The sequence below is a fragment of the Rhodococcus sp. OK519 genome (assembly GCF_003051005.1).
Classification (GTDB): domain Bacteria; phylum Actinomycetota; class Actinomycetes; order Mycobacteriales; family Mycobacteriaceae; genus Prescottella.
The window spans coordinates 399,724-512,910 of the sequence record NZ_QAOW01000002.1; the positions used below are offsets into that span (position 1 = coordinate 399,724).

Annotated in this window: 122 protein-coding genes, 2 tRNA genes and 2 pseudogenes (2 of these 126 cut by a window edge); 40 read left to right on the plus strand and 86 right to left on the minus strand. The window is 65.2% G+C overall.

The window, feature by feature from the left end; all coding sequences use genetic code 11:
* The 7 genes from C8K36_RS09205 to C8K36_RS09235 all read left to right on the plus strand — a co-directional run.
* On the plus strand, positions 1-22 hold the 3' portion of the coding sequence (locus tag C8K36_RS09205) for an Arc family DNA-binding protein (RefSeq protein ID WP_107984153.1). The gene continues 497 nt to the left of window position 1, outside the view; the window shows 22 of its 519 coding nt (coding positions 498-519); its start codon lies off the left edge, out of view; the stop codon is at positions 20-22.
* Between the two features lie 46 nt (positions 23-68).
* Positions 69-950, plus strand: a complete 882-nt coding sequence (locus C8K36_RS09210) for a DUF4097 family beta strand repeat-containing protein (RefSeq protein WP_107984154.1) — start codon at positions 69-71, stop codon at positions 948-950.
* On the plus strand, positions 947-1,909 hold the full coding sequence (locus C8K36_RS09215; protein WP_107984155.1) for an ATP-binding cassette domain-containing protein: 963 nt from the start codon (positions 947-949) through the stop codon (positions 1,907-1,909). The genes C8K36_RS09210 and C8K36_RS09215 overlap by 4 nt, the downstream gene beginning before the upstream one ends.
* Complete coding sequence (locus C8K36_RS09220; protein ID WP_107984156.1) at positions 1,906-2,697, plus strand: ABC transporter permease; 792 nt, start codon at positions 1,906-1,908, stop codon at positions 2,695-2,697. Before C8K36_RS09215 ends, C8K36_RS09220 begins: the two co-directional genes overlap by 4 nt.
* Before the next feature lie 50 nt (positions 2,698-2,747).
* Positions 2,748-4,199: a dihydrolipoyl dehydrogenase family protein gene (locus C8K36_RS09225; RefSeq protein WP_107984157.1), complete on the plus strand. Its 1,452-nt coding sequence runs from the start codon at positions 2,748-2,750 to the stop codon at positions 4,197-4,199.
* A 100-nt stretch (positions 4,200-4,299) separates the two neighbouring features.
* On the plus strand, positions 4,300-4,896 hold the full coding sequence (locus tag C8K36_RS09230) for a hypothetical protein (RefSeq protein ID WP_107984158.1): 597 nt from the start codon (positions 4,300-4,302) through the stop codon (positions 4,894-4,896).
* Between the two features lie 7 nt (positions 4,897-4,903).
* A complete protein-coding gene (locus C8K36_RS09235; RefSeq protein ID WP_107984159.1) occupies positions 4,904-5,542 on the plus strand; it encodes an RES family NAD+ phosphorylase in 639 nt (212 codons plus the stop codon).
* 77 nt (positions 5,543-5,619) lie between these two features.
* On the opposite strand, the gene C8K36_RS09240 is transcribed toward C8K36_RS09235, so the two are convergent.
* A complete protein-coding gene (locus C8K36_RS09240; RefSeq protein WP_258195343.1) occupies positions 5,620-6,258 on the minus strand; it encodes a TetR/AcrR family transcriptional regulator in 639 nt (212 codons plus the stop codon).
* 141 nt (positions 6,259-6,399) lie between these two features.
* On the opposite strand from C8K36_RS09240, the gene C8K36_RS09245 reads away from it, so the two are divergent.
* Complete coding sequence (locus C8K36_RS09245; protein WP_107984161.1) at positions 6,400-8,058, plus strand: class I adenylate-forming enzyme family protein; 1,659 nt, start codon at positions 6,400-6,402, stop codon at positions 8,056-8,058.
* A 15-nt stretch (positions 8,059-8,073) separates the two neighbouring features.
* Complete coding sequence (locus C8K36_RS09250) at positions 8,074-9,816, plus strand: N-acyl-D-amino-acid deacylase family protein (RefSeq protein ID WP_107984162.1); 1,743 nt, start codon at positions 8,074-8,076, stop codon at positions 9,814-9,816.
* Here C8K36_RS09250 and C8K36_RS09255 read toward each other — a convergent pair whose 3' ends face one another.
* Positions 9,817-10,221, minus strand: a complete 405-nt coding sequence (locus C8K36_RS09255) for a DUF4259 domain-containing protein (protein ID WP_107984163.1) — start codon at positions 10,219-10,221, stop codon at positions 9,817-9,819. It lies immediately after the preceding gene.
* A 116-nt stretch (positions 10,222-10,337) separates the two neighbouring features.
* Between C8K36_RS09255 and C8K36_RS09260 the strand changes: the two genes are divergently transcribed.
* The 3 genes from C8K36_RS09260 to C8K36_RS09270 are packed head-to-tail and all read left to right on the plus strand — an operon-like array spanning position 10,338 to position 13,850.
* Positions 10,338-11,879, plus strand: a complete 1,542-nt coding sequence (locus C8K36_RS09260) for a carboxylesterase/lipase family protein (protein WP_107984164.1) — start codon at positions 10,338-10,340, stop codon at positions 11,877-11,879.
* Positions 11,876-13,351, plus strand: coding sequence for a carboxylesterase/lipase family protein (locus C8K36_RS09265; protein ID WP_107984165.1), 1,476 nt, complete (start codon positions 11,876-11,878; stop codon positions 13,349-13,351). Before C8K36_RS09260 ends, C8K36_RS09265 begins: the two co-directional genes overlap by 4 nt.
* Before the next feature lie 58 nt (positions 13,352-13,409).
* Positions 13,410-13,850, plus strand: coding sequence for a GtrA family protein (locus C8K36_RS09270; RefSeq protein WP_107984166.1), 441 nt, complete (start codon positions 13,410-13,412; stop codon positions 13,848-13,850).
* On the opposite strand, the gene C8K36_RS09275 is transcribed toward C8K36_RS09270, so the two are convergent.
* Both C8K36_RS09275 and cobF read right to left on the minus strand, forming a co-directional pair.
* On the minus strand, positions 13,833-14,699 hold the full coding sequence (locus tag C8K36_RS09275) for an Fpg/Nei family DNA glycosylase (RefSeq protein WP_107984167.1): 867 nt from the start codon (positions 14,697-14,699) through the stop codon (positions 13,833-13,835). The genes C8K36_RS09270 and C8K36_RS09275 overlap by 18 nt on opposite strands.
* A 117-nt stretch (positions 14,700-14,816) precedes the next feature.
* A complete protein-coding gene (gene cobF / locus C8K36_RS09280) occupies positions 14,817-15,590 on the minus strand; it encodes a precorrin-6A synthase (deacetylating) (protein ID WP_107984168.1) in 774 nt (257 codons plus the stop codon).
* Between cobF and C8K36_RS09285 the strand changes: the two genes are divergently transcribed.
* The 3 genes from C8K36_RS09285 to C8K36_RS09295 all read left to right on the plus strand — a co-directional run bounded on the left by C8K36_RS09285 (position 15,589) and on the right by C8K36_RS09295 (position 17,349).
* Positions 15,589-16,431, plus strand: a complete 843-nt coding sequence (locus tag C8K36_RS09285) for a thymidylate synthase (RefSeq protein ID WP_107984169.1) — start codon at positions 15,589-15,591, stop codon at positions 16,429-16,431. The two genes, cobF and C8K36_RS09285, sit on opposite strands and share 2 nt — an antisense overlap.
* Positions 16,431-16,913: a dihydrofolate reductase gene (locus tag C8K36_RS09290; protein ID WP_107984170.1), complete on the plus strand. Its 483-nt coding sequence runs from the start codon at positions 16,431-16,433 to the stop codon at positions 16,911-16,913. Before C8K36_RS09285 ends, C8K36_RS09290 begins: the two co-directional genes overlap by 1 nt.
* Positions 16,914-17,022: 109 nt before the next feature.
* A complete protein-coding gene (locus C8K36_RS09295; protein ID WP_107984171.1) occupies positions 17,023-17,349 on the plus strand; it encodes a cupin domain-containing protein in 327 nt (108 codons plus the stop codon).
* A gap of 30 nt (positions 17,350-17,379) precedes the next feature.
* Here the strand turns inward: C8K36_RS09295 and C8K36_RS09300 are convergent, their stop codons facing one another.
* Positions 17,380-17,994, minus strand: a complete 615-nt coding sequence (locus C8K36_RS09300; protein ID WP_107984172.1) for a TetR/AcrR family transcriptional regulator — start codon at positions 17,992-17,994, stop codon at positions 17,380-17,382.
* A gap of 205 nt (positions 17,995-18,199) precedes the next feature.
* Here C8K36_RS09300 and C8K36_RS09305 point away from each other — a divergent pair, with 205 nt between their 5' ends.
* From C8K36_RS09305 to C8K36_RS09315, 3 genes are all read left to right on the plus strand, one after another.
* Positions 18,200-19,096 carry an AurF N-oxygenase family protein gene (locus tag C8K36_RS09305; RefSeq protein WP_107984173.1) on the plus strand — a complete coding sequence of 299 codons (897 nt, stop codon included), beginning with the start codon at positions 18,200-18,202 and terminating at the stop codon, positions 19,094-19,096.
* Positions 19,093-20,862 carry a DUF4873 domain-containing protein gene (locus tag C8K36_RS09310; RefSeq protein WP_107984174.1) on the plus strand — a complete coding sequence of 590 codons (1,770 nt, stop codon included), beginning with the start codon at positions 19,093-19,095 and terminating at the stop codon, positions 20,860-20,862. The genes C8K36_RS09305 and C8K36_RS09310 overlap by 4 nt, the downstream gene beginning before the upstream one ends.
* 113 nt (positions 20,863-20,975) lie before the next feature.
* Entirely contained in the window at positions 20,976-21,710 is a 735-nt protein-coding gene (locus C8K36_RS09315; RefSeq protein ID WP_258195345.1) for an aldo/keto reductase, read from the plus strand.
* Positions 21,711-21,759: 49 nt separating this feature from the next.
* On the opposite strand, the gene C8K36_RS09320 is transcribed toward C8K36_RS09315, so the two are convergent.
* A complete protein-coding gene (locus C8K36_RS09320) occupies positions 21,760-22,173 on the minus strand; it encodes a (R)-mandelonitrile lyase (protein WP_420910865.1) in 414 nt (137 codons plus the stop codon).
* Complete coding sequence (locus C8K36_RS09325; protein ID WP_107984177.1) at positions 22,112-22,966, minus strand: aldo/keto reductase; 855 nt, start codon at positions 22,964-22,966, stop codon at positions 22,112-22,114. The genes C8K36_RS09320 and C8K36_RS09325 overlap by 62 nt, the downstream gene beginning before the upstream one ends.
* A gap of 375 nt (positions 22,967-23,341) precedes the next feature.
* On the opposite strand from C8K36_RS09325, the gene C8K36_RS09330 reads away from it, so the two are divergent.
* Complete coding sequence (locus C8K36_RS09330) at positions 23,342-25,027, plus strand: GAF domain-containing protein (RefSeq protein WP_107984178.1); 1,686 nt, start codon at positions 23,342-23,344, stop codon at positions 25,025-25,027.
* 13 nt (positions 25,028-25,040) lie between these two features.
* Here C8K36_RS09330 and C8K36_RS09335 read toward each other — a convergent pair whose 3' ends face one another.
* On the minus strand, positions 25,041-27,380 hold the full coding sequence (locus C8K36_RS09335) for an excinuclease ABC subunit UvrA (RefSeq protein ID WP_219909997.1): 2,340 nt from the start codon (positions 27,378-27,380) through the stop codon (positions 25,041-25,043).
* A 77-nt stretch (positions 27,381-27,457) separates the two neighbouring features.
* On the opposite strand from C8K36_RS09335, the gene C8K36_RS09340 reads away from it, so the two are divergent.
* A complete protein-coding gene (locus C8K36_RS09340; RefSeq protein ID WP_219909998.1) occupies positions 27,458-28,417 on the plus strand; it encodes a helix-turn-helix transcriptional regulator in 960 nt (319 codons plus the stop codon).
* Between the two features lie 28 nt (positions 28,418-28,445).
* On the opposite strand, the gene C8K36_RS09345 is transcribed toward C8K36_RS09340, so the two are convergent.
* On the minus strand, positions 28,446-28,826 hold the full coding sequence (locus C8K36_RS09345; protein WP_181319481.1) for a hypothetical protein: 381 nt from the start codon (positions 28,824-28,826) through the stop codon (positions 28,446-28,448).
* A gap of 150 nt (positions 28,827-28,976) precedes the next feature.
* Positions 28,977-29,615: a response regulator gene (locus C8K36_RS09350; RefSeq protein WP_107984340.1), complete on the minus strand. Its 639-nt coding sequence runs from the start codon at positions 29,613-29,615 to the stop codon at positions 28,977-28,979.
* Between the two features lie 150 nt (positions 29,616-29,765).
* On the opposite strand from C8K36_RS09350, the gene C8K36_RS09355 reads away from it, so the two are divergent.
* Both C8K36_RS09355 and C8K36_RS09360 read left to right on the plus strand, forming a co-directional pair.
* The gene (locus tag C8K36_RS09355) at positions 29,766-30,122 is read left to right on the plus strand and encodes a hypothetical protein (RefSeq protein WP_107984180.1); all 357 of its coding nucleotides are present in this window, start codon (positions 29,766-29,768) and stop codon (positions 30,120-30,122) included.
* On the plus strand, positions 30,115-30,753 hold the full coding sequence (locus C8K36_RS09360; protein ID WP_107984181.1) for a Dabb family protein: 639 nt from the start codon (positions 30,115-30,117) through the stop codon (positions 30,751-30,753). Before C8K36_RS09355 ends, C8K36_RS09360 begins: the two co-directional genes overlap by 8 nt.
* A gap of 9 nt (positions 30,754-30,762) precedes the next feature.
* On the opposite strand, the gene C8K36_RS09365 is transcribed toward C8K36_RS09360, so the two are convergent.
* On the minus strand, positions 30,763-33,084 hold the full coding sequence (locus C8K36_RS09365) for a LuxR C-terminal-related transcriptional regulator (protein WP_258195349.1): 2,322 nt from the start codon (positions 33,082-33,084) through the stop codon (positions 30,763-30,765).
* 157 nt (positions 33,085-33,241) lie between these two features.
* Here C8K36_RS09365 and htpG point away from each other — a divergent pair, with 157 nt between their 5' ends.
* Complete coding sequence (gene htpG / locus C8K36_RS09370) at positions 33,242-35,227, plus strand: molecular chaperone HtpG (protein ID WP_107984182.1); 1,986 nt, start codon at positions 33,242-33,244, stop codon at positions 35,225-35,227.
* A gap of 130 nt (positions 35,228-35,357) precedes the next feature.
* On the plus strand, positions 35,358-36,347 hold the full coding sequence (locus C8K36_RS09375) for a rod shape-determining protein (RefSeq protein WP_107984183.1): 990 nt from the start codon (positions 35,358-35,360) through the stop codon (positions 36,345-36,347).
* Between the two features lie 76 nt (positions 36,348-36,423).
* Here the strand turns inward: C8K36_RS09375 and C8K36_RS09380 are convergent, their stop codons facing one another.
* A complete protein-coding gene (locus C8K36_RS09380; RefSeq protein WP_107984184.1) occupies positions 36,424-39,273 on the minus strand; it encodes an FtsW/RodA/SpoVE family cell cycle protein in 2,850 nt (949 codons plus the stop codon).
* Positions 39,270-40,532 (minus strand): hypothetical protein, encoded by a 1,263-nt coding sequence (locus C8K36_RS09385; protein ID WP_107984185.1) that lies wholly within the window; start codon positions 40,530-40,532, stop codon positions 39,270-39,272. The genes C8K36_RS09380 and C8K36_RS09385 overlap by 4 nt, the downstream gene beginning before the upstream one ends.
* A 246-nt stretch (positions 40,533-40,778) precedes the next feature.
* Here C8K36_RS09385 and C8K36_RS09390 point away from each other — a divergent pair, with 246 nt between their 5' ends.
* Positions 40,779-42,353: an FUSC family protein gene (locus tag C8K36_RS09390; protein ID WP_107984186.1), complete on the plus strand. Its 1,575-nt coding sequence runs from the start codon at positions 40,779-40,781 to the stop codon at positions 42,351-42,353.
* A 58-nt stretch (positions 42,354-42,411) separates the two neighbouring features.
* Here the strand turns inward: C8K36_RS09390 and C8K36_RS09395 are convergent, their stop codons facing one another.
* The 3 genes from C8K36_RS09395 to C8K36_RS09405 form a co-directional block, all read right to left on the minus strand.
* A complete protein-coding gene (locus tag C8K36_RS09395; RefSeq protein WP_107984187.1) occupies positions 42,412-43,308 on the minus strand; it encodes a universal stress protein in 897 nt (298 codons plus the stop codon).
* A gap of 141 nt (positions 43,309-43,449) precedes the next feature.
* Complete coding sequence (locus tag C8K36_RS09400) at positions 43,450-44,490, minus strand: LLM class F420-dependent oxidoreductase (protein WP_107984188.1); 1,041 nt, start codon at positions 44,488-44,490, stop codon at positions 43,450-43,452.
* A gap of 53 nt (positions 44,491-44,543) precedes the next feature.
* Entirely contained in the window at positions 44,544-45,470 is a 927-nt protein-coding gene (locus C8K36_RS09405) for a universal stress protein (protein WP_107984189.1), read from the minus strand.
* 252 nt (positions 45,471-45,722) lie between these two features.
* Here C8K36_RS09405 and C8K36_RS09410 point away from each other — a divergent pair, with 252 nt between their 5' ends.
* The 5 genes from C8K36_RS09410 to C8K36_RS09430 all read left to right on the plus strand — a co-directional run bounded on the left by C8K36_RS09410 (position 45,723) and on the right by C8K36_RS09430 (position 49,713).
* A complete protein-coding gene (locus C8K36_RS09410; protein WP_107984190.1) occupies positions 45,723-46,169 on the plus strand; it encodes an RrF2 family transcriptional regulator in 447 nt (148 codons plus the stop codon).
* A 24-nt stretch (positions 46,170-46,193) separates the two neighbouring features.
* Positions 46,194-47,417: a globin domain-containing protein gene (locus tag C8K36_RS09415; protein WP_107984191.1), complete on the plus strand. Its 1,224-nt coding sequence runs from the start codon at positions 46,194-46,196 to the stop codon at positions 47,415-47,417.
* Positions 47,418-47,511: 94 nt separating this feature from the next.
* Positions 47,512-48,534, plus strand: coding sequence for a Dyp-type peroxidase (locus C8K36_RS09420; protein WP_107984192.1), 1,023 nt, complete (start codon positions 47,512-47,514; stop codon positions 48,532-48,534).
* Entirely contained in the window at positions 48,531-49,331 is an 801-nt protein-coding gene (locus tag C8K36_RS09425) for a family 1 encapsulin nanocompartment shell protein (RefSeq protein ID WP_107984193.1), read from the plus strand. Before C8K36_RS09420 ends, C8K36_RS09425 begins: the two co-directional genes overlap by 4 nt.
* Before the next feature lie 133 nt (positions 49,332-49,464).
* Complete coding sequence (locus C8K36_RS09430; protein ID WP_107984194.1) at positions 49,465-49,713, plus strand: hypothetical protein; 249 nt, start codon at positions 49,465-49,467, stop codon at positions 49,711-49,713.
* Between the two features lie 64 nt (positions 49,714-49,777).
* Here C8K36_RS09430 and C8K36_RS09435 read toward each other — a convergent pair whose 3' ends face one another.
* Entirely contained in the window at positions 49,778-50,614 is an 837-nt protein-coding gene (locus C8K36_RS09435) for a M23 family metallopeptidase (protein ID WP_107984195.1), read from the minus strand.
* A gap of 652 nt (positions 50,615-51,266) precedes the next feature.
* On the opposite strand from C8K36_RS09435, the gene C8K36_RS09440 reads away from it, so the two are divergent.
* The 3 genes from C8K36_RS09440 to C8K36_RS09450 all read left to right on the plus strand — a co-directional run bounded on the left by C8K36_RS09440 (position 51,267) and on the right by C8K36_RS09450 (position 53,076).
* Positions 51,267-51,339 (plus strand) — tRNA-Arg (locus C8K36_RS09440).
* An 81-nt stretch (positions 51,340-51,420) separates the two neighbouring features.
* Positions 51,421-51,987, plus strand: a complete 567-nt coding sequence (locus C8K36_RS09445) for a hypothetical protein (protein WP_107984196.1) — start codon at positions 51,421-51,423, stop codon at positions 51,985-51,987.
* 894 nt (positions 51,988-52,881) lie between these two features.
* Positions 52,882-53,076, plus strand: coding sequence for a hypothetical protein (locus C8K36_RS09450; protein WP_146176472.1), 195 nt, complete (start codon positions 52,882-52,884; stop codon positions 53,074-53,076).
* On the opposite strand, the gene C8K36_RS09455 is transcribed toward C8K36_RS09450, so the two are convergent.
* The 56 genes and pseudogenes from C8K36_RS09455 to C8K36_RS24785 form a co-directional block, all read right to left on the minus strand.
* Positions 53,067-55,049, minus strand: a complete 1,983-nt coding sequence (locus C8K36_RS09455; protein ID WP_107984198.1) for a fibronectin type III domain-containing protein — start codon at positions 55,047-55,049, stop codon at positions 53,067-53,069. The genes C8K36_RS09450 and C8K36_RS09455 overlap by 10 nt on opposite strands.
* A gap of 18 nt (positions 55,050-55,067) precedes the next feature.
* Positions 55,068-55,490 (minus strand): hypothetical protein, encoded by a 423-nt coding sequence (locus tag C8K36_RS09460; protein WP_107984199.1) that lies wholly within the window; start codon positions 55,488-55,490, stop codon positions 55,068-55,070.
* A complete protein-coding gene (locus C8K36_RS09465; protein ID WP_146176473.1) occupies positions 55,490-57,244 on the minus strand; it encodes a hypothetical protein in 1,755 nt (584 codons plus the stop codon). The genes C8K36_RS09460 and C8K36_RS09465 overlap by 1 nt, the downstream gene beginning before the upstream one ends.
* A gap of 10 nt (positions 57,245-57,254) precedes the next feature.
* A complete protein-coding gene (locus C8K36_RS09470) occupies positions 57,255-57,839 on the minus strand; it encodes a hypothetical protein (protein WP_107984201.1) in 585 nt (194 codons plus the stop codon).
* Positions 57,840-57,842: 3 nt separating this feature from the next.
* A complete protein-coding gene (locus tag C8K36_RS09475) occupies positions 57,843-58,916 on the minus strand; it encodes a hypothetical protein (protein WP_107984202.1) in 1,074 nt (357 codons plus the stop codon).
* 27 nt (positions 58,917-58,943) lie between these two features.
* On the minus strand, positions 58,944-59,288 hold the full coding sequence (locus tag C8K36_RS09480) for a hypothetical protein (RefSeq protein WP_146176474.1): 345 nt from the start codon (positions 59,286-59,288) through the stop codon (positions 58,944-58,946).
* 327 nt (positions 59,289-59,615) lie between these two features.
* Positions 59,616-60,362 carry a peptidoglycan recognition protein family protein gene (locus C8K36_RS09490; RefSeq protein ID WP_107984204.1) on the minus strand — a complete coding sequence of 249 codons (747 nt, stop codon included), beginning with the start codon at positions 60,360-60,362 and terminating at the stop codon, positions 59,616-59,618.
* A 19-nt stretch (positions 60,363-60,381) separates the two neighbouring features.
* On the minus strand, positions 60,382-61,956 hold the full coding sequence (locus tag C8K36_RS09495; RefSeq protein WP_107984205.1) for a Gp37-like protein: 1,575 nt from the start codon (positions 61,954-61,956) through the stop codon (positions 60,382-60,384).
* Positions 61,950-62,786, minus strand: coding sequence for a hypothetical protein (locus C8K36_RS09500; RefSeq protein ID WP_146176475.1), 837 nt, complete (start codon positions 62,784-62,786; stop codon positions 61,950-61,952). Before C8K36_RS09500 ends, C8K36_RS09495 begins: the two co-directional genes overlap by 7 nt.
* A gap of 55 nt (positions 62,787-62,841) precedes the next feature.
* Positions 62,842-67,131, minus strand: a complete 4,290-nt coding sequence (locus C8K36_RS09505) for a hypothetical protein (protein ID WP_107984207.1) — start codon at positions 67,129-67,131, stop codon at positions 62,842-62,844.
* 19 nt (positions 67,132-67,150) lie between these two features.
* Positions 67,151-67,429, minus strand: coding sequence for a hypothetical protein (locus C8K36_RS09510; RefSeq protein ID WP_146176476.1), 279 nt, complete (start codon positions 67,427-67,429; stop codon positions 67,151-67,153).
* Positions 67,430-67,581: 152 nt separating this feature from the next.
* Complete coding sequence (locus C8K36_RS09515) at positions 67,582-67,992, minus strand: hypothetical protein (RefSeq protein ID WP_107984209.1); 411 nt, start codon at positions 67,990-67,992, stop codon at positions 67,582-67,584.
* A gap of 249 nt (positions 67,993-68,241) precedes the next feature.
* Positions 68,242-68,907: a hypothetical protein gene (locus tag C8K36_RS09520; RefSeq protein ID WP_107984210.1), complete on the minus strand. Its 666-nt coding sequence runs from the start codon at positions 68,905-68,907 to the stop codon at positions 68,242-68,244.
* Positions 68,908-68,939: 32 nt separating this feature from the next.
* Positions 68,940-69,302 (minus strand): DUF3168 domain-containing protein, encoded by a 363-nt coding sequence (locus tag C8K36_RS09525; RefSeq protein ID WP_107984211.1) that lies wholly within the window; start codon positions 69,300-69,302, stop codon positions 68,940-68,942.
* Positions 69,302-69,616, minus strand: coding sequence for a hypothetical protein (locus C8K36_RS09530; RefSeq protein ID WP_107984212.1), 315 nt, complete (start codon positions 69,614-69,616; stop codon positions 69,302-69,304). Before C8K36_RS09530 ends, C8K36_RS09525 begins: the two co-directional genes overlap by 1 nt.
* Positions 69,617-69,935: 319 nt before the next feature.
* Complete coding sequence (locus C8K36_RS09540) at positions 69,936-70,403, minus strand: Gp19/Gp15/Gp42 family protein (protein ID WP_146176477.1); 468 nt, start codon at positions 70,401-70,403, stop codon at positions 69,936-69,938.
* An 81-nt stretch (positions 70,404-70,484) separates the two neighbouring features.
* Entirely contained in the window at positions 70,485-71,432 is a 948-nt protein-coding gene (locus C8K36_RS09545; protein ID WP_181319482.1) for a phage major capsid protein, read from the minus strand.
* Between the two features lie 40 nt (positions 71,433-71,472).
* Positions 71,473-71,922 (minus strand): hypothetical protein, encoded by a 450-nt coding sequence (locus C8K36_RS09550; protein WP_146176478.1) that lies wholly within the window; start codon positions 71,920-71,922, stop codon positions 71,473-71,475.
* 70 nt (positions 71,923-71,992) lie between these two features.
* Entirely contained in the window at positions 71,993-72,649 is a 657-nt protein-coding gene (locus tag C8K36_RS09555) for a hypothetical protein (RefSeq protein ID WP_146176479.1), read from the minus strand.
* Positions 72,650-72,768: 119 nt separating this feature from the next.
* The gene (locus C8K36_RS09560; protein WP_107984218.1) at positions 72,769-74,037 is read right to left on the minus strand and encodes a phage portal protein; all 1,269 of its coding nucleotides are present in this window, start codon (positions 74,035-74,037) and stop codon (positions 72,769-72,771) included.
* A complete protein-coding gene (locus C8K36_RS09565) occupies positions 74,034-75,620 on the minus strand; it encodes a hypothetical protein (RefSeq protein WP_219909999.1) in 1,587 nt (528 codons plus the stop codon). Before C8K36_RS09565 ends, C8K36_RS09560 begins: the two co-directional genes overlap by 4 nt.
* A gap of 22 nt (positions 75,621-75,642) precedes the next feature.
* Positions 75,643-75,999, minus strand: coding sequence for a hypothetical protein (locus C8K36_RS09570; protein ID WP_219910000.1), 357 nt, complete (start codon positions 75,997-75,999; stop codon positions 75,643-75,645).
* 400 nt (positions 76,000-76,399) lie between these two features.
* Positions 76,400-76,801, minus strand: a complete 402-nt coding sequence (locus tag C8K36_RS24535) for a DUF6221 family protein (protein WP_146176480.1) — start codon at positions 76,799-76,801, stop codon at positions 76,400-76,402.
* A 9-nt stretch (positions 76,802-76,810) separates the two neighbouring features.
* A complete protein-coding gene (locus tag C8K36_RS24760) occupies positions 76,811-76,987 on the minus strand; it encodes a hypothetical protein (protein WP_181319483.1) in 177 nt (58 codons plus the stop codon).
* A gap of 7 nt (positions 76,988-76,994) precedes the next feature.
* Positions 76,995-78,074, minus strand: coding sequence for a hypothetical protein (locus C8K36_RS09575; protein WP_146176481.1), 1,080 nt, complete (start codon positions 78,072-78,074; stop codon positions 76,995-76,997).
* A gap of 16 nt (positions 78,075-78,090) precedes the next feature.
* Entirely contained in the window at positions 78,091-78,405 is a 315-nt protein-coding gene (locus C8K36_RS09580) for a hypothetical protein (RefSeq protein ID WP_107984222.1), read from the minus strand.
* Positions 78,406-78,909: 504 nt separating this feature from the next.
* Positions 78,910-79,203 (minus strand): HNH endonuclease signature motif containing protein, encoded by a 294-nt coding sequence (locus tag C8K36_RS09585; protein ID WP_107984223.1) that lies wholly within the window; start codon positions 79,201-79,203, stop codon positions 78,910-78,912.
* A 186-nt stretch (positions 79,204-79,389) separates the two neighbouring features.
* A complete protein-coding gene (locus tag C8K36_RS09590) occupies positions 79,390-79,569 on the minus strand; it encodes a hypothetical protein (RefSeq protein WP_107984224.1) in 180 nt (59 codons plus the stop codon).
* Entirely contained in the window at positions 79,566-79,802 is a 237-nt protein-coding gene (locus tag C8K36_RS09595) for a hypothetical protein (protein WP_084982537.1), read from the minus strand. Before C8K36_RS09595 ends, C8K36_RS09590 begins: the two co-directional genes overlap by 4 nt.
* Positions 79,802-79,954 (minus strand): hypothetical protein, encoded by a 153-nt coding sequence (locus C8K36_RS24765; protein WP_181319484.1) that lies wholly within the window; start codon positions 79,952-79,954, stop codon positions 79,802-79,804. Before C8K36_RS24765 ends, C8K36_RS09595 begins: the two co-directional genes overlap by 1 nt.
* 429 nt (positions 79,955-80,383) lie before the next feature.
* Positions 80,384-80,641 (minus strand): hypothetical protein, encoded by a 258-nt coding sequence (locus C8K36_RS24540; protein ID WP_146176482.1) that lies wholly within the window; start codon positions 80,639-80,641, stop codon positions 80,384-80,386.
* On the minus strand, positions 80,634-80,924 hold the full coding sequence (locus C8K36_RS09605) for a glutaredoxin domain-containing protein (RefSeq protein ID WP_107984343.1): 291 nt from the start codon (positions 80,922-80,924) through the stop codon (positions 80,634-80,636). Before C8K36_RS09605 ends, C8K36_RS24540 begins: the two co-directional genes overlap by 8 nt.
* A gap of 29 nt (positions 80,925-80,953) precedes the next feature.
* Positions 80,954-81,166, minus strand: coding sequence for a hypothetical protein (locus tag C8K36_RS09610; RefSeq protein ID WP_107984227.1), 213 nt, complete (start codon positions 81,164-81,166; stop codon positions 80,954-80,956).
* A 69-nt stretch (positions 81,167-81,235) separates the two neighbouring features.
* Positions 81,236-81,312, minus strand: a tRNA-Leu gene (locus C8K36_RS09615).
* A 401-nt stretch (positions 81,313-81,713) separates the two neighbouring features.
* Entirely contained in the window at positions 81,714-82,178 is a 465-nt protein-coding gene (locus C8K36_RS09620; protein WP_107984228.1) for a hypothetical protein, read from the minus strand.
* 86 nt (positions 82,179-82,264) lie between these two features.
* Positions 82,265-82,654 carry a hypothetical protein gene (locus tag C8K36_RS09625; protein ID WP_107984229.1) on the minus strand — a complete coding sequence of 130 codons (390 nt, stop codon included), beginning with the start codon at positions 82,652-82,654 and terminating at the stop codon, positions 82,265-82,267.
* 486 nt (positions 82,655-83,140) lie between these two features.
* Positions 83,141-83,509 carry a hypothetical protein gene (locus C8K36_RS09635; protein WP_107984231.1) on the minus strand — a complete coding sequence of 123 codons (369 nt, stop codon included), beginning with the start codon at positions 83,507-83,509 and terminating at the stop codon, positions 83,141-83,143.
* Positions 83,510-83,690: 181 nt separating this feature from the next.
* Positions 83,691-84,317 carry a hypothetical protein gene (locus C8K36_RS09640; RefSeq protein ID WP_107984232.1) on the minus strand — a complete coding sequence of 209 codons (627 nt, stop codon included), beginning with the start codon at positions 84,315-84,317 and terminating at the stop codon, positions 83,691-83,693.
* Positions 84,314-84,499 (minus strand): hypothetical protein, encoded by a 186-nt coding sequence (locus tag C8K36_RS09645; RefSeq protein WP_107984233.1) that lies wholly within the window; start codon positions 84,497-84,499, stop codon positions 84,314-84,316. The genes C8K36_RS09640 and C8K36_RS09645 overlap by 4 nt, the downstream gene beginning before the upstream one ends.
* A gap of 590 nt (positions 84,500-85,089) precedes the next feature.
* The gene (locus C8K36_RS25125; RefSeq protein ID WP_258195360.1) at positions 85,090-85,290 is read right to left on the minus strand and encodes a hypothetical protein; all 201 of its coding nucleotides are present in this window, start codon (positions 85,288-85,290) and stop codon (positions 85,090-85,092) included.
* Positions 85,291-85,567: 277 nt separating this feature from the next.
* Positions 85,568-86,047: pseudogene (locus C8K36_RS25130) on the minus strand (DNA cytosine methyltransferase); the annotation flags it as partial.
* A gap of 75 nt (positions 86,048-86,122) precedes the next feature.
* The gene (locus tag C8K36_RS09655; RefSeq protein ID WP_107984235.1) at positions 86,123-86,533 is read right to left on the minus strand and encodes a hypothetical protein; all 411 of its coding nucleotides are present in this window, start codon (positions 86,531-86,533) and stop codon (positions 86,123-86,125) included.
* A 237-nt stretch (positions 86,534-86,770) separates the two neighbouring features.
* Positions 86,771-86,923 (minus strand): hypothetical protein, encoded by a 153-nt coding sequence (locus C8K36_RS24770; RefSeq protein ID WP_181319485.1) that lies wholly within the window; start codon positions 86,921-86,923, stop codon positions 86,771-86,773.
* 94 nt (positions 86,924-87,017) lie between these two features.
* Positions 87,018-87,410, minus strand: coding sequence for a single-stranded DNA-binding protein (locus tag C8K36_RS09660; protein ID WP_107984236.1), 393 nt, complete (start codon positions 87,408-87,410; stop codon positions 87,018-87,020).
* A 91-nt stretch (positions 87,411-87,501) separates the two neighbouring features.
* Entirely contained in the window at positions 87,502-88,809 is a 1,308-nt protein-coding gene (locus C8K36_RS09665; protein WP_107984237.1) for an AAA family ATPase, read from the minus strand.
* A 686-nt stretch (positions 88,810-89,495) separates the two neighbouring features.
* The gene (locus C8K36_RS25415; RefSeq protein ID WP_107984239.1) at positions 89,496-89,897 is read right to left on the minus strand and encodes an HNH endonuclease; all 402 of its coding nucleotides are present in this window, start codon (positions 89,895-89,897) and stop codon (positions 89,496-89,498) included.
* Between the two features lie 576 nt (positions 89,898-90,473).
* A pseudogene (locus C8K36_RS25420) lies at positions 90,474-90,656 on the minus strand (WhiB family transcriptional regulator); the annotation flags it as partial.
* 410 nt (positions 90,657-91,066) lie between these two features.
* Complete coding sequence (locus tag C8K36_RS09690; RefSeq protein ID WP_107984242.1) at positions 91,067-91,453, minus strand: hypothetical protein; 387 nt, start codon at positions 91,451-91,453, stop codon at positions 91,067-91,069.
* The gene (locus C8K36_RS09695) at positions 91,450-92,046 is read right to left on the minus strand and encodes an ERF family protein (protein ID WP_181319487.1); all 597 of its coding nucleotides are present in this window, start codon (positions 92,044-92,046) and stop codon (positions 91,450-91,452) included. The genes C8K36_RS09690 and C8K36_RS09695 overlap by 4 nt, the downstream gene beginning before the upstream one ends.
* A 261-nt stretch (positions 92,047-92,307) precedes the next feature.
* Entirely contained in the window at positions 92,308-93,153 is an 846-nt protein-coding gene (locus C8K36_RS09700) for a hypothetical protein (protein WP_107984244.1), read from the minus strand.
* The gene (locus tag C8K36_RS09705) at positions 93,150-93,359 is read right to left on the minus strand and encodes a hypothetical protein (RefSeq protein ID WP_107984245.1); all 210 of its coding nucleotides are present in this window, start codon (positions 93,357-93,359) and stop codon (positions 93,150-93,152) included. Before C8K36_RS09705 ends, C8K36_RS09700 begins: the two co-directional genes overlap by 4 nt.
* On the minus strand, positions 93,356-93,478 hold the full coding sequence (locus C8K36_RS25135; RefSeq protein ID WP_258195353.1) for a hypothetical protein: 123 nt from the start codon (positions 93,476-93,478) through the stop codon (positions 93,356-93,358). The genes C8K36_RS09705 and C8K36_RS25135 overlap by 4 nt, the downstream gene beginning before the upstream one ends.
* 1 nt (position 93,479) lies before the next feature.
* Entirely contained in the window at positions 93,480-93,632 is a 153-nt protein-coding gene (locus C8K36_RS24775; protein WP_181319488.1) for a hypothetical protein, read from the minus strand.
* A gap of 11 nt (positions 93,633-93,643) precedes the next feature.
* Positions 93,644-94,285: a hypothetical protein gene (locus tag C8K36_RS09710; RefSeq protein ID WP_219910001.1), complete on the minus strand. Its 642-nt coding sequence runs from the start codon at positions 94,283-94,285 to the stop codon at positions 93,644-93,646.
* Positions 94,286-94,785: 500 nt separating this feature from the next.
* Entirely contained in the window at positions 94,786-94,953 is a 168-nt protein-coding gene (locus C8K36_RS25425) for a helix-turn-helix domain-containing protein (RefSeq protein WP_181319489.1), read from the minus strand.
* The gene (locus C8K36_RS24785; protein WP_181319490.1) at positions 94,950-95,141 is read right to left on the minus strand and encodes a hypothetical protein; all 192 of its coding nucleotides are present in this window, start codon (positions 95,139-95,141) and stop codon (positions 94,950-94,952) included. The genes C8K36_RS25425 and C8K36_RS24785 overlap by 4 nt, the downstream gene beginning before the upstream one ends.
* Positions 95,142-95,324: 183 nt before the next feature.
* Between C8K36_RS24785 and C8K36_RS09720 the strand changes: the two genes are divergently transcribed.
* From C8K36_RS09720 to C8K36_RS09730, 3 genes are all read left to right on the plus strand, one after another.
* Positions 95,325-95,855 (plus strand): hypothetical protein, encoded by a 531-nt coding sequence (locus C8K36_RS09720; RefSeq protein WP_107984248.1) that lies wholly within the window; start codon positions 95,325-95,327, stop codon positions 95,853-95,855.
* Between the two features lie 73 nt (positions 95,856-95,928).
* Positions 95,929-96,354: an ImmA/IrrE family metallo-endopeptidase gene (locus tag C8K36_RS09725; protein ID WP_146176484.1), complete on the plus strand. Its 426-nt coding sequence runs from the start codon at positions 95,929-95,931 to the stop codon at positions 96,352-96,354.
* Positions 96,355-97,473 (plus strand): tyrosine-type recombinase/integrase, encoded by a 1,119-nt coding sequence (locus tag C8K36_RS09730; protein WP_107984250.1) that lies wholly within the window; start codon positions 96,355-96,357, stop codon positions 97,471-97,473.
* Positions 97,474-97,771: 298 nt separating this feature from the next.
* On the opposite strand, the gene C8K36_RS25140 is transcribed toward C8K36_RS09730, so the two are convergent.
* From C8K36_RS25140 to C8K36_RS09750, 4 genes are all read right to left on the minus strand, one after another.
* The gene (locus C8K36_RS25140; RefSeq protein ID WP_107984251.1) at positions 97,772-98,683 is read right to left on the minus strand and encodes an FAS1-like dehydratase domain-containing protein; all 912 of its coding nucleotides are present in this window, start codon (positions 98,681-98,683) and stop codon (positions 97,772-97,774) included.
* Between the two features lie 107 nt (positions 98,684-98,790).
* Positions 98,791-99,267, minus strand: a complete 477-nt coding sequence (locus C8K36_RS09740) for a GyrI-like domain-containing protein (protein ID WP_146176485.1) — start codon at positions 99,265-99,267, stop codon at positions 98,791-98,793.
* A 73-nt stretch (positions 99,268-99,340) separates the two neighbouring features.
* Complete coding sequence (locus tag C8K36_RS09745; protein ID WP_107984253.1) at positions 99,341-99,718, minus strand: hypothetical protein; 378 nt, start codon at positions 99,716-99,718, stop codon at positions 99,341-99,343.
* Between the two features lie 102 nt (positions 99,719-99,820).
* Positions 99,821-100,081, minus strand: coding sequence for a hypothetical protein (locus C8K36_RS09750; RefSeq protein ID WP_107984254.1), 261 nt, complete (start codon positions 100,079-100,081; stop codon positions 99,821-99,823).
* Positions 100,082-100,312: 231 nt separating this feature from the next.
* Between C8K36_RS09750 and C8K36_RS09755 the strand changes: the two genes are divergently transcribed.
* Positions 100,313-100,690: a hypothetical protein gene (locus tag C8K36_RS09755; RefSeq protein WP_107984255.1), complete on the plus strand. Its 378-nt coding sequence runs from the start codon at positions 100,313-100,315 to the stop codon at positions 100,688-100,690.
* 12 nt (positions 100,691-100,702) lie between these two features.
* On the opposite strand, the gene C8K36_RS09760 is transcribed toward C8K36_RS09755, so the two are convergent.
* Entirely contained in the window at positions 100,703-101,092 is a 390-nt protein-coding gene (locus tag C8K36_RS09760) for a hypothetical protein (RefSeq protein WP_107984256.1), read from the minus strand.
* Positions 101,093-101,363: 271 nt separating this feature from the next.
* Here C8K36_RS09760 and C8K36_RS09765 point away from each other — a divergent pair, with 271 nt between their 5' ends.
* Positions 101,364-101,615 carry a MerR family transcriptional regulator gene (locus tag C8K36_RS09765; protein WP_107984257.1) on the plus strand — a complete coding sequence of 84 codons (252 nt, stop codon included), beginning with the start codon at positions 101,364-101,366 and terminating at the stop codon, positions 101,613-101,615.
* A 33-nt stretch (positions 101,616-101,648) separates the two neighbouring features.
* On the opposite strand, the gene C8K36_RS09770 is transcribed toward C8K36_RS09765, so the two are convergent.
* Positions 101,649-103,895 carry an ATP-dependent DNA ligase gene (locus tag C8K36_RS09770; RefSeq protein ID WP_107984258.1) on the minus strand — a complete coding sequence of 749 codons (2,247 nt, stop codon included), beginning with the start codon at positions 103,893-103,895 and terminating at the stop codon, positions 101,649-101,651.
* A 79-nt stretch (positions 103,896-103,974) separates the two neighbouring features.
* Between C8K36_RS09770 and C8K36_RS09775 the strand changes: the two genes are divergently transcribed.
* Positions 103,975-104,886, plus strand: a complete 912-nt coding sequence (locus tag C8K36_RS09775) for a transporter substrate-binding domain-containing protein (RefSeq protein ID WP_107984344.1) — start codon at positions 103,975-103,977, stop codon at positions 104,884-104,886.
* 27 nt (positions 104,887-104,913) lie between these two features.
* On the opposite strand, the gene C8K36_RS09780 is transcribed toward C8K36_RS09775, so the two are convergent.
* Positions 104,914-106,059: an acyl-CoA dehydrogenase family protein gene (locus C8K36_RS09780; RefSeq protein WP_107984259.1), complete on the minus strand. Its 1,146-nt coding sequence runs from the start codon at positions 106,057-106,059 to the stop codon at positions 104,914-104,916.
* 125 nt (positions 106,060-106,184) lie between these two features.
* Between C8K36_RS09780 and C8K36_RS09785 the strand changes: the two genes are divergently transcribed.
* Positions 106,185-106,808 carry a TetR/AcrR family transcriptional regulator gene (locus tag C8K36_RS09785; protein ID WP_107984260.1) on the plus strand — a complete coding sequence of 208 codons (624 nt, stop codon included), beginning with the start codon at positions 106,185-106,187 and terminating at the stop codon, positions 106,806-106,808.
* 34 nt (positions 106,809-106,842) lie between these two features.
* Here the strand turns inward: C8K36_RS09785 and C8K36_RS09790 are convergent, their stop codons facing one another.
* The 6 genes from C8K36_RS09790 to C8K36_RS09815 form a co-directional block, all read right to left on the minus strand.
* Positions 106,843-108,303 carry a glycoside hydrolase family 5 protein gene (locus C8K36_RS09790; RefSeq protein WP_107984261.1) on the minus strand — a complete coding sequence of 487 codons (1,461 nt, stop codon included), beginning with the start codon at positions 108,301-108,303 and terminating at the stop codon, positions 106,843-106,845.
* 115 nt (positions 108,304-108,418) lie between these two features.
* The gene (locus tag C8K36_RS09795; RefSeq protein ID WP_107984262.1) at positions 108,419-109,957 is read right to left on the minus strand and encodes a long-chain-fatty-acid--CoA ligase; all 1,539 of its coding nucleotides are present in this window, start codon (positions 109,955-109,957) and stop codon (positions 108,419-108,421) included.
* 34 nt (positions 109,958-109,991) lie between these two features.
* Positions 109,992-110,582: an RBBP9/YdeN family alpha/beta hydrolase gene (locus C8K36_RS09800; protein ID WP_107984263.1), complete on the minus strand. Its 591-nt coding sequence runs from the start codon at positions 110,580-110,582 to the stop codon at positions 109,992-109,994.
* 77 nt (positions 110,583-110,659) lie between these two features.
* Complete coding sequence (locus C8K36_RS09805; RefSeq protein WP_107984264.1) at positions 110,660-111,715, minus strand: 3-keto-5-aminohexanoate cleavage protein; 1,056 nt, start codon at positions 111,713-111,715, stop codon at positions 110,660-110,662.
* A gap of 47 nt (positions 111,716-111,762) precedes the next feature.
* Positions 111,763-112,659: a TauD/TfdA dioxygenase family protein gene (locus C8K36_RS09810; protein ID WP_107984265.1), complete on the minus strand. Its 897-nt coding sequence runs from the start codon at positions 112,657-112,659 to the stop codon at positions 111,763-111,765.
* A gap of 32 nt (positions 112,660-112,691) precedes the next feature.
* On the minus strand, positions 112,692-113,187 hold the 3' portion of the coding sequence (locus C8K36_RS09815; RefSeq protein WP_107984345.1) for a quinone oxidoreductase family protein. It continues 482 nt past the right edge of the window; the window shows 496 of its 978 coding nt (coding positions 483-978); its start codon lies off the right edge, out of view; the stop codon is at positions 112,692-112,694.

A 113,187-nucleotide genomic window follows, 5' to 3' on the forward strand; every position in this document is an offset into this window, starting at 1 on the left:
CTTCACCGGTTGGGTCCAGTAGCTCCGCATCCACTCGCTTCCCGAACACCACGAAAACGAGGACCATCATGACCATTTTCAGTACCCCCGAACCGATTTCGGCCACCCTCTCGTTCGCTGTCGGCGATGCGACCATCGCCGCCTCCGACCGGGAAGACACAATTGTCGAGGTCCGCCCCAGCGACCCTCACCGCGAGCTGGATGTGCGTGCGGCAGAACAGACCCGTGTCGAGTTCGCGTCAGGCATGCTGCTCGTCAAGGCTCCCCGCCCGCGCGTGCTCGGAATGTGGGGCAAGGTCGGATCCGTCGACGTCACAGTCGAACTGCCGTCCGGCTCCGCAGTCGAAGCCGACGCAGCGGTCGGTGCCTTCCGTTCCACCGGCACCCTCGGAGACTGCCGATTCAAGACCTCGACGGGAGATGTCCGCCTCGGCGACACCGGCACCCTGACCGCGAGCACCGGCGCTGGAACGATCACCGCCGAGATCATCGGCGGTGACGCCGATCTGTCCACCGGGTCGGGCAAGATAGAGGTTCGGCACATCGACGGCGGGGCGGTCGTCAAGAACTCCAACGGACACAACCGGATCGGGTCTGTCACCGGCAGCCTGCGCACCAAGACCGCCAACGGCGACGTCGTCGTCGGCAGCGCAGGGGGCGACATCGACGCCGCCACCGCCAACGGCGAGGTCCGGGTCGCCGAACTGACGCGCGGCATCGCATCGCTGAGGAGCGGGCACGGCGAGCTCGAGCTCGGCATCCGGCCCGGGACGGCCGCGCGCCTGGACGTGCACACCTCGTTCGGCAAGGTCCACAACCTGCTCACGGAAGTCAATGCACCTGCGTCGACCGGAGACCGGCTCGAGGTCCGGGCCCACACCGGCTTCGGCGACATCACCATCAGCCGAGCAGAGCTCGGGGAGAACACAACTCGAAAGGCAGAGCTATGACGGCGACGGTCTCCACATCATCGGCGGTTCGCGTTCGCTCCCTCCGGAAGTCGTTCGGAGACAAGGTGGTCCTCGACGGCATCGACCTCGACATCACCGAAGGTACGATCTTCTCCCTGCTCGGCCCCAACGGCGCCGGCAAGACCACAGTGGTCGACATCCTTTCCACGCTCGTCCGGCCCGACACTGGTGACATCCGCGTGGCGGGTCACGACCTGGCTTCCGACCCGGACAAGATCCGGGCCGCGATCGGCGTCACCGGACAGTTCTCGGCGGTGGACGGCCTGCTCACCGGCGCCGAAAACCTCACGCTCATGGCCGATCTACACCATCTCGGTCGAATCGAAGAGCGTCGCCGCACCGCGGAACTGCTCGAGCGGTTCGACCTCACCGAGGCTGCCGCCGAGCCGGCCGGAAGCTACTCGGGCGGCATGCGGCGCCGACTCGATCTCGCGATGACACTCGTCGGGAGACCCCGCATCATCTTCCTGGACGAACCGACCACGGGACTCGACCCGCGCAGCCGCCGCACCATGTGGGACATCGTGCGCGAACTCGTCGCGGACGGCGTCACGATCTTCCTCACCACGCAGTACCTCGAGGAGGCCGACCAACTGTCGGACCGGATCGCGGTGCTCGACCAGGGCAGTCTGGTCGCGGAGGGCACGCCGGCCGATCTCAAGCAACTCGTACCCGGCGGCCACGTCAGCCTGCAGTTCTCAGATGTCGACGAGTTGACAACGGCGGCAAACCTTCTCGTCGACTCCACCTGCCACAACGAGACCCTCACGCTGCAGGTGCCCGGGGACGGCAGCGTCCCATCGCTGCGCTCGATCCTCGACCGGCTCGACGCCGACTCCATCGAGGTCACCAACGTCGCCATCCACACTCCCGACCTGGACGACGTGTTCTTCGCTCTCACCGCCCGTTCCGACTCCCCGAAGGGGGCTCTGCGATGACCACGCTCTCCTATGCCGTCAGCGATTCCGCCACGATGCTGAAGCGGAATCTGCGGCACATGATCCGGTATCCGTCGATGACGGTCATGCTCGTCGGAATGCCCGTCGTACTCCTGCTGCTGTTCGTCTACGTCTTCGGCGGGACACTCGGTGCGGGACTCGGGGATCCGGCCGGCGGCCGCGGGGCGTACGTCGACTACGTCACCCCCGGGATCCTGCTGATGACCGTCGCGAGTTCGGCTCAGGGAACGGCGATCTCGGTCGCGACGGACATGACCGAGGGCATCATCGCCCGGTTCCGCACGATGGCGATATCGCGCGCGTCGGTCCTGACCGGACACGTCGTCGGCAGCATGATCCAGACGATGCTCAGCCTGGCCGCCGTGACCGGCGTCGCCGTGCTCATCGGATTCCGTCCCACCGCCGGGCCGGTGGAGTGGGCCGCCGCGATCGGCCTGCTCGCCGCCTTCACCCTCGCGATCACGTGGCTGTCCGTCGCGTTGGGCCTCGTCTCGCAGAGCGTAGAGACGGCCAGCAATCTGCCGATGTTCCTGATCCTGCTGCCGTTCCTCGGTAGCGGCTTCGTACCCACCGACTCGATGCCCACCGCGCTGCGCTGGTTCGCCGAGTACCAGCCGTTCAGCCCGGTCATCGAAACCCTGCGTGGACTGCTCCTCGGCGAACCGATCGGCGCGAACGGTGCGCTGGCGGCGGCCTGGATCGTCGCGATCGCGGCGTTCGGGTATATCTGGGCGAAGCGCCTGTTCGAGCGCCGTTCCCCCCGCTGAGAGCATCCCGAAGGGGCGCGAAACCTCTCGCCCCGGCCTACCGTGGATCCATGGCTCCCGAAGAGTTCGATGTCATCGTGATCGGAGGCGGGCCGACCGGGGAGAATGCGGCGGCCTACGCCATCGCCGGAAGTGATCGCACCGCGGCACTCGTCGAACACCAACTGGTGGGCGGCGAGTGTTCGTATTGGGCGTGCATGCCGTCGAAGGCGCTGCTGCGACCGGTCGAGGTCCTGAGCACCGCTCGGCACATGCCCGGCGTCGAGGAGAAGGTCAACGCGTACGGCCTCGACGTCGAAGCCGTCCTGGCCCGCCGGGACGGCTTCACGCACAACCTCGACGACTCGTCGCAGGTGCTGTGGGCCGATTCGGCCGGCATCGATGTGATCCGCGGCAGCGCCCGGATCACCGGGGTGCGTGAGGTCACCGTGGGCGACCGGGTGCTGCGGGCCCGGCACGCGGTGGTCCTGGCGACCGGCACCACCGCGAGCGTGCCCGATCTCCCGGGCCTGCGGGCCGCCCTGCCGTGGACGTCCCGGGACGCGACGAACGTCCACGAGATCCCGAAACGGCTCGCGGTCATCGGTGGCGGCGTCGTCGCGTGCGAGGCCGCGACGTGGCTGCACGAACTCGGCGCCGACGAGGTGACGTTGGTCGTGCGTGGGTCGGCACTGCTCGAGCGGACCGAACCGTTCGCGGGCGAGATGGTCGCCGAGAAGATGCGCAAGCACGGCGTCAACCTGCGGTTCGGCACGTCGCTGCAGTCCGCGTCCCGCCAAGACGCCGTCGATACCGGCGTCGGCCGGATCCACGGCGGCCCGGTGACGCTGAATGTGCGCGGCGACGGCTCCGACCCCGAACTGACGGTCGACGAGGTGCTGGTCGCAACGGGTCGCACGCCCGCCACCGTGGGCCTGGGACTCGAGCGCCTCGGACTGCCCGACCACGGCTACGTCACCGTCGACGATCGCCTGACGGTCACGGGGGTGGACGGCGACTGGCTGTACGCGGTCGGCGACGTCAACGGCCGTGCCCTGCTCACCCACATGGGCAAGTACCAGGCCCGGGTGTGCGGCGACGTCATCGCGGCCCGCGCGGAGGGCCGCCCGCTCGACGGGCCGCGGTTCGTCGCGTCGGCCGATCACGGCCAGGTACCCCAGGTGGTGTTCACGACGCCCGAGGTCGCTGCAGTCGGTCTCACCGAAAGCCAGGCGCGTGCAGACGGATTGGACGTGGACGTGGTCTCGGTCGATATCGATGTCGCGGGAGCGGCACTGTCCCGCGACGACTATTCGGGACGGGCGTCGCTCGTGATCGACCGCGCGACCGACACGATCGTCGGCGCGACGTTCGTCGGTTCGGGCGTCGCCGAACTGGTGCACGCCGCCACCGTCGCGGTGGTGGGCAAGGTGCCGCTCGAGACCCTGTGGCACGCAGTCCCGTCGTACCCCACGGTCAGCGAGGTGTGGCTGCGACTACTGGAGGCGCGGCGCACGCCGTAGTCGGCTCGCACGCCCCGATCGCTGTTTCCAACCCCGGTTCCGATGTACCCTTTCCGACACGGCAGGTACGCGGTACGCTGTTGGCACATCTGGAGGTGCCATGCTCGCCAACCGTGACCGCGCCCGCGCCACTATCCACGCCCTGTCGGACCAGGACCTGGTGGAACTGCTCGCCGAGGAGATCTCGCGACGCCCCAACCTTCGGCCCGTCCGCGACGATGTCACCGCGCTGCTGTCCATGGGCCCGGCGCTGGCGCTGCAGCACGAGCGCGCCGTCGCCAACCCGGCCGCCGCGGCGGTCGCCCGCACCCGCATCGTGGCGTCCGCCCTGCGCTCGCTCGTCGACGACCACGAGATGCTCGACTCCACCGCCGTGAGCCGAACGCTCGGCAAGGCGGCCACGAGCAGGAATACCGCCAGCCGACTCGCCGCAGCGGGCACCGTCGTCGCCCTGCCGGCGGCCGGGCACAAACTCTTCCCCGCCTTCCAATTCGATCCCGAGCGCCGCGAGGTGCGCCCGATCGTCGCCGAGATCAACCGGGCGATCGGCGCCAAGGACGATCCGTGGGGCGCCGCATCGTGGTGGCTGAATCCGACAGCTTTCGAGAATGATCCGCGTTCCCCCGCCGAACTCGCCGTCGCGGGCGGTCGCGAGCAGGATCTGAGGGACATGGCCGACGACCTGATCGCGGACTGAGCGGCCGGTGGAATACCCGGATCCGCCGACGCATCTTCCGCCCGCCCTCGTCGTCACACTGCCCGCCGACACGTCGGTGTGGCGCATTCACAGCGCCGCACGCGGCGGCGCCGATCTCAATCCGACACCCCGCCCACGCGTCCGCACCGGCGGCCGGTTCGACAGCCTCGACGGCTCCTACGGGTACCTCTACGCCGGGGACAGTCCGGCCGCCGCGGTCGCGGAGACGCTGTGCCGCAACCTTCCCGTCGACCAGTCCCCCAGGCTGATTCCGCGAATCCAGATCCGCGGACGCGTCCTCAGCGAACTCCGCACCACCCGGCCGGTCCGGGTGATCGATCTGACCGGAACCGGTGCGGCGCGTCTGAATGCCGGCGTGTGGCTCACCAAGTGCGATCCGTCCGGCTATCTCGCCACCCGACGATGGGCGGCGGCGGTGCTGGCCGCCGACCCGGGCATCGACGGCGTGCAGTATCGACCCCGGCACGACGAGAACAACCTCGCCTGGATGCTCACGGACGCCCCCGGCATCACCGCACATCCCGCGCTCGAACCGGTGGGCGGCGTCGTTCCTCTCGACTCGGCCGACGGGCATTACCTCCTCGGTGCACTGCTCGCCGCCCACAACGCGGCCCTCGCTCCCTGATCACCGCCGTGCAATCCGTCTGTCGTGCAACACTGTCGGGGCGATCACGACGTCTGGCCGCGCTGGTCGAAGCCGACTCAGGCGGGTGACGTCAGCGCCGGAAACCAGATGTCCGTGAGGACCCCGGCGGCCTGATCTCGGGGAATCTCGATCGTCCCCTGCAGAGCCCACCGGGTGAAGAACCGTTCGAGCTGCGTGACCAGCAGTTCGACGCGTAGCCGGGCCTCACCCTGCCGGTCGTGCGGCCAGCGCGCCAGGTACCGCGTCATCGAGTTGGGCAGGGCCACAATCGCATCACGGGACGTCTCCCGGAACGACGGTTCCAGCGCGACGGCCTCGTCCCACGCAGGAAGCATCTCCTTGCAGCCGTCGAACCAGTCGATCGCCCGCTCCACCCAGGCCGTGAACTCGTCACGCGATCCGGTGTCGAGCACCCGGTCGAGATCCTCGTAGAACGCGAAGGCGCTCGGCACCATCTTCTCCAGACTGATCGCCCGCAGGGCCTCGAGCTTGCCGGGGAAGTGCAGGTAGAACGTCGCGCGGCTGCACCCGACCGCAGCGGCGATGTCGTCGACGGTGACGGCCGCGTATCCGCGCGCGGAGAACTCCTCACGGGCCGCTTCGAGCAATCGGGTCCGCGTCCAACGCTTCTGTTCGTCGCGCAGTCGGCCGCGCCTGGTCTTCGCACCGTCCGTCACCGCTCTCACGCCGCTCACGATCGCCCACTCCCCCGCTCTCCGACAAGCCACCACGCGATTTCCATGACTACTCGGCCAGTCACTTGACACATCGTCAGCCGACACCCGACTATGACGCACATCACTAACGCGCATGTTCGGATTCGAGAGGAACCACCAGTGACCAAGTCTGTCGACCCCCAGGCGTACATCGCGTCGGTCATGGCCGGATTGACGGGACCGGGCGGGCGCTTCGAGCTCGCCGAGGAGGACGTGCTCGGCGCCCGGATGCCGGTGATGAAGAACCGCGACAGGTCACTGGGCGATGTGCTCGCCGCGTCGGCCGCGTACGGCGACCGTGACTACCTGGTCACCGAGGACCGCCGCATCAGCTACGCCGACCACCTCGACGGCGTCGCCGCGCTGGCCACCGCACTGAGGGAGCGGTACGGCGTCGGCAAGGGCGACCGGGTCGGCCTGCTCTCCGCGAACACGCCCGAGTGGGTCGAGTCGTTCTGGGCAGCGCAGTCATTGGGCGCCATCGCGGTCGGCTTCAACGCGTGGTGGGTGCCGCGCGAGATCGAGTACGGCGTCGGGCACACGCGTCCGTCCGTCCTCATCGTCGACGCCAAGCGCGCCGCACTGCTCGACGGTCTCGATCTCGACGTCCCGGTCCTGACGATGGAGGACGACATCCCCCGTCTCATCGCGGAGTTCGCCGGCGCCGATCTGCCGACCGCCGACGTCGCCGAGGACGATCCGGCGGTGATCCTCTACACCAGCGGCACCAGCGGACGCCCGAAAGGCGCGGTGCACTCGCATCGAAACCTGTTGGCGGTCATCGACTATCACCGCTACAGCGACGCGCTGGCCGCGGCCTTCACGGGCGCGGCCCCGAGCGACGGCCCGAGCGATCTGCGTTACCTCCTGACGTCACCGCTGTTCCACATCGCAAGCCTGCACAACCTCGTCGTCCCTCGACTCGCGACCGGCAGCGCCGTCGTGCTCTACCAGGGCTCGTTCGACGCAGACCGGGTGCTGCGGCTCATCGAGCGGGAGAAGATCACCAACTGGGGCGCGGTCCCCACGATGGCGAGCCGCCTGCTCGAGCACGAGGACGTCACGCGCTACGACACGTCGTCGCTCACCGCATTCTCGCTCGCGTCGGCGCCGTCGTCGCCAGGTTTCCAGCAGCGACTGCGCGAGCGCCTGCCGTTCGCGGCGAACGCTCTCGTCGACAGCTACGGGCTCACCGAGTGCAGCACCGCCATCTCGGTGGCGACCCCGATGGATCTGCAGGCGTTCCCGGGCAGCCTCGGACGCCCGATCGTCGGCGTCGCAGCGGAGGTCCGCGATCCCCTGGGTGAGCCGGTGCCGGAGGGCACAGAGGGTGAAATCTGTGTACGCAGCCCGTACGTGATGCTCGGCTATTGGGAGAACGAGACCGCGACCGCCGACGCAATCCGGGACGACCGCTGGCTGCACACCGGCGACTTCGGCGTGATCGAGAACGGCATGGTCCGGCTGACCGGGCGGCGCTCGGATCTGATCCTGCGCGGCGGCGAGAACGTCTACCCGGTCGAGATCGAGCAGTGCCTCGACGAGCATCCCGCCGTCGCCGAGTGCGCGGTGGTGGGTATCGATCACCCCGATCTCGGTGAGGAGGTCGCCGCCGTCGTGGTGCCGCGCGCCGGAATGTCGGTGACCGAGGACGAATTGCGGGCGTACGCAGCCGAGCACCTTGCCTACTTCAAGGTGCCGAGCGTGTGGCGCATCACCGGGGAACCGTTGCCGCGCAACGCGACCGGCAAAACCATGCGCAAGCAGATCGTCATCTGAGCGAAAGAGGTCCCGATGAACTACGACGTGATCGTCGCGAACGGCCGGTGGTTCGACGGGACCGGGAAGGGTTCCTCGACCCGTAACCTCGGCATCCGCAACGGCCGCATTGCCACGGTATCGAGCGAACCACTCGACGAATCCGGGTGCCCGCGGGTGATCGACGCCGCCGGCAAGTGGGTGATCCCCGGCATGCTCGACATCCACACCCACTACGACGTCGAGGTCCTGTTACGGCCCGCGCTCGACGAGTCGGTGCGGCACGGCATCACGACGGTGTTCGTGGGATCGTGTTCACTCTCGACGGTGCACGTGGATCCGTCCGACGCCGGTGACCTGTTCGGCCGGGTCGAGGCGATCCCGCGCAGTCACGTCGTCGAGGGACTGGCCGACCGCAAGACGTGGAGTTCGGCGCGCGAGTACGTCGGCGCACTCGAGTCGCTTCCGTTAGGGCCGAACGTCGCCGCATTCATCGGGCACTCCGACATGCGCGCGTCGTTGATGGGCCTCGACCGGGCCACCCGCAAGGAAATTCACCCCACGGATGCCGAACTCGTGGCGATGGAGACGCAACTGACGGAGGCACTCGACGCCGGCTTCGTCGGAATGTCGTCGCAGCAGCTGATGTTCGACAAGCTCGACGGCGAAGTCTGCCGTTCCCGCACCCTTCCGTCGACGTACGCGACGACGCGGGAACGGCGGCGACTCAACGCGATCCTGAGGCGCCGCGGGCGGGCACTGCAGGGCGGACCCGACGTGGCCCGCCCGCAGAGCCTCGTCGTGATGGCGCTGAGCAGTCTCGGCATCGGCCGCAAGCGACTCAAGGTGAGCCTGCTGTCGGCCGCGGATGTCAAGGCGATTCCGGCTGTGGCGCACATCTTCCCGATCATGGCGCGGGTCCTCAATCGCCTCGGCGGCGACTTCCGCTGGCAGCACCTGCCGGTTCCGTTCGAGGTGTACTCGGACGGCATCGATCTGCCGGTGTTCGAGGAATTCGGCTCGGGCGCTGCGGCGCTACACCTGTCGAATCAACTCGACGAGCGTCGGGCACTGCTCGCCGACGAGGCGTACCGGCGCCGGTTCCGCAAGGACTACGACAAGAAGTACGGGCCGCGGGTGTGGCATCGCGACTTCTTCGACGCCGAGATCGTGGAGTGCCCGGACGAGTCCGTGGTCGGGAAGACGTTCGGCCAGGTCGGTGTCGACCGGGGCGGCCTGCACCCGGTGGACGCGTTCCTGGACCTGGTGGTCGAGCACGGCACCAAGGTGCGGTGGCGCACCACGATCTCCAACCACCGCCCGGAGGTCCTGAACACCTTCGCCGCCGATCCCGGGGTGCAACTGGGATTCTCCGACGCCGGCGCGCACCTGCGGAACATGGCGTTCTACAACTTCGGGCTGCGGTTCCTGCGCCGCGTGCACGACGCCGAACGCGCCGGTAAGCCGTTCATGACGATCGAGCACGCGGTGCACCGCCTCACCGGCGAACTCGCCGACTGGTACGGCCTGGACGCCGGGCATCTGCGCGAGGGCGACCGCGCCGACCTGGTGATCGTCGATCCGGCGCACCTCGACGACTCGCTCGACGCGTACGCCGAGTCCCCGATCCCCGAGTACGACAACCTGTCCCGGATGGTCAACCGCAACGACGACGCGGTGGCCGCAGTGTTGGTCGGTGGCGAGTACGTCTTCGGCGCCGGACAGGCCGCCGACGTCCTGGGGACCCGGCGCACCGGCCAGTTCCTGAAGGCGCGGTGATCAGCCCAACGCCCTGAGACTCTCCAGCCTGGCCAGAACCGGTGCACGCCATTCCGCGAGATCCTCCGGACCGTTCTCGGCCCACAACTCGTGGAGTTCGGAGGTGTCGCTGTCCGCGATCGTGCGTTCGAGTGTCGCGAGGATCCACTCGCGCTGCTCCGCGGTCAGGGACGCGCTGAATGCGGCGGCGTCGATGCCGTCCAGGTGCGGGGACGCCTGCTGAATACCGTGGCCGACGGCCACGACCTCCGCGTACGCAATCGCCGCCTGCGCGTCGTCCGCCTCGAGATACTCCCCGCCCACGTGGCTGGTGAAGTCGTCGATGGCGAAGTTTCCCGCCCGCAGCGCGGCAAGCAGGTCGCCCGCTCCGTCGTTCTCGAACGGTCCCGAACCCCATGTCCCCATCCCCACTCCTCCTGTCGCACCGGCCGTCTCCATACGGGACCGACCCTACGGCCGACCTCCGACAGCCGACCCTGTCCCACCTGGTCGCGGTGTTCTGTCGCCGTATAGTCGCGATCATGACCTCGAGTCTGGACGTGACCACTACCGACGGCGTCGTCCGGGGACGCCGGATCGGCGACCTGCTGACCTGGCGCGGAATCCCCTTCGCAGCCCCGCCAATCGGGCCGCTGCGGCTACGGGCACCGCAACCGGTGGAGCCGTGGGCGGGCATCCACGACGGCACCGAGTTCGGCGCCGCCGCTCCGCAGTCACGAATGGGTACCACGCTGCGCCCCGGCAAGTACCAGCCGATCTCGGAGGATTGCCTCACACTCAACGTGCTCGCCCCGTCCGCACCGAGCACGACGCCGCGACCGGTGATGGTGTTCATCCACGGCGGCGCTTTCGTCCTGGGCACCACCGCGATGGGCATCTACCGCGGAGACCGATTGGCCCGCCGTGGCGACGTCGTGTACGTGTCCGTGAACTACCGTCTGGGCGCACTCGGCTACCTCGATTTCACCGAGTTCTCGTCCGCCGATCGGCCGTTCGACTCCAATCTCGGTCTGCGTGACCAGGTTGCCGCACTGCGCTGGATCCAGCGCAACATCGCTGCCTTCGGCGGCGACCCGGACAATGTCACCATCTTCGGCGAGTCGGCGGGCGGCACGTCGGTCACCACACTGATGGCGACGCCGGCGGCACAGGGCCTGTTCGCACGCGCAATCGCCGAGAGTTCGGCCCCCACTCTGGTGGGCGACGCGCCCCGGGCGCGCCAGTGGGCACGGCAGTTCCTGACGCTGCTCGGGTGCGACGACACGACCGATGCGGCGCGTGCACTGGACGCCGCCACCCCGGCCGAGCTCGGCAAGGCCGGAAGCAGGTTGGGCGCAAAGGTTCTCGCCGAAACTCCGGGACTCCACCCCTTCGGGCCCGTCGTGGACGGCGACTACCTGCCCGTCGAGCCTCTGCGGGCGTTCACCGACGGAACCGCGCACCGGGTGCCGCTGATCATCGGCACCAATGCCCGCGAGGGCACGCTCTTTCCCAAGGTGCTCGACGGCCTGCCCACCAACGCGGCCCGCATCGACGCGATGTTCGCCCTCACCGACCCCGACGCACGGGACCGCGTCGTCGCCGCGTATCCCGGCTATCCGGGTCCGATCGCAGCGATCGAGCTGGGCGGCGATCTGACATTCTGGAGGCCGTCGGTCGACATCGCCGACGCCCATTCCGTCCATGCTCCCACCTACAGCTACCGCTACGATTTCGCACCGCGCCTGCTGCATCGACTGGGGCTGGGAGCCACCCATGCCTTCGAGTTGTTCGCGGTGTTCGGCTACGGCGATTCTGCGGCGGGACGGGCGCTCACAGCTTCCGGTGGCCGACGCGGGATGCGGGCGGTCACCGACCGGGTACAGGAGAACTGGATCTCGTTCGCCCGCAACGGCGTACCGGAGCCGTGGTGGCCTCGGTACGATATCGACAACCGGCGCACCCTGCTGTTCGACGTACCTACCCGCGTCGAGCGAGACCCGGGACGGGAACGTCGAGTGGCGTGGTCCGGGTATCGCGGATACCTGGGAGACGGCACCGTCGACGCCGAACGACAGCAGTGACCGGCGACAGCACGGACGTCGTCCTCACCGACGGAACGGTCCGGGGTCGGCGTCTCCCGGACCTGCTGTCGTGGCGCGGAATCCCCTACGCCGCACCGCCGATCGGTAGACTGCGGCTGCGGGCACCGGAGCCGGTCACGCCGTGGACAGGTATCCGTGACGCCGTCGAGTTCGGGCCCCCGGCACCGCAACAACGCCGGTCCGGTGACGAGGACTGCCTCACGCTCAACGTCCTTCGTCCGGCCGAACCGAGCAGCACCGCCCGCCCCGTCATGGTCTACATCCACGGCGGAGCGCACACGGCCGGGACGTCGTCGGATCCGCTCTACAGCGGAGCCTCCCTCGTCCGCCGCGGCGACGTCGTGTTCGTCTCGCTCAACTACCGGCTCGGCGCGCTCGGCTACCTCGACTTCCGCGAGTTCTCCACGGCAGAGCGTCCTTTCGATGTCAATCTGGGCCTGCGCGACCAGATCGCCGCGCTCGAGTGGGTGCAGCGGAACATCGCGGCCTTCGGTGGGGATCCGTCGAACGTCACACTGTTCGGCGAATCGGCCGGTGCGGACGCGGTGGTGACGCTGATGTGCACCCCGGCGGCACAGGGACTGTTCGCCCGCGCCATCGCCCAGAGCCCGCCGCCCGCCACCTCCAACGGCGGTGAACTGGCAGCCCTGTGGGCCCGCGAGTTCCTCGATATCGCGGGGGTGTCGCGCGCGGACGCCGCCCACTACCTCGCATCCGCGAGCCCGGACGTGCTCGTGCGGGCCGCGACGACGCTCAGCGCGCGCGGCGCCGACGAGGCCCCCGGCGTCCGGCCGTTCGCCCCGGTCGCCGACGGCGACCTGCTTCCGCAGCACCCCCTCGACGCGTTCGAGGCGGGCGCCCAGCATCGGGTGCCGCTGATCATCGGCACCAACGCGGAGGAGGGTCGGATCTTCCCGAGGATGCTCGACATCCTGCCGACGAACCGCACCCGGATCGCGACGATGTTCGAGGGCACGGACCCGGCGATCGTGGAGCGCGTGATCGCGTCGTATCCGGGCTATCCGAGGCGGCGGGCGGCGGCGGACCTCGGCGGGGACGTCGTGTTCTGGGAGCCGTCGCTGCGGTGTGCGCACGCGCACACCCGACACAGCGACACCTACATGTACCGGTACGACTTCGCGCCGCGGCTGATGCGGCTCATCGGTCTGGGCGCCACGCACGCCACCGAGTTGTTCCCCGTGTTCGGCACCCGCGGGCTCACGACCGGGACGATGACGGCGCTCGGCGGGCGGCGGGCACTGCGCACGGTGTCCGACACGATGCAGGGCCACTGGCTCGCGTTCGCCCGCGGCGGGCGTCCGCTCGAGACCTGGCCGCACTACTCGCTCGAGCGACGCGACACCTTGATCATCGACGAGGTCTGCCGGGTCGAATCCGATCCGCTACGGACTCGCCGCGAGGCGTGGCGCGGATACCGGCACCGCCATTAGTTCCCCCATCCGCTACCGTTGCGGGTTGCAACCAATATTCAGGCTGTGGGAGACCTCGATGGCGATGCTCGATCTGCGTCTGGGCGGCGATGGATGGGCCGCCCAGTTGACGCGTTTCGCCCTCGTCGGCGGATCCAGCAACGTTCTGTACGCGCTGTCGTTCGTCGCCCTCGACGCGTACGGCACATTGCTCGCGAACGCCGTGGGCGTCATCACCAGCACCGTGCTGGCCAACGAACTGCATCGTCGACGCACGTTCCGCGCCGCAGACCGAGTGCCGTGGTTCGCTGCCCAGTGGGAGGGCGGCGCGCTTGCCCTCGTCGGCCTGCTGATCAGTTCCCTGGCCCTCGCCGCGCTGCACTTCTTCCTGCCCGGCTCGACGGACCTGGTGTCGATCGCACTGGTCATCGCGGTCAGCGGCGTCGTCGGCGGCCTGCGGTTCATCGCCCTCCGTGGCTGGGTGTTCGGACGCCGCGACCCGCTACTTCAGAAGTCGTGACATCCGCCGGTCGGCAAGGATCTTGCCGCCGGTCTGGCACGTCGGGCAGTACTGGAACGATCGCTCCGCATACGACACCTCCCGCACCGTGTCCCCACATACCGGGCACGGCATCCCGGTCCGCGCGTGGACGGTCATGCCGGCCCGCTTCTCGCCCTTGAGTCGGGCTGCCTCCTGTCCCACCGAGCGCGCGACGGCGTCCCCGAGTTGCGTGCGCATCGCGTCGTACAGGCGGTCGACCTCGTCCGGTGCCAGCTTGGCCGCCGTCGCGAACGGCGACATCCGCGCCGCGTGCAGGATCTCGTCGGAGTAGGCGTTGCCGATCCCGGCGAGCATCGACTGGTCCACGAGTGCGGTCTTGATCCGGGCAGTGGTGCCCGCGAGGATCTCGCCGAACTGCGGCCGCGTCACCTCGAGCGCATCGGGTCCGAGCCTGGCGATGCCCGGCACCTCCTGCGGGTCGGCCACCACCCACACCGCGAGGCGCTTCTTGGTGCCGGCCTCGGTCAGATCGAACGCGGGCGTATCCGCGTCGGGCGTGAAGAAGTGCACCCGCAGCGCCAGCGGCCCCTTGCCCGGCTTCGGCGGCGCGGGGCTGGGATTGTCTGCCCAGCGCAGCCACCCGCCGCGGGACAGGTGCGCGATCAGCCACAGCCCGTCGCAGTCCATCGCGAGATGCTTGCCGAACCTGCGTGCGCCGGTGACGTTGCGGCCCTGCAGCGCGCCGATCGGCGGATCGAACGTCTTGAGCACACTCAGCGCGGCCACGTCCACGCGGCCCACCACCGCGCCGACGGCATGGTCGCGCAGGAACTGAGCCAGGGCCTCCACCTCGGGCAGTTCGGGCATGGGGTCAGCGTAAGCGCGGACACCGACGGCCGCGCGCGGATCAGTCCCCCGCGCGCGCAATCGTGCGCGCGGGGCGCCATTTCGCGCGCAGCGTCTCCGCGTTCGACGGCCGCGGGCTCAGCGACGGATCAGGTAGATGTCCATGATCCAGCCCTTGCGCTCGCGCAGGTCGGCGCGCACGCGGACGATCTCGTCCTCGACCTCGCGCAGCGTGCCGGAGATCAGGACCTCGTCGGGCAGGCCCAGGTAGGCGCCCCACCAGATCTCGGCGTCCTTGTCCGGGATGTGAGTGAAACTGCACTCGGCGTCGAGCATCACGACGGCGGTGCCGACGCCGTCGGGCAGGCCGTCGCGCAAGCGGCGCCCGGTGGTGATGTGGACGGGTTCGCCGATGCGGTTGAGCACGATGCGGTGCTGCGCGGCCAGCGACTGGATGCTCGTGACGCCGGGGATCACCGTGTAGCCGAACTCGACGTTGCCGCGGTCGAGGACGCGTTCGACGATCCGCAGCGTGCTGTCGTAGAGGGACGGGTCACCCCACACCAGGATGGCGCCGACGCCGTCCTCGGCCGCGAACTTCTCCTCGAACACGTGGGCGCGACGGTCGTGCCAGTCGTCGACGACGGTGCCGTAGTCGGCCTGACCGGAGCCTGCGGAGCGCACAGAAGGCACGTTCGTCCGATCGCGCGGAGGGTCGACGATGTCGACGATCCGGTAGCCGCGGTCCATGTGCTCGGACAGGATCGTGGTGCGCAGGTCCACCAGCTCCTGCTTCTCGTCGCCCTTGCCGATGACGAAGAACACGTCGGCCCGGTTCATGGCCTTGACGGCCTGGATCGTCACCTGGTCGGGGTCGCCGGCACCGATGCCGATCACGAGGAGCTCACGCATGGGGCAATTGTCCCGGCAACCGCAGACCCCACATAGACTCGGGTCCGTGTACTCGCCGTATGAAGATCTGCTCCGCCTGGTCATGGACTCCGGAACCGCGAAGGCGGACCGCACCGGAACCGGGACGCGCAGTGTCTTCGGGCACCAGATGCGCTGGGATCTCGCCGAGGGCTTCCCGATGATCACCACCAAGAAGGTGCACCTCAAGTCCATCGTGTACGAGCTGCTGTGGTTCCTGCGCGGCGAGTCCAACGTCAAGTGGCTGCAGGAACACGGCGTCACCATCTGGGACGAGTGGGCCGACGCGGACGGCGAGCTCGGCCCGGTCTACGGCGTGCAGTGGCGCTCGTGGCCCACGCCGTCGGGCGAGCACATCGATCAGATCACCAAGGTCATCGAGACCCTGAAGACCAACCCGGACTCGCGGCGCATCATCGTCTCGGCGTGGAACGTGGCCGACCTCGACGACATGGCACTGCAGCCGTGCCACGCGTTCTTCCAGTTCTACGTCGCCGACGGCAAGCTCAGCTGCCAGCTGTACCAGCGCAGCGCCGACCTTTTCCTGGGTGTGCCGTTCAACATCGCCAGCTATGCGCTGCTCACGCACATGGTGGCGCAGCAGGCCGGCCTCGAGGTCGGCGATTTCGTCTGGACCGGCGGCGACTGCCACATCTACGACAACCACGTCGACCAGGTGACGGAGCAGCTGTCCCGCGAGCCGCTTCCGTACCCGACGCTGAAGCTGAACAAGCGCGACTCGATCTTCGACTACACATTCGAGGACGTCGAGATCCTCGACTACCGGCACCACCCGGCGATCAAGGCGCCGGTGGCCGTCTGATGATCGGCCTGATCTGGGGTCAGACCACGGCGGGCGTCATCGGTCGCGACAACACCATCCCGTGGCGTGTACCCGAGGACATGGCCCACTTCAAGGACATCACGATGGGCCACCCCGTGGTGATGGGCCGGCTGACGTGGGATTCGCTGCCGCCGAAGTTCCGCCCGCTGCCCGGACGCCGGAACATCGTCGTCACCCGCCAGGACGGGTGGCACGCGGACGGTGTCGACACCGCGCACGGAATCGAGCAGGCCCTCACCCTCGTCGGCGACACGGCCTGGGTCATGGGAGGAAGCCAGATCTACACGGCAGCAATGCCGTTCGCCGATCTCCTGTCGGTGACTGAGATCGACGTGGATGTCGAGGGCGATGCCTTCGCCCCGACGATCGGCGACGAGTGGGTGATCGGCGACGAGGGCGACTGGCGCATCTCCGAGAAGTCGGGGCTGCGCTACCGATTCCTCACGTACGTGCGCGGCTGACGCCTTCCGGACGGTGGCCGAACCGTTAGGCCGATAACCGGGCCTTCGCGCGCGCGGTGGGTCATACTGCGGGTACCACCGTCCCCGCAGGCTCCGGGAGTGACCTTTGATGGACAAGACCTCGCTGACCGCCCTCGCCCGCCAGCAGCTCAAGCTGGCGGCCACGTCGTCGAGCGGGCGCAGTTCGCAGACCGTGTACGGGGGCCACCAACGCCACCTGCGTCAGACCGTGATCGCGCTGGGTGCCGGGAAGTCACTGGCCGAGCACGACAGCCCCGGAGAGGCGACCCTGCTGGTGCTCAGCGGCAAGCTCGCGCTGATCTGCGGCGAGGACTCGTGGAAGGGGTCCACCGGCGACATGCTCATCATCCCCGCTGCACGTCACAGCGTCGAAGCGCTCGAGGACGTCGCGTTCCTGCTCACCGTCGCGAAGTAGTCACACCAGAAGTAGTCACACCAGAAGTAGTCACACCAACTGAGCGGCAGGAGCCGGGACCCACGCGATCGACAGCAGTCCGTCCACGAAGTCGCGCAACGCGGCGTCACTGGACGTGTCGACGACGCCCCCGGTCGTGATGAGCGACGCGACCAACCGGAACGCCCACTCACACACGGCCCGCGGGTCGATCGTGGCCAACTGCTCGGCGGTCATCATCCGCTCGAACAACGGTGCGAGGTAGTCGGTGCCGCGTTCGATGAACGGCCGGGCACGCATCGTGAACCAGGGCAGGACGACCGCCGGATCGTCGCGAAGCCCCTTCTGCAGCAGGGCGTGCCGCCGCGCGTAGCCCACCGCGAAGACGACGCAGTCGGTGATCCCGCTGTCCAGTCGATCGCTCTCGAGGAGCACGGGCCGAAGCAGCGTGAAGAAGTGCGTGATCTCCCGCTGGAACAGCGCCTCGAAGATCTCGGACTGGTCACCGACATATTTGTAGACGGTGGGTCGTGACAGTCCCGCACGCTCGGCGATCACCGCGTGCAGGCGGGTGCCGTAACCGACGTCGATGAGACATGCCTCTGCCGCATCGAGGATTCGCTCACGAATCGCGATGGGGCTCAGATCTTGTGCGCGGGACTTCACGGCAGGGATTCTAACGGCGCCGGCCCGTACCGGCGCGTTGAAATCTCGGCGAAATCAGTGTTCCCGAGATTCACAGACACCATTGACCTCCTCGTCGGATGCGCTTACGTTCGAGGTGATACCGGCAACACGGCGCCGTATCGACGCGGCGCTCGCTCCCACACCCTCACCACCCACGGCGGGGGTTCACCGAGGAGGGACAGCCATGACACGGACGGTTGGTGCGCCCGATCGGGAAGCGTTCGCGGACAGACTTCTCCGCGGATCGGTCAAACGCTCGTATGCCCCGGTCGTCGACATGGACTGGGACGCCCCGCTCGAGGACGGCAAATACTTCCTCCCCCCGGACGTGCTGTCGCTCTACGGCACCCCGATGTGGGACACGATGAGTGAGAAACAGCGGATCGAACTGTCCCGACAGGAATCCGCGAACATCCTGAGCGTGGGGATCTGGTTCGAGAACATCCTCAACCAGGCACTGCTGCGGCATCTGTTGCACAACGATCCCGGCTCCCTCCACACCCGGTACACGCTGACCGAGATGGGCGACGAGTGCCGGCACATGGCAATGTTCGGCCGCGCGATCGAACGGATGGGCGCCAAGCCCTACCAGTTGCGGTGGTACCAGGCGGCCGCAGTCAACGTGTTGCCGAAGACATTCCGCGGCACGATGCTGTGGGTCGCGGCACTGATCGGCGAGGAGATCTTCGATGCGACGCAGCGTCGTGTCGTCGACGATCCGCAACTCCAACCACTGATCGCCCGGCTGATGCGCATCCACGTCACCGAGGAGGCCCGGCACATCCAGTTCGCCCGCGCCGGCGTCCGGCGGCGGATCGCGGAGACCCATCGACTCGAGAAGCTCTGGGTGGGTGCGGCTCAGGGACTCGGCGGTCTGCTGCTCGAGCGCCTGTTCACGAATCCCGCGATGTACCAGCGGGCCGGTTTGGATCCGCGCGAGGCCCGACGCCAGGCGCGGGCCAACCCGCACTTCCGCGAGAACCAGCGTCGCGGGTTCGCCGACCTCGCCGCCTTCCTCGAGGACACGGGAATGATGCGCCGCACCTCGCGAACGCTGTGGCGCCGGGCGGGATTCCTGTGACACCCCCCGCCGCCCCCGACGTCCTGATCGTCGGCACCGGGTTCTCCGGTCTCTGCATGGCAATACGGTTGAAGGAGGCCGGGTTCGACGACTTCGTCATTCTCGAGAAGGCGGCGGATGTAGGTGGGACGTGGCGCGAGAACACGTACCCCGGGTGCGGGTGCGACGTGATGTCGCTGATGTACTCGTTTTCCTTCGCGCCCAACCGGCGATGGACCCGCATGTACGCCCGGCAACCCGAGATCCTCGACTACATCCGGCGCGTCGTCGACGACTACGACCTGGCGCGGTACATCCGCTTCGATTCCGAGGTGGCGGGTTACGACTTCGACCAGACCGCAGACCGGTGGACCGTCCGCACCGCATCCGGCGATGTGTACCGGCCGCGAATCGTCATCGCCGGTCCCGGCCCCCTCCACAAGCCGCACATCCCCACCCTTTCCGGGCGGGAACGATTCGCGGGCAAGATGTTCCACTCGGCCGAGTGGGATCACGACGTCGACCTTGCCGGCAAGCGGGTGGCGGTGATCGGCACCGGGGCCAGTGCAGTGCAGTTCGTTCCGGAGGTCGCAAAGCAAGCCGCCCACCTCGACGTGTTCCAGCGGACCGCGCACTGGATCCTGCCCAAGCTGGACCGCCCGATCACCCCCACCGAGAAACGCCTGTTCGACGCGGTCCCGGGCGCCCGGAAGGCGTACCGCGGGGCGATCTACTGGACTCACGAATCGCTCATTGCCGGGTTCATGCACCCGCGCCTGATGGCCGGTCTCGAACGGGCGGCCCGGGGTCTGCTGCGCCGCCAAGTGCCGGATCGACGACTGCGTGCGACGCTCACCCCGGACTACACGATCGGCTGCAAGCGAATCCTGGTGTCCAGTAACTATTATCCGACGCTGCAGCGCGAGAACGTGGACCTGGTGACATCGGGGATCGCCGAGTTCACCGCGTCCGGCATCCGGACCGTCGACGGCGTCGAGCACCCGGCGGACGTCGTCGTGTTCGGCACGGGGTTCGAGATCGGCGAGCGGTTCGAGCACGAGCACATCGTCGGACGCGGCGGACAGACGATTCAGCAGGCGTGGCGTGACGGCATGGAGGGCTACCTCGGGGTCGCGGTGACCGGATTCCCGAACTTCTTCCTCATGATGGGGCCCAATTCCGGGGGTGGGAACCAGTCGATCGTCTTCGTGATCGAGGCCCAGGCGCACTACATCCTCGAATGCCTCCGGGCGATGGCCGACCGCGACGCCACCCGCATCGAGGTCCGCGCCGGGACGCAACACGACTTCAACCGCCAGGTGCACCGCAAACTCGAAGGCTCCGTGTGGAACTCGGGCGGCTGTGACAGCTGGTATCTCGACCGCACCGGCCGCAACCGCGCGGCCTGGCCCGGCTCGAGCGTGTCGTACTGGATGCGGACGCGCCACCCCGACCTCGGCGCGTTCGATCTCAGTTCGGCCTCCGACCGCGACGAGGAGGACTATCGGGGGCCGGCCGTGCTCGAGGGCGCCGGCCTGGCGCTGGACGTGGCCGTCCATCTGACGGGGCACATGGATCCGATCGACGGGAACTACCACTGGTACGGCCAGATCCGCGGCGACGACCGCGTCGCACAGCTGAAGCGGCCCGACGCCGGCACGCCCACCCTGAGGATCGGTGACGGCCCCACCGTGGACGCATCGCTCACCGAGCGCGATCCGTGGGGGCATTTCCGCGTCACGGGTGTCGGCGCTCCCCCGTTCGCCCTCGACGATCTGGTGGTTTGACGCTCGCCCGCCACCGGGGGTCCGGAGTCTGCGGTCGAGCGTGGATAGTTCGAACGGGGCCCCGTGTGCTCCCCGGAGGCGGAACACTGGATCCAGAACAATCGAGTTCGCTGTTGGACACCGCAGTCAGCTACGGCAACGAAGAAGCGGTCGGCCGCGCAATCGCGGCCTCCGGCGTCGCGCGTGAGGAACTGTTCGTCACCACGAAGTTGTGGATCCAGGACTCGCGCGACGGCGCCGCCGAGGACGCCACGAAACGATCCTTCGACGCCTCCCTGAACCGTCTCGGCCTGGACTACCTGGATCTGTATCTGATCCACCAGCCCTTCGACGACTACTACGGAGAATGGCGGGCGATGCAGGACCTGCATCGTCAGGGACTGATCCGGGCAATCGGGGTCGCAAACTTCTACCCCGATCGGCTGGTCGATCTCATCGAGCACAACGAGATAGCTCCTGCGGTCAACCAGATCGAGACACACCCGTTCTTCCAGCGGAGCGACTACCAGGAGCAGATGACCGCGCTCGGTGTGCAGATCCAGTCGTGGGGGCCCTTCGCCGAGGGCCGCAACAACCTGTTCACCGACCCCACCCTGACCGCGATCGCCGACGCCCACGGCAAGTCTGTGGCCCAGGTCGTGCTGCGCTGGCTCACCGAACGCGGCGTCGTGGTGATCCCGAAGTCTGTCCGACCCGAACGCATGGCGGAGAACTTCGACATCTTCGACTTCACCCTCAGTGACGAGGACATGGCGCGCATCGCCGGCCTGGATGCGGGCGCCTCGCTGTTCTTCGACCACCGCGACCCCGAGATGGTGCGCCGGCTCAGCAGCCGTAAATACACCTGAGCCCACGGGCCGCGACGGTATCCGGCAAACGAGATCTCGATGTCTCGATCTACTGCTGGTTCGCCGCCATGTACTGATCGTCGCCGACGGGTTCCTGCCAGGTGGTGGGGTCCTGTCCGTCGGGGAGTGCTTCGAGCATCGCGAGGTGACTCATGAAGGTGTCCGCACCGGCGCCGTGCCAGTGCTCCTCGTCGGGTGGGCAGACCACGGTGTCGCCGGCGCGGACTCGGACGATGTGGCCGTCGCGGGTGCCGACCAAACCGACACCTTCCGTGACGTGGAGGGTTTGGCCGACGGCGTGGCGATGCCAGTTGGTGCGGGCTCCTGGCGTGAAACGCACGAGCGCGACGGTCATCCGCGACGGTTCGGTGCCGCTGTAGATGGGGGTTGTGACTGGACTACTACTTGCCGCTGTAGACCGGGAAAACGCTGTCCTCGCCGTAGTCTCGGGCGCGCATGCCACGCAGGGTGTCCATGTCCTCGTCGGAAATGACGAAGTCCACCTCGGCGTTGCTGCGCATGTGCTCCGGGTTGGCCGTCTTGGGAAGCGACACGGTTCCCAACTGCACGGTGTAGCGGATACAAAGCTGTGGCACCGTCACCGAGTACCGATCGGCCATCGCTGCGACCTCCGGGTTCTTCAGGATCTTGCCATGAGCGATCGGCGAATACGCTTCCACGAGAACGCTCTTGCTTTCGCAGTAGGCGAGGAGTTCGGCCGGAGTGTTGCCCGCATGGACCAGCAACTGGTTCACCTGCGGTGCAACGGCGCAGACGTCGAGGATGTTCTCGAGATCCTTCTGCTCGAAGTTGGACACCCCGATCGAGCGAAGCTTGCCCGCGTTGTAGGCGTCTTCGAGGGCCCGCCAGGCCTCGCGGTTGCCCTCGGCGTAGTCACCGCCCCGGAAATCGTCCCAGGGCTGCGGGCTGTGGATCAGCATCAGATCGATGTAGTCGAGCCCCAGGGCGGCAAGCGAACCTTCGATGGCGGCGACCGCCCCGTCGTAGTTCTTGATCTCGGCGGCCAGCTTGGTGGACACGAACAGTTCGTCACGCGCGACGCCGCAGCTGCGGACTCCTTCGCCGACTCCACGCTCGTTGCCGTAGGCCTGCGCGGTGTCGATGTTGCGGTATCCGATCGCGACAGCATCCTTCACCGCGCGAGCAGCTTTGTCGTCATCGATGAACCAGGTCCCCAGACCCAGCTTGGGGATCTGGACCCCACCCGTCAGTGTGTATGTCTCGTTCAAGATCATGCGGCTCTGCTCCTTCGTTTCCTTCGGAGCGCACCATCGGGGCCCGCGCGGTTCCGGGCGCCACCAACGCTCACCCACTTCACGCTACGGGCGCGACACCCGTCGGTGGCAGACCCTGTCAGGACCCCTCACAGCCGGGTCTCCCTCAGGTCGAGATCAGAGAAGATCAGAGAGCTGCACATTCGGCTCTACAGAGGGAAGTCCGGCGTCGACCCCCTCCCCCGAGGATCGACGCCGGACAGTCAAAGGGTGTGAGGGGGCCACCACGATCCCGCTCACGATCACTTCACGGCATACATCGGGCACCCGCTGTAACGCGTTACAGCGGGAAACAACCGAATTCCCGGCATGTTTACCGGCGCATATGCTGCGTGCATGGCGGAGAACGGCAACTGGGACCTCGGGGAGCACGACAACCTGGAGGAACTGCTCGCCGACATGCACAGTCGTCTCGTGGACAGTGTCGCGACCCCGGCCCGGCTGCGCGAACTCCTCGAGGCAGTCCTCGTCGTCGGGGCCGGGCTGGAACTCGACTCGATCCTGCAGCGCATCGTGCAGGCGGCGACGACCCTGCTCGACGCGCGGTACGGCGCACTCGGTGTCCGGAATCCCGACGGCGGATTGTCGGAGTTCGTGTACGAGGGCATCAGCGCGGACCAGCGGGCGCGGATGGGGCATCTCCCCGAGGGACACGGGCTGCTGGGCCTGCTGATGGAGCACCCCCGCCCGGTCCGGGTCACGCACCTCGGCGCGCATCCGGCGTCGGTCGGGTTCCCGCCGAACCACCCGCCGATGGACAGCTTCCTCGGCATGCCGATCATCGTGCGCGGCCAGGTGTTCGGCAGCATCTATCTCACCGAGAAGCGCACCGGGCCGGAGTTCACCGACGAGGACGAGACGATCCTCGACGCGCTGGCCACGTCGGCGGGCGTCGCGATCGACAACGCGCACCTGTTCGAGGAGTCCCGCACCCGCGAACGCTGGGTCACCGCTCTCCGTTCGTCCAATGCGCGACTGCTGTCCGGCGGCTCGATCGACGAGGCGCTCGATCTCCTGGTGACCCGCACCCGCGACCTCTGTTCCGCCAGCGGCGCGTATGTGCTGGTGGTCGAGGACGGGTACGACGGCATCGTCGAGGCCGCGTCGTCCGAGGACGGACCCCGCCCCGGCGCCCACATCGACCTGTCGGAATCCGATCTGCTGCCCGTTCTCCATGGACGTCGGCCTGCCCTGCTCGACGAGCACGCCCGTCTCGGCCCGTTCGGCACCGAGCGCCCGGTGCGGGTCGCCGCGCTGCCGCTGTCCACCACGTCGGGTGTCGCCGGACTGCTGGTGGTGACGCGCGCGGGCACCAACAGTTGGGCCGCTGACGAGATCACCCGGCTCGGCTCGATGGCCGACTCCGCCGCCCTCGCCGTCGAGTTCGCCGACCAGCAGCACCGACGACGCCAGTTCGACGTGCTGGCCGACCGTGACCGCATCGCGCGTGACCTCCACGACAACGTCATCCAGCAGTTGTTCGCGACGGGGATGAGCCTGCAGAGTCTGCTGCTGGACACCAAGGCGCCGCTTCCCGAAGCCGCGGCCGGCACCGTCGTCCAGTCGGTGTCCCAGCTCGATCGGATGATCCACGAGATCCGCACCACGATCTTCGACCTGCAGACCACCGGCGACCAGGCCGGCACGAGCCTGCGCCGCCGTCTACTGGACGCGATCGGCGACCTGACGACCCGCTCCGAACTGGTGCCCAACGTCCAATTCACCGGTGCGATAGACACACTCGTGCCGCCGCGGATCCACCCGCACGCCGAGGCAGTGCTGCGGGAGGGGCTCAGCAATGCGCTCCGGCATGCCGCCGCGACCACGATCGACGTCGTCATCGACGCCGCCGACCGTCTGACGATCCGGATCTGCGACGACGGCGTGGGCGTGCCCGAGACGTCGCGACGCAGCGGCCTCGACAACCTGGCCCGGCGGGCCGAGCAGTGCGGCGGCACCTTCACCCTGCTGCCGGGCGTCAGCTGCGGCACCGAGCTGACGTGGCGGGTGCCGTTGCGGTAGAGCCCGCACTGCATCAACCCTCGTGCCGTGGTCCGGACGCTCGAGTTGCCGCGCGGCCGAGGTAGCGGCCGGTGACGGACGCAGTGGAGTGGATCAGTTCGTGGGGGCCGCCTTCGAACACGACGATGCCACCGTGGTGGCCTGCGCCGGGGCCGATGTCGATGATGTGATCGGCGTGGGCGATGACTCGCAGGCTGTGCTCGATGACGATGATCGTGGCTCCGGCGTCGACGAGCTCGTCGAAGAGCTGGAGCAGGCGGTCGACATCGGTACCGTGAAGGCCCGCAGTCGGCTCATCCAGGACGATTCTCAACTCGCTGACGTCGTCGATGTCCCCGAGGTGTCGGGCGAGCAGCAGGCGTTGACGCTCACCGCCGGAGAATGTGTCGAGGCTCTGGCCGATCGAGAGGTAGCCGAGACCGACCCGTTCGATCCACCGGAGCCGCTCAGCGATGTCGGGGCGCTCGGCAAGAACGTCGATCGCCTGGGCCGGATTCATCGCCAGGAGGTCTGCAATCGTGTGGCCACGGAAGGTGGCGGCCAGCGTGGTGGTGTTGAAGCGTGATCCGCCACAGGCGTCACACTCGGTGTGCACGTTATCGAGGAAGGCGAGGTCGGTGACAATGCTGCCCTTGCCCTTGCAGACAGGGCATGCCCCGCGCCCGTTCGCGCTGAACCAGGACTGATGAAGACCTGTGGCCGCGCTGAAAACGCTACGAATCGGCTCGGCAATCCCGAGAACGGTGATGGGGGTCGAGCGGATACCGCCCCTCAGCGGGGCCTGGTCCACGACCAGGAAGCTCGGATGTTGACGAGGCAGCTCGATCGTGAACAGAGTGCTCTTCCCGGAGCCCGCGACACCGGAGGCGGCGACGAACACACCGAGCGGAACCTCGACAGTGACGTCGCGCAGGTTGTGAGTGCATGCCTCCCTGATCGTCACCGATCCGCGGGGCGTTCTGATCCGTTCCCGCACGCGGATCGGGTTCTCGAGCATGCGGCCAGTTTCGGTGTCTGCCTGGAGAAGCCCTGCGGGAGTGCCCTCGTAGCGGATGGTGCCGCCGTTCGTTCCGCCGCCGGGGCCGAGGTCGATGATGTGATCGGCGGCCTCGATGACACTGGGGTGGTGCTCGACGACCAGAACGGTGTTGTGCGCGTCGCGGAGCTGGGCGAGCAGTTCGAGAAGCCGGTGCACGTCATGCGGGTGAAGACCGGTGCTCGGCTCATCGAATACGTAGCTCACGTCGCTGAGCGCACTGCCGAGGTGCCGGACGATCTTGACGCGCTGAGCCTCACCCCCCGAGAGGGAACTCGAGTCGCGGTCGAGGCTGAGGTAGCCGAGCCCCACGGTGTCGAGGGCATCGAGCCGGTCTCCGACAGCCCGGAGCAGCGGCGCCACTGCGGTCGACTGCACGCCCGCGGCGACCTCGAGCAGGTCGCTGACCGGCAGAGCCGACCAGTCCGAGATCGAACGACCGTCGATCAGGCTCTTACGCGCGCGTTCGTTCAGTCGCGTACCGCCGCAGTCCGGGCAGCTGCGGCGCGTCACGATCTGATCCAGCGCCGCCTTCTCCTCGTCGGTGAGCCGCGATGGCCGCCTACGCAGATACGAGTTCCGTAGCCTCGGCAGGATTCCGTCGAAGATCCCCGAATCCGGGTACTCGGGATCGGGATTCGCCAGCCGCAGTCCCTGCGCGTTCAGCAAGCTGTCCAGCTGGGCCGACGACAGGGATGCGAGCGGGAGGTCGGGGTCCACGAGGCCGGCGTGCACGAGCCGCTTCCATCGATAGGTGCCGGGCGCAAAGGTCGGGAACCGCACCGCGCCCTCCCGCAGACTCCGCGAGGGATCGAGCAGCCGTGTCAGATCGATGTCGTCGACGGTGCCGATGCCCTCGCAACGAAGGCACATTCCGTTCGGGTCGTTGAACGAGTATGCGGGTGAGAATCCTGCCGAGGGCTCGCCGACCCGCGAGAACAGCAGGCGCAGCAGGGGCGCGATGTCGCTTGCGGTGCCGACGGTCGAACGGGTGCTGCCCGTGAAACGGCGCTGGTCGACGATCGTGGTGAACGTCAACCCGTCGACCCGGTCGACATCCGCCGGCGGATGCTGCGGAAGTCGGTTCCGTACGAACACCGGGTAGCTCTCCGCGGCCAGTCGTTCGGCCTCTGCCGCGATCGTGTCGAACGCGAGGGACGACTTCCCCGACCCGGACACGCCGGTGAATACCGTCAATCGATGCTTGGGCACACGCACCGAGAGGTTGCGAAGGTTGTTCGTCCGTGCACCCTCGATCGTGATCCACGATCCACGGTCCCGATCGCGCCCCTGAGGTTCACCTGCATCCGGCTTCATTCTCTCGACGCTACAATCGATTGTGGACGTATTCTGACCACAATTCACGGCCTGAGCAGCAGATCAGGGGGTCGGCCATGGCGAACCCACGGGAACGGATGCTGCGGCTGCTGTCCCTGCTGCAGTCCGGCCGCCACTGGTCCGCCGTGGAACTGGCCGCCGCGATGGAGGCGACTCCGCGTACCCTGCGCCGCGACATCGAGCACTTGCGGGACCAGGGCTACCCGGTCGTGAGCACCCGCGGACCGGGTGGCCACTACCGACTCGTCGCCGGAGCAGCGCTCCCGCCCCTCATGCTCGATGACGATGAGGCCATCGCCTCGGTTCTCGGACTCAGGCTCGTCACGGCGGGCGGCGCCGGAGTCGACATTCAGTCCGACGCCGCCGACCGTGCGATCGCGAAGCTTCGCCGAATCCTGCCCACACCCCTGCGACGCAAGACCGACCAAGTGCTCGCCGCCATCGACATCGACGCCACACGCCACCCCCAGCCCAGCTCGGATGTCGTACGCCGCCTTGCCGAAGCCATCACGACGCACACCAGCGTCACCTTCGACCACGCGCACGGCGGCCGAAGCAGCAGCCGGACCGTCGAGCCCTATCGGATCGTCCGCGCCCGGGGACGCTGGTATCTCTTCTGCTGGGACACCCTCCGTGACGACTGGAGGAGCTTTCGCCTCGACCGGATCACGTCTCCGCTTTCCTCGAACGCCGCGTTTCCGCCCCGGCCTCTACCGGCCGATGATGTCGCCGGCTACGTCACCGAACAGTTCGGCGGACCCGCGCAGCTGCGCGTCGTGCTGACCCTCCACACGGACGCGCGCGATGCCGCATCTCGTCTACACCGCATCGACGGATCTATCGAGCCGATCGACGGCACGCGATGTCGATACACGGCCCACGTCGACTCCTTTACGTGGCTCGCCACCGTTCTGGTCCTCTCCGGCCTCGATTTCACCATCGAGGAGTCGGACGAATTCGGAAACTACATCGCCGACGCGGGGCACCGCCTTCTCGCCGCGGTCGCGGACCGATAGTCGCTCGTCCGGATCGCGTCCCCGACACCTAGTGGCGATAGATCTCCACGTGGGCGTTGGTGATGACTCCGGCATTCAACGACGGTGCGCCCCAATTCGTTCCGCATGCCCCGGCCGCCTCGCCTGTCGGTACGAAAGAGCGACTGGACTGGGTGTAAGGGCCGATCGCGTAGAACGGAAAGGCGTTGGGGATGCCGTGAAGGCCCCAGCAGTCGACGATCAGCACGTACTCGCGACCCGGGGGCGCATCGATGTCATGGCATGTAGCCGTCGCATTGAATGGATCCCACCGCACGCCGCAGTCCGCAGGGTCAGCCTGCGCGGCGCCGGAGCCGATGAATGTCGCGCAAGCCAGCCCCGATACGACCACGGCCGTGACGCGCGCAGTTGCGAGAAGTGTGTTCCTCATCGATACCCTCCCAGTAGCAGATACAACCAATGTCGGTTGTGCGCGACGGGGCGTTACCGTTGCGGTTGAATATTGCCGCCGGCCTTACCCTTTCACTCTGCGTGGAGCTATCTCGGACGGAACTCGTCCTCGGCAGCGCCGATCGGCCGGCTAGCTCCGACGGTTGCTCCGCAGCTCCGTCGCGAGAACCGCAGCCTGGGTGCGTCGCTGCATGCCCAGCTTGGCGAGCAGCCGGGACACGTAGTTCTTGATCGTCTTCTCCGCCAGGAACAGTCGCTCGGCGATCTCGCGGTTGGTCAGGCCCTGCCCGATGAGGTCGAAGACGGCCCGCTCCTGGTCGGACAGTTCGGCGAGCGGATCGGCGGTGCGCTCGGAGCGCATGCGCTGCATCAGCGCGGCCGTGGCACGGCTGTCGAGCAGCGATCCGCCGGCGCCGACGGTCCGCACGGCCGAGATCAGATCGGTGCCGAGGATCTGCTTGAGCACGAACCCGGACGCGCCGGCCATCACGGCGTCGAAGAGCGCCTCGTCGTCGGCGAACGACGTGAGCATCAGGCACCGCAGGTCGGGGAGAACATTGCGCAGGTCACGGCACAGTTCGACGCCGTTGCCGTCGGGCAGTCGGACGTCGAGTACTGCCACGTCGGCGCCACTGGACGGAATCCGCGCCATCGCCTCACCGACCGACGCGGCTTCACCGACCACGGTGAGGTCGGGAGCGCTGCCGAGCAGATCCACCAGCCCGCGTCGCACGATCTCATGGTCGTCGACGAGAAAGACCCGGGTCATCGGTGCCACCTCCGTAGTTGTCATCGAAACGCTACCGCGCCTCGCTCCCGTCACCGGTGCCGGACCTCCCGCCACATGGAACCGGATCTGGTGATGTCGCACACGCCACACCTACCGTCGGCGTCGAGTTGATGCGGCGAGAGGAGTCCGATGACGCGCACGGCGGAAGCCACCGTCTACATCGTCGACGAGATGATGGTCCGGCCCGGGCGGGCACGCGCCTTCCTCGCCGCGTATCTCGAGCGGTACGCGCCGGGGGCCGAGGCGCGCGGCCTCACCCTCGAACGCGCGCTGATCAGCCCGCCGGTGTGGCTCGACGACCAGTCGAACACGGTGACCGTCACGTGGACGGTCGCGGGAGTGGACGCGTGGTGGCAGCAGCGGTGGGCCGCGGGGCGCGACCCGAGCGTCGCACAGTGGTGGGCCGACGCCGAGGATTGGCTGGTCAGCCGCAACCGCAGCACGTCGTGCACGGTCGAGGATCTTGCGGCGGTGACCGGTGTTTGAGGTCACGAAGCTGATTCGGTTCACCGACTCCGTGGACGAATCCGAGCGGGAGACAGTGCTGTCGGACCTCGCGTCCGACGTCGCACCGCACGCCCGCCACACCCTGATCCGCCCCACCTTGCCGGGCGGCATCGCAGCGGGGGACGCTATCGCACGGTTCCGGTTCGACACAGAATCCGATTGGCGCGCAGCACAGAATGACGTCGAGCGACGGCTCTGGACGGCAGCCGTCGCGCATGTGGACTCGGTGACCCACACCGGGACACCCCGGCCCGCGAAGAACGAGACAGAGCCGACCGTGTACCGCACTCTGCTGGTTGCGGTCGATCCGGCAACGGATCCGAACCTGGTGCGGCAGTTCGAGTCCGAGACCGCCCACATGCCCGACCATATCGCCGCGATCGGCGCCTCGCAGCTCAGCCGGGTGCACGACGCGTCCGGCACGGCCCGCTGGACGCACGTGTGGGAGCAGGAGTACGCGAGCCTCGAGGGGCTGACCGGGCCGTACATGACACACCCCTACCACTGGGCCCACGTCGACCGGTGGTTCGACTTCGAGCGCGGACAGAAGGTCGTGACGGCGTTGTGCCACAGCTTCTGCCGAATCGACGAGCCGCTCCTCACCCGCTGATGCACGGTGTCAGCGGGCTCCCTCGCGCTTCGCCATCCATGCAGCAACCTGGGTGCGCGACGTGAAGCCGAGTTTGGCGAGGATGTGGTCGACGTGACCTTCCACGGTGCGCTGGGCGATGACGAGGCGCTCGGCGATGGCCCGGTTGGTCAGGCCCTCCGCCACCAGTTCGGCTACCTGCATCTCGCGCCGGGTCAGCACGGGACCACTCTCGGCGGGGGACTCCGGGAGGTCCGCAGGCTGCTCCCCGAGCGCGTACCCGACCGCCTCCTCGGTGTTCATGCCCACGCCGCGCCGATACGCGGCCTCGAAGCCGACCTCGCCGAGTGCCTCACTGGCGCTCTGGACGCACTGGTCGTGATAGGCCACCAACGGTTGAAACGTCGCGATGGGACTTCCCGTGGCGGTGAACAGCACGTCGGCGGCGCCGAGGAGCACAGCGGCCCGCTCCGGATCCTGTTCGGCGGCCGTCCAGGCGAGTTCCTCGAAACACCATGCCCCCCCGTACTGGTTGTCCAGTACACGTAGGAGCGGGAGGGCCTCCTCGAGCATCGCGATGCCCCGCGCGTGCTGCCCGTGCCGCCAGAGCGACGACCCGTAGTCGGACATCACCATGGATCGCCACATGATCTCGCCGCAGGGTTCGGTGACCGCGAGTGCCTCCTCGTAGCAGCGGGACGAGCCCTCGGGGTCGCCGAGGATATCGATCACGAATCCCAGCCAGTAGAGCGCCGGCACCATCTCGTGGAGGTTGCCCAGGGCACGAAAGGCCTCGACGGCGTTCGTCAGGTCGGTCCGAGCCGGCTCCAGATCGTCGCGAGTGACCGCGGCGTAGGCCGCCGCGGCTGCTGCCAGCGCCTCGGATTCGGCGTGCGGGTTCTCCCTGGCCAGACGGCGAGCCCGGTCCGCGAGGATGGTCGCCGCGACCGTGTCCTGCTGAAGTGCGGCGAGCGTACTGTTCGCGCACAGGGCTTCGACCCGGTCGACGGCCGGCCCCTCGTCTTCCGCGAGGAACCGATCGAGCCAGTAGCGGCCCTCGTTGAACCTTCCCCTCACGATCAAGAAGGGGTTGAGCGCCGTCACCATCCGCATCGCGTCGAGTACCGCCCCCGCATCCGTCAGGCAGAACTCGAACGCCTCACGAATGTTCGCCTGCTCCCGAGCCACGATCGCCGACCACTCCGCCTGCCGGGGGCCGACCCAGTCGTCTTTCATCCGCAGGACGAGTCCCTCGTACCAGTCCCGGTGCCGCCGGCGCACGATGTCCGTCCAGCCGAAGAGTTCCAGCTTCTCCTGCCCGTACTCGCGAATCGTCTCGAGCATCCGATACCGCGCGAGCCCACCCGTCGATTCGGTCTCGTCGCGGAGGACGACCGACTTGTCGACCAGTGCCGCCACGGTGTCGAGGATGTCCACCTCTTTCGGGTCGTCGACGAGCACGCCTTCGGCGGCCTCGAGATCGAAGCCGCCGGCGAATACGGACAGGCAGGCCCAGAGCCGCTGTTCGGTCTCCGTGCACAGGTCGTAGCTCCAGTCGATGCTCATACGCAGCGTCTGCTGTCGGCCCGGGCTGGTGCGCCCACCGCGCGTCAGTAGCCGGAATCGGTCGCTCAGCCGCTCCCTGATCTGCTCCACGGACAGTGCCCGCATCCGGGCGGCCGCCAACTCGATCGGCAGCGGCAGTCCCTCGAGGCGCGCACAGATCTCCTCGACCACCGGCCGGTTCTCGTCGGTGATCCGGAAGTCGGGCACCGCGGCGCGCGCCCGCTCCTCGAACAGGGAGACGGCGTCGGAGGACGAGGGATCCGTACCCGAACCGGGGACGGCCAGCGGCGGCACCCGGACGACGGCCTCCCCTCCGATGCCGAGCGCCTCACGGCTCGTCGCCAGGATGGACAGGCCGGGACAGGAACGGAGCAGGGTGTCCGAGAAGGCCGCGACGGCCGCCACCAGATGCTCACAGTTGTCGAGGATCAGGAGGACTCGGCCGTCGGCCAGGTTCTCGACCAGCACGGCTTCCGGAGGTCGGGCCGACCAGTCCTGCAAGCCGAGCACATCGGTCACGGTCTGTGCCAGCAGGTCCGGATCGCGTAGTTCCCCCAATTCGACGAACCAGGTTCCGCCGGTGAACACCTTCCGCGATTCGCGGGCGACCCGCAGCGCGAGTCTGGTCTTGCCGACGCCGCCGGGACCGGCGAGCGTCACCAGCCGCGATTCGGACAGCAGGCGCCTGGTTTCGGCCAGCTCGGTCTGCCGTCCCACGAAGCTGTCGAGCTCCTCGGGAAGACTCCCTCTGCCGATTCCGGTGTCGGCCCGCACAGCACCGCTCACGATTCCAAGATACGTCGTGGGACGTTCCGGAAAGCAGCTCTCACCAGCGAGCGGACGTAACGTTCGCGGCACGCGAACAGCCGGTTCATACGAGGCGGGAGCGGGTGGCCGACCGCTACGATCAGCGTCGAACGTTCTGCTGTCGAAGGGACCACGAATGACCACGGGTATCGAGCAGCGCGAGTTTCAGGCGGAAACTCGCCAGATCCTGGATCTGATGATCCACTCGGTGTACTCCAACAAAGACACCTTCCTGCGCGAGTTGGTGTCGAACGCGTCGGACGCACTCGACAAGCTCAAGCTCGAGGCCTTCCAGGACAAGGACCTCGAAGTCGACACATCGGACCTGCACGTCGAACTCGAAGTCGACGCCGACGCGCGGACGCTCACGGTGCGCGACAACGGCATCGGCATGTCCCGCGACGAGGTGGTCGACCTGATCGGCACGCTCGCCAAGTCGGGCACCGCCGAACTGCGCCGCAAGCTGCGCGAGGCGAGGGAAGGCGCCGTCTCGGAGGCCGCTCAGGAGGAACTGATCGGCCAGTTCGGCATCGGCTTCTACTCGACCTTCATGGTCGCGGACACCGTCACCCTGCTCACCCGCAAGGCCGGCGAGCAGCACGCGACACGGTGGGAGTCGAGCGGCGAATCCACCTACACGATCGAGTCGGTCGACGACGCACCACAGGGCACGTCGGTGACGCTGCACCTCAAGCCCGTCGACGTCGACGATCACATGTACGACTACACGTCCGAGCAGAAGCTGCGCGAAATCGTCAAGCGCTACTCGGATTTCATCGCGTACCCGGTGCGCATGAAGGTCGAGCGTCCCGCACCGAAGCGCGACGACGCGACCGAGGAGGGCACGGACGGCACGGAGGACGCGGCGGTCGAGACGGTCACCGAGACCCTGACCCTCAACTCGATGAAGGCCCTGTGGGCCCGGCCGCGTGGCGAGGTCTCCGACGACGAGTACAACGAGTTCTACAGGCACGTCAGTCATTCGTGGGACGACCCGCTCGAAGTCGTCCCGATGAAGGCCGAGGGCACGTTCGAGTACCAGGCGCTGCTGTTCATCCCGTCGCACGCCCCGTTCGACCTCTTCGCCCGCGAGCACCGTTCCGGCATCCACCTGTACGTCAAGCGGGTGTTCATCATGGACGACTGCGACGAACTGATGCCCGAGTACCTGCGCTTCGTCAAGGGCGTCGTGGATGCACAGGACCTGTCGCTCAACGTGTCTCGGGAGATTCTGCAGCAGGACCGGCAGATCCGCGCGATCCGGCGGCGCCTCACCAAGAAGGTTCTCACCACGATCCGCGACATGATGACGTCCGACGACGACACGTCGCGGGAGAAGTACCGGACGGTCTGGTCGCAGTTCGGTCGGGTCCTCAAGGAGGGCCTGCTCTCGGACGCCGACAACCGCGACATCCTGCTCGAGATCTCGTCGTTCCCCTCCACCCACAGCGAGGACGGGCAGACCACGCTCGCCGAGTACGTCGGACGCATGAAGGACGGGCAGGAGCAGATCTACTTCCTCACCGGCGAGACCCGGCAGCAACTCGAGGCCTCGCCGCACATGGAGGCATTCCGAGCGAAGGGTCTCGAAGTTCTGCTGCTGACCGACCCCGTCGACGAGATGTGGGTGACGTCGGTCCCCGAGTTCGACGGCAAGCCGCTGCAGTCCATCGCGAAGGGCGAAGTGGACCTCGATACCGAGGAAGAGAAGAAGGACGCCGAGGCCGAGCGTGAGGAGCAGGGCAAGCAGTTCGCCGATGTCCTCGCATGGCTCACCTCGACCCTCGAGGAACAGGTCAAGCAGGTCCGCCTGTCGACCCGACTGACCGACTCCCCCGCCTGCATCGTCGGCGACGACTACGGCATGACGCCGTCGCTCGAGCGCATGTACCGGGCGTCGGGCCAGGAGGTCCCGCACTTCAAGCGGATCCTCGAACTCAACCCGACGCACCCCCTCGTCGAGGGCCTGCGGACCGCGCACGCCGAGCGGGACGACGATCCGAGCCTCGCCGAGACCGCCGAATTGCTCTACGGCACCGCGCTTCTCGCGGAGGGCGGCGAGCTCGAGGATCCGGCACACTTCGCAAAAATGCTCGCGAATCGCCTGGCACGGACCATCTAGACACGTCCACCGGCCGCGGCGGCGCCCGGGGGAGTTCTTCTCCTGCGGGCGCCGCTCGAAACCGGCCATGAACCTCCCCCGGGTGCGTAGCATCTAATCCATCTCGTTCGATTCCCTTCGGGAGGCCGACGTGCGTGGACTTGGCATAGATCTCGGAACGACGAACACTGTCGTCGGCACAGTGGAGGACGGAATCGTTCTGAACGAACCGTCTTTCATGCTGGTTCGGAACAAGGATCCGCACCGCGCCCTCGCAATCGGCCAGGATGCACGGAATCTCGTCGGTCGTACGCCTGCCGGCATCACGCAGGTTCGCCCGGTGCGTGACGGCGTCATCGTGGATCTGGAGTCGGCCCGGGCATTCGTCACGGCCGTCATCGAGCAGGTCGCCCCGCGCCGACGGTACGGCCGGCGGCCGACGGCCGTCATCACGGCTCCCGCAGGCGCCACCCCACTCGAACGTCGCGCGCTGCTCGAGGTCGGGCACGAGGCAGGACTCCGAAAGGTCGGACTGATTCCGGAACCGGTGGCGGGCGCCCTCGGGTGCGGCGTCAATCCGCTCGAGCCTCGCGCGCATCTCGTCGTGAGCGTCGGCGGCGGTAGGTCCGAGGTCACCGCCGTCTGTTTCGGTGGCGTGATCTCGCACCGCAGTTGCCAACTCGCCGGCGAAGAACTGACCAAGTCGCTGCACCACTACCTGCGCGAAGAGCACCAGATCATCGTCGGCGAGCTGACCGCCGAGCGCGCCAAGATGGGCGCACTCGACGCCGCCGAGGAACAGTCCGTCGTGGTGGAGGGACTCGACGCCGTCACCGGGCGCGCACGGCTGATCTCTCTCGACGTCGAGGAGATAGTGGAGGCGCTGCGGCCGACCACGACGGGAATCGTGCAGACTCTGACCGCCTGCCTGGAAGATCTTCCCCCGCAGGCGATCAGTGACGTGATGTCCGAAGGAGTCCTGGTGATCGGTGGCGGCGCGATGCTCCGCGGACTGTCCCACCTGTTCGAAGAGTCGTTCGGTCTCCCGGTGAAGACGGCCGAGCGGCCGCTCACGTGCGTCGCCGAGGGCGCCACGGCCTGCCTGGATCACCCGGAGGTCGTTGCCGCCTACAGCGGCTGACCACCTGCAGAATCCGATCACCGCGTCTATCAGTCACCGCGTCGATCAGTCACAGGGTCATCAGTCACCGGGTCGATCACCGCGTGGGTGCCGCCCCCGGTCGCCCCGCCAGGTAGCGCTCCAGGATCGCCTTGACCACGGGACCGGATGTCGCCGAACCGAATCCACCGCCACGAACCAGCGCCGTGACAACGATCTCGGGTGACTCGAACGGCACCACCGCGGAGAACCAGGCGTTGAGACCACCCGGCGCCGACGGATCCTCCGCCGTGCCGGTCTTGGCGCCGGCTGTCACCGGCAGCGTGGCGAGCTGGCCTGCCGTACCTGCCGAGGCCGACGCCCGCATGCCGGCGCGAACGGGACCGAGCTTGTCCGCGAAGGGAAGCCGCTGAGGTTCGCTCGTCGGAATCGGCGCACTGTCGCCGGTCGCGTCGGCAGCGGCGAGTTGTGGGGTGACCATCGCCCCGGTCGCGATGCCGGACGTCCACCGCGCCACCTGCACCGGGGTCGCCGTCACGGTGCCCTGCCCGATGCCCATCAACAGGGTCGATCCCGGGTACCAGGTACCGCCGATGTCGGCGACATTCTCCGGGGTTCCCAGGAACCCCTCCGACTCGCCGGGCAGGTCGATCCCCGATCGGCTGCCCGCTCCGAGCTCTGCGGCGGTCTTCGCCATCCGCTCGGGACCGAGAAGTTCGCCGAGCTTGTAGAAGTACACGTTGTCCGACCACTGGATCGCGCCCAACAGTTTGTTGGGCCCCATCGGCTGCCAGTTCGCGAAGGTGTGCCCGCCGTAGCTGTAGGCGGCGCCGGTCTCGATCACCTGCTCCGGGTCCAGAACCTGATCTTCCTGGTTCGCCGACGCCACGACGATCTTGAAGGTCGAGCCGGGCGGCGCAGCGGTCTGGTAGGCGTGGTTGAGCATCCGGCCGGGCCCGGCCCCCTCGGTCTGGGCGGCCAGCGCGACGGCGTCGACGGGGGGACCGTAGATGTTGTTGTCGTACCCGGGCACGCTGGCGAGCGCGAGCACCCCGCCGGTGCGCGCGTCCATCACGACCGCCGCACCGAGGTCGCCACCGCTGCTGCGGACCGCCTGTGCCAGTGCGTCCGTGGCCAGGGTCTGCAAGCCGATGTCCAGGTGCAGCCGCAGGTTGTGGCCGGGCACCGGATCCACCCGCTCGGCCGGGCCGACCAGGTTGCCGGCCGGGTCGACGTAGACGCACTGCCTGCCGTCGGTGCCACGAAGCAGCGCGTCGTACTGCTTCTCGAGTCCCGCCCTACCGACCCGCGATCCGAGCGCGAGCTGCGGCCAGCGTTCCATGTCCTGCGGATCACCGACACTGACGTAGCCGAGGACGGAGGCGAGCGTGGCGCCGTACGGATAGTGCCGACGCCCGGAGGGTACGACGAGGACGCCGGGGAGTTGCGCGTCGACGATCCGCCGAGCCTGATCGGGGGCGACCCGGCCGACAGCGGCTTGCAGTTCGCCGTCGCCGCGGTCGTCCAGGGTTTTCGTCAGCTGGTCCGAGGTGGCACCGAGCAACGCGGCGAGCGCACCGCGCGAACCGGACTCGTCGTCGAACATTCGACTGACCACCGAGATGGAGTATTCGGGAACGTTGGTCGCCAACGGCACACCGTTCCGGTCGAGGATCTCGCCACGTTCGGCGGGCAGTCGGATGCAGCGAGTCATCTGGGTATCGCTCAACGCGCGCAACTCGGGACCGCGATCGCTCTGCAACTGCCACGCGAACACCGACATCGCGACGAGGAGCGCGGAGACCGCGAGGGACCCGGCAGTGACGCCCCGAGGCCGTCGTCCTCGGGTGGACGGCGGGGCCCACAGTGGCCGGCCGACACCGTCGCGGCGCACCGCGAGCACCAGTCCGATCGAGATGAACCCGACGACCGCGACGGTGCCGCCGTAACTGAAGATCGGGAGCGGCATTCCGGTTTGAGGCAGCACAGACAGGCTCGCACCGATGGACAGCACCGCGTGGATCCCGAACAGACCGCCGACGCCCGCGGCCACGAGCGCGGCTTCCCTTGTCCGGGCGCGTCGCGCAGCGAGCGCGGCACGCCACGTGATCACCAGGCTGGCCGCGATGACCGCGATGCCGGCGAACAGCCCCCACCCGTACACGACGCTCGCGAACGCGAGGTCGTGCTCCGCTTCGGGAAGGTATGCGGCCCTCAGGTCGTAGATGGGGTCTCGCGCCAGACCCCACAGCCCACCGCTGCCGATCGCAATGTCGGCCTGCATCGACGCCCAACCCGATCCGCTCGGATCGGCATCGCTCGATACGAATGTCTGGATCCGTTCGAGCTGGTAGGGGCGCAGGAAGAGCACCGCAATGGGCAGCGCGGCGATCCCCAGTGCGAACAGCGGCATCAGCGGCGCCATCGGCACCCTGGCCAGGACCAGCATCAACAGCGCAATCGCGACGAGCACCACGGCGCTCGACAGGTCGGGCTGCAGAGCAACGAGTGCGACCACGAGACCCGCGATCGCCAGCGCCGCCGTCAACCGGCGGAACGTGTAGCCGCCGGCCAGGATGGTTGCCGACACCATGACCAGACCGAGCTTGGCGATCTCGGACGGCTGGACGGTGAACAGGCCGAAGTCCAGCCACCGCTGCGCGCCCTTCACCGCGACCCCGACGAGCGGCACGGCTGCCAGCATCGCGACCGAGACCCCGAGAGTCACCCACCCGAACCGGGCCAGATTGTTCACGCGCATACGCGAGACGACCCACATCAGGCCGAGCCCGATCACCGTGAAGAACGCGTGCCGGATCGCCTGCGACGTGAGACCGATCGAGACCAGGTTGAGCAGTCCGAGGACCGCGAGAACGATCGCCGCCGCAACGATCCAGGGGTCGGACTCCCGGTCGTGTCCCCGGACCCGACCACCGTCCCCGCTCATCGGCAGACCGCGTTCTCGGCGGGTACGTACAGCGGCGCGGAAGCGGCGACGGCCGGCGCGCTGGTGACCGCGGCGATGCCCAGGGCGGAACTGTCCGGCAGCGTGGTCCGGCTCAGGCCGTACACGCCGTCTCGCCCCGGCTCGGCCGGGATGGTGACGTCACCACCCTCGCGCACCTCACCGGAGCACCGGTCGTAGACGTTCAGCTTCCAGGTGACCGCACCGACCGCCGACGGATCCAGGCGGACGTCCACCCGCACCGCGCACGGCTTGCCGGGGCTGCAGGCGCCGTCGGCGAAACTCGCTGTGACCCCGGAGATCTGGCCCGAGGCTGCGGGAGCACCGGTATCGACCGGCGCGGGCTCGACACCACCGGCCGCGGCCCCGCCCTGATCTGCCGGTTCGGGCGGCGGTGGTGACACCGGATCGATGTGGTTCTGCGCCGCGGGGCTCACGGGATCGAGGAGAGCGTCCCAGCCTCGGCTCAGTTGCTCCCACGCGCGAGGGGCTGCCACGACGAACGCGACGAGAACGACGATCGAGAGGAGGGCGAACATGCCCTGGCGCCGGGACGGCCGTCTCCGACGGAGGTGCCAGGCGCTGCGGACCGGCGGGTACCAACCAATGCTCGTCGCGAGTGACCCGGCGGGCACGGACGGGCCGGACGGGCCGGTCGGCACTTCCCCACCGTCCACCGCCCGACCGTCCACCCGACTGCCCGGCAGGGACCGCAGCAGCGTCGCCCTGACGAGTTCACCGATCTGCCGCCTCCGTCGGGCCTCGCCGACCGCGTCGAGTTCGGGATCGATCACCCGTCGAACCCGACGAATCAGGCTATCCGGATCCGTTGTGCCCGATACCGATTCGTCCAGTAGTTCACCGAAACCCGAACCTCGACAGTTGGCCGCGATACCGCGTATCAAACCGACGATTGCGTCATTCGTCTCGATACGGGATACGACGCCGGTGACCGTCAGCCGTCCGCCGCCGGACACCATGACGGCGTCCTCTCGCAGCGTCACCGGGCGACCCCGGCGAGCACCGGCCAGTTCGACCTGGCCCACCAGGTCCGCGACCAGCTGCGCGGCCTGAGCCGGCGTCAGCCGCGTGACCGCGAGCAATGTCGGCAGCGTGACACCGGCATCGGTGACAACGAGACCGTCGCCGCCCGAGTCGTCGTCGATCGGTTCGGACGGATCCGGTCTGGCCGCGGCGGGCGGGCTACCGCTCGCATCGACTCCCAAGGCTGCTTCGTTCATCGCGCATCCCCGAAACGATCTGCCTCCCGCAGGCGGCAACAGGACCGGAGCGGGCGGGCGGTGGACTGGGCTGGCCGTGCGGACTCCTGTCGAAATCCCTTGCGCCTGTTCGAATCTATTTAACTCCGATCCCGCCCGTCGAGGGGAGGAATCGAGAAGGGCGGCGGGACCAGAACGTCCGTTCGACAGCATTCCTGTTTTGTCTGATTCGATCGCGGCCAGGATCGTTTCGTAACGTAAGGACCCGTGTCGATCGAAGCCCCTCCCCCGATTCCCACACCGGCGCGGCCCTGGCCCGCGCTGGTGCGCGTGCCACGGGACGGCCGACGCTGGCCGGGCACGGCACGAGCGGCCGTGGCCGTCGCCCTCCCCGGCCTGATCGGCGTCGCACTCGGCCACGATCTGTCCGCCGCAACTGCAGCCCTCGGCGCCTTCGCCGTCGTGTACGGGGAGGGCCGTCCCTATCGGGTGCGCTGGCGGGCGGTCTCGGTCGCGGCAGGCGTGATGGTGGTCGCGGCGGCCCTCGGTGCCGCGGTCGGCAGCGCGGTCCACGACGCGGCGTCTGCCGGCGGGTCGGCGCTGTGGCCCATGGCCCTGGTGCTCGCGATGTCGGCGTTCGTCGCCGTGGCGGCCTTCGTGGTCGACGCGCTCCGGATCGGGGCACCGGGCGCGTTCCTCCCGTTGCTCGCGGTCGAGATCGCGTCGGCGCTGCCCGCGGCCGGCGTCCCCGTCGGCCGGATCGTGGTCTGGACCGCGGTCGGCGGGGCCAGCGCTCTTATCGTGGCGATGTCGGGCTGCATGGTCCGGCCCCGCACCCCCGAACGCGGGGCGGTCGCGTCGACGATTGCCGCCGTCGATGCCTTGGACCGCGCCCGGGACTCGACAGCACGACGCCACGCGGCGGTGAAGGCCGTCCATGCCGCCTGGCAGTGCCTGCACGACGCTGGGATCGCCGGCCAGGACCACCCGCTGACCCGGGAGCTGCTCGAGGCCCAGGATCGCTGCGTCACGCTGCTGCACGGCACGGTGACGACGCTCGACGCCGACGGTGAGGATCTGTCGCGGCGGGTTCCCTCGCCACGCCCGACCGTTCGGTTCCGGTTGGCGCGAGCGACGCCCCTGCGAGGCAGGTCGGCTCTCATCGTCGTGCGCCTGCTCGTGGCATGCCCCGTGGCCGGCGCGGTCGCGATGGGTCTGGGTGTCGCCCGGCCGGACTGGGCCGTGATCACCGCGGCGATGATCCTGCACCAGGGCCCGGACCGGATCCTGGGGACATACCGGGCGGTGCATCGCTTCGCAGGGACCGTGCTGGGACTGGTCGCTCTCGCGGCGTTGGTGCCGATCGATCCGACCGGCGCCGCCCTGATCCTCGTGCTGGCCGCGGCGATGGCCGGAATCCAGGCCTACCTCGTGCGCAACTACGGGCTGGCCATGGTGTTCATCACGATCCTCGCCCTGCTGCTCGGCGGCCTCGGATCACCGGACCATCTGACCGGCGTGACCCGGGACCGTCTGCTCGAGACGCTGATCGGGGTCGTCGTCGCCGTCGTGGTGCTGTGGATGGTGCTGCCCGCGTCGTACCGCAGGATCCTCGACGACGCCGACCGCCGGGTCGCCACGACCGTCGACCGCCTCGAGGCCACGCGGGACCGGTGCGAGGCACGCGAACTGTACCGTGGGCTCGAGTTCGACCTGCATTCGGCGACGACGGCCGCGCTGGTGGCCGCGCACAACGACCCGGAGTGGACCGAGACCCGGTGGGCGCGCCACCACGCGCTCAACGAGTCGGGCTATCGGGCGCTGGCACTGTCCGGAACCTGACGGAGAACGACACCGGGACCGCGCGGCGAGCCACGCGGTCCCGGGACGAGCGTCGAATCTAGGTGCCCGACGGCACGATCAGCACGGGGCAGTCCGCGGTGTGCAGCATCGCGCGACTGGTCGATCCCAGCAGCATGCCTTTGAAGCCGCCGCGGCCACGGGTACCGACCACGATCAGCTGCGCCTGCTCGGCGAACTCGCTGAGCACGCGCACGGGCCGGTCCCGGGCGACGACGCGCTGGACGGTGACATCGGGGTACTGCTCCTGCCAGCCGGCGACGCGCTCGGCCAGCACCACTTCCTCACCGGTCTGGATGCGGCTCCAGTGCGGGTCGTCGGGGGTGGCGCCGAGGGAGGGCTGCACGCTGACGTCGCTCCAGACGTTGACCGCGATGAGGGTGGCGCCTCGCATCGCGGCTTCCTCGAACGCGGCGGCCACCGCCGGCTTGCACGACTCGGAGCCGTCGATGCCGACGACGACGGGGCCCTGCGCGGGCGGGCGCCCGTCGAGGGTGCGACCGCGGACCACGGCGACCGGGCACGCGGCGTGTGCGGCCACCGAGGCCGTCACGGAGCCGACGACCAGTCCGGTGATCTCGCCGTGCCCGTGCGAGCCGAGGACCACCATCCACGCGTGCTCGGACACGTCGATCAGCAGCGGCGCGGGCCGACCCTCGAGTTCCTCGGTCGTGATCTCGATGGACACACCGTCGTCGACGGACTGCTTCGCCAGCACCTGAGCGCTGTCGAGGCGGGCGCGGGCGGTGTCGTGCAGTTCGTCCTGGAAGCTGCGTGCCAGGTAGGGCTCGGAGTAGTAGAACGCCGGGATGTGCACGGCGGTGACGATGTGCAGGCGGCGCTGGTGGACGGCTGCGGCACGGGCCGCCCACACCACCGCGTTCGATGCCGCCTCGGAACCGTCGACGGCGACGACGATCGCATCTGTTGCGTTCATGAATTCAGCTTCTCCTTCACACCGAGGTGTGTTCGGGGACCGGTCGAAGACCATTGTCGCGATTTCTGTCCCTCGCCGTGTAGGTCTTCGGTCCCCGGCGAGCCGTGACGCTCGGCACGTCACGGCCTGCCGGGTCGTCCGTCAGTCGACGATCCCGCGCAGCTTCTCGATCAGCGCCACCCGCCCGGCTCGGTCCGCGGCCAACGGCATCACGTTGAGAGTGGTGACACCGGCAGCGGCGAAGGCCGCGACACGTTCCTTGACGAAGCTCTCGGTACCGATCAGGGAGATGGCCCGCGCAAGTTCGTCGGGCACGGCAGCGGTGGCCTCGTCCTTCTTTCCCGCCAGGTACAGGTCCTGAATCTTCTCGGCCTCCTCCTCGTAGCCGTAGCGGCACGCGAGGTCGTTGTAGAAGTTCTTGCCCTTGGCGCCCATGCCGCCGATGTACAGCGCCAGATTGGGCTTGATCCACTCCAGCATCGGCTCGACGTCGTCGCCGATGGCCAGCGCCGGGCTCGCGTAGATCTGCAGGTCGCCGAGGCTCGGATCGCGCTTCGCGGTACCCGCCGCGAGTGCGTCACCCCACACCGACTGCGCCTTCTCCGGGTGGAAGAAGATGGGCTCCCAGCCCTCCGCGATCTCCGCCGTCAGCGCCACGTTCTTGGGGCCGAGCGACGCGATGACGATCGGGATACGCTCGCGCACAGGGTGATTGATCAGCTTGAGCGGCTTACCCAGACCCGTCCCCCGATCGGCGGGCAGCGGGACCTGGTAGTACTTGCCCTGGTACTGCACCTTCTCGCGACGCCACACCTGGCGGCAGATGTCGACGAGTTCGCGGGTGCGGCCCAGCGGGGCGTCGTACTTGACGCCGTGGAAGCCCTCGATCACCTGCGGCCCCGACGCGCCGATGCCCATGACGAAGCGGCCGTTCGAGACGTAGTCCAGCCCGGCCGCCGTCATCGCCGTGAGGCTCGGGGTACGGGTGTAGATCTGGAAGATGCCCGACGCCAATTCGATCGTCGACGTCTTGGCGGCCAGGAAGCCCAACTGGCTGACGGCGTCGAACGAGTACGCCTCGGGGACGAAGACGATGTCCAGGCCGGCGCGCTCGAGGTCGCCGACCTCCTCGACGGTCTCGGCGAAACCGCCGCTGTAGTTCAAGCCCATACCGATGCGCACTTCGGCGACCCCATTCCGTATTACCTGTGACGGACGTTACGACGAAATGGACTCTACGACCGCTCGGGCCGAACCACCATCACGGGGCACTGCGCCTTCTGAACCAGCTCGTTGCTCGTCGACCCCAGCAACAGTCCCCGGAATCCGCCACGGCCGCGGCTGCCCACGACCACCAGCTGAGCCTTCTGCGACCAGGCCAGCAGATGGGTGCGGGGGCCGTCGATGTACAGCTCGCGCTGGACGTCGACGTCGGGATAGCGATTGCACCAGCCGGCGAGACGCTCGGAGAGCACCTCACGCTCGGTGTCCTCGAAGCTGCGCGGATCGCGGATACCGCTGCGACCGCCCGCGAGGGTTCCGTGCGGGGTGTCGCTCCAGGCGTGGACCGCGATCAGTGGGACGCCGCGCAGCGCCGCCTCCTCGAAGGCGACCGAGATGGCCCGCTCACTCGTGGGGCTGCCGTCGATGCCCACGACGACCGGGCCCTCACTCGGAACCTGGCCGTCGCGCTGATGCACCACGACGACGGGGCACACGCCGTGACTGGCGGCGTTGACAGCGGTGGAGCCGATGCCGCCGGCGGCGCCGCTGCCGGACGCACCGAGGACGAGCGCGCGCGAGTCCTCGGAGAGGGACACGAGCCACCGGGCCCCACCCATCGTGGAGATCTCGGTGGACACGTCCAGATCGGCGGAGACCTTCTTCGCGACCTCGGCGGCACGGCCGAGGATCTCCTTGCCCTCGTCCTCCATCCAGTCGTAGATGCCCGCGACGTCGAGGTACGGGGCCCCGTAGGTGTAGGGCGAGAAGTTGAGGGCGTGGATGATCCGCAGCGACAGGTTGCGCTCGGCGCACATCCGCGCGGCCCAGACGACAGCCGCCTCCGCGGCGTCCGATCCGTCGACGCCCACGATCACGGAGTTCGCGTCCCGTGCGGTCGACGGCTCCTTGATGCCCTTCTCCGTGCCCTCTGCGGTCATCCCGCTCACCCTCTTCCGTTTGCGACGAATCGGTGCGGCATTCGAGGTCGATCCAGCCTCGGATCGATCCGATCGAGGTGCCGCCTTCGACGTTAGTCACTCGGAGGGGTTTCCGTGGGGGTGCGAGGGTCCCGAGTAGTTCGGGACCAAAGTCCCGTTCGCGCGGGGCCAAGGTCGGGACTTCGGATTCGGATACGCGACCCGCGTCACATTTAATTGGAATCTTGGATTCCAATTTCCTACGGTCGAGTCATGCAGCTGACGCAGTTCACCGATCTGGGCCTGCGGATCGTGATGCGCCTGGCAACCGGCCAGGCCGGGTCCGCCGCGCCCAACACGCGGACGATCGCCGATCAGCTGGCCGTCTCGTACACCCACGCAACCAAAGTGGTTGCGCGGCTGAGCGAGCTCGGCGTGGTGACCACCCGGCGCGGACGCGGTGGAGGACTCGCCATCACCGAACTGGGCCGCACCGCCTCGGTGGGGTGGCTGACACGTCAACTCGAAGGCGACGGCGAGGTCGTCACGTGCGAGGGCGACAAACCGTGCCCGCTGCGCAACGGGTGCCGACTGCGGTCGGCGCTGCGCGGCGCCCAGGACGCGTTCTACACCGCGCTCGACGCGATGACCGTCCGCGACCTCACCACCCACACAACCGTGCTGCCGACACCCGTCGTGCCGGCAGTGACCGAACCGTAAAACCCCGACCGACAGGAGAATCCGATGCTCTCGGAGGCCTCGAAGGAAACCGTCCGCGCCACGCTGCCCGCCGTCGGCGCCGCGATCGGCGACATCACGCCGCTGTTCTACCGCAAGATGTTCGACGCCCACCCGGAGCTCGAGCGGAACCTGTTCAACCGGGGCAACCAGAGCCAGGGCGAGCAGCAGAAGGCCCTCGCCGGCGCCATCGCCGCGTTCGCGACGCTGCAACTCGACCCCGATCCGGAGCGGGTCCAAACGATCCTGTCCCGAATCGCGCACAAGCACGCATCCCTCGGGATCACCGCCGACCAGTACTGGATCGTGCACAAGTACCTGTTCGAGGCCATCGTCGAGGTCCTCGGCGAGGCCGTCACGCCCGAGGTGGCCTCGGCGTGGGACGAGGTCTACTGGCTGATGGCCAACACCCTCATCGCGATGGAAGCCGGGCTGTACGAGCAGGCCGGCGTCGAGGCGGGCGACGTGTGGCGCGCAGTGCGGGTGGCCCGACGCGAGCACCAGTCGGCGGACACCGTCTCCTTCACGCTCCAGTCGGTCGACGGCTCCGTGCTTCCGACGTTCGCGCCAGGACAGTACATCTCGGTCGCCGTACACCTGCCCGACGGAGCCCGACAGATCCGGCAGTACAGCCTCGCGTGCGGGCCCACCGACGCCCAGTGGCGGATCACCGTCAAGCGCATCGCCGCCCACCCGCTCCCCGACGGCTCTGCCGCGCCCGCAGGTGAGGTGTCGAACTTCCTGTACGACAATGTCTTCGAGGGAGACGAACTCGCCGCATCGCTGCCGTTCGGCGATTTGGTCCTGCCGAACGACGACGCACCACTGCTGCTCGTCTCCGCCGGGATCGGCTGCACGCCGATGATCGGCATGCTCGACCACCTCGCGACCACCGGCGACCCGCGTCGCATCTCGGTGCTGCACGCCGACCGTTCCGCGGCGCAGCACGCGCACCGCGCGGAACTCACCGAGCTGGTCGACCGACTGCCGTCGGGCGTGATGCACCGCTGGTACGAGGACCTCGGCGCGCGCGAGGCGTTCACCGGAACCCGACTGGGCCGTGCGGATCTGACCGACGTCACCGTCGAACCGGGCACGCGCGCCTTCCTGTGCGGCCCGCTCCCGTTCATGCTGGCGATGAAGGAATCCCTCATCGCCCGCGACGTGCCGGAGGAGAACATCCACTACGAGGTGTTCGGACCCGACAGCTGGGCCGGCGCCACCGCGTAGTCACTCCCGACAGCGACCACGGCCGTCGGCGACATCACGTCGCCGACGGCCGTGGTTCGTGGGCGTGGCCGGGGCGAGTGTTCTAACGTGAGGTGTGGCCCGACCCCAGTTGATCCTGTCGCCGCTGACACCCGCGGCGATCTTCCTCGTGCTCACCATCGACGAGGGGGGTGAGGACACCGTTCGCGACCTGCTCTCCGACGTCGACGGCCTGCGCAAGGCCGTCGGATTCCGAGTGCCCGATTCGGGATTGGTATGCGTCGCGTCGATCGGTTCGTCCGCGTGGGGCCGCCTGTTCGACGGCCCCCGGCCGGCCGAACTGCACGAGTTCGTCGAACTCGACGGCGGACGGCACCGCGCACCCGCGACGCCGGGCGACCTGCTCTTCCACCTGCGCGCGGTGTCGATGGATCTCTGCTTCGAACTCGCGTCCAAGATCATGGGACGGCTGCGCGGCGCCGCGACCGTCGTCGACGAGACGCACGGCTTCCGCTACTTCGAACAGCGCGACCTGCTCGGGTTCGTCGACGGCACCGAGAACCCGGAGGACGTCGAGGCGGCCGAGGCCGCACTCATCGGCGACGAGGATCCCGATTTCCTCGGCGGCAGCTACGTGATCGTGCAGAAGTACCTGCACGACATGGCCTCCTGGAACGCGATCTCCACCGAGGAGCAGGAGCGCGTCATCGGCCGCACCAAGCTCGACGACATCGAATTCGCCGACGACGTCAAACCGTCCAATTCCCATGTCGCCCTGAACACCATCACCGACGAGAACGGCGACGAGCGGCAGATCCTGCGCGTCAACATGCCGTTCGGCAGCCTCGGTGACGACGAGTTCGGTACGTACTTCATCGGATATGCGGCCACCCCCTCGGTCACCGAGGAGATGCTGCGCAACATGTTCATCGGCAAGCCCGAGGGCAACACCGATCGCATCCTCGACTTCTCCACGGCCGTCACCGGCGGCCTGTTCTTCTCCCCCACCGTCGAGTTCTTCGACGACCTCCCACCGGCGCCGGGGATCCGGCAGTCCGGCACCGAAGACACGAGCCCGTCTCCCGCCGCTGACGGATCACTCGGAATTGGCAGTCTGAGAAGGAGTTCCACACGATGAACAACCTCTACCGCGGTCTGGCCCCCATCACCGACGCCGCGTGGGCGTCGATCGAAGAAGAGGCGACGCGAACCTTCAAGCGGCACATCGCAGGACGCACCGTCGTCGACGTCTCCGGACCGCACGGCACCGACTTCTCCGCGGTCGGACTGGGACGCACCACCGCGATCGACTCACCCGCTACCGGCGTGCAGGCACGCCAGCGGCGCGTCGCCCCGCTCGTGGAACTGAGGGTGCCGTTCACGCTGTCGCGCGAGGAGATCGACAACGTCGAGCGCGGCGCGCAGGACGCCGACTGGGATGCGGTCAAGGACGCCGCGAAGAAGATCGCGTTCGCCGAGGACCGCGCGATCTTCGAGGGCTACGCCGCCGCGGGCATCGAGGGCATCCGTGCGAGCGCGTCGAATCCGCCGCTGCAGTTGCCCGAGGACGTCCGCGACGTGCCCGAGGTCATCAGCCAGGCTCTGTCAGAACTGCGCCTGGCCGGTGTGGACGGCCCGTACTCGGTGCTGCTCAGCGCCGAGGCGTACACGCTGGTGAGCGAGACGTCGGATCACGGCTACCCGATCCGCGAGCACATCCGTCGACTCATCGACGGCGACATCATCTGGGCGCCCGCCATCGACGGCGCGTTCGTGCTGACCACCCGTGGCGGCGACTTCGACCTCCAGATCGGGCAGGACCTCTCGATCGGCTACCTGTCGCACGATTCCGAGACCGTCGAGCTGTACTTCCAGGAGTCGCTGACATTCCTCACCTACACGGGCGAGGCCTCGGTCGCCCTGTCGGCGCGCTGACCCGGCCCGGAGTTGTTGCTCACACGAACGAAACAAGGGTTGACAGCGAAGCAGGAGCGAAGGCTAACCTAAACTTCGTCGCCTGAACGGCGACGGAGGTCCCGGACGGCCGGGGACGTGAGGAGCAGCTTTCGTGATCGACGACCTGATCGAACTCGCCCATTCCCAGAATGTCGTGCGCGAGATGCTGCCCAGCCCCGACGGGTGCGACGAGTACGTTCTCGCGTGCGCCGACGGCGTGACGACGATCCGGCTGTGGGTGCGCTCCGACGGCAAGTTCTCACGGGCGTTCGGCAACGCGGGATCACTGAGCCTCGGCCAGGTCATGACCGTATGCGGCCTCTCCTACTCGGCGCGGCAGGCTGCCGCCCCGGCCGCCTGAACAGCGACTCGAACAAGAAAGTCCCCGCCCACCGGGCGGGGACTTCTTCGTTCTGTAGGTCCGACTACATGGTGGCGGATGCGCCGCGCCACGTGACCGCCACGCCACGCTCTTCGAGCCACGCCGACGGATCGACCTTGGCGCCGTTCGCGCTCCACACCTCGAAGTGGAGGTGCGGGCCGGTGGACTGGCCGCGGTTGCCGACCGTGGCGATCTGCTGACCGGCGACCACGTGCTGGCCGACGCGCACCTGGTAGTCGTTGACGTGGCCGTAGACGGTGGTGGTGCCGTCGTCGTGCTTGACGCGCACCCACAGGCCGAAGCCGGACGCGGGACCGGCGTCGACGACGACACCGTCTGCCGCAGCGTGGACCGGGGTGCCGATCGGCGCCGCGATGTCGAGACCGCCGTGATGGCTGCCCCAGCGCGGGCCGAAGTCGGAGGTCAGCGTGCCGGAGACGGGCTTCACGGCGCGCGCCTGGGGCTGGCCCACCGAACCGAAGGCCGCCTCGGCCGCGGCCGTGAGGTTGTCGACGACGTCCTGCACCTGCGCAAGCTCGGTCGGGATCTCGACCGCCTTGGCCGCCTGGATCAGTTCCTGCGCGGAGGGCAGCACCGGCGCGGCGGGGAGGGCGGGAAGCTGGAACTGCGGGAGCGGGGGCAGTTCGAGACCCGCGGGCAGGAGGCCGGCAGGGATCTGGAGCGGAGCCGGTTCGGCGGCGGCGCTGCCTGCCCCCAGCTGGGCACCGGCGGTGAGGATGGCGCCCGTCGCGGCGGCAACCGTCGCGGCCTTCAGGCCTGCGCCGGGACCGGAGGTCTCACAGCGATGACGCCCGCGCGGAGCGACCGGATCGAAGTCGATGATCACAGCATCAGCTGACGTCCGGTTATGGCGTCCCACAGTCACTTACCTCGTTAATCGGTTTCTTCGGCCGCACACTCCGGAGTGCACTCGATCTTGCTGCCGAGCCAAGGTAACAAATCTATATACGGCTCCGCCAGCGTTACCTGATCTTTATCTTCGGGGTTTCTGCGTAGACGCTGGGAGCGCAGGTCGATCACGTCTCGGTGCGGTTCGGCTTCCGGGCGTGTCATCCGCCTACCGTCACGTGAGTGGCGACAGTGTTCGAGCGGACACGACTCCCAGTGGGTCTTGCTGTGGTCGGAGTGGGGCTACCTCCGTCCGGGTTCGCGCCGGCTCGGCGTCGCCTACACCCTGATCGCGACCAGATACGACGAGTGAGCACCCCTGCCCGGCGACGTTCCTGGCCGCCGGGCCCGGCGCGACGGTCCACATGTGTGTTCGACCCGCCCGTCGCATGAGGACCCGACCGATTCATCGCAGGCCCCTTCCGGCGGCTACACTCCCTAACTGCGGAACAGCGCGAACTCGGTTCGCACCCCGCCCCCGCCCTCGTAGCTCAGGGGATAGAGCACGGCTCTCCTAAAGCCGGGCGGGACCGCCATCTACCTGCGCAAACATTCGCCGCGTGGAGCAAACGTGGAGCAGGGATGGGTCGAAGAGATTCATCGGGTAGGCTCACCGACTGCCAGCCTTCGTAGCTCAGGGGATAGAGCAACCCTCTCCTAAAGGGTAGGTCGCAGGTTCGAATCCTGCCGAGGGCACACAAGCCTGTTCAGGCCGTTCTCTTTTGGTGAACCGTTCAGTCTGGTATGTGTCATGGGACTGATCGAGGGGATCCCGCCATGACGTACACGCCGCCACCGCCGAACTACTACCCACCGCAGCAGTGGCCGCCACCGCAACCGCCAAAGAAGAAGGGGCATTGGCTGCCGTCCATCTTCGCCGCGATCGGTGTTGTCGCAGTCGCACTGTTCTTGGCGAACGCGTTCGGACTATTGGATGAGGGGCAAGGCGGCGAATCTGCGCCGGCCTTGATCAAGGCGGATGTCACCGACACCGATAAGTCCGTCTACGAGAGCGTCACTGATCGCGACTACGCGGTGATCGCCAAGAATCCCGACCCCCACCGAGGCCGCAAAGTCATCATCTATGGCGACGTGTTCCAGGCTGACTCCCGGATCGGCGAGAATGACATCAAGATCAATGCGAGGGGTGAAGGGAACACCTTGTTCTTCGAGCAGAACACTCACATTGTTGGGTCGTCTGATACGTTCCGCGATGTGGTGGAGGGCGATGAGGTGAAGGTGTGGGCGACTGTGCTGGGCGAGTATGAGTACACGTCGTTGAGTGATAAGCAGATTCGGGTGCCGATGCTTCAGGCGAACATGATTGAAGTCATCCCCAACTAACTCGCACACACGTTCGAACCACCTGCTACCCTCAACACGTGCCTGAGGGAAGCGGGCACACGGGCAGAGGGACACCCAGAAGGCAGGTTGGGGGTGTCCCTTACTCGTGTTCGTGGTCGAGTAGCCACTGCTGGTGTTCGGCTTCCCATTGTGCGATGTCCCAGAGTTCATCCATGCAGGGTTGGACGCGTGCGGTGGTGTGTGGGTTCCCTGGAATGCAGAAAAAGGCCCCCACTCCTCGCGTTGAGGGTGGGGGCCTTCTGGTTGGGTCGGCGGTTAGTGACTTGCTAAGGACCGCCGGTGCCTGCACGGTGGTGGGAAACCCCGCTGCGGGCGCTTCAGCGCCTGCGGCGGGGTTTTTGGGTTGGGCAAAGACCTATCGCTGGTCGGGCGATGGTGGGACGCTTGGCGCGGCCGGGTCGGATGTGCGCTGCAGGGGGCTGCACATCTGGTCCGGCCTTCACCCGGCAATTACAGCCCAAAGGCGGGCCCGCCTTCGTTACCGTCTACTCCGCGACGCCCGATTCCCTCCGCGACGCCCGATTCCCTCCTCGAAGCCCGATTCCATCCTCGAGATCGGGTCCGCTCGAGATCGGGCGTCGCACTCATTGCGGATTGGCTGCGGAACAGCGGATGGACCGCGTGCGGCGAGTGCGCCCCTTACCGTTTGAACGGCGCCGTCCGATCCGCCCACCCCGGACCGGGCGGCGCTCACCACGCCGATGCGACCGACAGAGCGCGGGTTACGAGCCGGCGCGTGAGCGATAACGGGCGGTCGCAGGGTGGGGAACTAAACCTTCCGGCATCACAAATCGCTGCCCGCGGCCATACAAATCCGACCGTTCAGTCGGGTCGGTATTGGCAGCCGCGCCGCGATGATGCATGATCCCCGTCATGAGCAACGACGCACTGCGGCTTCTGCAGCTTCAGAAGGAGTTCCAGGACCGCGAGACGGCCACGTCGCTGGCCCAGATGTACTCACGCACGGACTGGTCGCCGCGATCGGAAGAGGAGATCGCCGTGGAGTACGCGGCGACCCTTCGCCGGCTGCTCTCCTCCGCCGAAGCGATTGACTCGGGTCAGCTGTAGAAGCTTGAGTACAGCGACCTGATTGCAGCTCGCTGTGAAGCGTCTGCCGCGTACGGAAGGATCTCCAGCGCGGCCACATCCATCTGTGTGAACGTGGACGGTGTCGACCCAGAGAACGCAGCCAAGCGGATACCTACCCCCGCGTTCGCCCCGGCATCGCCGACGGTCTCGACACCATCGATCGCCAGCACCGATGACGCGCCATTGAAGACGACGATCGCGGTATGCCATGCGGTATCGGGGACGGCCGGAGGCGCGGACGTGAGTGCCGTTCCTGCGTTGATCTGGTAGTTCGTGGCGCCCGCCGGTAGCGTCGAAAACGAGTTGCCGCCAGTGCCGGTTCCGGTGGACCCGACGAGCATCCGATTCGCTTGCGGGGTTCCTTGCAGTCGATACCGCAAGACCCGAGTGTGGGGCTGCGTGCCGGCGAACGAGGAATGGTGAAGCATGTCGTCGATGCCGTCGAACCTGACGAACCGCACCCCGCTCTCCGATGCCACGACCGGTCGGGCCGCGCCGCCCGAGTTCGCGAGGTTCAGGCCGGACACGGCGGAAGGCCAGGACGCCAGCAGGTCAGCATCGGTCAGCCCGGCCGCGAGCCACGATTGCGATGCGCCAGAAAGCGGCGGGATCACCGCGGCGTTCGGCGTTCCGGTGACCACATCGGACCAGGGCCCGTAACCGACACCGTTGGCTGCCCTGACCCGCACCTCGTGCGCGGTGCCATTCGCCAGGCTGGTAATCGCCGAACTCGTTGCGGTCGAGGACTGCGACGTCCAGGCAGTTTGGCCGACCGCCCGGTAGTTGAGTTCGTAGCTGGTAGGGGCAGGAGAGCTTGCAGGCTTAGTCCAGGAGACGAGCAACGTCTTCGAGGCCCCACTGACGACCACTCCGGTCACCTGCCCCGGGGCCGTTGGGATGGCTTTGCCCGGCGCGATCCAGTCACGCCGGGCGAGCTGCTGCTCGAAGAACGATGCCATCAGTGGGTGCACGGTCTTGGCGAGGTGGATCGTGTCGCCCGGCACCATGAGCTGCGGCGGAATCGTGTCATTTGCGATCGCGGTCTGGTCGCCAGCGGTGGGAGTGAGCCCGAGGTCCGTGATGGCGCGCTCGACGAGGTACTTCCGGAGGTCCACGAACTGCAGCGGATACTTGCTGGCCAGCTCGGCGTTGATGGCGGTGATGGTCGTGTGGCCGGGAGTCCCGCGAGTCTCTGCTGTGGAAGTCGTGGTGCCCCAGAGCAGGAACCTGCGCACCGTGGGAGCGAGATGGTCCACGAGGCGCTGGGTGCCTTTGATGACGTGCTCGGCCACCGACGCGTCGGAGCCCTTCACGTCGTAGGAGACGTTGTTGCGGCCGACTCCGAGAATGAGAGTCGACCACCGGTCGATCTGCGTGTCCACGATGAACGGGGCGGAACCCGAGACCGGCACCACTGAACCGGCGTTCGTGCGGGTGAATGTGAGGTCGGTGGTGGCCGTGGTGGTGCGCGTGAGCGTGCCCGGCACGCCCGCGAGTGAGCCGGTGAAGGTCCACGTCCGATTCGGCCGCCAACCCACACCCGCAGGAATATTCACCGTCACAGCGCCGGACGCCGGTATCGAGCCGCCCGCGACCGTGCACTGCAAGACCAGCGCACCGACGTGAATCCCGATCTCATCGACGGTCATCCCGGAGCGACCAAGGTTGACGATCGTCGCGCCCGAGTCCAGATCGGCGAGCTTCGCGGGCCACGCATCGCTGATCGACCAGTCGCCGCCGCTGTCGTAGCCGCGGGTTAGGGAGTCCCCGACCGTGGCCTTCGCGCTCTTCAGGGACAGGGTGACACCTTCAGCGGGGGCATAAGTGGAGTTAAGGTGCGCTTCCAACTCCGGAGGATTCACCTTCTTCCCCACCGGATCGAACTGCGCCTTCGAACCCAGCAGCGCCTTCACACGCCCCTCAAGCTCATCAACAATCGGATTACCAGCCATCAAAAACTCCCATCAAAATCAGGCCACAAACGCTTCAAGGAACGTCACCGCCCCAGACTCCACAACCGCCCAAGAGGCCTGCGCAGTACGAATCCGCACCGACAACACATCCCCCTCCACCACAGCCACATTCGGCACCGACACCGTCAGCGAGGAACCAACAATCGAGGCGTTCGTCAACCCCAAAATCTCCACACCATTGAGAGTCAGCGACAAACCCCAGTTGTTGCTTGTCGTCACCGTGCGAGTTACCTGAGCACGCACAGTCACCGTCGCAGCGTCAGGCACCAGAATCCCGCTCACATGCGCCACATCCGGGAACCCGCTGTCGGGCAGCCAGTTCTGGATCACCAAATCGGCACCGGTAGCCGTCGGCGTGTACCGGCCATTCTTGACGACCCGCCACGGAGGAGGCGTACGGAACGCCCGCACAATCGACATCACAGATACCGCCCCCGAACAACCGCAGCGAGCACCCTGCCCGGAGACGCCCCAAGCGCAGACACGTACACCGTCAGCCGATCATTCGTCGCGAACGTTGCATTCACGCCCGAAGCCACACCAGTCCGAGCAAAATCCGTACCCGGTCCATCCGCCTGGTTCGCCACCGACACCGACAGATTGGTGCCGCTGATCTGCGCGTTGTTCTTACGCAACTCCACCAGCGTGGTGCTGCCAGCGTCGCTCGTCCCGAACTGGTAGAGCACGGTGTCGATCACACACGGCCTCGGAACCGGCACACCCACAATCAGATCCCCCGAACCGACCTTTCGCGTGCTCGAACTGTGCACAATCACCAACTCGAACGGCACACCCGACAACTTGCTGAAATCGATTCCCGCGTTCGCCGCAACATCCGAGCCAGGAATACCACCCGCCGGCTTCTGGTACGCCGTGTCAGCGCGATCCACCGAATCCTTCAGCGCCGTAACAAGCTTGTCCCGCGACACATTGCCGTTCGCAAGCTTGTCCAACGTTACCGCCGAAGATGCGAGCTTGTCAGACGACACCGACCCAAACCCCAACTTAGAGTTCGTGACCGCACCATCCTGCAAATCGCCAGCCGCAATCGAGCCATCCACAATCTTCGAACTATCAACCGAGTTCGCGCCCAGCTTCCCCAGAGTGACCGCGCCATCCTGAAGCTTCACCGTGGACACCGAACCATCAGCAGGCGCACCAGCCCAGCCAGCAGCAGCCTGCTCCGACGCCAACGCAGCAGCCGCCGAAACCGCCGCCTCACCAGCCTTCGTAGTCGCAGTCCCCGCGGCAGACTGCGCCTCCCCCGCCTTCACGACGGCCACCTGCCTCGACTGATCCGCCGACTCCGCAGCAGTCGTAGCAACCGCCGCCCCATCCAACGAATCATCACGAGCCGCAGACGCTTCCGCCGCCTTCAACTGCGCAACCTCAGCCGAAGTCACAGCAACAGTCGCACCATCCAACGAATCCTCGCGAGCAGCAACAGCCTCAGCAGCCTTAGACTGCGCAACCTCAGCAGACGTAGCCGCAACCGCCGCACCATCAAGCGAATCATTCCGCGCCGCAACAGCCTCGCCAGCCTTCTCGACAGCAGTCGCCGCAGACACACCAGCCGACAACTCAGACGCCCGCGCAGCATCCGCAGCCTCACCCAAATCAGCCAACGCCTGCAAACTAACCGGCGGCAAATCCGACACCGGATCCGTATCCACCGAAAACACCAGCGACGAACCCTCAACCCGCACCCCAGACACCGAATCGCCCTGAGGCCCACGAGTCACACCAGGCGCCGGCGAACCCGGAACCGGAAACTCATTCGCCAAATCCACCACCGTGCCAGGCACAGCCGGAATCTCCAACGGACGCAACACCACACGCTCATTGCGCACCCGCAAGTCCACAAACTCGACCCGATAGAACGCCGCCTGCGGACTAGTCCACTCATCCAATGCGGGAAGCTTCACGAACTTCTTCCCACGATGCGACAGGTCACCATTCGAGTCGAGCGGCACATCAAACTGCTGCACCACACGAATCGTCGGACCATTCGGATGATGCGGCATCAACACCGCATCCCGAGTATTCAACTGGAGCGTGAACCGGACAGTACCGGTAACCCCAACCTCATCCGGGTCATCGTCCGGGTCCATCCCATCCGGAATGAACGCACTGATGTTGCCCTTCACAGTCACATACTTCAATGGGTGCGTCACAGCATCCCCCTCACTTATACAAGCCAATCCAAGGGGCGCGATCACCCACGGTCATCGACTGAAACGTCAACGTCGAAGGCGGCGAAGTCACCGACGCCTGCCGCACCTGCAACCCATACGGGGCACGAACCGGCAACACACCCGCGCGCTGACCAACAGACGGCGCAGAACCCGAACCCGAAGTCGCCCAGGACAACCCCAGCACCACCAGATCGCCAACCTCGACCTGAACCGGCACACCAAAGCTGCCCGACACCTCACCAACCGCTGACGCCGCATGAGACACCAAATCATTCGTCGCCCCACGCAACCGAAACACGCCCGGCGCAGACTCCACATACAGGGACAACACCAACCGCGACCCCGTACCGCCCCGACCAAACAGACACGTCGCACCCTCAAACGGGCCAGCAGTACTCACCCGCGCCAAATGAAAATAGGTGCCACCCGAACCCAACTCCGCCGGCGAAGCAGCGAACTGCGGATACGTCACCTCGCACGCATCCACCCCACCCATCCACAACGGCGGAAACTGCCCGTTCAACGTCCGGGCAGACACACGGGCAGCCTCCACCAAATCCCTATTGAGAGCCATGAATCACACCGGGATGCAAGTGACTTCGAGGAACGCGCCATCCTTCGACACCTGGAACGCGTCAGCACCCGAACCCAGATTCGACAAGTTCACGAAGTATTCGACCGGAGTGTTCGCGGGCACCACCGCAACCGGTGAACCCGGCCCGATCGGGCTAGACGCGCCAGCAGTGTCATAGCGGGGATTGATCTGCACCCAATGCGGCTGATCGATCGGCAGACTGTACGCCTGCGCACACAGCGTGCCATCAGGTGCTGTGGTCACCGAACCTGTGATCGGGGTCGTGTACACCACCCACAGGGTGATTTTGCTGTTCGCGCTCGCCCGCGCCACAACCCCGGAACGAACCGAAGGCCGGTACGCGAACGGCTGACCGGGTACCAGCATTCGGGCAATCCACCGAGACACGGGAGCCACGCCAGCTGGCACATCAACAGTGTTGAACTGGATTTCCGGAAGGAAGTAGGTGCTGGGAACCTTCACTGGCGCTGTCGTGTAGGTGCCGTCGCCCTTGCGGACAATCACATCACCCGCAGCCACACCCAACGCGGCCGAGAAATCAGCCGCCGACGCGATCGACGCAGCAGGACCAGTCAGCCCCCGATCGCCCTTCTCACCCTTGTCGCCCTTCTGCGAGATGACATTGATCCGGTAGTTCCCCGGCGACACCTCCTCGATCGAACCACCCGGTGTCGGACCGGACGAGAACACGCCACCCACCAGGTTCGGCATGTCCCCCTGATCGCCCTTCTGCCCGATGAAGTCCTCGCGCTCCACCAGATCCCGGCCGTTCCAAATCCAACCGGACGACGACCCATCAACCCCATACCAGTGGCCCGCCTCGGCCTCCGTCAAACCCTCCGCAATCGCGGCCAGATCCCCCACGGACGGCACCGAATACTGGTAGACAGGCGACGGCCCCGGATCACCCTTGTCGCCCTTGTCGCCCTTGTAGGCGGGAATGTTGATGTCGATGTGGTCGTCCACGAACTCAAGCACAGCCTTGTTCGTCTCTCGGACATCGAACGCGTCCTTGAACTTCATGTTCAGCTTCGTGTTGCGTTCGTACTGGTACATGGCTCCCCTATGAAATTATGTAACAACCTATTTCGCGGCAGCAGCCCGCAACTCTGCAAGCTCCCGGCGAAGATCACCAATCAGATCCGTCGCCTCACCCAACTGGGCACGAAGATCCGCAATATCCGCCTCAGACCGATGACGCTCCTGCTCAGCGAGATGCCGCTCCTGATCGGCCCGGACCCTCTCCCGCTGCTGCTCAACCAACACCGCATCAAGTTGCGCCGCCACACCCGCCAACTGTGTGGACAGGTACACGACACGCTGATCGTTAAGCATCTTCGCGGCAGCCTCAATCTCTATGCGCCGCTGAATCCTTGCCGCCTTCAGACCCGACATCCACCGCCAGATCGACCCCGCAAGCGTCCTCACCCAAGGGAGGGTCACAGCAACCACCGCTGCGACCACTCCCGCATACAAGACCCAAGGGTGGGACGACGTATCAGACTCCATCGCCCTTCACTGCAGGCTCAGCCGCCAACCACGGAGCGAACCTGTTGATCAAAAGATTCACTCGCGGATCCGCCAACGCGCCAGTGATAGCGCCACACACCGCCACCGCCTGCGCCATCAGACCAGCCGGCGGAACACCAGACGCAAGAATCACAGTCGGTATCAGCGACGCCAAACCAACGATCGCAGCAAACACAGTGCGAGCGATAGCCCGCCACGGATACGCAACCTGAGTAGGAGCAGCCATCACTTACCACCCTTCAGCAGATCAGCAACAGCATCCACAAGCGTCTTACCGCCCAGCTGCTTCCAACCCTTGTACTGGCCCGCGTTCCGCTGGCCTTCGCCACACAGCTGCTCCCGAATGTCCTTCACGTCAGACCCGATCGGGCCTACGAACTTCGTGATGAAATCCTTGATATCTGCCACTTCCGCTGCACTCATCGGCACATCCCCCTTGTTCCCGCCGCCACCAGCGGCAATCTGCTTCGCCCGCTCAATCACCACGTCATACGGGAAGTTGTAACCCGGATCCCAATGGTCAGACTCTCGGAACGCATCACGGATCTCGATGTGCCCACACACGCCCCGCACACCCGCACGCACCTGATCTCCATTGATCTTCACCAGCGGAATCCCGTACTTCTTATGCCATTCCGCGTACCGCATAGCCGTGCGCTCCAACAGCTTCGCCTCACGAAGCCACCGGTCACGGGACCACTCAGCCCGCCCCATCACACACGTGTGCAAACCGGCCTTGTTACCCTTCGGCATCGCGCCCCACGCCTGCTTGTTGTCCGGGACGAGGCGCACCTCTTCACCATCGAAGTCCACCATCGTCTGATAGCTGCCGGCCTTCGTGCGCTCCAAATACCCGATGACACTGGTGTTGCCACCCTCGGACTCTGTGGTGTGCTGCACGATCACCTGCTTGGTGTTGTCAGCGTTGTTCCACAGCCCGTTCATCTGCTCTCTGTACGGATACAGATCCACAGAATCACCCCTTATTCAGTTAGACATTCACCGCTTGGAAGTTCACTGCCTCCTGCAGCCCCTTCAACAAACGCATACTCTTCGCAGACGGATCCTCATCCACCCGATCATCACCAATCGTCGCCGTCACCATCACCCGCTCAGACCGCGAATCCCGCACCTTCACCCCACGCATCCGGTCATACGACACCTCACCGTCATCCTCCAAACCACAGATCGAACCAACCCTGTAGTCGTAGAACGCCAGGAACGGATACCCATCCATCACCTCAAGCGTCATCGCCCGCTGCCCGCGACCCTCATTCAAAGCCCGCTCAGCAACCTGATTCGCCGCAAACGTGTACCCCGCCTGCGCATTCGCGAAGCCCTCAGGGAACCCCAAGATCCCCATATCGGCCTTCGTCTTCTGATCCACGAACTTCTGGAACGCCAAAAACACGTCCTTGAACAGCGACGCCAACAGCCCAGACAAGCCCGGCAGCACAGCCATCGACAACAGCGCGAACACCCACGTCACCGCAAGCTCCGCAACCATGTCCACAAGCTCGTTCAACCACGTAGGCGACTTACCACCCACCACCACGCTGTAATACAGCGGATGCTTCACCGTCAAACGAGAATTCGCCACACCAGACGACTCAGACGACCACACCACAGACGGAATCTCAGCCCGCCGAAACAAACCATCCACAGCATCCGCCAGGCCCGGCAGCAGAAACCCGCCCACAGTCGAAATGAACCCAGCAACGATCTGCCCCAACGCATCCGCAAGCCCATCCAAGAACGTCTGCGTGTTGATCACACCCGATTCCTTCGGGTTATCAACCACCTCAACCAGATACTGTGCCTTCGTCAGATACAAGTCGGGATGCGGCTGCGGATCACCAGGAAGCCACAAGCGGATGATCAGACGGCACGACGAGTTATCCAACCAGCCCTGAAACAGTTCATCCAACGGCACCATGCGGGCAACACCCACAACCCACTCCGTTGTATCCAGGTGCTTCTTGAACGGGATCATCGTGATCGGTAGACCCAGACGCTTCGCGTTCGGCGTCAGATAGTGATCGATCACAGTGCGGATCGGGCCGATAGCGATGTCCTGCGGAGGGAACTGAACCTCCGGCGCCGACCTCGGGTTACCGAACGCCAGGATCGCATGGAACCAGGCGTAGTCATCGATCAGCGACAGGGTGATCTTCCGCTGTCCCCGCACACCCTCACGCGTCGCGATATCGACACGCCCCGACCAACGCTCATCGTTGTAGGTGACCGTGATCGGAACCACCGTACGATCCACCGACATACACAGTCTGGCGAACTCATGATCGGATGGGATGATGATCTCGCCCGTGCCGACCTGGTTCCACAGGAACTCGACCTCAGCCGACTCATAGTTGTTGACCAGGCCGAGCGCCTCAAGCTTGTTCGAGTAGATGACAATCTCGAACAGTGCGCGACCGCCCACCTTCGGATTCGGTTGCAGCACATCGAACAGCAGTGCTGCCGCATCATCATCCAACGGCCCCGGTGTTAGATGCGCGTCCGGGTCGAACACAATCCCCAAACGATCATTCAGAGTCGCTGTCACCACGGCCCCCGGTTCTTCGGATCAATCCGAACCGTCACCGACGACTCCGCAGTCCCATCAACGAACCGCATCCCGCCCAGGTCAAACACCGAGTTCCGGGCGACAGGCACCCGAAACCGCCGCGGGTCCATGTCCTTGAACAGATTCTCCGCAGGATTCTCAACCACCAACGTGCGGTGATCCGGATCAGTGTCCAGCCGCAACACCTGCCCGGGCTTCAACTTCGGCAACGTCACCAAACGGCCATCACCATCCGGGATCTGCAGTGCGCCAGGCCCCTTCACGATCGCCGTGTAGAACGCCGGCCGATTGCCCGGATTCCGAAGCTTCACCGGCTTCTCACCGTTCACCCACGTCACCGTGCGCTCAAGACCAGACCACCACGGATACTCCGCAATCAGCGGCAAGTTGTACGCCTGGAACCCAAGCATCCCACCGTCTTTCGGGTAGACGATCTCCGGGACATCGTCCAAACGGACATCCAGCCACCACCAGCCAGACTCCCGCGTCAACACATAGATCCGAGACTGCACATCGAAATCGATCCCCTCAAGGAACGACTCAGACAGTGACCGGAACCCAACCTTCGCAGTCTGCGAAATGTGCACGGGCATCTCGAACTTGCTCGGATCGATCACCGACCCCAACCAAGTCGCACCCTCCTGCCGGGCACCCTTCGAAAACAAGTTCTGTCCAGGCGGGCCGTACGTGTTCGCCCAACCCTCCAACACTTGGATACCGCCGTCAGCAGCAGTCATATCCCAGACCGGGCCGTGGTTCTCTGCCCCGCACCAGATCACATGCGCACGACCATCACGAAACAGTTCACCCATAATCATCCTGTATTCAGTTGTGTGAGGGGCACACCCGAAGATGTGCCCCGTCTAGCTACATGCGGTAGCGGCGACCGCGATTGATCTCATGCCGCCGCTGCTCCCGATACGCCGACTCCGTGTCCACCGCCTGAATGTTCGTGTTGCCGTATCCGACACCAGCAGACACCAGCGACTCGACCATGCCGCCCCAGTTGTCGATCGCATACTTCTCGACACGCGACCACGACGACTCCTGCAGATCCGCCCACTTATCGACCTCAATCTGCCGATCCGATGCGGTAGCAATCTGCGCTTCGACAGCAGGATCCAGGCGGGGCGCGTCCCCGAACTGGTCTGCCATCAACGTTTCGCCACGGAACAATCGGTCCCGGAAGCCCGGATCCGTCAACGCCTTCACAATCTCCGACAGGCGCTGCATGTTCTCCGGATTCAGGACGTACTCGTTGACGCCGGTACCGTTGTAGACCGCAGTCAACCCCGGCTTGAGCACGCCACCCGTATCGCGGGACACCCACGACAGCGGATTCAACCGCTCCCCAACATCCTTCGCCTTCTCATACAGATTCCGAAGACCATCAGTGAAGCCCTGAATCCGATCCATGATCTCCTCACGGACCGCATCCTTCACCCCGTCGAACAAGGCCGGCGCGATCTCCTTGAACGGGCCATCACCGAGCAGCTTGCCCATCCCTGCGCTGATCGCATCACCAAGAGGCGACACCATCTTGTCGAACAGTTCCCCAGCCTTACGTGCCAGGAACCCCTTCTGCTCACCCTGAGACGGGCCACCATCACCGCCACCCGGTCCGGGATCAACGAACGCACCGTCCACAATCGGCAGATGGAACTGCCACGGGAACATACTGTTCGTAGCACCACGAGCACCCCTGCCATAGCGGACACCCTCACCACCCGACGACTCAACATTCAGATCCGGGAGGCCCTCAACACCTGACAGCGTGCCAGCCATATGGCCGCCACCATCACCACCAGGGTTATCGAACACACCGAACGACAGACCAGCACCCAAACCCGGTTTGATGCCCAGAGGGCCACCCGATGCAGGGTTGAACGAGCCCGTGTAGCCGTAACGCTGCCACGGATTCCGCCCCAACACTTCCGCCGCGATCGACAGCAGGAAACCCGAGCAGTCGAACGATGATCCAACCCCCGAAGGGCCAGCCCACTCGTACGGCTTACCGTCCTGCGCCTTCGCGAAATCATGACCGCGCTTCAACATCTCCCAAGCGGGATCCTCGCGTTGGACACGGCCACCGTCAGCCATCCCCCACTGGAACATTCCCTCACCAGATGGGTTCTTGCCCTGCAGTGCTGCCTGGTTGAACGCGAGTAGGTTGTCTGCGCCAGCAGCATTCACTGCGGGTACAGACATGACGACTTCGCCGGGCATCAGGTTGCGGAGGACAGAGTCCTTACCGCGTACCGCACCGGGTTCGAGGGGAACCATGCCGCCTGTCGCCATACCGGGGACACCACTGAGTGCACCGCCCTCGCCGAGTTCCTTGATCGGAACCCAATCCGGGAGACGGTTGCCCAGGAACGAATCAACCTTCGACCAGGCAGCGCCGATGCCGTTGTTGAAGACTTCCCGGATCACCCAGTCAATCGGTGCCGCAAGGTATCCCTTCAGTTTCGACCAGTCACCCTTGATGGCCTCAACGGCAGCATTGAAGAACCCTGAGACGCCGGGCAGCTTTTCCCCGATCTTCTCGAACACGGGCAGGATGTCGTCCCGCCAGGTGTCCTTGATCGTGGATGTGAGGGTGTTCCAGCCTTCCTTGGCTTTCTCCTTGATGTTCTCTGTGACTGAGGATCCGATGTCGCCGAGCTTGCCCTTGATGCCGTCGAACGCGGGGAACAGTTTCGTGTCCCAGCCGTCCTTGACATCACCGGTTAGCCCGTTCCAGATGGTCCGCCAGTCTTCGAGCTTCTTGGGATCGAAGCCGTCAGCGAGCGGATCCTTGGTGCGGACGATGCTGCGACCCGGGCCACCGCCCTGAGTGTTGCCCAGGATCTCCTTGACATCATCCGTAGACGGGTTGTCCCCGGATCCGTCCTCATGACGATCGCCCCACAAGCCGAAACCGGTTCGGAGTTGCTTCCACCAGCCGTCATCGTTGTCGTTGCGAAGCCACCGATTAGCGGACCGACCCAACCCCATCCACGGCGCCTCAAAGCCGCCTGAAGGCTCAGCCTCATCACCGAACAACCAGTCACCAGTCGTGTCCTTGATGACACCCCAAGTGCCTCGCCCAGTCTCCGTATTGTTCGCTCCAGGCGACCCAGCAGGCCCCTCAGAGACCGACCCGCCAGGAGCGCCACCACCCAACAAGCCCTGCGCAGCAAACACAAACTGCAGCGACTTCTCCACAAGCTGCAAAAGCAGCGTGACCGTGGACTTCACGTTGTCCCAAAAGTCAGCCATCTTCGAGGCGTTCTCGGGATTGTTCATCCAATCCGCGAACTCGCGCATCTTCTTGGTGATGCCCTCAACCATCGACTCGCCGGTCTTGTCCGAAGTCGAGAACAGGCCACCGATCACGCGCCCGATCTCAACGAACATGTCCTTCAACTGGCGGAACGCATCCGCCGACTCCTGAAGGAACGACCGAATCTTGTTCTGCCCCTCATCAGAACTCGTCCACTCATGAAACTTCTTCATGGTGTCTTCGAACGAGCCACTCAACTTCGGCAGAAACTCAGACCCGACAGCAGCAATATCCTGCAGCGCACCCAGCAGATCCGACAGGCCATTCATCAACGGCTGAATCGAGTTCTTCGTGTTCTCAAGGATCTTCGTCCAGTCCAACTTCGAAGAATCCGAACCCAGATCTGCTAGTGCGCCCTTCAGCCCGCCATTGATCTCAGTAGCGATCCCACCCAAGCCCGCCTTGAACGCAGGCAGCAGATTCGCCGACAGGTTAACAACCTCGTCACCAAACCCCTTGAACAGGTTCTCCTGCACAAGCATCCGCAGACTACGCCACTCGCCACCCAGCCCCCGAACCTTCTGCACAAAATCGCGGGCAGCCGGCGACAGATCATTCAACGCATCCCGGTAGGCGTCAGCCGCCTCCGACCCCGCCTCCATCGCCTCAGTCAACGAATCCTGCGCATCAACAATCCGCTTCTGCGCATCCTCATTCGCGCGGGCAGCATCCTCGACAGCCTCGGTGACACCTTGTTCGGCTTCAGCTTGGGCGTCCTTGGCGTCACGAACCTTCTTCGAGCCCTCGACACCGACGCGGGCAGCGTCAGCCGCCTCTGCCTTCAGGTCCTTGTTCCGCTGCTGTGTCTCCAGCAGTCGCTGCACAGCCTGCTCGTAGTCGATACGAGCGTTGCGTCGGTCGTCCGCATCCGCGCCCGAACCGAACTGGTTGGCTTCGCGCAGCCGCTTACGCGCATCCGTTACCGCACTTTCAGAGGCCTGCTCATCCCAGTAGGCGCCACGCAACGAAAGCTGATAGTTGTCCAACTCCCGGCGGGCATCCACCCGCGCCTGAGTCAGCGCCTCTTCTGCCCGCTGTGACGCCTTCTTCGCTGCCGCAACACGCTTCTCACCATCAACCTGTGTACGTGCCGCAGCCTTCGCGGCATCCGCAACCTGCCGCTGCGCCTTCTCCTGCTGCTTCGCAGAACTCCGGGCTTCCTTCGCAGCGTTATCCGACTCCTTCGATGCCGCCCTGAACGCCTTGAACACGCCCGTAGAGCCGATAACGATCGTCGCGAGCGATGCAGCAGCAGCAGCACCCGCAGCGGGGAGCAGCGCGACCACACCCAACGCCTGCGACAGTTGACCAATCAACGGGATCAGCGACACCGCCGCCAAAGCAACCAACGCTGCTGTGGCCAAACCGACCGGATTCAGCAGCCCAGACGCCGCCCCACCAATGCCGCCGATCGTGTGCGAGGTTGAACTAGCCGCCGAAGCAGCAGCCTGCAACGCCGCGATCTGCGCCAACGCCGCAGTGATATCCATATCGACGTTCATGTGCAACGTGCGATGCATCGCCTGGAACTCAGCCAACTGCAACTTCGCCTGCGTGAAATCCAAATCCACATTGAGCGTGACCTTTTCGCCCGCCCCGAGCGACTGGAGCTCCGCACGAGCCTGCGTCAGATCGATCTTCGCATCAATCTTCACGTCCTCGCTCAACCCAGTGAGCGCAGCCCGCACCTTGTCGCGGATGTGGTCTGTGTCCGGGTCCACACGGATCTTCGGGTTCGGCCCCTCATTGAGCTTTTCCCGCACCTTCGTGTGGAAACCAGTCAGATCGGGTACCAGCTTGATCTTCGCTGAACCAGCCTCATACGTCGCCATACCCGGTACCTCTATTTAGTTATGTAGCCCCCAACCGGGCCAAATGTTCATCAACCTCGACGTCATCACGACGCCTCAACTCAAGCTCCAAAGCCGTTGTCGGATACGGTTTCAAATCCAGACGACCAACCTTGTTCCCATTCACCGCCAACAGGGTTGCTGTCAGCTTCTTTAGGTGGTTCACCACATCGCGGAGTTCCCGCAACTCTGGGGTGAAACCAGCCGGTGTGAGAACAGGTACAGCAGTGTCGTCAGGGTTGTACTGGTCGGCCCAATAGCGGGCCAGATCGGTGTCCATCGCCTGCGCAGACTTGTAGTCCGACCACGAGGGAAGCCGCTTCAAGAACCGGAACAGTTCCGTCCACGGCCTCACCCCACGAAAGTAGTCGTACAGGTCAATCCGCAAGTGAACACGAAGATCCCATGCGATCGACTCGCCGAACTTGTTGATCAGTCGGACGAGCCCACGGAACCCCCCGGCACATCATCCCCACCAACGCCAGCCTTCTTCGGCACCAGATGCGCCATGATGTCATCGAACAGCTTCTCCGTCACCTGGACAGGCTTCGCTTCGAGCGCCGCCCACAGCCGATCAATCTCATCCCCAACAAGCACACTGAGCATGATCTTGATGCCCTCGATCACCGAGGTCGCCTGCTCCGTCGCATCGTCCATCGCATTCAGGCGCGCCTGCAACTCCAGGCGCTCACCCACCGTCTCCGGAATCTCAATCACGATCGGAGGACTCAGCGGAATCACATACGGCTCAGGCTTCACATACTCCTCACCCAAAGCCTCCGAACAGAACTGGTCCCACAGATCCACATCCTGCTTCGGCGTGATCTTCCGAACTGTACCCACAACGACTCCCCTTCGACTCTTCTATTTACTTGTCGGACTTCACAACAGGCTTCGGCAACTCCGGCCGCACCTGCTTCACCCGGTAGCCCTGCGCCTCAAGATTCACACGCTCAACAGCGGAACCCACACGCACCTCAACCCCCCGAGGGGACACCAACACAACATTCATCACACACCCACACACCCTCTCCCCCGAGAAGGAAACCGGGTGCCGCCCAGGGGAGAACAAGACGACACCCGGAAACTCACCTACGGTGTTGCGTCCCAGCCCATCTTCTCCAGCAGCGGCTTCCAACCCGGACCACCGAACGCCCACGCAATCGCATAGCCCTCTTCCGAATCGACCTTCGCCTTACCGGTGATCGGGTACGCCATCGCAGACTCCTGGCCCGCGGACTGCTCACCAACAGACGTGATCTGGAACTTCGGCGCGATACGCCAAATGTAGATCGCATCATCACCCGCACCATCGATACCCAGATGCAGGTAGCGGTAGAAGCGGGTAGCCGGCGCGGTCGGCTCCTTGATCCACAGTTCGCCCGTGGTCGCGTCCGGGGTGACACTCGTCAGATCAGCACCCGTGTACAACTCCAGCGTCTTACGCCGCGTCTCATGCGGAGTCAGCGTGATCGTCGTGTTCTTCCCGATGATGTCCTCACGAGACGACTCCATGTCGCCCCACGACTTCACCTCAGTGGTCTGAACATCCGGGGTGTACGTCGGCGCACCATCCGCCGCGATCTTGCCCAGAGACTCGAAACCCACAGGCAGCGCCTGCAGTTCCGCGTTCGCGCCCGTAGTGAACGCAGTCGGGATCGCGATACTGTCGTCAGCGACGAACACCGCACCCTTGAGCTGCTTACGGATCAGCTCGTTCTTGAAGTCGAGCAGAGTGTCGACTGTCGTTGCAGCCATATGGCTCTCCTATGAAATTGTCTATTCAGTTGTTACTGGCGGCGCATCAACAGTTGATACGTCGCAATCAGCCGGCGATCATCCGGATCTATGTCCGGGATCTGCATGGGGCCGACAAGGCAGCCAGTGTCATCGACGAGGATCCCGTTGACCTTCGAAGCTGCGGCAGTCTCAATCAGCCTGCGGCACTGTCGGGCCATCGCTTTGGCCTGAGCTGCGGACTGCGCGAAGCACTCCACCTCAACCTCAGGGAAGTCCGTCACATCATCATCAGTGCCACCCACACGGGACACCCGAATGTGCGGCATCGGCGTCTCAGGACTGGCCATCGTGCACGTGAACGCGACCTGCTCAAGCAGATCCATCACCACAGACTCGGCGTCAGGAAACTCCATCAGACGCTCCCAATCTTCCGTGCCACAGCCCGCAGATTCCGCTCAGCATCGTTGTTCACCGTGCCCCACTCCCTGTAAGCCGAATACGGGGCGTACGCGATGACCTCGCCGATCATGCGGTCCTTGCGTTTGCCGCCCACTGTCGTCTGGTAGCGGACCTCGCGAGCATTCCTGCCCGTCTTCCGCTTCACCCCAGCCCGGTACAGGGCGATCGCCATTTCACCCTTGTGCTGCAGGTGGCGCCGCAGATCCCCCGATGTGCTCAGGTACGCCGCCATGCCCTTGCGGTTCGGGTTGTATGTGTAGGCACTCACTCGACCTCCTGGAACCGGATCGTCAAGTTCGTAGCCCGCCGAGAACGCCCGTACTGCTGAACGAACGGCTTACCCACGACCCGACATAGCCGGTCCTCGACCTCCAGGCGATCTACCGCAGTCGCATCAGATCCGATAGGCGCGAGCAGCCGGCCACTCGACACCGAACCCTCACGCCGCTCGCCACGGGGAACATCCTCCGTGTCATCCCACTCGACCCCGCACGGACCAATCTTGTGCGACTCCTCGAACTGGGCGTCACCCTCACGATCCCGAGGCCCCCGCCGCAACACCTGAATCATCTGACCGTTACGGAACCTCACCAGAACCCCCGCTCAGCCATCGAATCATGCGCAGGCCAACCAGACTGAAACCACAAGTCCGGGGCGATCGTGTTCCGGCCCGCCAAATAGCCGTCAGTCGCCGGCGCAACACCAGACGACCCACGAGCACCCAACAGGGTCCACTCCTCAGCGAGAACCGTCAGAAAGCCTGCAGCAGCCCGAGTGTCCACCTGATAGGAGAATGAACCAGCCTGCTCCGACCTGTACCCATCCGGATTCCGCAACACACGACACACCGCATTCGCCTGAACCATCACCACCGACTCGTGATCCAGACGCTCATCCTCAAGGCGTGTCTGTAGGTCCGGGATCCGCGCCAGAATCATTCTCGCCGCGTCGTTTACGAGGACGCCCGCGAGGTCTCGTTCCGCCTGTTCCAGCGGCCGCCCCATCCGTGCTTCCACGTCCTCCACGGTCGCCAGATTCGCCGGTATCTGCGCCACCAGCCAACTCCCAATCGCCAGACGGCGGGACCACACAATGAATGATCCCGCCGTTGCTTCTATGCCTGAAACGGGCCATGACTACGGGGCGACCGGGACAGCATCGTCGTAGGCAACGAACGCGTTCTTATCGGTGATGACCCAGCCGAAGATCGCCTCAACGAGGTACGCCTCAAGGTTCTGCTGCCACAGGTGCACAAGAGTGCCGTTGTCATTCAGCGTCGCCTGATCCGTGCGAGACACGGTCATCTGCTCCGCGAAGCCGTACTTCAGCGCCGACCAGTCACCACCCAGGGCACGCACCTTGTTGTCAGTGCCACCACCGATGTAGCGACCCGACACGGACTTGCCGTACGCGACGGGGAGGCCGAGCAGTGAGCCGAAGCCGTCCTTCAGGTTCACTGAGTCCTGGTAGATCGGGCGACCCTGCAGATCAGTCGCCGTCAGAAGCGACTGCTTCAGGCGCGGATCGGCAGCGAAGCCGCTGAACTCGCCGAAGTCGTAGTTCTCGGTGACCAGGTTGTAGCCGTTCACCAGATCAGTCGTCAGGCCACCGTTCGCCTTCGTGGTCGTGCCCAGCTCCACACGCTGCGTGGTCTGATTCACGAACTCCTTACCAGCAATCACGCCAGTCACCGGATTCGTGCCATGCAGCACAGCCATATCGAACGCACGAGTAATCGCGTTCGTCATGTCATCCGCAATGTTCTCCAAGATCCCGAGAGGATTCTTCATACGAAGCTCCTTCGAGAAGTACGTGACCGCAGCGACCTTGATCGGAGTGATCGTCTTGGTCGTGTAGTCGGTCTTCGTGATCGGCTTCAGCTGACCTTCACCGACAACACCAGCCTGAACGTGACCGGTCTGGACCGCGATCGCGGCACCCTCAAGAGGGATGGGGGTCTGGCCCGAGAGTCGGGAGACCACGGACTGTTCCTGCACCCGCTTGAGGATGCTCTGCGCCATAGGCTTCGGAACAAGGTTCTTCGAGTTCGCTTCAGCGAACGTAGTTGCGCCAACAGCAGGCATGGGTACTCCTATGAAGTTGTTATTTAGTTGTGTGGTGGTGCTACTCGGCGCCGAAGAAGGCTTCTGCCATCTCCACGCGAGGATCCTTCGCCGGGTCCTGATTGACCTGGGCGGGATCGACCCGCACCCCACCATTGCTTGAAGCCAAAGCCGCCAGGGCGTCAGCAGAGGTCTTCCACTCGTCCTCGGAAGCGCCAACGATCATCGGCACCACGTTGAGCGGGAGACCCTTCGAGACAGCCAGACTCGTCTTCGCGAGCGCAGTTTCCGCCGCCGAATGCTTGCCTGTCAGGTCATCGATTTGCGACTGAAACGCGGTCGCCTTCTGTTCGATCTCCGCGTCCTTAGCGGACAGCGCAGTCTCAGCATCACCGAGTCGCGACCTCAGCCCCTGAGACTCCTTCCGGAGATCCTTGATCTCGGTCTGCGCCCACTCAGGCAGATCCTCCACCTTCGTCAGAACAGACAGGTCAACAGTCGAGTCAGTCACATTGCCTCCTGGGCAAAGTCAGATGGCCGCCAGGGCCAGAAACAAGAAAAGCGACCGCCAGGGCCGCCAATTACGCCACAGTCCGAAGATCCGGAATCTGCGGCAAGTCATGGTCATTCAAGTACCGGCGCACAGCATTGATGCCATGCGTGTCAGGATGCTCCGCCGCCGCCTTCTCATAGAACGCATACAGCCGGCGAGCCTCAGCCCAACCAGGCCACGTCTTACGGTTGAACACCGGCACAGCGATGCAATCGCAGTTCGGGTGGTACCCCTGCATGTCACCGCCATACAAGGCCGTGTTCCGCGACGAATACACCGCGCCACGCGACGCGAGGGTCACACAGAACGGGCAGTTGTCAGCGCCAGTGAGCATCCGCGCCCAACCCTGAGCCTCCACACCAGGCGGGCGAGACTCATTCTGGGCCTTCGCTGAATCCTCGGGGACAGCACGGGCAGCAGCCTCAACATGCTTCACCACCGTCCCCACCACAGCATCAATCGGATTGACCTTGTTGCTATCCAAAGCCTCATCGACACCAGCCTGCAGGAACTCGCGCTTGTACTCACGAATCTCAGGAATCGGCGGCGGGGTCTTAGCCCCCTGGACGGCACGCTGGGCGTCCATAAACTCGACCGCCACCCCATACGCCTCCTCGCGGGCAACCGTCACCTGAGGCAACACCACATCCACGAACGCCGCCCGATACTCCATCGGCACAACCACAACGTCACCCTGCGGGGCACCCACATTCCGGGGACCCAACAACAGCAACGCTGCAGCATGCGCAACCTTTAGCACGCCCCGCGAAATCAGATCCAGCCTGCGCCTGTACGCGCCCGGCGTCACAGACCCACCGCCGCCAACGCCGGATTACGACGCAACTCCTCAGCACGCTTCCGCTGCTCCGGAGAAAACCCGATCGTCTCCAACGCCATATCCGCCGGCAACAGCCCCGACTCGTACAGCTTCACAGCCGCATCAGTCTTCGCCGCCAACGTCGGAGTAGCCGCATCCCGCCACACAGTCTCCAAGCGCATCGCAGGAGACGCATCACGACCCGCCTGACGCATCGCACACCGCATCGTCCGCTCCCACGAAGAACCGAACGACCGCTGCTTACGCTCTGCACGCTTCACGAGCCGCTCACGAGCCGCCACGATCGCCTCAGCCGACGCAGGGTTCTCCGACGTGAATCCGAGGAAGTCCGGAGGCAGACCCGACAGCGCAGACACGATCCGCGCGTACTGGTTCACAACCTCCGTGAAGTTCCGCAGATCCGCACCCTCGAACTGGCCGGCCTTGCCGTTCTCGTTTTCGAACGCCTGGACATGCCCGATGTACGCCTGCCAACGCGGAACCTGATTGCCCTCAGGGTCTACGAAATCCTTGGCTTCAGCGCCCATCACCCAGCGCTGCGGGATCGCCACAAGCTCCTGAGCAATCTGCAAATTCGTCAACGTTCGGGACGCAGCATCGGTGAGCCCCATGACATCCTGCATCTCCGAGACGCCACGACGATCACCGATCCGCGAACGGTTCGTGAACGGAGTCACCGGCACCGTGCCCATGTTGTGGACAACAGTCTTGTCCTGCTTCCAATCACCAAGACTGCCCCGGTAGTACACCGTCACATCAGGCAGATAGTGGGCAGCCCACTTCACCCGATCCGGCGTCTCATACAGGCGCACAGCCTCAGCAACATCCCGCGTCAACGGATCGATATGACAGGCCATTCCCTGGCCCGTGTGGGAGGTGATCGCAGGCGCACCATCACGCGTCTGACCGACAATCGTGAACGCTTTCCGCTGCACCAACGCCTCGGTATGCACCAGCGACGACTCATCATCCAAGTTGTTCGCCTGCCACCACGACCACAACTCGTCATCAGTCTTATCCGAGCCGGCCAGCCGGAACCCCTCAACATCGAGACGCTCCTCAACCGAATCCACGACCAGCCGAGGCCAATTCACCACCAGTTCAAGCACCCGAACCTCAGGCGGCAACGACACACCCAACGCGTCCAGACGCTTCGAACCCTGGTAGTACGCCTCCAACTTTTGGCGGTCCTGTGTCCCCGACCCCGCCTGCTCCACAAGCGTAGAAAAACTCATAGCACCAGTACCTTCCGGCTCCCCCGCCGCTTACCGGACTCCAACAACAGAGTCCTAGCCATATCCGCCAACAAAGCAGCCGCATACCCATCAACTTTTCGGGAAGACTCCCGATGCTCCTTACCGAACGACACACCAAACTGGTTCAACCGCCGGCGAGCATTCAAAACATGCTCAGTCAGCACCGAACTCTTCGTATGCCGCACAACACCATCCGTGACAGCAGCCACCAGACGCTCATTCGCCCGCGTGATGTCCATCAGCCCGCGCCGCATATCCCAACCCACAGTCGACTTCGGCGACGCCTTCACCAACAACTGACCACGGAAGTCCTGCGACCACTGATCCACATACGACTCCCACAGAGCCACATCGGCGAAGAACCCGGACACCTTGTATGTGGACATCGCCCACCGCACAGTGCCATCCACGTCCGTCCGATCAATCTCCCAATCGGGCCAGCCGTCAGGCTTCTCCCAGATCTTGATCGGCTCAAACAGTCTGTCCGACAACCTGCAAGCCACCAACGCAGTAGCGTCATCCGACTTACCGCCATCGAACCCGAGCGTGATCTCATCCCCAGGCTGCAACCGATCATCCGTGCCACACGCCTCCCACTCATGCGGAGCAACAAGCGCATCCGAAGCCGCCACAACCTGATTCAGATAGAACCGGCGCGCCTCCTCGGGCGTCGTAGCACGGTCCAGGATCTCCTGCACCAGACGATCAACATCCAGCCAGGTCGAATCCCCGCGAGCATCAATCAGACCCGCACGCAACGACTCCACATCATCCAAAGTGGTTGTAGCGGGAGCCTCAGTCGCGTCGTAGTAGATGCCCGTATCGACCGCCTGACCGCCACGCACCTTCACAAACGCCTCATAGTCCAACTCCGCAACAGACCCCATGCCAGGGATATGCGCGTTCTGGATAGCCATCGACCGGGCATCACCACCACGCGACTTACCCAAATTTCGGCGAATAACCGCAGCCATCGCAATGCCGTTGTTGTTCTCCAACCAGCCCTGCGTCTCATTCAAAACCACATACGACGGACGCCCACCCTCAAGAGCAAGCGGAGACGACGTAACCGCCTCAATCCGCCCACCATTGCGGTAGTAGATGATCTCCTTACCGAGATCCACCCCATACTCGACCTGAGCGTCCTTCGACAACATCGGCCCAAGCAGCGTCATCGTGTTGCGTGTCTGATCCTTCGACACCGCCGCGATCTGAATCCACGGCGCAGGATGCTGCTTCCCCACTGGACGACCATCAGCAGTCCAACGAGCAAACCGGCACGGCCCCAACGCCTCAAACCACACCACCGCAGCAATGAACGGGTCCTTGCCCCACCCCTTCATCCGCCGCAACACACCACGCCGAAACCGGAAACGGCCGCCATCATCCAGCTCGTACCAGCGCAACAGAATCCGCAACTGCTCACGCGTCAACCGAAACTTCGAACCCGCGTCAGGCCCATCCGCCTGCACCAAATTCTCAGTCATCCACCGGGCAGCAAGCCACCCCAACGTGCGGTCATCCGCCGGCACATAATCATCAATCGACCGAACAACAGACACAATCGCCCCCAAGGGCGATCAGTCACTCGGCCATACGCCGATAGTTGTCCATGATCGCCACATTCTCGTCATCAACCGGGGCCGAATCCGCGCGCTCAAGCTCAACGCGAGCACGACGACGATCCCCCTCCGTAACCAACAGACGCTCAAACGCCGAATAGATCGACTGCAACATCTGCCCAGAACGCCTCTCCGCAGACTTGTAGTACGACAAGTCATCCATCAGAGAGAACGCGAAAGCCCAATCCGAAGGCTCATAGAACTGCGCTTGCCCTGACTCCCCCAGCGCCTCCCACAACGCTGCAGCAATCGGATGCCACTTGAGATCCCCCGCCGGCTGCACCGAACCAGCCACAACCCCCACAGAAGCAGAAGTCACATCCGTCTTGTTCCTACGCCGACGCTCAGTAGAACGCTTAGGCACCGGACCCGGCATACGCCCCACCAACCTTTCACGTCGTATGCAAAACTTTTCATCAAACCTGCAGGTCGTTCTCACCCCAACGACTCCCAAACCCGTACACAGCCCGAGGTGCTATGCGGCGACGGGGAGGGGGACGGGGGGCAGGGGGTTATCCCCCCACCCTTGTGTAACTTCTTGCATGGTCATGAATGGAGCGTGTGTGCCATGTTGCTGGTTGACATCCCTGCCCTGTGGAGGAAGTCGTCCTCGGTGAGTGGCTCATCCCATGGCTTGTTGTCGTAGCGCCATCCGTCTGGGTCGAGGATGTGGATGCTCTTCTCGGTGCACCATTCGGTTGGCGTTTTGAGTGTGGTGGTCATGGTGTCCATTCGGGGTTGTAGTCCTGATGATTGCTATACGCGGCAGCCATCGCGGGCAGGACGCCAGTCAGGTACTCGGTCCACAGGTCGTTGTCGAACGGGTCGTCGTGAAGTTCCTGGGCTCGCGTGAGCACGCGCCTTTTGGCTTCTACTTCGCGTAGTGCCCGTGCAGGATCATGACGAGCAATGTGATCCGCATGTGCCATGCGTACGTCGCCAATGTCATGGCCGCATATCGGGTAGTGGCCTGACATGACGTAACCCCACAAGCCTGTGCCTGTTCCGTCGTCTTTCGCGCGCCAAGTTCCGTTGCCGCTGCGTTCGGATTCGATGGCTTCCTTGGCGGTCTGTTCGTCTTCGTTGATGCGTGCGTGTAGGAAGTCGATCAACTCCACCATCTCAACCCTTCACTCCTCGTACAGATACGCCACTGTCGCCCACTGCCCAGGCCCGTAAGCCAGGATCATCTCGCCGTCGATGTAGAACTGGAGTGCGCCACTCTTGTGGATCTTCATCTTGTCGGCTCCGACATCGAAGCTGGGTGCGGTGTCTTCCACCCCGAATGCGACATCCCAACGCTTCACTGTTCTCCTATACGAGGCTCATGCGGGACACCTGCCCCGACTTCAACAGATAAACCAGGCCACCACGCTTGCCATCCCCACCGGCCCGTTCACGGAACCAGTCAGACCCACAGTCGTAGGTGGGTGAACACACCCGCGTCACATCCCTTGTCGTGTTCAGTGACCACTCGTGCTCGTGCCCGTGCTGCAGGATCTGGGTACCGCGCGCGTCCTGCCGCCCGAAGTCCTGCCCGCGCAGCCAGTCCAAGCCTTTGCCCCTGGACCACTGATGGCCGTGTACGACAGTGACTGTGGTGTCGCCAACGGGGACGGTTAGCGATCCGGACCACTTATCTGGGGTTCGGACCTCTACGTGGCTGTATGCCTTGGGGTTGAGCAGCATCGCGTCCTTCACGGCCAGCGCGCACTCTGTCGCCCAGTTATCTCCTGGGTAGGTGTTCCACTGGCGTTGCGCTTCGTCGTGGTTACCGCCTACGACATCGAGGTACACCTTGTCTGCGAGTGGCGCCAACGCATCCACTGTGTGGAGCATGAGCCGGCGCAGGATCCGAACTTGTTCGGTGATGGTTTCCTGGGTCAACCAGGCGTTCTTGCCGCCTTGGCTTACTACGCCTTCGATGCAGTCGCCGGGCATTGAGATTTGGATGCCTTCGATGCCGTGGCGTTTGAGGTGTTTGTGTTCGTCTACGGCTGCTTGGAGTGAGTCGTAGTAGCGTTCGATGATCTGTTCGGTGGAACCATCGCGGGATCGTTTGCCGATTTGCTGATCCCCGGCCTGGAAGACCATCCAGTGGCCTTTGCCGCCCTGCTGCTTGTGTGGGCGGGTACGAGCGGTCAGCTTGTCGAGATCCGCGGGCTTGGGTTTGTCTACCGGCTGGTACCGGTACGTGGTGTACACGGTCGTACCGTCGTCAGCGATCTTCCTCGTTGCTGCTGGTGGTTTGAGGAAGGTGGTTGTGTCGGGGTTGAGTCCACAAGCCTGCAGGATGCCTTCAACCGTGTTGGGTTGATGCGGTCCGACGATGGTTGTGGTTTGTGGTCCGGTGGGTGTGCTCGCGGGTGCGAGTAGTTGTGCGAGTGTCCCCACGTTCAGCCCCTAAAAGTCAGTTGTTCATGGTGTAGCTTCCTTGCCCGGCAGGCGCTTTGTCTGTCGCGGTGGTGCCGCACCAAACCTGAACGGGTTTGAGCGGGTCGGGCATCGGCGTCCATTTGGATGGATCCGGATACGGGTGTGTGGCGGGCACGGACCAGGTCTGCCCAGGGTGTACCTGCGGGGAAGGCCTCGGTGCCGCAAGCGGCTTGCCGTAGGTGAGTTCGTAGTCGATCTCGGCGTCTTCGAGTTCGCCTTGCAGCTTGGCGATGAGGTCGCGGATCTCAGGGGTTGTGTCGCCCTTGATCTTTAGCTCAATGCTTGTCACAACAGCACCTCCCGGTCAGGTGGTCTTTGGTCGATGTCAGCCCGCCCGCATACCCGGCCCGTGTGAAGAGTCGGTGTTGTTCGGCTGCTGACCGTGGCTGCTCGTTGAGGTAGCGGGTGTAGGCGGTGCGGTCGTCGTTGTCGAGGGTGTCTAGCCATGCCCCGGTTTTGCAGCGCGTCATTGGCCCCTCAGTGGTCGTAGACGCCGCAGAGGGCGCACAGGTAGAACAGGAACACCGCCAACTGCACCTCAGACAAGCCCTCTACCCGCACCATGCGTCCTGCCTAGCGAGCAAAGCCTCATCCACCGGAGCCGGTGCACCCTTACGCGCCCCAATCGGCTCCTTGTACACCGTGACCAGTCGGTAGCAGTCAGGTCGATTCGGCTCGTTCGGATGACATAGCGAGTACGACTTGTCATCCTTGAATACGCCGCTGTATCCGCCCGCGAAGTCCCCCATTGGGCGACCGCAGTGGTCACATGGTCCGCTTCTCACGTCTCCCCCTAGCTCAAATCCCCTGGATGCTTCTCAGGCCTACGCAACCGCGACTGCCCGCCACCACGCCCGCGAGCCCGGTAGTTTTCCTGCGCGTTACACGCCTTGCATGCCGCCCGCAGATTGGTTGGATCGTCTGTCCCGCCACGCGATACAGGCACAATGTGGTCAACCTCGGCTGCCCGTCCTGTGCACCTGTCGCCGCGGATCCTGCACATGTAGCCGTCGCGGTGGAGGACGAACCGTCTAACCCTGTCCGACAGTCGTTGTCGGGGTTTCTTGGTGTGCCACCTGTGAGTCATTGTTGGAGTAGCCCTCAATCACACGAACACCCGCCCCGTGCAGCGCACGAGCTACCCGGTCAGGCATGAACATGCGAATGTTTTGTGCCGGGAGTTGGCCTTCTGCGGGTAGGCGGATGGTTTCGATCAGTTGCTGTAGTTGCTGGATTTCGTTGAGTGTTTGCGGGTCTGGTGCCGCCGGCGCAGTCACTTGGCCGCCTCCACTGGTCGCGGGGTGCCGTGCTTGATGAACGAGAGCGACCACGTCTTCCCGCCCACCAACTGAGTGATCCGCATAGGCCAGTAGGCACGGAACGGTCGCTGATCATTGAGGCTGACCATCGCGAGCTTCGTTGTCGTGTTCGGCAGATACTCGCGAAGGCTCATTCTGCGATCTCCCATCCCAAACCATTCACCAACCGCCGAAACACCCGACCACCATGCGACTCCGCAAACGCCTGCGCCTCATGCCCGCTCATACACTCCACAACCACCTCACCGTTGATCACCGCCCACTGCGGGACACTCCTGTCCGGTTGCGTGAAGCTGTCGATCATGCCGTCTGCGAGTGCAATGTAGCGGTCTTGGATGTCGTTTTCTGTGGGAAGTGGTGGGATCATCACGCCTTCTCTAGTTCAGCTTCGAACACGCCACCGATGAGTCCGCGCTCGTTCCAGCGGGTTTCGACGCATCGCACGTACCGCACCGCCATGCCATCCACCCGCGCGCGCTTGGTCCAAGCGTCGTAGGCTGCCTTCGCCAGTTCGTCCATGGTTGCTCCAGCCCGGCTACTGGCTGTGAGTCGTCGTGTGCCGTCAGGCAGCATGGTTTCCGCAATCCCCCTCAACACGCCCTCCGCGAACGAGCCATACCCAAGAGCAGCGACCGATTCAGGTTCGCAACCGCCCACCGCAGATGCGGAGATTCAGCAGCCGACTCAGTGATCACATACTGTGCGACACGTCTGCCAACGACAGTCGCCGCGTTCTCCAGATCGACCATCGTCCACCCCTCGAACAAGCTGCCCTTGACTTGTCGTCGCGCGATGACTTCTTCCTTGTTCGCGCACACCAGGATGTGGTCGCCTTTGGTCTCCACCCAGTTCCTCCAAATGTTGGTGTGTGGGCCGCCGCTCAACGTCCTAGGACGGAACGCGCCCACTCTCGGGGAGCCACCCCTCTACCCGAGCAGCCAAAATCAGTCAGACACGCACGAATCGCTCGCCGCGGCCATTGCACCAGCGCCCGTTGCGTCTTCGGTCGGTATAGAGCACGCCTTCGGGTACGTCCTGCCAGCGTAACCAGGGCCCCTCATCCGAGAGCGCTTCGCCCGAACCGGTGATCTCAACCTTGATCGGCACAGTCAGCGAGTACGTGCCCAACTCAATCTCTTGGCCGTTCACCCGCGTGTACACAGGTAACGTCACCGGAACCTTGATCTCGGTGGGTGTTTCAGCCACGGTCGTCCAACCCCTCACGCTCCACCAAATCAGTAGCCCGCACACGAACATCCCGCACCACCGGCACATCCATCAACGCATCAATCCGGTCCGGCGAGTACCCCGACCACACCCGATCACCAGCAACCACCACCGGAGCCTGCATGTGGCCTTCAGCCTTGAACCAGGCGATCGCAGCCTCATCAAACTCAGCCAACCGGTACTCGATACCGTTCTTGTCGAGTCGGCGGATCGTGGCATCGCATTGGACACAAGGCTTTTTGGTGTAGACGGTGACAGTCACTAACAACCTTTCAACAAGCTGGGGATAAGTCAGGCGCGCGTACTGCACCTGCGCATCGAGGGAAACAACAGTTCGAGGAAGATGCCCGTGGCCGACAACAGGAGCACCATGGGATTCATCGCGACCAGGCCGACAACGCCAAATGCTGCATACGTCAACAGGAAGAATCTGCCCAAGATGCCCGCGCCACGCCAGACATCGATCACCTTGGAGGCGATCTTCGACACGAAGTTCTTTGCCACTAGTTCCCCATCCATTCGTGCCTAGTCGCGCAACAGGACATGCCCTTGTACCGGCTCGGAACCTCCACCTGGTGCCTCTCCCCGGATTCGAACCGGGAACTACCGCCCTTTGATGGCGGCTCCTCTGCCAGTTGGGACAGAGAGGCAGACGCTCCCCCACCCGAAGACAGGGGACGCTATTCAATTGTCAGACTGTGAGTTTGCCGCTACGACGCAGCTCCTAACCAGCCCGTGACTGTGAGTGATTCAGAACTAGGACACGATCACATTCTAGGTGCCCCACCAACCCCCGCAACCACTCACACAAACAACACTAAACACTCACCCGGCAACGACCTTTTATGCCCACGCCCCCACCCCGCACGACACCGCCGAGACACATACCTACGCCGTGACTCATCCCGCGCCCACACCAAAGACCGCGTCTCATACCACCAACCATCCGCCCGCCGAACAGCCCGAACCAACCCCTGCGCCCGCCACAAACGCAGAGTCCGCTCCGACCTGTCCACCAACCGCCGCGCATCCCACTCATCCACCCACACACTCACACCTCAAACAGGACAGGCTCAACGGACGCCTCCACCGCCGGCACCCCCACCACAGACACCAACCCCGGAAACAACGCCAAATGCCTGCCACGAACCCCACGCACATCCTCAACCATCTCCACAGGCGGCTGCCACCCCGACACCAACAGCCGCCGAAACCCGCGCGACAGTGAGACAGCAGGCCGCGCATCGTCATACAAAATCCCCCGCACACGCCCACCCCGATCCCGCCACACAAAGCCTTCATGCTGGACGCCACACACGCCACCCCAAAACGCCAACGTGGCAAGCTCCAAATCGGCAGCATCCAGGGCGTCAACATTCAGGGGCGGCTTCGACTTCGGCTTGTCGACACTTGTCCGTGGATCATCCGACTCCACTACCCGCTTCGCCCCGATCTGCGACCGCAGAAACCCGATCACGTCCGGGGCAGTCGTCACAAGATGCAGCAGTTCGCCCACGATTCCCCTCCGATAGTGCTCGATGCAGATTCGCCAGATAGGTGGCACGCCTGTCCGCTTGGTAGGTGTGCCACCACTCCCGGATGTCAGTCATCCATCACCTCCCTGCATGCTTGGTGACCCTTGCTGTAGCCCGCCGCCTGCATCTCCCGGGCTAGCCCCGCAATAGCCTCTGGTGTTGCTGCAGCCCTGAAATCCGCTGTCGTGTTGTCCAGGACCACACCAGCAATCTCAAACGCCGCACGATGCTTCTCACTGGTACTGCCGTAGACGCGCTTCGCTGCGATCACCGCCTCCGCAAGCCCCACCAACCGCTCCCCCGCCGTCTCCTCACGCGTCGGCCCCCGCATCGACTCCAACTCGCTGAAGGTCAGCCCAGACATGCCGCCATCCCCCTCAGCCACCCAGAGCGTTGCGCCTTGCTCATCGTGGGCAGTCCAGCGGACGTTCTCGTAGTCCCGGCGGGCGTTGACCATGCGATTTCCTCCTTGTAGCGGTGCACACCCTTCACGTGTGGGGTGCGGTCGCATTGGATGATGATGGTTTCTCGGGTGTGGTTGGGGGTGTCGGGTGGCCGGGCTTCTAGGTATTCACGGCAGCGGCTCACGGCTGGTCACCGCCCTCCGCGAGGAGAACCTGCTCGCAGTCGTCGCACAGGTCGCGGTACGTGTACCGCTTGCAGGTCTCGTCGTGCGGCCAACGAGTGCCGTCGTCACGCCGATCGGCACAGATCGCGTACCGATGACCTGTTCCCTCGCCAATCCCGCATCGGTGGCAGAGGGCTTCGCCCTGGTAGTGATCGGGAGGGAGTCGGTCACTCACCGTGCTCACCGCCCTCCGCGGCCATGCGAGCCTCGAGTCGTTGAACAGCGGATCGGAACTCGTCCAACACCGGCTGATTACGCCGCAACTCAGCGACGATCTTCTCGGCTCGGCGTGCGAGAAATCGATCTGCGGCGGGGCTACGAAGTCGCTTCACCGCGCTCACCGACCTCCGCCACACGAGCAGCAGCCGGGCTCTGCTCGATGATCGAACTCGCGATGATCCAGCGGAGGCGCTCGACGGGCACAGCCCCGAACTTGACCAGTGACGGCTCATCCTCGCCCCCGTCACGTTCGGCCTCGACCGGATTGTTCGCCAGCTCGAACAGCCGATCCGCCTCGACAATGAGGTAGCCGGCGTTGGTGAGTGCAGCCACCACATGCGCGGCGTGATCCTTCAGTAGTCCACCAACCCAATCGCAGCCAGTGCACTCCGGGTAGCGAGCCGCTTCATTCAGGTGAACCACACGCAACTGGTGCTCGGCGATGATCTGTTCCGCAGTGCTCATGCCACATCTCCTATCGCTCGAATCGTTGGGCAGGGCCACTGCTGCCAGTTGCCGTCGTCTTGGCCGCAGCCCATGCACACCTGAACGAGACGCGATGTGCGTGACCCGTAGTGCATGGCGTCGACTGGCTCATGAACGGCCCGCACGCGCTCGATAGCTGCCCGCAACTCCTGTTCCGCGCTCATGCCTTGTCTCCGTCCACACGCACAAACGGGGCGAGGGCGTCACGCAAGGCGCTATTCGAGCAGCCGCAGCCGTCGCCATCCGTGAAACACCATCCGCCGCGCTTGCGCCACCACTTGTTTCCTGACCCGTCCTGAACTTGCCCAACATCAGCAGGAATGTCATCAGCTGTCGGCCAGGGCTTCTCCGGTGTGCCATCCGGCCCGCTGCCCGGGATGCTGGCTGCGATCGCGTTGGCGACGGCGTCCATGGAGTACGCGTAGGGCTCAGTTTCCGAGCCGCTACCGTTGCAGTGATTGCATGGCAGAAGGTCCGTCCCGCCTTCGGGGAGTAGACGCCCATCAGCCGCAAGCTGGTCGAGGACAGCGCGGGCAGCCTTCCTGACTTGCAACTGACGCCAGCTCACAAGCTCATCCACCGTGGCTCGTTGCTCCGCCTGTGCGATAACTTCCGCCAGCTTCTCCGCTTCCTCGTCGCGGGAAGACTCAGCCTCCAAACGGGCAGCCTGCTTGTCGCACCACACAGCCGAGAACGCGGTGTGTGAGCCCAACCAGTCGCGAGCCTCGTCCGTTCGTAGCACCTTCGCTGCGGTGCGGTACTCGTCCGCCGTGATCGTGTCGGTCATCGGGTCTCCTTGTCGGGGTTGGTGATGCCGCGGGCAGGCCAACCCCACGGGTCAGGGTTGTCGGTGCGGGCTTCGAGCGCCCAGGACGGGAACGTGGCTGCCGGCGTCTCACGTTCACGCCAGCCTTTGCAGCCGTAGTCGTGGCGGTGATCCCAGGTTCCGCAGTCGCAGGCCGGTCTCATGTCTCCTCCAGTGGCTCCCCGAACCCCGCCATCCGCAACAACTCAATCCCCGCCTCCAACGGCATCACAAACAACCGCAACGGAGGCTTCCCCGGACGTGTTCGCTTCGACGTGATGAACCCAACATCCGCACCCGACAGTCGAATCTGCGACTCGAGCTGCTCCAACCAGCCCGACCAATCAGGCGTGCGCACATTTTTGACTTGGCAGATTGCGCCAGGAGCGAGCCCTACAGCCACATCCAAGTGAATATCCCCGGTGTCCTCTGCTCGTCCGGCACGAGTCCGTTCAGCGTGCGGGAAACCATGGTCTCGTAGTGTTTTGAGGACTTGGCGTTCTTCTTCCATGCCTTTCCGATGATTCGCGTTAGGCAACAGTGGCCTCCTTCATGGCAAGTAGATGATTGAGCGCAGCGACCGCTTGTTGCGGGCACACGCCGTTACCGATCGCCTTCAACTGGTCTGCGCGGGAGATCCCCGGCACTGCGGTCACATGACCGGCAGGGAGGCCCATCATCCACTCAGCGAATGCTGCAGAGAGACGCGGTCGGCCGTTCCTGTTCGACTCAGTCGGGGCAGGCGCAGGCCGAGTCAGACGCTCCCAACGTCGAACAGCGGGAGCGTAGGCGCCCCAGTCAATCCCAGCACTGCATCCACGAGCTGCTGCGTGTGGCCCTTCCGCTTGTCCGGGTGCTGGCCGCCGCCAGTCGCATCCGACGCCTTCGGGCTCGGTAGCACCTTCCCGCCCGACCCGAGGAGGTCGTTCTCCACGATGATCGACAGATCCGTCACTTGCGTCCGCCCCGGCTTCTTCCGTAGATGCGCCTCCGGGCTGTTCCCAGACGGTTGAGCAACCGGTGTCGGAAGCACTGTCACCGCGTCGGTCAGAGTCGTCCCACCGTGATGCTGCGATCCCGGCTGCCGAGTAGCGGTCGCGTTCCGGGCACCCTTCGCGTCCGTTGTCACCGGGGTAGGCAGGAAGTCGAGCACCACGCCGGGCAGTAGCTTCTCGTTCGACCTGCTGCCGCCCCGTCTCTCGTTCGTCCCGGTCGCGTTCCCGGTCGTCGGCGTCGGCAGGAGTGACGAGGATGAAGAGCCGTTCGCGGTGATGGGGTGCGCCGACGCCGGAAGCTCGAAGGCTCGTCCATCGGACATGCATCCCGTCTTCGGCCAGGTCTCCGAGAACTCGATCGAACCCCAGAGACCGGTGGCCGGCCACATTCTCCAGGACTGTGTATCGGGGTCGTAGGACGCGAATTGCTTCCCGGACGTACGGCCAGAGGTGTCGTTCATCGTTGGTGCCCTTTCGCTTTCCGGCAGCACTGAATGGCTGGCAGGGGTAGCCGCCGGTGAGGATGTCGACGGGCGGGACGGTGGCCCAGTCGACTTCGGTGACGTCGTGGAGGTTCGGCACGCCAGGCCAGTGATGCTCGAGGATCGCAGACGGTGCGGCCTCGTACTCGCAGTGCCAGGCGACGACACCGTGGAACGCCTCGAGCGCGGCTAGGTCCAGGCCGCCGTATCCGGAGAACAAGGAGCCAACTCGCATCAAGCCTCCAGTCTTGTTTTCACTCTGTCTAGTTGTGGGCCTTGTCGGGGGCAGTGGTGTACTGCCCCCTGTCGGCTAGTTGGCGCGAACGAACGGCCCGTAGGCGCGATTCATCTGGTCAGCACCGAAGGGGCTCGGCCTTCCCGAAGCCACGTAGATGCGGACACCGTCGCGGTTGACGTAGCGGTCATCCTCGTTGTCCAGGTACTCGACGCCTCCCGGTACGTCCTGCCAGCGATCCCACTTGTCAGGCTCACCCTTCAACGCCTGCTCGATCACTGCCAGCTTCTCTGCAGCCTCGACAGCTTCGCGTTTGAAGTGGTCGCGGTCATGCTCCGCTGAATCCAACTGTGAAGTGAGTTGGGACACTGATGCTTCGAGGGTTTCGTTGCGCGCCTTGAGACGGTTGATTTCGGCGGTCTGGTCGTCGCGGTATTGGCCGGCGATCGTGCGTGTCTGTGCGGGTGTGAGTTCGAGTGTCGCCACTACTGCTCCTCGGGTTCTGCGGTTGTCACGAGCTGGCACACGAACCAGCCTGTGTGGGTGTGATGCCACTTCCCTGTGTCTTGGTGGATGGGTTGGTGGCAGTGTCGGCAGGTCATTGGGTGACTGCGGTTTCGTCGAGGCTGTTCAGCTGTTCGTAGTTCCAGGGGTCGTCGGGTAGTCCGCGGCAGTGCCAGCATTCGCGGGGTAGCAGATCGGAACGCACACAACGCCCATCAGTCACTTGGCCTCCACATGCACGGGGTCGCCTACAGGCAGCCCGTTCTCTTCGATCAGGTACCAGTTGAAGTCCCAGCCGACTTCCCACACGGATCCGTTGCTGTCGGTGTGCCGCTGCCCCGACTTGGCCGGCTCAGCCGTTGGCTTGGTCACTGCTGTCTCCCCCTGTTGCAGATGGTGTTGAGGATCGGGGCGGGCAGCAGGATGGTCATAAGCCAGCCTGCTGCCACACCCGTGTAGAGCTTGGTCACAGCACGTCGTGGTTGGATGCCGGGTTCTTCCCCCACGAGTTCCCGCCCTTGTCCCGCTTCGGGATCGGCGCAGACACCGTCCGCACAGTCGCCTCAACCGACTGCCCCTTCGACCCGTCATTCCGCTCGTACTCACGGATATTCAGCTCGCCCGACAGTTCGATCTCCGTCTTCGCCTGGAACTTCTCGGTGATGAACTCCGCGAGGTCACCCCATGCGGTGCAGCGGATGACGGCGCTCTTGTCGGGTTCCCATTCGCCGGTCTGCTCGTTCTTCTTGTTCTTGTTGAAGGCGACGGGGAAGTTGGCTACGAACTGTCCGCTGGGGAGTGCCTTGGTTTCGATGTCGGCGATGATGAAGCCTTTGCCGCTGATGGTGGCGAGCGCCATGTGTGTCTCTTCTCTGTTGTGTTGTCAAAGATCGCCCGTAAGGAGGGCTAAACCGTTCTGTGAGCCACGAACTTGGCTCGCCGGTACTCGGCTAGTGGTAGTCGTCCATCGTCGCCAAATAATCCGGATCAGGAATCCACGGCAACGTATGACCCATCTGCAACTTTTCCGGCCACGCCCGCTCCTCACGAGCACCACGCCACGCCACAACATCCACAATCTCCGCACGTGGTTTCCCCGGATCCTCCTTCGCACGCCGTAGACCGAAACCGAACTCAGGCCACCGCCGCCACAGCGACGATCCGATCGGCCGCATCACCCGATTGCCCTGCATGTCAGTGCCATTACCGGCATGGGCCTCTGTGAGTAGCGCGAAGCCGTAACGCTCGCGCAGTCCGTCGATCACCCACGCAACCTCACGCGCCGACATCTCCTCAGACGGATCCCGATGATGCAGCTTGTACAACGGGCCAAGGACAACCAGATCCGGCGCAGTCGCAGAGATCGAATGCTCCAACCACGAAATATCCTTGCCCGACAGCAAATCGATCCCGGCAGGTCGTGTGTCGATGCACATCTGCTCGTTCCAATCCACCGGAACAAACCCGTGCTGCTCACGCACAGACTTGACGCGGTCGATCACCCACCTGTACCGCCGGCGGGACTGATCGGCAGAGTTCTCGCAGTCGATCACCAGGACACGCACTGAGTGGCTGCCGTCGCCCATGACGTTGCCGCCGAACGGGTGAACACCACCAGCCATGCACGCCGCCAACTGGGTGACGAGAGTGGTCTTGCCGCCGCCCTCAGCGCCCGTCACGACAGTCCGATCCATGCGCTCGAGAAGCCCCGGAACAAGCCACTGCCGTTCGGCTGTGTCGGCTGCGAGGAAGTCGTGCATCCGTTGCGGTAGCGGGGTTTCCTTGTCGGCCGCTGTCTCATCTGCGGCATCACATGCGGCACGCAATCTCGCTGTTGTCGCCCGAACTTCGGCAGCACCATCATCATCCGATAGCGATTGCAGCCGCCTAGACTCGACAGAGAGCGCCGAAACCAGCTTCCGCCTACCCGAGAGTTCCCGAAGCCTCCCAGCGATCTGAGAAGCCGACTCCGGACGCCACGCCATCTGAGTCAGCCCGAAGATCTTCGCCGCATCCCAATACCGGGTGAGCCCTTGCGCCTGCACCTGACCGAACACAGTCACCGCATCCACCGACTGCTTCGTGCGGAGCATCTTCCCCACCACCGCAGCGAGTTCCTTGTGCTGCGGCCTGTACCAGTCGTCCGGGCCGATCGTCAGGAACGCCTGCCCCGCCTTATCGGGGAACAGGATCGCTAGCCCGAGGGCGGCTTGCTCGGTGACTTCATCCCACGCGATCTGTGTGAGTTCATCCGTCAATCCACATCACTCCTCCCACAACCTCCCCGGAGCCTTCTGGGCAACGGGTTGCTCGTCAGCCCAACACTCACCGTTCAACCAAGTCGCAGCGTTCTTCGTGAACCGCTGATCCCTCGACGGGGAATCCCGGTACGCCTCAGCCCCGGCAATCAACACCTGAACATCACCCACAGCCGTCAACGCCTTGGCGAATGCGGTCCGTGCGTGGCCCTTGTCAGCCTTCTTCGGATACGCCTGCCAGAACGCCTCAAACTCGACTGTGTCGGCAGGCTTCTTCGCGTGTTCTTTTACTCTTTTAGGTAGGGAAGGGTAGGGGGCACCGTTAGTAATGGCGTTAGTAACGCCACCTGTAACACCCTCTGTAACAACGTTACTGGCGCCTGCCCGATGCCTCCGAACACGCTCCCTGGTAGCGTCCCGCGCCGCCGTGACCTGCGCTTTCGACTTCTGGTAGTGATCCCAATCCCGAAACACGAAGTCGCCGTCCTGGCCATCAGGTTGATCCCAAAGCCCCACTTCTACAAGACGGTTCGCGTCTCTTGTTCGGCCTCCCAATGGCTTAACCATGGCTCGCGGAAGGCTCCCATCGGTGAGATGTGCCGCGCACCACGACCCCGCCCGCACCCACAAACCCATCGCCGAATTCCCCGCACTCACCGCCTTCGGGTGCATCGCCAAATGGTCATCTATGAAGAACCAGGGCAACTCATCCAACCCCCTTCGTCGTCTAGTAGCACCCACACACCACGCCGCAGGATCGGTGCCTCTGACGGCCCCTGAGACCGGCGTACAAGGTGCCCGTTGCCTTCCGCCTGCACCCGCTTCGACTCCACCCGCACATGACACCCGGCGCAGATGTGGATCAGGTTCGCCGGCATGTTGATCGCCGGATCTCTGCTGCCGCCCATACCCCGCGGCGTCCTGTGATGGATCTGCTGGGCTTCAGCAACACCACAGATCTCACACCCACCACCCGCCCGATCAACGACCTGCTGCGCTACCTGCCTGCTCGGTCCCGTACTTCTTCCCACCCAACTCCCCGTTCCTGTACGCAGCCGTCCAACAAGGCCGACAACGACCACGCCCATTCTTCAAAACACCAACCGACTCAGGCTCGCTACGGAACCGCATCGCACACCCACAACCAACACACCGCTTGACACCATCCGGCTTCCGTTTCATCGACGGCTTGGCCTCCGCAAGGACCCGCCACGTGAAGCTCTGCGATCGACCGATCTGCACGGATATCGACCAAACCTTCACGCCCTGCTCCCGCAGTTCGACGGCCCGCGCCTTGGCTTGGTCACGGGTGAGATCCGGTGGAGGGTTGGTTGCGAGTTCCTTGCTGGCGTTGGCTCGCCATTGCTTGCGGTAGCAGAGTGCGCACCGGTAGCTGTTGTGGCGTTCAACCATGCCGGGGATGCGTCCTTGCGGATCGGATCGCCGGCGGTACATGTCCCTGCCGCAGATGGTGCAGGTACCTGCGAATGCCGATTTGACGCCTGGGCTGGCTACTTGGAGTAGTTGTTCGAGTGCGTTCATGTGGGGACTCCTGCCCGGACCACCCCCGTGACGGTGATGTCGTAGCCGGGTTCAACTAGTTCGCGTTCCCCGTCCGCGTTGAGGCGGTAGACGGGTGGCATGCGGATGGGTTTGATGGCGTCTGCCGCGCACTTTTGGATAACGGGGCATCCGTGGCAGAGGGTTTGGGCTTCTTCAGCTTCGAGGCCGGGCGTGAGGGTCTCGGTGTCCCAGCGTTTCGCGTCATCGGTGTAGCAGGTTCCTTGTGTCCACCAGGGCTTCACGTAGCAGCCGCCTTGGGCATCCAGTAGTTTTCGCGCAAGCACTCAGGAACTGTCATGTCCGGGGAGCCCCACTGTTCACGGAACCCTGATTCCGGGTGCGACCTGTGCGATCCAGAGTGTCCGGCAAGCCGGAAGCACACAGGCCTACCCTCGTCGCTGATTCGTGGTCCGCGCGACCAGCAGAACTCAGGGGCGGGCGGGTTCAACAGTTCGTCTGCGGTGTGGTTGTCGCCTACCTGCCGGCACACCTCAGCCGCCACCAACCGCGAATCAGGCTCAGACATCAACCCACCGCCCAACCTTCGTAACGCACTCAACCTCACGGACAACAACCGTGTGCTGCCACAGCGCGTTGATCTCGCGGTACCTTTCAGCCTCTGCCCGTGTATCGAAGTTAAGACTGCAGCTTCCGCCGTGCAGAAGCCCGAACCGCTGCTTGATCACGCGGCTACTCATCGCGCCCCCAACTGCATCTCAGCCCGCAAATTCGCCGAACGCGTCTGCAACGCATCCTTCTCCCGCGACCACTGCTGCACCCGATCCTGCAAATACTTGAACGCAGCATCCGCAACCTCAACACCCTCACGAGCACTCTCGGTCGCCTGCACCACCTGCGCATCACGAACATCCTTCGCGCCACCAGCAGCCGCCACACGAGCAGCAGCCTCCTCACGCCGCAAACGAGCACGCGCCACAGTCAACGCATCGCGCGCCCCCTCCAACATCTTCGGGGCACGCTGAAAGCACTGCTCCAACTCCAACAGTCGCGCATTCACATACGCTGGCGTGGTTGGGTCTAGTTGGTCCGCGAGGGACACATCCCGCACATCATCCGTCACTGCTGATCCACCCACTTCCTCATCGCCCCAACAGCCTTCTCATCCGAAGACAACGAAATCCGCCCCGACCCATTCACAAACGCCCACTGCTCAGACACCGCAGCCATATCCAGCCCCTTCGCAGCAATCGCAGCAGCCAACTCGCCAGCACCCGCACACGCCGCCGGCGCCACACCACGCTCCACATACTCCGAATCCGGATCCGGATCATCAGTCGGCAAATGCAACACCTGCAGGAGCGCAGTCCGGTAGGCAACCGACATCGCCTTCGACGTGCCCTTGTCCGCACTATCAGCGGCCTCGGCAGCCACCCTCGCAGTGACAGAGTCGCCGTCCGGCCCGTGAAACACGTAGTCCACGAGCACCTTCACCCAAGCCTGACGGTTACCCCGCGAGGTCGAGAACTCGTCGTAGGTCACGTCCTGCACATGAGGCAGCGCGACAATCCCACGAGCGGAGAACGCTGAGTGGGTGGAGTTGACGACCTGATCGATTCCTCTGAACGAGAAGCCCTGTTGTTGGTTCTTCTGGTCTTTCTTGACTGCGCCGACTTCCTTGGAAACCTCGGACAGCAGTTGCACGATGCTAGTCATCGCCCTCCTCCAGATCGCCCGCAGTAGCGACCAAAGCGGTGTCCAACGCATCCCGCAGAAGTCGCATCTCCTCCCGCGACATCTGCCACCGACTCGGATCCTCCACAAACCGGCGGTCCACGAGCGTGATACCAGTCAGTCTGCGCTGGACAACAGTCTGAAGATCATCACTGAGCGTGGCCTCACGGGATGCCAGCACCTCGAACCGCTTCCTGCCGCCACCGCCAACCGTCTGCGACCTACTTGCCTTCGGGCCTGAAATCACGCCAACACCTCCAACTTCCCCACCTTGCGAGCCTCACGAACCTCAACCGCCAACCGCGCCAACCGCAAACCAGCCACCAAATCCAACTCATAAACCGTGCAACGAGGCCGCCCAGTCCTGATCGGCGCATGAACCAACAAACCCACCGACGAATCCAAATCCGCATGCAACGGCTGCCGCACCCCCGACACCTGGTCATAACGCACCGAATTCGCATACACAGCGACCTGCGTCATCACCTTCAACGGATACTGGTTATCCGACTTCCCGGACTTGATGTCCCCCACCACCACCCGACCATCAGGCAGCCGGTACAGGCGATCCAGCGACCCGGCAGCCTTCAGCTCGTCACACACCACGAACGGCTCGCAGTCGATCACCTCAAGCGACTCCGTAGCCACCTGGTACGCCTTCAACCAAGGCACCATCTCCGCCGGCGCAAACTCCACCGACCCGCCCTGATCCAATACCTCAGTGAACTCATGGAAGCTAGTTCCCAGACCGGACGCCTCATCGCTACCAGCCCGCTTCTGCGCAGCCTCCACAACCGGCTTCAACTGACGCTTAGCCTCAGGCACAGACCACGGATCACCATGCTTCTGCACAAGCGACGCCACCTGCGCAAACAGGCTCCGATCCTTCACCACACCGACAGCAGCATTCGCAGACGACCAGTCGATCAGACCAGACTTGTCGTCGAGAATCCCTGCGAGCGTTGACACCCGCGTGTATCCGACCGCGTTCGTCGGCGTCTTCCTCTTGCCGTCGTAGTGGAGAGGCTGCCCGTCTGTCGTAACCCAGGGCTGCCCCCAGTGGTTACGGACGATTGTGTGGTCTGTCATCCGATCACCTCCGTGAACGGCGCATACTGCTGATTCTCGAACTCCACCAGCTTCGCGTTCAAGAATCCCCGACCGCCCACTACCGGATGCCCATCCTTGTCCAGCGCCTTCACCCCTGCCGGGATCTCCTGCACCTGCCACCAAACTCGCGGAACCTGCCGATCCTCAACAGGATTACCGCCCGCGCACATCACGAAACCCTTCACCGATCCACCCCCACTCCCCCGAACACCAACACGAGGGCCAGGAACGCCACCGTCGCGACCAACACCGCCAACGCGCCCGCCACCTGCATGCGCTTCGCAAACGGCGACTTCAACAGCAACTCAAAGCTCCACATGGCCACCCCCAAACGCCAGCAGCGCACCCGACTTCTCCACCAGCGCATTCACATCCAGTGCGAGACCGACCGGCTGATCCTTGATTCCCGGATGCCGCCAACCGTCCGCCAGCAGGATCTTGTCTGCTTCTGCAACCATCTCCGCACGCGTCACTTCTTCGCCCCCATCAGCTCGACCAGCTTCGCCACACCAGCAACCGTCACCCGCACAACCGCATCCCGACCCGGAGACGACTTCTTCACCACCACCAAGTAATCCGCGGCACCTTCACGCGGATTGTTGAACCCATCCGTCCAGCAGACACCCGTGTTCAGGTACTGCTTCAGGCGGCGGAGTCCGGTGTTGATGCCCTCGCTGTGGAGGATCGTGACGACCTGCTCCAGCCTGTACGGCGCTGCGGCGGATCCCAGTTCGTTCCGCTCACCACCGGCATAGGCGAACGGGCCCCAATGCTGTATGTCGCTGAAGTCGATCGGCACGTGCCCAGCTGCGATCGGCGGGCTGCCATCGGCGTAACCCGTGAACGTCCACCCCTGCGGGCACTTCTGCCACCTGTCGCCGCCATCATCCGTGTACAGCCCGAACCTGGAAGGCTCCACCGGCTCCACCGGCACCAGATCGATCGGCGAATCCACATCCGCCACAACACCCTCAACCAACCGCAACGACGGCACACACTCAACAGCCGGCACCTCAACCGCATCAAACCTGGTAGTCCGCTGCCCACACAGGGCATGCTCGATCCGCTCCAACGACCCACGAATCGCCCTGATATCCTCAACCACCGACATACTTCTCCCATCCGAGAACAGTCACGGCCCAAGCAGTGCGCCAACACTCTTGGGCCACCAACAACTTGCGTGCCCCGTGCCGCTACGACGCGGCCACCACACAAACTGGCGGGGCTACTCCAACAAGTCGATGCCGTTACCTCAGCCCTCAAAGCTGGTGTAGGACACATCAAGTCCCGTAGTTCGCATCAACACATGCAGCCCCAAAACCCCAACCAGCGAACCCTGCAACCACCACCCAGGCAGACAAGACACATCCCAGTTCAGGCAGCCACGACAAACCCACAAGTCAGGCACTGCACGTAAAACCCACGCTGTGAAATTCTCAAAGAAGCACGCAGACAACGAGCCACCACCCAAACGAGGGCGTGCACCACAGAGCTGCCAAACGAAGACCCGCCAGAAGTGACGGAAGAACACACCCAACTAGGGGTGTCGTGTCCCGGTACGGAATCGAACCGCGCCCCAAGGGGCACCATGCGGGACCAACTAGCTGGCGATCACTCGCCCCTCAACCACCTCTCCAAATCCGCCTCCCGAATCCGCCACGCACCCTGCGGCGCCGTCCGCTGAAACCCCGTCAACTCCCCGCAACGCAGAGCCAGAAGAATCGTGTTCCGATGCCGACGCGCATGCTCCGCAGCCTCAGTAGTCGTCAGCCACCTCATGCCGCCACCTTCAAGTAGCGGTCCTCCACGATCACGGCCCGATCCATCCGAACCCCCAACCGTGTCTGCAACCCCGCCAAGAACTCGATCGGCGGACGATCCCCCCGCCACATCCGTGTCACCATGGCCGGCGACACACCCAGCAGGATCGCGAGTGCGGCCTGGTTCTTCACTTTCCCCTTCCTCATCGCTTCCTCCACCACCTCTATGTTCAGCCTTGCTGTGGCTGGTCCGGTTGCTGGCATGCATCAACATTGACGCACTAGGCATGTGAATGTCAACGATGTGATTACGCGTGTTGATGACACCCGATGCAGAAATGCAGGTCACAGGTATTGCCATGTTTCAAATCTGACGATAAAGTCTGAGGCATGACCGATCTGATTGCGTACATCGTGAAGCAGCTAGGCCGCAACGTTCGCCAGGAAGAAGTAGCCACAGTGCTAGACCTGAGCCGCGCCAGCATCACCCGACGCATCCGAGAAGGCTTCACCATCGAGGAAGTCCTCACCGTCCTCGACCACTACGGACTCTCCCGCACCGCCGGCCTCATCGACCTCGGCATCCTCGACCAGCAAGACGTCCTCGACGCGCTCGGTTCAGGTGGGCGACTAGTCGACATGAGTACCGACTACGAACTGGCACGAGAGTTAGCGATGCGCGCCAACCCGGAGCTTGCGGCAGTTGAGCTGCATGTGGAGGAGCAGCGGCGCGAACTACCCGGAGTGCCACAGATTCGGGATGCACTGGTTGTCAGACTCGAACGCAAGAATGCGGAGACGAAGCCGTGGGAAGACGCGCCCACCTACGACCCGAACGAAGAAGTTGACTTCACCACGTACGACGCAGCGAGCCACGGCGAGAAGCAGCAGATCGAGGATCCGCGGGGCGACTACTCGTAACTGAATGTCACGGCGACACGCCGACGATTGAACAAACAGTCAATCGGAAGTGAGGGGGGACACAATCACGACCATGACCGCCAGCTACAACCCGTGGCGCGACGCACGCGACCGCTACCCGGACTACCTGATCAACTTCAAACGCGAGCTACCACCGGGGATGCGGGGGTGCATCAAAGGCAAAACGATCTACGTCTGCCGCACCCTCACACAGGAGGCGAGACGCTTCACCCTCGTCCACGAGGTGTGCCACCTCGACACCGGGATCCTCCACACAGGAGACCCACGCGTCGAGCTGATGATCGACCGCATGGCGGCACGCAGACTCATCACCCCAGACGAATTCGTGGACGCGCTCGCCTGGTCCCGCAGATCGAACCACGAGTGCGCAGACGAACTAGGGGTAGACGGCTACGCCCTCAAAGTTTGGGTGCAGTCACTGAACAAGGATGAACGCCGGTACATCACTTCACGGCTACGACGCAGAGGGGAACCGTAGATGGCATGGGCTGAGAAGCTTCCGTCCGGAAAGTATCGCGCCTCATATCGGAACGCCGAAGGGAAGATCCGGTCAGCCGGCACCTTCCCCCGCGAGTCCGACGCGAAACGGGCAGCGAACAAGAAGGAAGCGGAGGAACGGGAGAACCCGAGTAAGAAGTTGGATCCGATCACGTGGGGTGATTGGGAGCCGCGTTGGTCGAATGCGCGGGGCGTGCAGCCTGGCACGAAGAAGGCTGATGAACCGAAGCTGCGGAAGCATCTGCGCCCGAAGTGGTCCGGCTGGAATCTAGCGGATATTACGTCACATGACGTTCAGGAGTGGGTGTCTGGAATGGTCGCGCCGACCGATGCCGGCGGATTGGGGCTCGCGCCGAACACTGCTATCAAGTGTTTCATGCTGCTGTCGAACTCGTTGAAGGCGGCGGTGAAAGCCGACAAGCTCGCATCGAATCCGTGCACTGGCGTGGATTTGCCTAAGCCTGGGCCGATGCCCGAACGATTCCTGACAGATCCAGAGTTGGCTGCGATCCGGAATGCGCTGACGGTTGATGACAAGATGCTGTTCGACATCTTCATCGGCACGGGCGCGAGACTGGGCGAGGGTTTAGCGGTCCACTGGGAATCGATCGACCTCGACAGGAAGACCATCCGTGTTGAGTGGTCGTGGGACCGGGAGATGCGATCGTTCAAGCCTCCAAAGGATTCCCAGATTCGGGACATTCCGATTGGGGCGTCCCTCGCGAAGAGGTTGGGCGAGTGGAAGCAGCAGCATCCCACTGGCCACCCCGCGCCCGTCGAGTATCGGGGTTCACGTAAGCCTCGCACCGGTTTGGTTGTCGGGCAGATGGATGGCAGGCCGTTGGATGATGCGGGGTTCCGTGCACGCTGGCAGGCTGCTGTGCGAATCGCCTACGTGGGGTCGGGGAAGAACCGCCGGCATGTTGGGGCCGCTCGTATCCACGATCTGAGGCACACGTACGCATCGCGTCTTGTCCGGGCTGGTGTGCCGATCCAGGAAGTGTCGCGGCTGCTCGGGCATAAGGATCTGTCTACGACGCAGCGGTATGCGCACCTGGCGGATTCGCAGTGGGATCAGGTGCGGAAGGCGTTGGGGTGATCGTGGAGCAGGCGACATGGAGCGTGGAGCAGCACGTGGAGCACACTCGTGCTCTGGTTCAGTTTGGTTGTGTGCGGTCGGATGCATGCCGAAACCTGAACGTGCAGATCAGGTACAGGGGTTCTGTGCATGATTGTGCGGTCCGCTCGCATCTGCTATGGCAGCCTAAGTAGGCTCTCCTAAAGCCGGTGTCGCAGGTTCGAATCCTGCCGAGGGCACACTTGCCGAGACACGATCGTGAAGGATTCCTCCCGGTACGCGTCGGGAGTCCTTCACGATCACGAATCATCCGAGTGGACTAGTCGACCTGCACCGTGGCGACACCGCTGAACACCTGCGCGCCATGCTGATTCCTGGTCACGATTGCGAGTTCCGCGACGGTCCCGCCGCCCTCGCCGTCGCGCAGTCCGGTGATCTCGACGCGGGCGGTGAGGGTGTCCCCCGGCCATACCTGCAGGATGATGCGGCCACCGAACGACAGGACGCTCGCGTGTCCGAACCGGTCGGTGATCGCCGTCCCGGTCATGCCCATCGTGAGCATGCCGTGCGCGAAGACGCCCGGATGACCGTGCAGGCGGGCGTAGACGTCGTCGCTGTGAAGCGGATGAAAGTCGCCCGACGCGCCCGCGTACATGACAATCTGGGCACGCGTCAGCCCCTCGGACAGCACGACACTCCAGGCACTCCCGACCGCGAGATCGATTGCTGCCGAATCCTCTTCGGCGACAATCGAATCCGCGGACACCGGCGACGGCGCCTCGGCGTCGGGGTTGCGCTCGACCAACGCCGACACCCAGCGCGCGGTCGCGACCAGGACGTCGTCGGAATCCCGGTAGTCCGTGAGGCTCTCACTGAACGTCATGGTGCCCACGCGGCGCCCGCTCCTCTCCCACGTGGCACCGGGTCGCGAGTCGGCGGTCAGGACATCGCCGGCGCGCACCGGCCGGTGAAAGGTGAAGTGCTGCTCCATGTGGAAGCCGGACTTCTGCTCGCCGGCCTGGCGTGAGCCGAGCCAGGCCACCCCCGGACGCGGTCGGCGCGAGTAGGTGGGGTCGAAATGGTCCGCCGCCATCAGGAACGTCGGCGGTGCGACGAGCGCGTCGGGACCCGTCGAAGCGAGCCGCCCGACATCTTCGAACGCTGGGTCGAGGTCACCGACCGCCCGCGCGAACTGCATGAGATGAGAACCGTGAACAACGAAACCGAACATGCCACCAGCTTTCAGCGTGAGAGAACGATTCTGTCTTGGCGTTCCGTCAACGTCGCACACCGCCGGAGCGGGCCGCGTAGGGGGACTCGATCAGTGGGATTCGCGACTCACACCCGGGTGACGGGTTGCTGCAGCTCAGTGACCCGATCGGCGGGATCGTCGGCGTAGACGACAGAGCGTTCGCGGGCCGGGCCGTCGGCACGGTAGCCGTTGGACTCGATCCAGGCATCCAGCGAGTGCCACGCGGGCAGCACGTCGTCCATCGATCCGCGGTACTCGAGCGTCGCGGCGCGAGGAACACTCGGCAGGTGGAGGACCGCGAAGTCTGTGTCCGTTCGAACCCCGTCCGCGACAGGCATCGCCGCATGGACGACGACCTGCCCGCCGATCGGGGTGCGCTCGTAGTAGGCCACCGCGAGTCCCGCCGGCTCGATCCCGTCGCGCTCCAGTCGGACCACCAGTTCATCGAAGAGCGGGCGCACGACGGGACCGATGTGAACCGGATCGAATCCTGCTGCCGTCGAGGTCAACTCCGCCACGCGCATGCCCGGGATCGCTTCGATCATGATCTTGCCGTTCGCCATGAGGCAGTCCTCTCGGATGCGGACCTCGATCACGAGGCGTTCTTCGAGTCTGCTCGGGGAACACCCCTCGGTGTCAAGGCATCGGATCCGAGGCCTCGAGGACCACCGGGTCGAACGCCTCGTCACAGGCGGCCGCGACGAACGCTTCGTGCGCAAGCTCCGCCTCCTCCTCCGTTGCGTACCAACGGTGTTCGAGCGTGGCGTGGTCACGATCGAACACCGCCGCTTCGAAGATCAACGGGGGGCCCGGCTTGCCGTCGGGGTTGAAATCGAGGCCGATCCACACCGTCGAGATGTCTCGGATCCAGTCCAGGTCAGCCATGTCGAGGACGGTGGTCGAACCGATTCGGTCGTAGCCCGGCTGCGCGAGCAGTTTCTCGGCCTCCTCGGGCGGGATGGGGCGTCCGGCCCGGTCGTACCACTGCCGACCCGCGTCCACACGATCCGTCATCGCCCACCTCCATCGTCCGACACCGGCGCAGTGCGCGCCCCGACTCCCTCGGAAGATACCGGGCGGTGACGAATCCCGTGCCATCCGAACGCTTTCACGACCTCATGCCGCCTCGAGGCAGTACTCGACGACGACGCGCGGAGACGTCGTCGGACGCGCTGCGACACGGCGGTCGGACACCACGACAACACCAGCGACCGCGAACAGCAGGCCGATCACCCCCACCGCCACCGACCCGAAGAAGGCCAATCCGAATGCGGCGAGTCCCACGACGAATCCCCCCAGGACCAGGGCGCCGGATCTCGGATGGTCGAGCAGCGAATCTTCCTGCAACCTCTGGTCCGAACTCGACATCTGGTTCATCAACTCTCCACCGCAATTCATGCTGTCAGGGACCGGACCGCTCAAGCGGACGATCATTAATCTATGCCGTATGGTATAGATTTACTAAGCGAATTGCAGAAGACAAGGTGCGCGTCACCGGATAGGAAACCCCCCGGGAGTCAGATCACCACCACGAGGGTCCGGGACATCGCTTCCGAGATCCGCGAACCGCCACGCAAGGTTCGGCGGCCCGAGAGAGAGACGAGTGGCATGGCACGTAAGCACGAGTACTTCACAGACCTGTACACCGACGCCCTGATCGGCTTCGCCGCGTTCACCCACCTGCCGGCATCCGTCGTACGGACAGGATCCGGTTACGCGATCCGGGCCGACGCCGGGTTCGGACGCATCCTCCTCGCCACGAACAGCGAGCAGGGATTGGCGGACACGCGGACCGACCTCGATACCTGGACCGTTCAGGTCCTGCAGAGCTCGCCTGCCGGGGCGGACCTGATCGCGACGGAAACCGACCGCGACCTGGTGACGGCGTACGGCCGCGCGGTAGAGCGTCTCGAACTCGAGGGGTCGTGGTCACCGGTCGAGGTGGCACTGGACCGTCCGGTGACGGTCGTGGAAGGTGCCGCCTGACGGCGCGGGGGTTCAGGCCTCGAGGGCCACGCCCGCGGGCACCTTCGCGAGTTCGCCGAATTTGGCGTCGGAATCGATCCAGTTGACCGAGTGGCGCAAGATATGAAGAGCCTGGTCAAAGGCGTCCGCGAGCCATTCGTGCTCGGCCTGCGCAAGCAGTGCGTCCGCAGCGTCACCGTCGACCTGCTGAAAGAAGGCCACATGCCACGCCTCGACGGCATCGACATCAGTGGTCAGCCCGTCTCCGGCGTTGGTCGCCAGAACGTAGCGGTTGAACTCGAAATCGACGCGGATCGCGTACCGGCCGACGATGTTGACGATATTGGCAGGACGGTGGGTAGCCGCCGCGAGAGCGGTCAGGGCGTCGTTGTAACGATAGGCAAGTTCCTGTGTGCGGGGCATTCGCCCTCATCTCTGGTTTGAAGTGGCCACCGCAGAACCCGCGATGGCGGCCGGCGCACCGGGGTCGAATTGATTCGCCCATTTCGAGTCGCCCATCCGATCGTAACGGCAGCGACGACTGTTTCGCCGAGTCACGAGGAAGCATGACGCGAGGAGAGGAGGTTACCTGTGTATCGGTGACACAGGTTTCGACCACAGGATCCCGCAAACCCGAACGCTGCGATCGGCGTCCAACGCACGATGCGCAGCACTGTACGAAGCGGAGGAGTCGATGAGCACCCGCACCCCCGACCTGACCGAAGTCGGCCCGCAGACCCTGCATCTGTATGAGCGCCGCGGCCTGTTGGCCCCCAACCGGAACGGCCGCGGCGCCCGCCGATTCAGCCGGGGCGACCGCGAGCGGCTTCGCCGCATCTCCGAACTTGTGGAACTCGGCGTGAACCTCACCGGGATTCGCGAGATTCTCGCACTCGAAGACGAACGCTCCACACTGCGCACAGCGATCGAGCAGCTCACGGAGTAGCCCTCCGGTCCGAGCGCCCGCCGCTCCCCCGGTTCACGAGTCCTCGAGCCGAACTTCGGCCGCGGACTTGTCGTCCCGTAATCCGCGCCACGCCGGGTGCCGTAGTCGCCCGGCGTCGGTGCGCTCCCGATATCGAACCTCGCCGACGACGCTCGGTGTCACCCAGACGGTGTCGCCGTCGACATCGGGGACCTCCCCGTCGAACGGACTGGATGCGCGTTCGAGCGGGGCCAGCATCTGGGTCAGTCGTTCGAGTTCCTTCTCGCTGAATCCCGTTCCGACCCTCCCGATGTAGCGCAGGCCCGCCGTTTCGGGGATACCGAGCAGCAGGGAGCCGAGCCCTCTGCCGCGAGTGCCACGGCCCCGCCGCCAACCACCGATCACCACCTCCTGGGTGAGCCAGTTCTTCGTCTTGATCCACGCCGAACCACGCTTGCCCGGGAGGTAGATCGAATCGCGACGTTTCGCGACGACCCCCTCGAGGTCCTTGCTCTGTTCGAGCACCTCCGCCACGCTGCCCGACAGTTGCGGCGGCACGTCGAGTCCATCGGTGGCCGACGCCAGCGCGTCGAGGATGCGACGGCGGTCGTCGTAACGCTTGCGTAGCAGCGAGACCCCGTCGAGGTACAGCACGTCGAACGCCCAGAACTGCGGTGTGCCCCCGGCCTGCAGTGCGGGAAAGCTGGTCCGGCCCCGTCCGTCGAGGCTCACCACCTCGCCGTCGAGCACGACGGCATGACCGTCCAGGGTCGCCTCGAGCGACTGCAACGCCGGATAGCGATCGGTGACGTCGTTTCCCGAGCGACTCCGCAATTTCACTGTCGCACCGTCGAATTCGACGATCAACCGGATGCCGTCCCACTTACCCTCGAACGCCCACCGGTCGGGGTCCAGTCCGTCGAGCGTGCCGGCAGTGGCGAGCATCGGGGAAAGTCCGCGAGGAAGAACGGAGGAGCCGCCGTCGTCCTTCATCAGGTGCATCAGCCACTGGTCGCCCTCGGTGCGGATGAGTGCGTACCGCCCGTCCACACGACTTCCGAACAGTCGCACGATCACCTCGTCATCGCGCCACTTCTCCAGCTCGTACGTCCCCGCGTCCCAGATCGAGACCGTCCCACCGCCGTACTCCCCCTGGGGAATGCTGCCGGCGAAACTCGCGTACTCGAGCGGATGGTCCTCGGTGTGGACGGCCAGTCGATTCTCCTTCGGTGTCGTGGGCAGCCCCCGAGGCACCGCCCACGACACCATCACGCCGTCCCGCTCGAGCCGGAAGTCGTAGTGCAGACGCCGGGCGTGATGCTCCTGGATCACGAACGAATTACCCTCGCCGCCTTCGTCTGCGGTCTGCGGGATCGGTTCCGGCGTGCGGGCGGCGTCGCGCTTGCGGCGGTACTCGGTGAGGGCGTCCACCGGCGGATCGAGACCGGCAATCAGATCCCCGTCCCGCCGGAATCGTTCGAGAACCTCGCCGAACCGCAGGTGCCGCAGCCCCGGATCCTCGAGTTCGTCCCAGGTCCGCGGCGCCGCTACCGTCGGCTCGGCGCGGCCGCGCATGGAGTACGGCGCGATGGTGGTCTTGGCCGGATTGTTCTGGCTCCAGTCCACGAAGACCCGACCGGCCCGCACCGACTTCGACATCGTCGCGGTCACCAGATCCGGGTGCAGTTGCTCCAGGCTGGTCGCCACCTTCCTCGCAACCGTCGACGCCCCGCCCGGCGCCAACGTTCGGTCGAGTGGAACGTAGACGTGAATTCCCTTGCTGCCGCTCGTGACCGGATACGCCGTCCAGCCCAGCGTCGCCACCAGATCCCGAACCCCGGCGGCCACCCGTGCGCACTCGGGAAGGCCCACACCGTCACCAGGGTCGAGGTCGAATACCAATCTCGTCGCGGGCCCGGGTTCTCCGTCGACGAACTGCCACTGCGGAACGTGGACCTCGAGCGCGGCCTGCTGTCCCATCCACACCAGGGCGGCAGCGGAATCGACGACCGGGTAGAGCACCGTGCGGTCCTTGTGATGGACGGCGTGCCGCGTGAGCCAGTCCGGCGCGGACGCGGCGAGATTCTTCTCGAAGAAGGACGGTTCGTCCACCCCGTTGGGCCAGCGCTTGCGGGTCACCGGACGATCCACGACGTGTGGCAGCATCGCGGGGGCGATCGCGTCGTAGTAGTCGATCACCTCGCCCTTCGTGATGGCGGGGCTGGTCCCGGTGGCCGGATAGAGCACCTTGTCGAGACGGCTCACCGCCACGCGTCGGCCGTCGATGGTGCGCGTCGGCATCGGCCACCTCCCTTCGCCAATACGCACATTGTGCGCCCGGGAACACCCGTTCTTGTCGCGTTCCGGGCGCGCGGGCAAGATGGCAGCGGTGTTCACCCCTCGACGACGCCTCGCGGTACTCGCCCTGATCTGCCTTGCTGCGACTCCCGCGGCAGCCTGCACGATCTCGGATCCGGCCGGGGCCTCGGACACCCAGGCGGCGTCCTCCGGCACGGCGGACACCGCGGCGTCAGCCGGTGACTGCGGTCCGGGCGGCGGGCTCACCTGGGCCCCCGGTGTTCTCACGATCGCGACCGACGACCCCGCGTACGCGCCCTGGATCATAGACAACGACCCGGCCAACGGTATGGGTTACGAGGGTGCGGTGGCGCGCGCGGTATCCGAGCGTCTGGGCTATGCGCCCGATCAGGTCCGCTTCACTCGAGTCGGCTTCGAGGACGCCCTCGCTCCGGGGCCGAAGAACTTCGACCTCGACATCAACCAGTTCACGATCGTCGGCGACCGGCGCGACAGCGTCGACTTCTCCGCGCCGTACTACGCGGTGGCGCAATCCGTGGTCGCGCTGTCGACCAATCCCGCCGCGCAGGCGCGCTCCCTCGCGGATCTGACGGGACTGCGCCTGGGCGCCCAGCAACACTCGACGAGTCTGGCCGCGATCGAGGGCACCATCCGTCCGGGGCACACACCGATGGCGTTCGGCACCACCGACGCCGCGAAGGCGGCGCTACAGTCGGGCGCCGTCGACGCGATCGTCGTGGACCTGCCCACCGGATTTCACATCGTCGGCGAGCAGATCCCGGGCAGCGTCATCGTCGGGCAGTTCCCCCGCCCCAACGACGTCACCGAGTTCTACGGCGCGGTTCTCGAGAAGGACAGTCCGCTCACCGGGTGCGTCTCCGCCGCACTGGACGGCCTGTACGACGACGGCACCCTCGACACCATGATCGCGCGATGGCTCACCGACAGTGCCGGAGCGCAGGTGCTGCAGTAACGCGCGCTCCGGGCACCGCCGAGTCGGTCACAACTCGAGATCGCGACCGATGATCTCCTTCATGATCTCGTTGGAGCCGGCCCAGATCTTCGTGACGCGGGCGTCCATCCATGCTCGGGCAACGCGGTATTCGCGCATGAATCCGTAGCCACCGTGCAACTGCACGCAGTGGTCGAGGACCTCGTTCTGCACCTGCGCCGACCACCACTTGGCCTTGGCCGCGTCGACGGCGCTCAGACCGGCGTCGGAGTGCTGGGCGACCGCGGCGTCGATGTACGCCTGCGCCACCTCGATCTTCGTCACCAACTCGGCCAGCAGGAACTTGTTGTGCTGGAACGAGCCGATCGAGTTCCCGAAGGCCTTGCGCTCCTTGGCGTACTCGATGGTCTCGAGCAGGATCTGCTTGGCATGGGCGACGTTCGTGACCGCGGCGCCGATCCGTTCCTGAGGCAGTCGCTCCATCATCGAGACGAACCCGGTACCGGGCTCACCCAGGATCGCGTCCGCCGGCAGTCGCACGTCGTCGAAGAACAGTTCCGCCGTGTCCGCCTCCGGCTGACCGACCTTGTCCAGCTTGCGACCCCGCTCGAACCCGGGGAGCGACGTGTCGACGAGGAACAGGCTGATGCCCTTCGACCGCTGCGTCGGATCGGTCCGCGCGGCCACCACCACGACGTCCGCAGAGTAGCCGTTCGTGATGAATGTCTTGGAGCCGTTGAGGACCCAGTCCGAACCGTCCCGGACAGCCGAGGTCTTCAGGGCCGCGAGGTCGGATCCCGCGGACGGCTCGGTCATGCCGATGGCCGCGACGGCCTCGCCGGCCGCCATCCGCGGCAGCCACTGCTGCTTCTGCTGCTCGGACGCGAGATCGACGACGTACGGCGTGACGATGTCGAAGTGGATGCCGAAGCTCGATGCCAGCGCCATGTTGACGGCGGCCAACTCCTCGGTCGCGACCGCGTTGAAGCGGTAATCGCCGGCCTCGCCGCCGCCGTAGGACTCCGGGATCTCGAGGCCGAGGATCCCCTGCTTACCGGCCTCGTGCCACACCTCCCGCGCAATGACCTTGTTCTCGGCGTAGGACTCCACGTTCGGCACGACGTCGCGTGCGAGGAAATCGCGGACGGCGCCACGGAATTCCTCGTGATCGGCCGTGAAAACTGCTCTCTTCACCTTCGCTAACCCTTCCGACTCACGCACTATCATCTAAGCGTTCGCTTAGTCTGCGATGCGGGTATGCGAAAGTCAATGCGAAACGAGTCGACACCGGGTCGGCGGATGCGGCGGAGGTCGGACACGTGACAGCGCGAACTGGAACGCAGGCAGGCACGCCGGAGGCCGTCCGTCCGGTCGGAGAGGCCGTACAGCGCCTGCTCGACGCCGCCTGCGACGCGTTCGCCTCGAAGGGATTCCACGGCACCAGCACTCGGGAGATCGCCGCCGGCGCCGGCATGAGCCCCGCGGCGATGTACATCCACTTCCGGTCCAAGCAGGACATCCTCGCCCGATTGAGTCTCGAAGGCCACGTCACCGCCCTGACGTCGCTGACCGACAGCGTCCGGGAGCCCGGTTCACCAACCAAACGCCTGCGCGCGGCCGTCTATGCCTTCGCGCACTGGCATGCCGAGAACACCACCACCGCCCGAGTGGTGCAGTACGAATTGTCCCACCTGGACGCCGAGAGTCATGCGCGCGTAGTGCAGTTGCGCCGGGACATCGTGGCCACGGTCCGCACGATCATCGCGGACGGCACACGACAGGGCGAGTTTGCCGTCGCCGACATCGACACCACCACCCTGGCGGTCCTGTCGCTGTGCATCGACACCGCCCGCTGGTACCCGTCGCGCGAACTCCGCAGCCCGGATGCCGTCGGCGCGGCACTGGCGGCACTGGCGGAACGAATGGTCGGGGCGAGCGCGTGAGCCCGCTCCCGCACCACCACTTCTAAGCGATCGCTCAGATGATGTTCACGGCGTACGGCCCATCGGCACGAGCCGTCAGGCGCCAGCCACCGTCGACCCGGGTGAGTTCGACCTCCGCCAGGTTCACGGTGTCCAACTGCGGCCGTTCCGCTCCCGGGTACCACGCCTCGACGCGTCCGGTGCCGTTGCCGCGGAATCCCGCCGCCGTCACCTCGGTCAGGCCCGGAACCGCCCGCGGGTACGCGCGGGCCAGTTGCTCCGCGAACCCCTCGACGAGCCCCTGCTCTTCACCCGACGGGCAGTCGATGCGGTTGAGGTTGCCCTGCGGCTTGGCCGTATTGCCGTCCTTCACCGCGTGTGGGTCGCCGCACGCCTGGGTCCACGACCACCACGCGCCCCCCATCCGGTGCGTGTTCATCGCATCGACGAACCGGCGGACCTCACCCGCCTGGTCGTCCGGCTCACCGAACCAGCCCCACTCGCCCGTCCACAGCGGCGCGCCGTACCAGTCCGCCGCCATCGCGGCGATCCGGAATCCGTCCTCGATCGAGGGGAATTCACTGCTGACGTTGATCGACTGGCTGTAGAGGTGCGGCGAGAACACGACCAGCGGATCGGCGAGATAGTGCCGCGGAGGCAGCGCATCGAATCCGAACGCCGACCAGAGCGCGCTGGGCTCGAAGATCACCAGGTGCGGGAAGCCGCCCGTCTCGGCCTGCCGAATGGCCGCGATCGCCCGCTGGTAGAAGCGGCCGATCTGATCGGCCGCGGTGAACGGGTCCCGCAGACCGGGGTTCGGTTCGTTGAGCAGGTCGTAGCCCACCACCGCGGGCTCGTTCTTGAACTCCGCGGCCAGGCGCGCCCAGGTCTGCACCAGGTGGCCCTGAACGCCCTGTTCATCGTCGTAGAACGCCTGGAATGCCCTGGCAACCGCCGGCGATGCCTCCCGCTGACCGCCGATGTTGCACGTCGTCCACCCGCCGGTGAGCGTCGCCCATTCGGGAGCCCCGTCCCACCCGATCCCGCGCCGCAGCAGCGGCGGGCAGTCCTGACCCTCGGGCGTTCCCACGTAGGGCCCCCACGCGTCCTGGTGCATGTCGAGGACGGTGTAGATGCCGTTGTCCTTCGCGTCCTGCACGGCCTCGCGAATCCGGCCGACATATGCCGCGTCGAAGGCACCGGGGGTCGGCTCGAGCGCCGACCACGCGACGTTCAACCGCACCACGTTGAAGCCGAGCGCCGCCATGCCTTCGAAGTCCGTCCGGTCCAGCGGCGCGACCGTCGGCAGTCCGGTCCCGTTGGGCGCGTAGTCGTTGAGCCCATTGACGTTCGCGCCGCGCAGGAGCACCGTCCGACCGTCGACGTCCTTGATCGCACGGTCCGCAACTGTGAGCTGCGGCAGTGTCCAACCGTCGTCGACCGGCGCGGCCCCCGCCGCAGGGGCGGCGGCCTGCAGGCCCAGAACCGCCAACGCAATCACCAGTAACGCGCGCAACCCGAGCCTCCTGTACAACCGTCCAAGTTGCGGTGAGCCTAGGTCGGCGCACGCCGCAGGAAGCTGAAACGGCTGAAATGGCAGTCCCCGAGCAGTTCTCGGACCGACCCGCGGGTCAGGCCAGTTCGCGTTTGAGGATCTTTCCGGTCGCGGTCATCGGCAACTGCTCGACGATCCGGACCTCGCGCGGATACTTGTAGCTCGCCATTCGCTCCTTCGACCACGCGATCAGATCGTCGTCCGCGATCGAAGCGCCGGCCTTCGGAATGACGTAGGCCCGCACCTCCTCACCGTGGCTCTCGTGCGGAACTCCGATGACGGCAGCCAGCGACACGGCCTCGTGTGTCATGAGAACCTCTTCGATCTCCCGCGGATAGACGTTGAATCCGCCGCGCACGATCATGTCCTTCGCCCGGTCGACGATGAAGTAGAAGCCGTCGGCGTCGCGTCGCGCCAGATCCCCCGTCCGGAACCACCCGTCCCGCATGGCCTCTGCGGTGGCATCGGGACGGCCGTAGTAGCCCTTCATCACGTTGTGGCCGCGGATCGCGATCTCGCCGACGCTGTCGACGTCCTCGACCGTGTGCCAGTCGCGGTCGACCAGACGCACCTGCACACCCCAGATCGGAACGCCGATCGAACCGGCACGCGGCGCCTGCTCCGGGTCGCTGAACAGCGCGACCGGCGAGGTCTCCGACAGCCCGTAGCCCTCGAGGATCTGCACCCCGAAGCGCTTCGCGAACCGATCGAGAATCTCCACGGGTAGCGCAGCACCACCGGAGATGGCCTTGCGGAGATTCGCGGCGATCCGCTCGACGTCGACCGCGTCGTCGACCGCACCGAGTAGGCCCCAGTACATGGTCGGCACGCCGGCGAAGATCGTGATCGCCTCGCGCTCCATGATGTCCAGCGCGGCGGCGGCCTCGAAGCGCGGCAACAACACCAGCGTCGCCCCCACCGAGAACCCGGCGTTCATGTTGATCGTCTGCCCGAACGAATGGAACAGCGGCAGGGTCAGCAGGTGGGTGTCGGGCCGGCTCGGGGTGCTGTCGAACAACCGATTCGCGGCGATCGCATTCATCGCCATGTTCGCGTGGGTCAGTTCGGCGCCCTTCGGCTGACCCGTGGTGCCGCTGGTGTAGAGGATGACGGCGGTGTCCGTCGCGTCGCGCACCGCCGTTTCGAACGTCGCCGGCTGTGCCGGAAGCACATCCGACAGCGCGGTGATCCCTTCCCCGCCGTTTCCACCGCCGATCATGAACATCGTTCGGCACGAGCCCGCCTCACGAAAACCATCTCGCCCGTACTCCCCGATCGGCAACTCGGGTCCACCCTCGAAGCAGAAGTACGCGGCCGCCCCGCAGTCTTCGAGGTGATAGGCGATCTCACGGCCCTTCAACAGGACGTTGAGTGGCACGACCACGGCCCCGGCCTTGAGGATCCCGTAGTAGACGATCGGAAACCACGGCAGGTTGGGGCACGAGAGAGCAATTCGGTCGCCGGGCTCGATCCCGTACGCGACGAGGAGATTCGCAATCTGGTTGGCAAGGCCGTCGGTCTCGGCGTAGGTGAACCGCTCGTCTCCCAGGACGAGGGCATCACGGCCCGGGTACCTGCGGGCCGAGTCTTCCAGGAACATGGACAGATTGAGCATCGAGGGGTTCTCTCTCGGGCAGCGGTCGTGCAGGTCAGTGGCTAGGTGCTTGGATGTCGATCGAGGCGAACAGGTCGTCAAGAAGGTGTGTGGCGCGTGGCCATTCGCCGTAGCCGGAGGCGGGATTGAGGTGGCCGACGGCGCCGAGGTCCACGAGTCGGCTATCCCAGGCCTGTGCCAGATCGACGACGGCCGCGAAGTCGGCGAGCGGGTCGTCGGTGCTGGCGGCGACGATGCTCGGGAACGGCAATGGTCTGCGCGGAACCGGGTTCCAGCCGTTCGCGTCGAGGTCCGGCAGGGTCGGGTAGCCGGTGGGCAGCGGAATGGAGAAGTCGGGCGGGGTAGCCAGGATCGCGCCCGCGATCGGCCGGTCGTGCCGAGCGGCCCAGTGCACGGTGATCATCACCCCGGCGCTGTGCGCGACGAGGACGACCGGGCCGTCGAGGTCGGAGAGGACGGCGTCCAGCGCCGCGACGCGGGCGTCGAGACTGAGCTTGTCGTGTTCGAGCGGCGGAACGGTGCGGACGTTGTCGAGGCCGGCGGCCAAGATCGTCTGCCAGTGGTTCTCGACGTGGTCACGCAGTCCGGGGACGATCACGACCGTCGTGGATTCACTGGTGTTCAAGGCTTTTCCTCCAGGCTCGCGGATCGAGCAGGTGCGGCGGGAACCGAGGCCCCGCCGCACCCGGACGACGGTGACGGTCAGGCGTGTGCGGTGAAGCCGACCTGGCCGGGACGCCGGTTCGGGGCGTACCCGAGCCGGGCGAGCGTCTCGTCGGCATCCTTGTAGGAGGTCCCGATCTTGTAGATGTCGCGGGCCTCCTTACCCGTGGCGATCTCGCGGCCGAGTTCCTTCGCGACGCGCACCAACTGACGGACCTGCTCGGCGGAGGTGATCTTGACCTCGCCGCTGGGTGCCCACAGGTTGTCCTCGTTGCCGCAGCGCGGGTGCAGACCCATCGCGATCGCCATCGTGTTGACCGGCAGCACGCTGCGCATCAACGTCTCGAGTGTCAGGCAGGCGCCATCCGGGACCCGGTCGATGAACTGCATCATGTTGTACGGGTTCGGGCCGTCGAAGCCACCACCGATCGCCACCCATGTCAGATTCAGCGGGCCGGTGTAGACGCCGCGGCGGATCAGCCGCTCCACGGTCTCGAGCTGCGGAATCGACGAGAGCTGGAAGTGCGGCTGGATGCCGGCGGCCTGCAGACGACGCAGATGCTCCTCGACCCACTCCGGTCCGGCCGGGACGGTCATCTCACGGTAAGTCGCGGCGAGCTCGGCATTCTCGAGCGAGGTGCCCTTGATGTCGCCCGCCGTCATCAGCTCCATGATGTTCATCTGGCTGGTGTTGATCGCGATCGTGACCTGGTCCGGCTTCGGGTCCAGCTCGGCGAGCATGTGCCGGACATCGTCCGAGAGCCACTTCGCGTCCGCACCATCACCTTCCGGCGCGAACGAGATCGAGCCACCGACCTGCAGGATCATGTCCGGCACTGCCTCACGGAGACGACCGAGGAGTTCGTTGAACTTCGAGAGCCGCTTGGAGCCCTTCCCGTCCTCCTCGCGAACGTGGATGTGCAGGACGGTCGCGCCGGCCTCGTAGCAGTCGACGGCCTGCTGGACGTGCTCGTCCATCGTCAGCGGCAGGTCCTCGGGGAAGTCCTCCACCGCCCACTCCGGACCGTACGGCGCGACGGTGATGACCAGCTTGTCCTGGATCTCGGGGAAGAGTGCATCGTCATGGAAATGCATTGGGTGACTCCGTTTCTCGATGGCAATTCGAACTGATCGGAAGGTGTTCAGAAGGGGCGGTCGCCCACGACCCCGGCCCGCTCCATCTTGCGAACGGCCGGCCAGTAGTCCTGGACCGCGTAGTGCTGGGTGGACCGGTTGTCCCAGATCGCGACGCTGTTCGGCGTCCACCGCCAGCGCACCTGGTATTCCGGGATCGTGGCCTGGCTCTGCAGGTACCGCAGCAGCTCACCGGCGCCGGGCGCGTAGTCGATGCCGCACCGGACGTTCTCCTCGGTGTGGAAGTTCGTCAGGTGCGTCGCGAAGCTGTTGACGAACAGGATCTTCTCGCCCGTCTCGGGATGTGTGCGGACCACCGGGTGTTCGGCGTCCGGGAAGCGCTCCTTGAGTTCGAGGCGCTGCTCCATCGGCATCCGCGCTCCGAAGGACGCCTCGATGCTGTGCCGGGCGCGTAGTCCCGCGATCTGCTCCTTCACCCGTTCCGGAAGACGCTCGTACGCGAGCGCCATGTTCACCCAGATGGTGTCGCCGCCGACGGCCGGGCCCTCCACGCACCGCAGCACGCAACCCATCGGAGGGTTCGCTCGCCACGTCGCATCACAGTGGTAGGCGTTCTCGAAGGCCTCGCGCGGGCTGTCGAGATCCTTGTAGATCCGGACCAGCCCCGGGAACTCGGGATCGCTGCCGACCACAGGGTGATCCTCGAGCGAACCGAAACGCTGGGCGAGCGCAACGTGCTCGGCCCGGTTCAGGTCCTGATCCCGGAAGAAGAGGACCTTGTACTTCAGCAGCAGCGACTTCAGATCGGCGAACAGGTCGCCGTCGCGGGACACCTCGGCGAGATCGACGCCGTAAAGTTCCGCACCGATGCTGCAGGTCAGTGGCCGGGCGTCCATCCCTGTGACGGTCGCCCGAAGATCCTGTGCGCGTTCGACAGTGGTCATGACGCTCTCCTCTACAAGCTCGGAAGTCGGAATCAGAAGGAGAAGACCGACGAGCCGATGCTGATGCCCGATTCCAGGTCGCGATGGGCCTGTTCGGCCTCCTCGAGCGCGTAGTGTTGGTTGATCTCGATCTCGATGCGTCCGGCCTCGACGTGCCCGAACAGTTCACCGGCCAGTTCCGCACGCTCGGCAGGATCGGCGATGTAGTCGGCGAGCGCCGGTCGGGTCACGAACAGAGATCCCTTGACCGCCAGCTGCATCGCGTCGATGGGCGGGATCGGGCCGGACGCTGTCCCGAACGCCACCAGCAGGCCCCGACGCGCCAACGAGTCGATCGACGACTGAAACGTGGACGCACCGATGCTGTCGTACACGACCGGCACGCCCGCCCCGCCGGTGAGTTCACGCACCCGCTCGGCGACGTTCTCCCGCGTGTAGACGATCACCTCGCCACAGCCGTGAGCACGAGCCACCTCGGCCTTGGCATCGCTCGAAACCGTTCCGATGACGTTGATGCCCAGCAACTTT

Excerpts from the sequence above, each read along its gene's own strand:
- C8K36_RS09210 (WP_107984154.1), top strand. The coding sequence starts at position 69 with ATGACCATTTTCAGTACCCCCGAACCGATTTCGGCCACCCTCTCGTTC.
- C8K36_RS09215 (WP_107984155.1), top strand. The coding sequence starts at position 947 with ATGACGGCGACGGTCTCCACATCATCGGCGGTTCGCGTTCGCTCCCTC.
- C8K36_RS09220 (WP_107984156.1), top strand. The coding sequence starts at position 1,906 with ATGACCACGCTCTCCTATGCCGTCAGCGATTCCGCCACGATGCTGAAG.
- C8K36_RS09225 (WP_107984157.1), top strand. The coding sequence starts at position 2,748 with ATGGCTCCCGAAGAGTTCGATGTCATCGTGATCGGAGGCGGGCCGACC.
- C8K36_RS09230 (WP_107984158.1), top strand. The coding sequence starts at position 4,300 with ATGCTCGCCAACCGTGACCGCGCCCGCGCCACTATCCACGCCCTGTCG.
- C8K36_RS09250 (WP_107984162.1), top strand. The coding sequence starts at position 8,074 with ATGAACTACGACGTGATCGTCGCGAACGGCCGGTGGTTCGACGGGACC.
- C8K36_RS09255 (WP_107984163.1), bottom strand. The coding sequence starts at position 10,221 with ATGGGGACATGGGGTTCGGGACCGTTCGAGAACGACGGAGCGGGCGAC.
- C8K36_RS09260 (WP_107984164.1), top strand. The coding sequence starts at position 10,338 with ATGACCTCGAGTCTGGACGTGACCACTACCGACGGCGTCGTCCGGGGA.
- C8K36_RS09270 (WP_107984166.1), top strand. The coding sequence starts at position 13,410 with ATGGCGATGCTCGATCTGCGTCTGGGCGGCGATGGATGGGCCGCCCAG.
- C8K36_RS09275 (WP_107984167.1), bottom strand. The coding sequence starts at position 14,699 with ATGCCCGAACTGCCCGAGGTGGAGGCCCTGGCTCAGTTCCTGCGCGAC.
- C8K36_RS09285 (WP_107984169.1), top strand. The coding sequence starts at position 15,589 with ATGGGGCAATTGTCCCGGCAACCGCAGACCCCACATAGACTCGGGTCC.
- cobF (WP_107984168.1), bottom strand. The coding sequence starts at position 15,590 with ATGCGTGAGCTCCTCGTGATCGGCATCGGTGCCGGCGACCCCGACCAG.
- C8K36_RS09290 (WP_107984170.1), top strand. The coding sequence starts at position 16,431 with ATGATCGGCCTGATCTGGGGTCAGACCACGGCGGGCGTCATCGGTCGC.
- C8K36_RS09295 (WP_107984171.1), top strand. The coding sequence starts at position 17,023 with ATGGACAAGACCTCGCTGACCGCCCTCGCCCGCCAGCAGCTCAAGCTG.
- C8K36_RS09305 (WP_107984173.1), top strand. The coding sequence starts at position 18,200 with ATGACACGGACGGTTGGTGCGCCCGATCGGGAAGCGTTCGCGGACAGA.
- C8K36_RS09325 (WP_107984177.1), bottom strand. The coding sequence starts at position 22,966 with ATGATCTTGAACGAGACATACACACTGACGGGTGGGGTCCAGATCCCC.
- C8K36_RS09330 (WP_107984178.1), top strand. The coding sequence starts at position 23,342 with ATGGCGGAGAACGGCAACTGGGACCTCGGGGAGCACGACAACCTGGAG.
- C8K36_RS09335 (WP_219909997.1), bottom strand. The coding sequence starts at position 27,380 with ATGAAGCCGGATGCAGGTGAACCTCAGGGGCGCGATCGGGACCGTGGA.
- C8K36_RS09340 (WP_219909998.1), top strand. The coding sequence starts at position 27,458 with ATGGCGAACCCACGGGAACGGATGCTGCGGCTGCTGTCCCTGCTGCAG.
- C8K36_RS09345 (WP_181319481.1), bottom strand. The coding sequence starts at position 28,826 with ATGAGGAACACACTTCTCGCAACTGCGCGCGTCACGGCCGTGGTCGTA.
- C8K36_RS09350 (WP_107984340.1), bottom strand. The coding sequence starts at position 29,615 with ATGACCCGGGTCTTTCTCGTCGACGACCATGAGATCGTGCGACGCGGG.
- C8K36_RS09355 (WP_107984180.1), top strand. The coding sequence starts at position 29,766 with ATGACGCGCACGGCGGAAGCCACCGTCTACATCGTCGACGAGATGATG.
- htpG (WP_107984182.1), top strand. The coding sequence starts at position 33,242 with ATGACCACGGGTATCGAGCAGCGCGAGTTTCAGGCGGAAACTCGCCAG.
- C8K36_RS09380 (WP_107984184.1), bottom strand. The coding sequence starts at position 39,273 with ATGAGCGGGGACGGTGGTCGGGTCCGGGGACACGACCGGGAGTCCGAC.
- C8K36_RS09385 (WP_107984185.1), bottom strand. The coding sequence starts at position 40,532 with ATGAACGAAGCAGCCTTGGGAGTCGATGCGAGCGGTAGCCCGCCCGCC.
- C8K36_RS09395 (WP_107984187.1), bottom strand. The coding sequence starts at position 43,308 with ATGAACGCAACAGATGCGATCGTCGTCGCCGTCGACGGTTCCGAGGCG.
- C8K36_RS09405 (WP_107984189.1), bottom strand. The coding sequence starts at position 45,470 with ATGACCGCAGAGGGCACGGAGAAGGGCATCAAGGAGCCGTCGACCGCA.
- C8K36_RS09410 (WP_107984190.1), top strand. The coding sequence starts at position 45,723 with ATGCAGCTGACGCAGTTCACCGATCTGGGCCTGCGGATCGTGATGCGC.
- C8K36_RS09415 (WP_107984191.1), top strand. The coding sequence starts at position 46,194 with ATGCTCTCGGAGGCCTCGAAGGAAACCGTCCGCGCCACGCTGCCCGCC.
- C8K36_RS09425 (WP_107984193.1), top strand. The coding sequence starts at position 48,531 with ATGAACAACCTCTACCGCGGTCTGGCCCCCATCACCGACGCCGCGTGG.
- C8K36_RS09445 (WP_107984196.1), top strand. The coding sequence starts at position 51,421 with ATGACGTACACGCCGCCACCGCCGAACTACTACCCACCGCAGCAGTGG.
- C8K36_RS09450 (WP_146176472.1), top strand. The coding sequence starts at position 52,882 with ATGAGCAACGACGCACTGCGGCTTCTGCAGCTTCAGAAGGAGTTCCAG.
- C8K36_RS09455 (WP_107984198.1), bottom strand. The coding sequence starts at position 55,049 with ATGGCTGGTAATCCGATTGTTGATGAGCTTGAGGGGCGTGTGAAGGCG.
- C8K36_RS09460 (WP_107984199.1), bottom strand. The coding sequence starts at position 55,490 with ATGTCGATTGTGCGGGCGTTCCGTACGCCTCCTCCGTGGCGGGTCGTC.
- C8K36_RS09470 (WP_107984201.1), bottom strand. The coding sequence starts at position 57,839 with ATGGCTCTCAATAGGGATTTGGTGGAGGCTGCCCGTGTGTCTGCCCGG.
- C8K36_RS09475 (WP_107984202.1), bottom strand. The coding sequence starts at position 58,916 with ATGTACCAGTACGAACGCAACACGAAGCTGAACATGAAGTTCAAGGAC.
- C8K36_RS09500 (WP_146176475.1), bottom strand. The coding sequence starts at position 62,786 with ATGGGTGAACTGTTTCGTGATGGTCGTGCGCATGTGATCTGGTGCGGG.
- C8K36_RS09505 (WP_107984207.1), bottom strand. The coding sequence starts at position 67,131 with ATGGCGACGTATGAGGCTGGTTCAGCGAAGATCAAGCTGGTACCCGAT.
- C8K36_RS09510 (WP_146176476.1), bottom strand. The coding sequence starts at position 67,429 with ATGGACACCGATCTGGCCCGCTATTGGGCCGACCAGTACAACCCTGAC.
- C8K36_RS09520 (WP_107984210.1), bottom strand. The coding sequence starts at position 68,907 with ATGGCTGCAACGACAGTCGACACTCTGCTCGACTTCAAGAACGAGCTG.
- C8K36_RS09525 (WP_107984211.1), bottom strand. The coding sequence starts at position 69,302 with ATGGAGTTTCCTGACGCCGAGTCTGTGGTGATGGATCTGCTTGAGCAG.
- C8K36_RS09545 (WP_181319482.1), bottom strand. The coding sequence starts at position 71,432 with ATGCCTGCTGTTGGCGCAACTACGTTCGCTGAAGCGAACTCGAAGAAC.
- C8K36_RS09560 (WP_107984218.1), bottom strand. The coding sequence starts at position 74,037 with ATGAGTTTTTCTACGCTTGTGGAGCAGGCGGGGTCGGGGACACAGGAC.
- C8K36_RS24535 (WP_146176480.1), bottom strand. The coding sequence starts at position 76,801 with ATGGTGGAGTTGATCGACTTCCTACACGCACGCATCAACGAAGACGAA.
- C8K36_RS09585 (WP_107984223.1), bottom strand. The coding sequence starts at position 79,203 with ATGACTCACAGGTGGCACACCAAGAAACCCCGACAACGACTGTCGGAC.
- C8K36_RS09590 (WP_107984224.1), bottom strand. The coding sequence starts at position 79,569 with ATGAGCCTTCGCGAGTATCTGCCGAACACGACAACGAAGCTCGCGATG.
- C8K36_RS09595 (WP_084982537.1), bottom strand. The coding sequence starts at position 79,802 with ATGATCCCACCACTTCCCACAGAAAACGACATCCAAGACCGCTACATT.
- C8K36_RS24765 (WP_181319484.1), bottom strand. The coding sequence starts at position 79,954 with ATGGACGAACTGGCGAAGGCAGCCTACGACGCTTGGACCAAGCGCGCG.
- C8K36_RS09625 (WP_107984229.1), bottom strand. The coding sequence starts at position 82,654 with ATGGTCAACGCCCGCCGGGACTACGAGAACGTCCGCTGGACTGCCCAC.
- C8K36_RS09635 (WP_107984231.1), bottom strand. The coding sequence starts at position 83,509 with ATGAGCACTGCGGAACAGATCATCGCCGAGCACCAGTTGCGTGTGGTT.
- C8K36_RS09640 (WP_107984232.1), bottom strand. The coding sequence starts at position 84,317 with ATGACCGACACGATCACGGCGGACGAGTACCGCACCGCAGCGAAGGTG.
- C8K36_RS09645 (WP_107984233.1), bottom strand. The coding sequence starts at position 84,499 with ATGAGACCGGCCTGCGACTGCGGAACCTGGGATCACCGCCACGACTAC.
- C8K36_RS09660 (WP_107984236.1), bottom strand. The coding sequence starts at position 87,410 with ATGGCGCTCGCCACCATCAGCGGCAAAGGCTTCATCATCGCCGACATC.
- C8K36_RS25415 (WP_107984239.1), bottom strand. The coding sequence starts at position 89,897 with ATGGGCGTGGTCGTTGTCGGCCTTGTTGGACGGCTGCGTACAGGAACG.
- C8K36_RS09695 (WP_181319487.1), bottom strand. The coding sequence starts at position 92,046 with ATGACTAGCATCGTGCAACTGCTGTCCGAGGTTTCCAAGGAAGTCGGC.
- C8K36_RS09700 (WP_107984244.1), bottom strand. The coding sequence starts at position 93,153 with ATGACAGACCACACAATCGTCCGTAACCACTGGGGGCAGCCCTGGGTT.
- C8K36_RS24775 (WP_181319488.1), bottom strand. The coding sequence starts at position 93,632 with ATGGTTGCAGAAGCAGACAAGATCCTGCTGGCGGACGGTTGGCGGCAT.
- C8K36_RS09710 (WP_219910001.1), bottom strand. The coding sequence starts at position 94,285 with ATGTCGGTGGTTGAGGATATCAGGGCGATTCGTGGGTCGTTGGAGCGG.
- C8K36_RS25425 (WP_181319489.1), bottom strand. The coding sequence starts at position 94,953 with ATGAGGTGGCTGACGACTACTGAGGCTGCGGAGCATGCGCGTCGGCAT.
- C8K36_RS24785 (WP_181319490.1), bottom strand. The coding sequence starts at position 95,141 with ATGAGGAAGGGGAAAGTGAAGAACCAGGCCGCACTCGCGATCCTGCTG.
- C8K36_RS09720 (WP_107984248.1), top strand. The coding sequence starts at position 95,325 with ATGACCGATCTGATTGCGTACATCGTGAAGCAGCTAGGCCGCAACGTT.
- C8K36_RS09725 (WP_146176484.1), top strand. The coding sequence starts at position 95,929 with ATGACCGCCAGCTACAACCCGTGGCGCGACGCACGCGACCGCTACCCG.
- C8K36_RS09730 (WP_107984250.1), top strand. The coding sequence starts at position 96,355 with ATGGCATGGGCTGAGAAGCTTCCGTCCGGAAAGTATCGCGCCTCATAT.
- C8K36_RS25140 (WP_107984251.1), bottom strand. The coding sequence starts at position 98,683 with ATGTTCGGTTTCGTTGTTCACGGTTCTCATCTCATGCAGTTCGCGCGG.
- C8K36_RS09740 (WP_146176485.1), bottom strand. The coding sequence starts at position 99,267 with ATGGCGAACGGCAAGATCATGATCGAAGCGATCCCGGGCATGCGCGTG.
- C8K36_RS09745 (WP_107984253.1), bottom strand. The coding sequence starts at position 99,718 with ATGACGGATCGTGTGGACGCGGGTCGGCAGTGGTACGACCGGGCCGGA.
- C8K36_RS09750 (WP_107984254.1), bottom strand. The coding sequence starts at position 100,081 with ATGAACCAGATGTCGAGTTCGGACCAGAGGTTGCAGGAAGATTCGCTG.
- C8K36_RS09755 (WP_107984255.1), top strand. The coding sequence starts at position 100,313 with ATGGCACGTAAGCACGAGTACTTCACAGACCTGTACACCGACGCCCTG.
- C8K36_RS09760 (WP_107984256.1), bottom strand. The coding sequence starts at position 101,092 with ATGCCCCGCACACAGGAACTTGCCTATCGTTACAACGACGCCCTGACC.
- C8K36_RS09765 (WP_107984257.1), top strand. The coding sequence starts at position 101,364 with ATGAGCACCCGCACCCCCGACCTGACCGAAGTCGGCCCGCAGACCCTG.
- C8K36_RS09770 (WP_107984258.1), bottom strand. The coding sequence starts at position 103,895 with ATGCCGACGCGCACCATCGACGGCCGACGCGTGGCGGTGAGCCGTCTC.
- C8K36_RS09775 (WP_107984344.1), top strand. The coding sequence starts at position 103,975 with ATGGCAGCGGTGTTCACCCCTCGACGACGCCTCGCGGTACTCGCCCTG.
- C8K36_RS09795 (WP_107984262.1), bottom strand. The coding sequence starts at position 109,957 with ATGCTCAATCTGTCCATGTTCCTGGAAGACTCGGCCCGCAGGTACCCG.
- C8K36_RS09805 (WP_107984264.1), bottom strand. The coding sequence starts at position 111,715 with ATGCATTTCCATGACGATGCACTCTTCCCCGAGATCCAGGACAAGCTG.
- C8K36_RS09810 (WP_107984265.1), bottom strand. The coding sequence starts at position 112,659 with ATGACCACTGTCGAACGCGCACAGGATCTTCGGGCGACCGTCACAGGG.